At 63.7% G+C, this 112,249-nt stretch carries 110 protein-coding genes, 1 tRNA gene and 2 pseudogenes; 54 read left to right on the forward strand and 59 right to left on the reverse strand.

Going from position 1 to position 112,249, the window contains the following annotated elements; translation table 11 throughout:
• Positions 1-24 precede the first annotated feature (24 nt).
• A complete protein-coding gene (locus tag E1956_RS13710) occupies positions 25-390 on the reverse strand; it encodes a c-type cytochrome (RefSeq protein ID WP_134749649.1) in 366 nt (121 codons plus the stop codon).
• A gap of 391 nt (positions 391-781) precedes the next feature.
• Here E1956_RS13710 and E1956_RS13715 point away from each other — a divergent pair, with 391 nt between their 5' ends.
• The 5 genes from E1956_RS13715 (at position 782) to E1956_RS13735 (ending at position 6,369) form a co-directional block, all read left to right on the forward strand.
• Positions 782-1,633 carry an AAA family ATPase gene (locus E1956_RS13715; protein WP_028219377.1) on the forward strand — a complete coding sequence of 284 codons (852 nt, stop codon included), beginning with the start codon at positions 782-784 and terminating at the stop codon, positions 1,631-1,633.
• Between the two features lie 70 nt (positions 1,634-1,703).
• Complete coding sequence (locus E1956_RS13720) at positions 1,704-2,876, forward strand: vWA domain-containing protein (protein ID WP_134749651.1); 1,173 nt, start codon at positions 1,704-1,706, stop codon at positions 2,874-2,876.
• Between the two features lie 97 nt (positions 2,877-2,973).
• Complete coding sequence (locus tag E1956_RS13725; RefSeq protein WP_134749653.1) at positions 2,974-4,191, forward strand: benzoate/H(+) symporter BenE family transporter; 1,218 nt, start codon at positions 2,974-2,976, stop codon at positions 4,189-4,191.
• Between the two features lie 307 nt (positions 4,192-4,498).
• The gene (gene tal, locus E1956_RS13730; RefSeq protein WP_134749655.1) at positions 4,499-5,458 is read left to right on the forward strand and encodes a transaldolase; all 960 of its coding nucleotides are present in this window, start codon (positions 4,499-4,501) and stop codon (positions 5,456-5,458) included.
• A 479-nt stretch (positions 5,459-5,937) separates the two neighbouring features.
• The gene (locus E1956_RS13735; RefSeq protein WP_134749657.1) at positions 5,938-6,369 is read left to right on the forward strand and encodes a VOC family protein; all 432 of its coding nucleotides are present in this window, start codon (positions 5,938-5,940) and stop codon (positions 6,367-6,369) included.
• Between the two features lie 30 nt (positions 6,370-6,399).
• Here the strand turns inward: E1956_RS13735 and E1956_RS13740 are convergent, their stop codons facing one another.
• The 4 genes from E1956_RS13740 to E1956_RS13755 form a co-directional block, all read right to left on the reverse strand.
• A complete protein-coding gene (locus E1956_RS13740; RefSeq protein ID WP_134749659.1) occupies positions 6,400-7,821 on the reverse strand; it encodes an FUSC family protein in 1,422 nt (473 codons plus the stop codon).
• A 194-nt stretch (positions 7,822-8,015) separates the two neighbouring features.
• Positions 8,016-9,566 carry a monocarboxylate uptake permease MctP gene (gene mctP / locus E1956_RS13745; RefSeq protein WP_134749661.1) on the reverse strand — a complete coding sequence of 517 codons (1,551 nt, stop codon included), beginning with the start codon at positions 9,564-9,566 and terminating at the stop codon, positions 8,016-8,018.
• Positions 9,563-9,805 (reverse strand): DUF3311 domain-containing protein, encoded by a 243-nt coding sequence (locus E1956_RS13750; RefSeq protein WP_134749663.1) that lies wholly within the window; start codon positions 9,803-9,805, stop codon positions 9,563-9,565. The genes mctP and E1956_RS13750 overlap by 4 nt, the downstream gene beginning before the upstream one ends.
• A 344-nt stretch (positions 9,806-10,149) precedes the next feature.
• Positions 10,150-11,076: a class I SAM-dependent methyltransferase gene (locus tag E1956_RS13755; protein ID WP_134749665.1), complete on the reverse strand. Its 927-nt coding sequence runs from the start codon at positions 11,074-11,076 to the stop codon at positions 10,150-10,152.
• Between the two features lie 368 nt (positions 11,077-11,444).
• Between E1956_RS13755 and E1956_RS13760 the strand changes: the two genes are divergently transcribed.
• Together E1956_RS13760 and E1956_RS13765 are read left to right on the forward strand one after the other, a co-directional pair.
• Positions 11,445-12,038, forward strand: a complete 594-nt coding sequence (locus E1956_RS13760; RefSeq protein WP_134749666.1) for a nucleotidyltransferase domain-containing protein — start codon at positions 11,445-11,447, stop codon at positions 12,036-12,038.
• Entirely contained in the window at positions 12,016-12,450 is a 435-nt protein-coding gene (locus tag E1956_RS13765; RefSeq protein WP_232071155.1) for a hypothetical protein, read from the forward strand. The genes E1956_RS13760 and E1956_RS13765 overlap by 23 nt, the downstream gene beginning before the upstream one ends.
• 52 nt (positions 12,451-12,502) lie before the next feature.
• Here the strand turns inward: E1956_RS13765 and E1956_RS13770 are convergent, their stop codons facing one another.
• The 6 genes from E1956_RS13770 to E1956_RS13795 all read right to left on the reverse strand — a co-directional run bounded on the left by E1956_RS13770 (position 12,503) and on the right by E1956_RS13795 (position 19,111).
• Entirely contained in the window at positions 12,503-13,003 is a 501-nt protein-coding gene (locus E1956_RS13770) for a DNA-deoxyinosine glycosylase (RefSeq protein WP_134749668.1), read from the reverse strand.
• A 32-nt stretch (positions 13,004-13,035) separates the two neighbouring features.
• Complete coding sequence (locus E1956_RS13775; protein ID WP_134749670.1) at positions 13,036-13,692, reverse strand: chorismate--pyruvate lyase family protein; 657 nt, start codon at positions 13,690-13,692, stop codon at positions 13,036-13,038.
• A gap of 129 nt (positions 13,693-13,821) precedes the next feature.
• Positions 13,822-14,727, reverse strand: a complete 906-nt coding sequence (locus E1956_RS13780) for a hypothetical protein (RefSeq protein ID WP_134749672.1) — start codon at positions 14,725-14,727, stop codon at positions 13,822-13,824.
• Positions 14,728-15,495: a hypothetical protein gene (locus E1956_RS13785; protein ID WP_134749674.1), complete on the reverse strand. Its 768-nt coding sequence runs from the start codon at positions 15,493-15,495 to the stop codon at positions 14,728-14,730. It lies immediately after the preceding gene.
• A gap of 133 nt (positions 15,496-15,628) precedes the next feature.
• Positions 15,629-17,542 carry a molecular chaperone HtpG gene (gene htpG / locus E1956_RS13790; protein ID WP_134749675.1) on the reverse strand — a complete coding sequence of 638 codons (1,914 nt, stop codon included), beginning with the start codon at positions 17,540-17,542 and terminating at the stop codon, positions 15,629-15,631.
• Between the two features lie 96 nt (positions 17,543-17,638).
• Positions 17,639-19,111, reverse strand: a complete 1,473-nt coding sequence (locus tag E1956_RS13795; protein WP_134749677.1) for an aminotransferase-like domain-containing protein — start codon at positions 19,109-19,111, stop codon at positions 17,639-17,641.
• A 223-nt stretch (positions 19,112-19,334) separates the two neighbouring features.
• Between E1956_RS13795 and E1956_RS13800 the strand changes: the two genes are divergently transcribed.
• The 5 genes from E1956_RS13800 (at position 19,335) to E1956_RS13820 (ending at position 25,744) form a co-directional block, all read left to right on the forward strand.
• The gene (locus E1956_RS13800) at positions 19,335-20,024 is read left to right on the forward strand and encodes a VOC family protein (protein WP_134749680.1); all 690 of its coding nucleotides are present in this window, start codon (positions 19,335-19,337) and stop codon (positions 20,022-20,024) included.
• 188 nt (positions 20,025-20,212) lie between these two features.
• Positions 20,213-21,412, forward strand: a complete 1,200-nt coding sequence (locus E1956_RS13805) for an aminotransferase-like domain-containing protein (RefSeq protein ID WP_134749682.1) — start codon at positions 20,213-20,215, stop codon at positions 21,410-21,412.
• Between the two features lie 49 nt (positions 21,413-21,461).
• Entirely contained in the window at positions 21,462-21,926 is a 465-nt protein-coding gene (locus E1956_RS13810) for a RidA family protein (RefSeq protein ID WP_028219359.1), read from the forward strand.
• Positions 21,927-22,144: 218 nt separating this feature from the next.
• Complete coding sequence (locus E1956_RS13815; RefSeq protein ID WP_134749684.1) at positions 22,145-23,047, forward strand: PhzF family phenazine biosynthesis protein; 903 nt, start codon at positions 22,145-22,147, stop codon at positions 23,045-23,047.
• A gap of 336 nt (positions 23,048-23,383) precedes the next feature.
• Positions 23,384-25,744 carry a bifunctional diguanylate cyclase/phosphodiesterase gene (locus E1956_RS13820; RefSeq protein ID WP_134749686.1) on the forward strand — a complete coding sequence of 787 codons (2,361 nt, stop codon included), beginning with the start codon at positions 23,384-23,386 and terminating at the stop codon, positions 25,742-25,744.
• Positions 25,745-25,786: 42 nt separating this feature from the next.
• On the opposite strand, the gene E1956_RS13825 is transcribed toward E1956_RS13820, so the two are convergent.
• The 3 genes from E1956_RS13825 to E1956_RS13835 form a co-directional block, all read right to left on the reverse strand.
• Entirely contained in the window at positions 25,787-26,815 is a 1,029-nt protein-coding gene (locus E1956_RS13825; RefSeq protein WP_134749688.1) for a histone deacetylase family protein, read from the reverse strand.
• A 119-nt stretch (positions 26,816-26,934) separates the two neighbouring features.
• Positions 26,935-28,200, reverse strand: a complete 1,266-nt coding sequence (locus tag E1956_RS13830; protein ID WP_134749690.1) for a Zn-dependent hydrolase — start codon at positions 28,198-28,200, stop codon at positions 26,935-26,937.
• An 82-nt stretch (positions 28,201-28,282) separates the two neighbouring features.
• Entirely contained in the window at positions 28,283-29,611 is a 1,329-nt protein-coding gene (locus E1956_RS13835) for an MFS transporter (protein ID WP_134749691.1), read from the reverse strand.
• A 154-nt stretch (positions 29,612-29,765) separates the two neighbouring features.
• Here E1956_RS13835 and E1956_RS13840 point away from each other — a divergent pair, with 154 nt between their 5' ends.
• Positions 29,766-30,716 (forward strand): LysR family transcriptional regulator, encoded by a 951-nt coding sequence (locus E1956_RS13840; protein ID WP_134749693.1) that lies wholly within the window; start codon positions 29,766-29,768, stop codon positions 30,714-30,716.
• Positions 30,717-30,756: 40 nt separating this feature from the next.
• Here the strand turns inward: E1956_RS13840 and E1956_RS13845 are convergent, their stop codons facing one another.
• The 3 genes from E1956_RS13845 to E1956_RS13855 all read right to left on the reverse strand — a co-directional run bounded on the left by E1956_RS13845 (position 30,757) and on the right by E1956_RS13855 (position 35,776).
• A complete protein-coding gene (locus tag E1956_RS13845; protein WP_134749695.1) occupies positions 30,757-31,215 on the reverse strand; it encodes a CopD family protein in 459 nt (152 codons plus the stop codon).
• 196 nt (positions 31,216-31,411) lie between these two features.
• Entirely contained in the window at positions 31,412-33,727 is a 2,316-nt protein-coding gene (gene parC / locus E1956_RS13850) for a DNA topoisomerase IV subunit A (RefSeq protein WP_134749697.1), read from the reverse strand.
• Positions 33,728-33,784: 57 nt separating this feature from the next.
• Positions 33,785-35,776 carry a DNA topoisomerase IV subunit B gene (locus E1956_RS13855; RefSeq protein WP_134749699.1) on the reverse strand — a complete coding sequence of 664 codons (1,992 nt, stop codon included), beginning with the start codon at positions 35,774-35,776 and terminating at the stop codon, positions 33,785-33,787.
• 343 nt (positions 35,777-36,119) lie between these two features.
• Between E1956_RS13855 and E1956_RS13860 the strand changes: the two genes are divergently transcribed.
• Positions 36,120-36,410, forward strand: coding sequence for a nucleotidyltransferase family protein (locus tag E1956_RS13860; protein ID WP_134749702.1), 291 nt, complete (start codon positions 36,120-36,122; stop codon positions 36,408-36,410).
• Positions 36,407-36,760: a HepT-like ribonuclease domain-containing protein gene (locus tag E1956_RS13865; protein WP_134749704.1), complete on the forward strand. Its 354-nt coding sequence runs from the start codon at positions 36,407-36,409 to the stop codon at positions 36,758-36,760. The genes E1956_RS13860 and E1956_RS13865 overlap by 4 nt, the downstream gene beginning before the upstream one ends.
• Before the next feature lie 53 nt (positions 36,761-36,813).
• Here E1956_RS13865 and E1956_RS13870 read toward each other — a convergent pair whose 3' ends face one another.
• Positions 36,814-38,742 carry an ATP-binding cassette domain-containing protein gene (locus E1956_RS13870; protein WP_134749706.1) on the reverse strand — a complete coding sequence of 643 codons (1,929 nt, stop codon included), beginning with the start codon at positions 38,740-38,742 and terminating at the stop codon, positions 36,814-36,816.
• Positions 38,743-39,086: 344 nt separating this feature from the next.
• Here E1956_RS13870 and E1956_RS13875 point away from each other — a divergent pair, with 344 nt between their 5' ends.
• The 4 genes from E1956_RS13875 (at position 39,087) to E1956_RS13890 (ending at position 42,755) form a co-directional block, all read left to right on the forward strand.
• On the forward strand, positions 39,087-39,269 hold the full coding sequence (locus tag E1956_RS13875) for a rubredoxin (protein WP_134749708.1): 183 nt from the start codon (positions 39,087-39,089) through the stop codon (positions 39,267-39,269).
• A gap of 442 nt (positions 39,270-39,711) precedes the next feature.
• On the forward strand, positions 39,712-40,479 hold the full coding sequence (locus E1956_RS13880) for a hypothetical protein (protein WP_134749710.1): 768 nt from the start codon (positions 39,712-39,714) through the stop codon (positions 40,477-40,479).
• Positions 40,476-40,688: a hypothetical protein gene (locus tag E1956_RS13885; RefSeq protein ID WP_134749712.1), complete on the forward strand. Its 213-nt coding sequence runs from the start codon at positions 40,476-40,478 to the stop codon at positions 40,686-40,688. The genes E1956_RS13880 and E1956_RS13885 overlap by 4 nt, the downstream gene beginning before the upstream one ends.
• 384 nt (positions 40,689-41,072) lie before the next feature.
• The gene (locus tag E1956_RS13890) at positions 41,073-42,755 is read left to right on the forward strand and encodes an AAA family ATPase (RefSeq protein ID WP_134749714.1); all 1,683 of its coding nucleotides are present in this window, start codon (positions 41,073-41,075) and stop codon (positions 42,753-42,755) included.
• A gap of 59 nt (positions 42,756-42,814) precedes the next feature.
• Here E1956_RS13890 and E1956_RS13895 read toward each other — a convergent pair whose 3' ends face one another.
• Positions 42,815-43,606 carry a DNA adenine methylase gene (locus E1956_RS13895; protein WP_134749717.1) on the reverse strand — a complete coding sequence of 264 codons (792 nt, stop codon included), beginning with the start codon at positions 43,604-43,606 and terminating at the stop codon, positions 42,815-42,817.
• Between the two features lie 186 nt (positions 43,607-43,792).
• On the opposite strand from E1956_RS13895, the gene E1956_RS13900 reads away from it, so the two are divergent.
• Positions 43,793-44,113 (forward strand): hypothetical protein, encoded by a 321-nt coding sequence (locus E1956_RS13900; RefSeq protein ID WP_134749719.1) that lies wholly within the window; start codon positions 43,793-43,795, stop codon positions 44,111-44,113.
• A gap of 84 nt (positions 44,114-44,197) precedes the next feature.
• Here the strand turns inward: E1956_RS13900 and E1956_RS13905 are convergent, their stop codons facing one another.
• The 22 genes from E1956_RS13905 to E1956_RS14010 form a co-directional block, all read right to left on the reverse strand.
• Positions 44,198-44,614, reverse strand: a complete 417-nt coding sequence (locus E1956_RS13905; protein ID WP_134749721.1) for an NUDIX domain-containing protein — start codon at positions 44,612-44,614, stop codon at positions 44,198-44,200.
• A gap of 207 nt (positions 44,615-44,821) precedes the next feature.
• A complete protein-coding gene (locus E1956_RS13910; RefSeq protein ID WP_134749722.1) occupies positions 44,822-45,394 on the reverse strand; it encodes a lysis system i-spanin subunit Rz in 573 nt (190 codons plus the stop codon).
• Complete coding sequence (locus E1956_RS13915) at positions 45,394-45,891, reverse strand: lysozyme (protein WP_197732794.1); 498 nt, start codon at positions 45,889-45,891, stop codon at positions 45,394-45,396. Before E1956_RS13915 ends, E1956_RS13910 begins: the two co-directional genes overlap by 1 nt.
• Positions 45,884-46,096: a phage holin family protein gene (locus E1956_RS13920; protein WP_134749724.1), complete on the reverse strand. Its 213-nt coding sequence runs from the start codon at positions 46,094-46,096 to the stop codon at positions 45,884-45,886. Before E1956_RS13920 ends, E1956_RS13915 begins: the two co-directional genes overlap by 8 nt.
• 97 nt (positions 46,097-46,193) lie before the next feature.
• Positions 46,194-46,493, reverse strand: coding sequence for a hypothetical protein (locus tag E1956_RS13925; protein WP_134749726.1), 300 nt, complete (start codon positions 46,491-46,493; stop codon positions 46,194-46,196).
• A gap of 10 nt (positions 46,494-46,503) precedes the next feature.
• Entirely contained in the window at positions 46,504-49,113 is a 2,610-nt protein-coding gene (locus E1956_RS47960) for a pectate lyase family protein (RefSeq protein WP_134749728.1), read from the reverse strand.
• A gap of 77 nt (positions 49,114-49,190) precedes the next feature.
• Positions 49,191-51,650 (reverse strand): phage tail protein, encoded by a 2,460-nt coding sequence (locus tag E1956_RS13935; RefSeq protein ID WP_134749730.1) that lies wholly within the window; start codon positions 51,648-51,650, stop codon positions 49,191-49,193.
• 3 nt (positions 51,651-51,653) lie between these two features.
• Positions 51,654-52,100 (reverse strand): NlpC/P60 family protein, encoded by a 447-nt coding sequence (locus tag E1956_RS13940; protein WP_134749732.1) that lies wholly within the window; start codon positions 52,098-52,100, stop codon positions 51,654-51,656.
• Complete coding sequence (locus E1956_RS13945; protein ID WP_167760011.1) at positions 52,097-52,948, reverse strand: DUF2163 domain-containing protein; 852 nt, start codon at positions 52,946-52,948, stop codon at positions 52,097-52,099. The genes E1956_RS13940 and E1956_RS13945 overlap by 4 nt, the downstream gene beginning before the upstream one ends.
• Positions 52,945-53,628: a DUF2460 domain-containing protein gene (locus E1956_RS13950; protein ID WP_134749736.1), complete on the reverse strand. Its 684-nt coding sequence runs from the start codon at positions 53,626-53,628 to the stop codon at positions 52,945-52,947. The genes E1956_RS13945 and E1956_RS13950 overlap by 4 nt, the downstream gene beginning before the upstream one ends.
• A 15-nt stretch (positions 53,629-53,643) precedes the next feature.
• Positions 53,644-56,454 carry a coiled-coil domain-containing protein gene (locus tag E1956_RS13955; protein ID WP_134749738.1) on the reverse strand — a complete coding sequence of 937 codons (2,811 nt, stop codon included), beginning with the start codon at positions 56,452-56,454 and terminating at the stop codon, positions 53,644-53,646.
• 275 nt (positions 56,455-56,729) lie between these two features.
• Complete coding sequence (locus tag E1956_RS13960; RefSeq protein ID WP_134749741.1) at positions 56,730-57,083, reverse strand: hypothetical protein; 354 nt, start codon at positions 57,081-57,083, stop codon at positions 56,730-56,732.
• Positions 57,084-57,088: 5 nt separating this feature from the next.
• Positions 57,089-57,832, reverse strand: coding sequence for a hypothetical protein (locus E1956_RS13965; RefSeq protein WP_134749743.1), 744 nt, complete (start codon positions 57,830-57,832; stop codon positions 57,089-57,091).
• 12 nt (positions 57,833-57,844) lie between these two features.
• The gene (locus E1956_RS13970) at positions 57,845-58,276 is read right to left on the reverse strand and encodes a hypothetical protein (RefSeq protein ID WP_134749745.1); all 432 of its coding nucleotides are present in this window, start codon (positions 58,274-58,276) and stop codon (positions 57,845-57,847) included.
• On the reverse strand, positions 58,273-58,566 hold the full coding sequence (locus tag E1956_RS13975) for a head-tail joining protein (RefSeq protein WP_134749747.1): 294 nt from the start codon (positions 58,564-58,566) through the stop codon (positions 58,273-58,275). The genes E1956_RS13970 and E1956_RS13975 overlap by 4 nt, the downstream gene beginning before the upstream one ends.
• A gap of 4 nt (positions 58,567-58,570) precedes the next feature.
• Complete coding sequence (locus E1956_RS13980) at positions 58,571-58,909, reverse strand: DUF2190 family protein (RefSeq protein WP_134749749.1); 339 nt, start codon at positions 58,907-58,909, stop codon at positions 58,571-58,573.
• Positions 58,910-58,979: 70 nt separating this feature from the next.
• A complete protein-coding gene (locus E1956_RS13985; protein ID WP_232071157.1) occupies positions 58,980-60,995 on the reverse strand; it encodes a prohead protease/major capsid protein fusion protein in 2,016 nt (671 codons plus the stop codon).
• 44 nt (positions 60,996-61,039) lie between these two features.
• The gene (locus E1956_RS13990; RefSeq protein WP_134749751.1) at positions 61,040-62,536 is read right to left on the reverse strand and encodes a phage portal protein; all 1,497 of its coding nucleotides are present in this window, start codon (positions 62,534-62,536) and stop codon (positions 61,040-61,042) included.
• A 3-nt stretch (positions 62,537-62,539) separates the two neighbouring features.
• A complete protein-coding gene (locus E1956_RS13995; RefSeq protein WP_134749753.1) occupies positions 62,540-62,746 on the reverse strand; it encodes a phage head-tail joining protein in 207 nt (68 codons plus the stop codon).
• A 7-nt stretch (positions 62,747-62,753) separates the two neighbouring features.
• Entirely contained in the window at positions 62,754-64,805 is a 2,052-nt protein-coding gene (locus E1956_RS14000; RefSeq protein WP_134749755.1) for a phage terminase large subunit family protein, read from the reverse strand.
• Complete coding sequence (locus tag E1956_RS14005; protein ID WP_134749757.1) at positions 64,792-65,457, reverse strand: hypothetical protein; 666 nt, start codon at positions 65,455-65,457, stop codon at positions 64,792-64,794. The genes E1956_RS14000 and E1956_RS14005 overlap by 14 nt, the downstream gene beginning before the upstream one ends.
• Positions 65,458-65,642: 185 nt before the next feature.
• Positions 65,643-66,428, reverse strand: coding sequence for a hypothetical protein (locus E1956_RS14010; RefSeq protein WP_134749759.1), 786 nt, complete (start codon positions 66,426-66,428; stop codon positions 65,643-65,645).
• Between the two features lie 45 nt (positions 66,429-66,473).
• Here E1956_RS14010 and E1956_RS14015 point away from each other — a divergent pair, with 45 nt between their 5' ends.
• Positions 66,474-66,818 (forward strand): DUF4236 domain-containing protein, encoded by a 345-nt coding sequence (locus E1956_RS14015; RefSeq protein WP_197732795.1) that lies wholly within the window; start codon positions 66,474-66,476, stop codon positions 66,816-66,818.
• Between the two features lie 227 nt (positions 66,819-67,045).
• On the opposite strand, the gene E1956_RS14020 is transcribed toward E1956_RS14015, so the two are convergent.
• Both E1956_RS14020 and E1956_RS14025 read right to left on the reverse strand, forming a co-directional pair.
• A complete protein-coding gene (locus E1956_RS14020) occupies positions 67,046-67,828 on the reverse strand; it encodes a DnaJ-like cysteine-rich domain-containing protein (RefSeq protein WP_134749761.1) in 783 nt (260 codons plus the stop codon).
• 246 nt (positions 67,829-68,074) lie between these two features.
• The gene (locus E1956_RS14025) at positions 68,075-70,831 is read right to left on the reverse strand and encodes a VapE domain-containing protein (protein WP_134749763.1); all 2,757 of its coding nucleotides are present in this window, start codon (positions 70,829-70,831) and stop codon (positions 68,075-68,077) included.
• A 157-nt stretch (positions 70,832-70,988) separates the two neighbouring features.
• On the opposite strand from E1956_RS14025, the gene E1956_RS14030 reads away from it, so the two are divergent.
• Positions 70,989-71,279, forward strand: coding sequence for a hypothetical protein (locus E1956_RS14030; protein ID WP_134749765.1), 291 nt, complete (start codon positions 70,989-70,991; stop codon positions 71,277-71,279).
• A 117-nt stretch (positions 71,280-71,396) separates the two neighbouring features.
• Here E1956_RS14030 and E1956_RS14035 read toward each other — a convergent pair whose 3' ends face one another.
• Positions 71,397-71,906 (reverse strand): phage regulatory CII family protein, encoded by a 510-nt coding sequence (locus E1956_RS14035; RefSeq protein WP_134749767.1) that lies wholly within the window; start codon positions 71,904-71,906, stop codon positions 71,397-71,399.
• 117 nt (positions 71,907-72,023) lie between these two features.
• Entirely contained in the window at positions 72,024-72,272 is a 249-nt protein-coding gene (locus E1956_RS14040; RefSeq protein ID WP_134749769.1) for a transcriptional regulator, read from the reverse strand.
• 85 nt (positions 72,273-72,357) lie between these two features.
• Here E1956_RS14040 and E1956_RS14045 point away from each other — a divergent pair, with 85 nt between their 5' ends.
• The 13 genes from E1956_RS14045 (at position 72,358) to E1956_RS14105 (ending at position 79,901) form a co-directional block, all read left to right on the forward strand.
• Entirely contained in the window at positions 72,358-72,756 is a 399-nt protein-coding gene (locus E1956_RS14045; protein ID WP_134749771.1) for a hypothetical protein, read from the forward strand.
• A 468-nt stretch (positions 72,757-73,224) separates the two neighbouring features.
• Positions 73,225-73,458, forward strand: a complete 234-nt coding sequence (locus E1956_RS14050) for a hypothetical protein (RefSeq protein WP_134749773.1) — start codon at positions 73,225-73,227, stop codon at positions 73,456-73,458.
• Between the two features lie 21 nt (positions 73,459-73,479).
• Positions 73,480-73,683, forward strand: coding sequence for a hypothetical protein (locus tag E1956_RS14055; RefSeq protein ID WP_134749775.1), 204 nt, complete (start codon positions 73,480-73,482; stop codon positions 73,681-73,683).
• A gap of 6 nt (positions 73,684-73,689) precedes the next feature.
• Positions 73,690-74,040 (forward strand): beta-hexosaminidase, encoded by a 351-nt coding sequence (locus E1956_RS14060; protein WP_134749777.1) that lies wholly within the window; start codon positions 73,690-73,692, stop codon positions 74,038-74,040.
• Positions 74,040-74,282: a hypothetical protein gene (locus E1956_RS14065; protein WP_232071159.1), complete on the forward strand. Its 243-nt coding sequence runs from the start codon at positions 74,040-74,042 to the stop codon at positions 74,280-74,282. Before E1956_RS14060 ends, E1956_RS14065 begins: the two co-directional genes overlap by 1 nt.
• The gene (locus E1956_RS46660) at positions 74,272-74,820 is read left to right on the forward strand and encodes a hypothetical protein (protein ID WP_197732796.1); all 549 of its coding nucleotides are present in this window, start codon (positions 74,272-74,274) and stop codon (positions 74,818-74,820) included. Before E1956_RS14065 ends, E1956_RS46660 begins: the two co-directional genes overlap by 11 nt.
• The gene (locus tag E1956_RS14075) at positions 74,817-76,160 is read left to right on the forward strand and encodes a pyridoxal phosphate biosynthetic protein PdxJ (RefSeq protein ID WP_134749781.1); all 1,344 of its coding nucleotides are present in this window, start codon (positions 74,817-74,819) and stop codon (positions 76,158-76,160) included. Before E1956_RS46660 ends, E1956_RS14075 begins: the two co-directional genes overlap by 4 nt.
• Entirely contained in the window at positions 76,157-76,570 is a 414-nt protein-coding gene (locus tag E1956_RS14080; protein WP_197732797.1) for a hypothetical protein, read from the forward strand. The genes E1956_RS14075 and E1956_RS14080 overlap by 4 nt, the downstream gene beginning before the upstream one ends.
• A gap of 2 nt (positions 76,571-76,572) precedes the next feature.
• A complete protein-coding gene (locus E1956_RS14085; RefSeq protein ID WP_134749783.1) occupies positions 76,573-76,827 on the forward strand; it encodes a hypothetical protein in 255 nt (84 codons plus the stop codon).
• 2 nt (positions 76,828-76,829) lie between these two features.
• Entirely contained in the window at positions 76,830-77,201 is a 372-nt protein-coding gene (locus E1956_RS14090) for a hypothetical protein (RefSeq protein WP_134749785.1), read from the forward strand.
• The gene (locus E1956_RS14095; RefSeq protein ID WP_134749787.1) at positions 77,198-77,428 is read left to right on the forward strand and encodes a hypothetical protein; all 231 of its coding nucleotides are present in this window, start codon (positions 77,198-77,200) and stop codon (positions 77,426-77,428) included. Before E1956_RS14090 ends, E1956_RS14095 begins: the two co-directional genes overlap by 4 nt.
• 83 nt (positions 77,429-77,511) lie before the next feature.
• Entirely contained in the window at positions 77,512-78,981 is a 1,470-nt protein-coding gene (locus tag E1956_RS14100; RefSeq protein WP_134749789.1) for a hypothetical protein, read from the forward strand.
• 41 nt (positions 78,982-79,022) lie between these two features.
• Complete coding sequence (locus E1956_RS14105; RefSeq protein ID WP_167760012.1) at positions 79,023-79,901, forward strand: DNA adenine methylase; 879 nt, start codon at positions 79,023-79,025, stop codon at positions 79,899-79,901.
• A gap of 41 nt (positions 79,902-79,942) precedes the next feature.
• Here E1956_RS14105 and E1956_RS14110 read toward each other — a convergent pair whose 3' ends face one another.
• From E1956_RS14110 to E1956_RS14120, 3 genes are read right to left on the reverse strand one after another with little or no spacing between them, the layout of a single operon-like run.
• Complete coding sequence (locus E1956_RS14110; protein ID WP_134749793.1) at positions 79,943-80,503, reverse strand: hypothetical protein; 561 nt, start codon at positions 80,501-80,503, stop codon at positions 79,943-79,945.
• A gap of 3 nt (positions 80,504-80,506) precedes the next feature.
• Positions 80,507-81,091 carry a ComF family protein gene (locus E1956_RS14115; protein ID WP_134749795.1) on the reverse strand — a complete coding sequence of 195 codons (585 nt, stop codon included), beginning with the start codon at positions 81,089-81,091 and terminating at the stop codon, positions 80,507-80,509.
• A 42-nt stretch (positions 81,092-81,133) separates the two neighbouring features.
• Positions 81,134-82,231 carry a site-specific integrase gene (locus E1956_RS14120; RefSeq protein ID WP_134749797.1) on the reverse strand — a complete coding sequence of 366 codons (1,098 nt, stop codon included), beginning with the start codon at positions 82,229-82,231 and terminating at the stop codon, positions 81,134-81,136.
• 216 nt (positions 82,232-82,447) lie between these two features.
• Here E1956_RS14120 and E1956_RS14125 point away from each other — a divergent pair.
• The 8 genes from E1956_RS14125 (at position 82,448) to E1956_RS14160 (ending at position 88,589) form a co-directional block, all read left to right on the forward strand.
• A tRNA-Arg gene (locus E1956_RS14125) sits at positions 82,448-82,522 on the forward strand.
• Positions 82,523-82,686: 164 nt separating this feature from the next.
• On the forward strand, positions 82,687-82,962 hold the full coding sequence (locus tag E1956_RS14130) for a hypothetical protein (protein ID WP_134749799.1): 276 nt from the start codon (positions 82,687-82,689) through the stop codon (positions 82,960-82,962).
• A 406-nt stretch (positions 82,963-83,368) separates the two neighbouring features.
• Complete coding sequence (locus tag E1956_RS14135) at positions 83,369-83,668, forward strand: hypothetical protein (protein WP_232071161.1); 300 nt, start codon at positions 83,369-83,371, stop codon at positions 83,666-83,668.
• A gap of 124 nt (positions 83,669-83,792) precedes the next feature.
• Positions 83,793-85,109 (forward strand): DNA (cytosine-5-)-methyltransferase, encoded by a 1,317-nt coding sequence (dcm, locus tag E1956_RS14140; RefSeq protein WP_134749801.1) that lies wholly within the window; start codon positions 83,793-83,795, stop codon positions 85,107-85,109.
• A gap of 33 nt (positions 85,110-85,142) precedes the next feature.
• The gene (locus E1956_RS14145) at positions 85,143-85,592 is read left to right on the forward strand and encodes a very short patch repair endonuclease (RefSeq protein WP_134749803.1); all 450 of its coding nucleotides are present in this window, start codon (positions 85,143-85,145) and stop codon (positions 85,590-85,592) included.
• 203 nt (positions 85,593-85,795) lie between these two features.
• Positions 85,796-86,299 carry a YbhB/YbcL family Raf kinase inhibitor-like protein gene (locus E1956_RS14150; protein WP_134749805.1) on the forward strand — a complete coding sequence of 168 codons (504 nt, stop codon included), beginning with the start codon at positions 85,796-85,798 and terminating at the stop codon, positions 86,297-86,299.
• Between the two features lie 124 nt (positions 86,300-86,423).
• Positions 86,424-87,863 carry an MFS transporter gene (locus E1956_RS14155; protein WP_134749806.1) on the forward strand — a complete coding sequence of 480 codons (1,440 nt, stop codon included), beginning with the start codon at positions 86,424-86,426 and terminating at the stop codon, positions 87,861-87,863.
• Positions 87,864-88,031: 168 nt separating this feature from the next.
• Entirely contained in the window at positions 88,032-88,589 is a 558-nt protein-coding gene (locus E1956_RS14160) for a hypothetical protein (protein WP_134749808.1), read from the forward strand.
• 279 nt (positions 88,590-88,868) lie between these two features.
• On the opposite strand, the gene otsA is transcribed toward E1956_RS14160, so the two are convergent.
• From otsA to E1956_RS14180, 5 genes are all read right to left on the reverse strand, one after another.
• Positions 88,869-90,311: an alpha,alpha-trehalose-phosphate synthase (UDP-forming) gene (gene otsA, locus E1956_RS14165; protein ID WP_134749810.1), complete on the reverse strand. Its 1,443-nt coding sequence runs from the start codon at positions 90,309-90,311 to the stop codon at positions 88,869-88,871.
• 232 nt (positions 90,312-90,543) lie between these two features.
• Positions 90,544-90,777 (reverse strand): hypothetical protein, encoded by a 234-nt coding sequence (locus E1956_RS14170; protein WP_133197459.1) that lies wholly within the window; start codon positions 90,775-90,777, stop codon positions 90,544-90,546.
• A 133-nt stretch (positions 90,778-90,910) separates the two neighbouring features.
• Complete coding sequence (locus tag E1956_RS46120) at positions 90,911-91,087, reverse strand: hypothetical protein (RefSeq protein ID WP_167760013.1); 177 nt, start codon at positions 91,085-91,087, stop codon at positions 90,911-90,913.
• Positions 91,088-91,231: 144 nt separating this feature from the next.
• Complete coding sequence (locus E1956_RS14175) at positions 91,232-92,617, reverse strand: sigma-54-dependent transcriptional regulator (protein WP_134749812.1); 1,386 nt, start codon at positions 92,615-92,617, stop codon at positions 91,232-91,234.
• A gap of 426 nt (positions 92,618-93,043) precedes the next feature.
• Positions 93,044-93,394: a hypothetical protein gene (locus tag E1956_RS14180; RefSeq protein ID WP_134749814.1), complete on the reverse strand. Its 351-nt coding sequence runs from the start codon at positions 93,392-93,394 to the stop codon at positions 93,044-93,046.
• 568 nt (positions 93,395-93,962) lie between these two features.
• Here E1956_RS14180 and E1956_RS14185 point away from each other — a divergent pair.
• The 3 genes from E1956_RS14185 to E1956_RS14195 all read left to right on the forward strand — a co-directional run bounded on the left by E1956_RS14185 (position 93,963) and on the right by E1956_RS14195 (position 96,634).
• Complete coding sequence (locus E1956_RS14185) at positions 93,963-95,084, forward strand: sigma-54 interaction domain-containing protein (protein ID WP_134749816.1); 1,122 nt, start codon at positions 93,963-93,965, stop codon at positions 95,082-95,084.
• Positions 95,085-95,387: 303 nt separating this feature from the next.
• Complete coding sequence (locus tag E1956_RS14190) at positions 95,388-96,017, forward strand: hypothetical protein (protein ID WP_232071163.1); 630 nt, start codon at positions 95,388-95,390, stop codon at positions 96,015-96,017.
• A 53-nt stretch (positions 96,018-96,070) separates the two neighbouring features.
• Positions 96,071-96,634, forward strand: a complete 564-nt coding sequence (locus E1956_RS14195; RefSeq protein ID WP_418789260.1) for a hypothetical protein — start codon at positions 96,071-96,073, stop codon at positions 96,632-96,634.
• 209 nt (positions 96,635-96,843) lie between these two features.
• Here the strand turns inward: E1956_RS14195 and E1956_RS14200 are convergent, their stop codons facing one another.
• The 3 genes and pseudogenes from E1956_RS14200 to E1956_RS47705 all read right to left on the reverse strand — a co-directional run.
• On the reverse strand, positions 96,844-98,193 hold the full coding sequence (locus E1956_RS14200) for an ABC transporter ATP-binding protein (protein WP_134749818.1): 1,350 nt from the start codon (positions 98,191-98,193) through the stop codon (positions 96,844-96,846).
• A gap of 30 nt (positions 98,194-98,223) precedes the next feature.
• Positions 98,224-98,970, reverse strand: a pseudogene (locus E1956_RS47700) (ABC transporter permease subunit); the annotation flags it as partial.
• Positions 98,971-99,041: 71 nt separating this feature from the next.
• Positions 99,042-100,008 (reverse strand): annotated as a pseudogene (locus E1956_RS47705) (ABC transporter permease subunit); the annotation flags it as partial.
• 622 nt (positions 100,009-100,630) lie between these two features.
• Here E1956_RS47705 and E1956_RS14210 point away from each other — a divergent pair.
• Both E1956_RS14210 and E1956_RS14215 read left to right on the forward strand, forming a co-directional pair.
• Entirely contained in the window at positions 100,631-102,325 is a 1,695-nt protein-coding gene (locus E1956_RS14210) for a sensor domain-containing diguanylate cyclase (RefSeq protein WP_134749822.1), read from the forward strand.
• A gap of 177 nt (positions 102,326-102,502) precedes the next feature.
• Positions 102,503-102,769: a double-stranded DNA-specific endonuclease gene (locus tag E1956_RS14215; RefSeq protein ID WP_028219326.1), complete on the forward strand. Its 267-nt coding sequence runs from the start codon at positions 102,503-102,505 to the stop codon at positions 102,767-102,769.
• 71 nt (positions 102,770-102,840) lie between these two features.
• On the opposite strand, the gene E1956_RS14220 is transcribed toward E1956_RS14215, so the two are convergent.
• Together E1956_RS14220 and E1956_RS14225 are read right to left on the reverse strand one after the other, a co-directional pair.
• Complete coding sequence (locus E1956_RS14220; RefSeq protein WP_134749824.1) at positions 102,841-104,157, reverse strand: ATP-binding protein; 1,317 nt, start codon at positions 104,155-104,157, stop codon at positions 102,841-102,843.
• Entirely contained in the window at positions 104,141-104,872 is a 732-nt protein-coding gene (locus E1956_RS14225) for a response regulator (RefSeq protein WP_134749826.1), read from the reverse strand. Before E1956_RS14225 ends, E1956_RS14220 begins: the two co-directional genes overlap by 17 nt.
• Before the next feature lie 231 nt (positions 104,873-105,103).
• On the opposite strand from E1956_RS14225, the gene E1956_RS14230 reads away from it, so the two are divergent.
• Positions 105,104-105,652 carry a Spy/CpxP family protein refolding chaperone gene (locus E1956_RS14230; protein ID WP_134749828.1) on the forward strand — a complete coding sequence of 183 codons (549 nt, stop codon included), beginning with the start codon at positions 105,104-105,106 and terminating at the stop codon, positions 105,650-105,652.
• A 136-nt stretch (positions 105,653-105,788) separates the two neighbouring features.
• Here the strand turns inward: E1956_RS14230 and E1956_RS14235 are convergent, their stop codons facing one another.
• On the reverse strand, positions 105,789-106,487 hold the full coding sequence (locus E1956_RS14235; RefSeq protein ID WP_134749830.1) for a pirin family protein: 699 nt from the start codon (positions 106,485-106,487) through the stop codon (positions 105,789-105,791).
• Positions 106,488-107,167: 680 nt separating this feature from the next.
• Between E1956_RS14235 and E1956_RS14240 the strand changes: the two genes are divergently transcribed.
• The 5 genes from E1956_RS14240 (at position 107,168) to E1956_RS14260 (ending at position 112,079) form a co-directional block, all read left to right on the forward strand.
• Positions 107,168-107,944, forward strand: coding sequence for an ABC transporter substrate-binding protein (locus E1956_RS14240; protein WP_134750637.1), 777 nt, complete (start codon positions 107,168-107,170; stop codon positions 107,942-107,944).
• 159 nt (positions 107,945-108,103) lie between these two features.
• Positions 108,104-108,793 carry an ABC transporter permease gene (locus tag E1956_RS14245; RefSeq protein ID WP_134749832.1) on the forward strand — a complete coding sequence of 230 codons (690 nt, stop codon included), beginning with the start codon at positions 108,104-108,106 and terminating at the stop codon, positions 108,791-108,793.
• Positions 108,794-108,812: 19 nt separating this feature from the next.
• A complete protein-coding gene (locus E1956_RS14250) occupies positions 108,813-109,535 on the forward strand; it encodes an ABC transporter permease (RefSeq protein WP_134749834.1) in 723 nt (240 codons plus the stop codon).
• A 19-nt stretch (positions 109,536-109,554) separates the two neighbouring features.
• Positions 109,555-110,337 carry an ABC transporter ATP-binding protein gene (locus tag E1956_RS14255; protein ID WP_134749836.1) on the forward strand — a complete coding sequence of 261 codons (783 nt, stop codon included), beginning with the start codon at positions 109,555-109,557 and terminating at the stop codon, positions 110,335-110,337.
• 587 nt (positions 110,338-110,924) lie between these two features.
• Positions 110,925-112,079: a porin gene (locus E1956_RS14260; protein WP_134750639.1), complete on the forward strand. Its 1,155-nt coding sequence runs from the start codon at positions 110,925-110,927 to the stop codon at positions 112,077-112,079.
• The last annotated feature ends 170 nt before the right edge of the window (positions 112,080-112,249 follow it).

Genomic DNA, 112,249 nt, shown 5'->3' on the forward strand with positions numbered 1-112,249 from the left:
TTCTCCTGTCCTGTCCCGTGCCGGTTACTTCTCGGGGTTGTTTTTCGTGGCGGCCGTCTGCGACGAGTAATACGCCGCGATATCAGCGATGTCCTGGTCGGACAGCGTCGCCGCGATCGCATGCATCGTCCCGAAGTGGCGGTCGCCCTTCTTGTAGCCGTGCAACGCGTTTTCGATGTATTGCGCGTTCTGGCCGCCCAGGATTGGCACGTGATAGACCTCGGGATAGGCGGTGCGGTAGTCGGGAATACCATGACAGCCGATACACATCGCAACCTTGCCCTGCCCTGCCTTCGCGCTGCCCACGACATCCGCGTGTGCCGTGGCCGCGAAGCCCGCCAGCACTGTCAATGCGCCAAACATGACGTGCTTGCCGACAATTTTTTTCATAGCATCCAACCTGGCTTGAGGGGATTCGAACGCCCGAACCGCAGGCCACGGCCTGCGCCGCATTACTGCTGTTTTACTTTTGGGTCGCCGTGCAGGCCGAAAAAAATCGGTCCGAGTATACCGCGACGCCCCGCCGCACGTCCACCGGGCGCGCGCCGGGGCAATGCCCGCTCAGGCCCGCCGGACGGGGCTCGGGCGTGAATGAGAAAATTCGCGAGCGGTCTGGCATCCTGGCGTGCGGGTCATCCCTGATGTGTCCCGCACGGGTCTCGCACACTGTGCGCGAACCATAAACGAGTGCCGCATCGGGCGGACCCAACGATACGCGAGCGCCCCCCGACCCAACACCCCTTCTGACTTATACTGGGATTTTTTTAGCGAGCGGTTCATCATGCGCGCCACGCGTTTCGAAGGCTCTTCGCAGTACGTCGCCACCGACGACCTCAAGCTTGCGGTCAATGCCGCGATCACCCTCAAACGACCGCTGCTCATCAAGGGCGAGCCCGGCACGGGCAAGACCATGCTGGCCGAGGAAGTGGCCGCGGCGCTCGACATGCCGCTCATGCAGTGGCACATCAAGTCCACCACGAAGGCGCAGCAAGGTCTCTACGAGTACGACGCGGTCTCGCGCCTGCGCGACTCGCAGCTCGGCGACGAGCGCGTGAAGGACATCCGAAACTACATCGTGAAGGGCGTGCTGTGGCAGGCGTTCGAGTCGGAGCAGCAAAGCGTGCTGTTGATCGACGAGATCGACAAGGCCGACATCGAATTCCCCAACGACCTGCTGCGCGAACTCGACCGCATGGAGTTCTACGTGTACGAAACGCGCGAGCTCGTGAAAGCGAAGCAGCGTCCGCTCGTCATCATCACGTCGAACAACGAGAAGGAACTGCCCGACGCCTTCCTGCGCCGCTGCTTCTTCCACTACATCAGCTTCCCCGATCCGGCCACGATGCAGCGCATCGTCGAGGTGCACTATCCGGGCATCCGCCGCGATCTGCTCAACGCGGCCATGGAAAGCTTCTTCGAGCTGCGCAACGTCGCGGGCCTGAAGAAGAAGCCTTCGACGTCCGAGCTGCTCGACTGGCTCAAGCTGCTGCTCGCCGAGGACATTCCGCCCGACGCCCTGCGCGCCGCGGACGGCTCGAAGTCCATGCCGCCGCTCGCCGGCGCGCTGCTCAAGAACGAGCAGGACATGACCCTCTTCGAGCGGCTCATCTACATGAACCGTCACAACCGCTAACACACCGCCAGGAACAGCCGCGAGGACAGCCGCAAGGCGCGGGGCACGCTCGCAAGGCCGGAGAACCAGCATGCTGATCGACTTCTTTTACACGCTGCGAGACGCGAAGCTGCCGGTCTCCGTGAAGGAGTACCTCACGCTCGTCGAGGCGCTCAAGGAGCGCGTGATCGCGCCCTCGCTCGACGACTTCTATTACCTCGCGCGCATGACGCTCGTGAAGGACGAGCAATACTTCGACCGTTTCGATCAGGCCTTTGGCGCGTACTTCCGAGGCATCGAGAAAAAGTCGGAGCTCGCCTTCGAGATTCCCGAAGATTGGCTCAAGAAGCGCCTCGAGCGCGACTTCACGCCCGAGCAGCGCGCGCAGATCGAGGCGATGGGCGGGCTCGACAAGCTCATGGAGCGCCTCAAGGAGCTCTTCGAGGAACAGAAGGAGCGCCACGAAGGCGGCAGCAAGTGGATCGGCACGGGCGGCACCTCGCCCTTCGGCAACGGCGGCTATAACCCCGAGGGCATCCGCATCGGCGGCGAAGGCGGCCAGCGCAGCGCCGTGAAGGTGTGGGACGCGCGCGCGTACCGCGACTACGACGACCAGGTCGAGATCGGCACGCGCAACATCAAGGTGGCGCTGCGGCGCCTGCGCCGCTTCGCGCGCGAGGGCGCCGCCGAAGAGCTGGACCTCACCGACACGATCCGCAGCACGGCCGCCAATGCAGGCTGGCTCGACCTCAAGATGGTCCCGGAGCGCCACAACAACGTGAAGGTGCTGATGCTGCTCGACGTGGGCGGCTCGATGGACGATCACATCAAGCGCACCGAGGAGCTGTTCTCGGCGGCAAAGGCCGAGTTCAAGCACCTGGAGTTCTATTACTTCCACAACTGCGTCTACGACTACCTGTGGAAGAACAACCGCCGCCGCCACGCCGAGCGCACGCCCACCTGGGACCTGCTGCACAAGTTCACACCCGACTACAAGCTCATCTTCGTCGGCGACGCGACCATGAGCCCCTATGAAGTGCTGCAGCCGGGCGGCTCGGTCGAGTACAACAACCCCGAGGCGGGCGCCGTATGGCTGCGGCGTCTCGCCGACCAGTTCCCGCATTTCGCGTGGCTCAATCCCGAGCCCGAGCGGCTATGGGAGTACCGCCAGTCGGTGTCGGTCATCCGCGAGATACTCGGGCATCGCATGTATCCGCTCACCGTCGCCGGGCTTGAAACAGCCATGCGCGTCCTGAGCAAATAGCGCCACCCTACCCGCGTTTCGCCAGATTTCGCCGCGTCGCCCAAGGCGCGCGGCCAGACCGTTGCGCATACAACCATAAAACGAGGAGATTCCCAGCATGACCGCGCCTTCGTCCCCGGACCTGCCATCGACATTCCGGCCGGGACCCTTGAGGCCCTTCGCCGACACGTCGGTGGCCACGATCGTCGCAGGCTTCGTCGCGATGATGACCGGCTACACGAGCTCGCTCGTGCTGATGTTCCAGGCCGGCCAGGCCGCGCATCTCTCCCCCGCGCAGATTTCCTCGTGGATCTGGTCGCTCTCGATCGGCATGGGCGTGACCACCATCGGGCTCTCGCTGTGGTTTCGCGCGCCCACGGTGATCGCCTGGTCGACGCCGGGCGCGGCGCTCCTGATCAGCTCGCTGCCGCATGTGCCCTATGCCGAGGCCATCGGCGCGTACCTCGTCTGCGCGCTGCTGCTCACGGCGGTAGGCGTGACCGGCTGGTTCGACGCGCTGATGAAGCGCGTGCCCGCCGGCATCGCGGCGGCGCTGCTCGCGGGCATCCTGTTCGAGATCGGCATCGAGATCTTTCACGCGGCGCAGGTGCAGACGCCGCTCGTGCTCACGATGTTCTTCGCCTACCTGCTGCTCAAGCGCTGGGTGCCGCGCTATGCGATCGTCGGCACGCTCGTGGTGGGCGTGGCCGCCGCCGCCGCGCTCGGGCTGCTCGACTTCAGCCACTTCCGCGTGGCCGTCGCGAAGCCCGTGTTCACGATGCCCGCGTTTTCCGCTTCGGCGATCGTGAGCATCGGCATTCCGCTCTTCGTCGTGGCGATGGCCTCGCAGAACGTGCCCGGCATCGCCGTGCTGCGCGCCGATGGCTACAACACGCCCTCCTCGCCGCTCGTCGCCACGACCGGCATCGCCTCGCTCGTGCTCGCGCCGTTCGGCTCGCATGGCATCAATCTCGCGGCCATCACCGCGGCGATCTGCACCGGGCCGCACGCCCATGAAGACCGCACGAAGCGCTATATGGCCGCCGTCTGGTGCGGCATCTTCTATCTGATCGCCGGCACCTTCGGCGCGACCATCGCGGCGCTGTTCGCGGCGTTTACGCCGGCGCTCGTGGTCTCCATCGCGGCGCTCGCGCTGTTCGGCTCGATCATGAGCGGCCTCACCAACGCCATGCAGAACCCCCACGAGCGCGAAGCCGCGCTCGTGACGTTCATGGTGACGGCTTCCGGGCTCACGCTGCTCTCGATCGGCGCGGCGTTCTGGGGGCTCGTGGCAGGCGTGCTGACCCAGGTGATCCTGAACGCACGGCGGGCCTGATGGCGCGGGGATCGGCGATGCATTGGCGATACCGCGGCGCGCGTCATCGCGCCGCCACCCGATCCGCCCTAAAATGATGGCGTACGCCGTGCCCGCCGGCACGGCATCGCGCGCCGCCCGCGCTCCGTCCCCGTCCCTGCGGACGACGGTGTCCGGTGCGGCGACGCAGCGCCCCTTCGCGTTTTGAGGCGTTTTCAGGCGTTCTGCATTTCGCGTTCCGCCCTTCGCGCCAGCAGCCAGCGGCTCAGGCGCGCAAGGCCGTTCAACTCCTTCCGACGCCGGCGCGCATGCGCCCACAAGGCCTGACATGACTACCGCACTCGATCAGCTCAAGCAGTACACCACCGTCGTCGCCGATACGGGCGACTTCCAGCAGTTCGTCCAGTACAAGCCGCAGGACGCGACCACGAACCCGTCGCTGATCCTCAAGGCCGTGCAGAAGGCCGAGTACCGGCCGCTGCTCGAAAAAACCGTGCGCGATCACGCGAACGAGTCGGTCGAATCGATCATCGACCACCTGCTGGTCGCCTTCGGCACCGAGATCCTCAAGATCATCCCGGGCCGCGTCTCGACCGAAGTGGACGCACGCCTCTCGTTCGACACGAAGAAGTCGATCGACAAGGCGCATCACATCATCGACCTGTACAAGCAGGCCGGCATCCCGCGCGAGCGCGTGCTGATCAAGCTCGCCTCCACGTGGGAAGGCATCCGCGCGGCCGAGGTGCTGCAAAAGGACGGCATCCGCTGCAACATGACGCTGCTGTTCTCGCTCGCGCAGGCCGCCGCGTGCGCCGAAGCGGGTGCGCAACTGATCTCGCCGTTCGTCGGCCGCATCTACGACTGGTACAAGAAGGCCAAGGGCGCCGACTGGGACGACGCGAAGGACGGCGGCGCGAACGATCCGGGCGTGCAATCGGTGCGCAAGATCTACGCGTACTACAAGAAGTTCGGCTACACGACCGAGGTGATGGGCGCGAGCTTCCGCAATACCAGCCAGATCGTCGAACTGGCCGGCTGCGACCTGCTCACGATCAGCCCGGATCTGCTGCAGAAGCTGCAGGACAGCACCGAAAAGGTCGAGCGCAAGCTCTCAGCGCAAGCGTTCAAGGACGGGCAGATCGAGCGCGTGGCCGTGGACGAGCCGTCGTTCCGCTTCCAGCTCAACGAAGATGCGATGGCGACGGAGAAGCTCGCGGAAGGCATCCGCGCATTCGCCGCCGATGCAATCAAGCTCGAAAAGATGATCGAGGAACTGCGCGGGCGTTAAGGACGAGGGGGACCCGGAGGACTCGCGATCTGGCGCTCGTGGACTGCGCGGCAGATCGCGCGGTCCATCTCGCGTGGTCCGCATTGTCGTCGTCCATCGTCGTCATCGGGCAGGCGGTTTCGACATCCGCGCGAAGTCCGCCACTAAGCCTCTGCCAGGGCCGCACATGCTGCATGTGCGGCCCTTTTGCATGGCGCGCCCGGCCGGCGCGCTCCCTGGCTTTCCTGCGGCGCCCGGCGCAAACGCCATTCCCGTCTGCGCTCTCGCAAACCCTGACGACACATGCCCCCAAAAAGTGCATGCGGTCATCAGGAGCGCCTAGAATCAGGGCAGCGGCGCAACATGCCGCGCCACCCCGGCCCCGCCCTGCCGCGCAGCATCACCCAAGCCGCACGGCGCGCCTTGATCGGGCCGGCCAGCCAACCTGGGATCGCCCAACTCGGGATCGCCCGGCGGTCCAGTGCGCAAGGAAACTGACGATGCAAATCCAGCCCTATCTGTTCTACAACGGCACCTGCGAAGAGGCGATCGCGTTCTATCGCGAGGCGCTCGGCGCGCAGGAGCTCTTCAAGATGCGCTTCAAGGACGCGCCGCCGAACCCCGAGCAGCCGATGGCGCCCGAATTCGCCGAAAAAATCATGCACGCGACGATCCAGGTCGGCGACGCGCAGCTCATGATGTCCGACGGCGGGTGCATGACCCATCACGATAAGTTCCTCGGTTTCAGCGTCTCGCTCACGGCCCCTGACGCCGCCACCGCGCAGCGCTACTTCGATGCGCTCGCCAAGGGCGGCCAGGTGACGATGCCGTTCGGCAAAACCTTCTGGTCACCCGGCTTCGGCATGCTCGCCGACAAGTTCGGCGTGCCGTGGATGGTCAGCGCGCCGCCGCTCGAGAGCCCCGCTGCCTGAGCGTCGTCATCACGTTGGCGGACGCGCGCGTCACACCATGCGGTGCATATGGGCGCGTTCGATGTTCCATTTCGGCTCGGTTTCGAGGAGCAAGGCACGCAGTTGCCCCACCTGCTCCTCGAAGCGCTGTTCGAGCCAGTAAGGCCCCTGCATTTCCGGTGCGAGCGGCGCGGCGCCCTGCGCCGCCAAAGGCGCAGCACACGGCAAACCCGCTGGGCTACTTTCCGGGACCGCGCCCGGCACGCCGCCGCTCGAACTACCCGATTCACCCGATTCACCCGATTCACCCGATTCACCCGATTCACCCGATTCACCCGATTCACCCGATTCACCCGATTCACCCGATTCACCCGATTCACCCGATTCACCCGAGCCACCCGCGCCACCGAAGCCACCCGCGCCACCCAAACCACCCGAGGCGGACTCCAGCACACCCGCCCGCAATGCCCGCGCAGCCGCCTCCGGATGCCGCGTGCCGCCAAAGCGCAGCGCCCGCGCCGTCGCCAGCAGCGCTTCGCGCACGCACGCGCTGCGCCCCGCGAAGGCCACCCGCACGAGCCGCTGCTCGTAGTTTCCGAGGCCCGTCGACATCATCTCCAGCGAGCTCAGCAGCGAGCGGTGCAGGCGCTGCACCTGCTCGAGCCGCGCGAGCGGCACGTCGATCTCTTTCGCCACCGAAGGCATCAGCGCGCGCAGCTGCACGAGCCGCGCATTCAGACGCCGGAAGGTCTCCACCTGCACATCGGTGTCCACGTGCGCTCCGCTCACCACCTGTGCATAGATACGCGCAATCTCGCGCAGATTGTCGGCGAGCCGGTAGCGCCACGAATAGGTGGCGTGCAACGGCAGCGCGAACGAAAACGCCAGCGCGATCACGATGCCGATCATCACGTTGAGCGTGCGCCACAGGCCCGTGTCGATGAGGTTGTCGCCGTGGCCCGCGACGATGCACATCGTGATGGCCGTGAGCAGCGGCACGTAGCCCGCCTTGCCGATCGCGTAATAGCTGCACACGGCCGCGACTATGGCCATGAGCGAGTACGTGAGCCACGTGAAGCCCGTCAGCGCCTGCACGACGATCAGCGTGAGGCCGATCAACGCGCCGAGCACGGTGCCGAGCGCGCGCTCGGCGGCCTTCTTGCGGATGTTGCCATGATGCTGGAGCCCGCCGATCACCACGAGCAGCGTGACCGACGCCCAGATGCCGTGCGGGATGTCGATGCCCGTGGTGGCAAAAATCGACACGAGCATCGCGAGTCCGACGCGCACGCCGTGAATGATCCCGGCATTGCGGTAGCGGTAGAACGGCGAGGAGAGCGCGCGCCAGACGCGCGCCACGCGCGAGCGCCGGCGTACGGGCTTGCGGCGGCCGGCGGTGCTCGCGCCGTGGCGCGACGCATCGCCGGTGGCGGCGGAGGATGCGGAGTCGGTGTCGTGGTCGGACGAAGCCATGGCGCGCTCGAAGCCTGCTGGACGTGACGCAAGTGGGCGGAGAATCGGCGAAGAGCCGGGAACGGCCCCTCCCGGGAGGTTCGCCCCTGCAAGCATCGTGCACCAGAAAAACAAATGCCCGCAACCATGACGTTGCGGGCATTGCGTGTGAAGCGGGCTGCGCGCGCAAGGCCCAGGCCCTGGCGCGCGCCGGATCAGCTTTCGATCGGGTCGAGATAGTCCTCGGGGCGCGTGCGGTCCTCGCCCTTTTGCATGCCGACCAGATGCACGAGCACCGAGACCACCACCGAGACCACGAGGTTCACGACCAGCGACCACACCGCGGCGTAGCCCGGCACGTCCATGCCGAACAGATGCACGACGAAGATCGAGCCCTTGAGGTGCAGCGAGACGGCCATCCACGTGCCGGTGGCGATGCCCGCCGCCCAGCCGAGCAGCAGACCGCGCCAGTCGAGCATGCGCGTGTAGAGGCCGAGCACGATGGCGGGCAGCGTCTGGATGATCCAGATGCCGCCGAGCAGTTGCAGCTGAATCGCGTACGTGAGCGGCAGGCCCAGGATGAACGCCACCGCGCCTACCTTCACGATCAGCGAGACCAGCTTGGCGACATTGGTCTCCTGCTCGTGATTCATGTTGCGGTTGATGAACTCCTTGTGGATGTTGCGCGTGTAGAGGTTGGCGGCCGCGATCGACATGATCGCCGCCGGCACCAGCGCGCCGATGCCGATGGCCGCGAACGCCACGCCCACGAACCACGACGGGAAGTACTGCAGGAACAGCGCCGGCACGGCGAAGTTCGGGCCGAAGGCCTTGAAGTACGGCGCGTACTGCGGCATGTCCTTCACACCCGAGGCGAGCGCCATATAGCCGAGCAGCGCGAGCAGGCCGAGCACGAGCGAGTATGCGGGCAGCATGGCCATGTTGCGGCGGATGGCGTTGCCCGACGAGGACGAGAGAATCGCCGTGACCGAGTGCGGATACAGGAACAGAGCGAGCGCCGAGCCCACCGCGAGGGTCGCATAGGCGCTATAGCCGTTCAGGCTCGACGCATCGGGGGCCTTGAGCAGCAGCTTGGCCGGCGGCACCGCGCCGAAGATGTGGCCGAAGCCGCCCATCTGCGCGGGAATCACGATAATGGCCACGATGATCGTGATGTAGATGAGCACGTCCTTCACCACGGCGATCATGGCCGGCGCGCGCAGGCCCGAGGTGTAGGTGTAGGCCGCGAGAATCGCGAACGCGATGATGAGCGGCAGGTCGCCGACGAAGCCCGTGGTGTCGAAGCCGAGCGCGCCGATCACCACTTCGATACCCACCAGTTGCAGCGCGATATACGGCATGGTCGCGACGATGCCGGTGAGCGCGATGGCGAGCGCGAGCATACGGCTGCCGTAGCGCGCGCTCACGAAGTCGGCCGAGGTGACGTAGCTGTGACGCTTGGCGATGGCCCAAAGCTTCGGGAACACCACGAACGCGAACGGATAGATCAGGATCGTATAGGGCAGCGCGAAGAAGCCCGTTGCGCCCGCACCGAACACGAGTGCCGGCACCGCCACGAAGGTGTAGGCCGTATAGAGGTCGCCGCCGAGCAGGAACCACGTGACGATGGTGCCGAAGCGCCGGCCGCCGAGACCCCACTCGTCGAGATGGGCGAGGTCGCCCTTGCGCCAGTGCGCCGCGAGGAAGCCGACGATCGTGACACCGATGAACAACAGGACGAAGACGAAGGTTGCGATGACGTTCATTGCGCGCCCCCTGCCTTGCCGGCGCCCTTCGAACCGTCCTTGGTCTTGAAGTAGACGAGCGCGGTGATGACGGCGCTGATCAGCACCCAGAGCAACTGATACCAGTAGAAATAGGGGAAGTCCCACAGCGTGGGCTCGACCTTGTTGTACGACGGCACCCAGATCATGGCGATCCAGGGCAAGAGCAACAACCAAAGCCAGTGCTTTCTGGCTTTCCCGGCGTCGGCGTCGTGAGCCATGACGTCTCCTCGTTACTTATGTAGTTATGGGGGTTTTGGTGCGGTCCACCGCCCGATATGAGGCGGTTCTTGGCCCGCGAGATCGTGACTCGCAAGGTCCCCGAAAGCGCAGAAAAGAGTAGCGAGGCCGCGGCGGCGGGTCAAGAAGGGCGGACCCCAATTTAGACCACGTTGTCAAGGTACAACTGACACGGCGTTTGATTTGAAATTGTCAGCCATTAGAAAGCTTGTTATGCAAGACGAAAAAAGACCGGCGCCATCGGACATGGGGCCGGTCTTTGCTTTCCTTGCGCACCCGGCATCCGCCGGCGCGCCGATCGATGCAGCGCCTTGCGGCGCTGGCGTCAGATCGCGAACGTTTCGCCGTTCTTGCCGCTCTTGCTGTGTTCGGCGTCGGACTCGCGCAGCGACTTCACCCATTGGTGCGCCGGCAAGCCAAGCTTGCTTTCCAGCAGGCGCGCGCGCTTCTCGAGCGCCGCCCAGCTCACCTCGAGCGCCGGGCCCGAGAACGCCAGCGCGATGCGGTTGCCATCGTGCACTTCGGGCAGCGCGATCACGCGGCCGTCGAACGCTTCCTTCAGGCGCTTCATGTTGCGCACGTAGCTCGGGTGGTCGCCGAACAGGTTGATGGTGGCGACGCCCGCATCGGCGAGGCAGGCGCGCGCCGCGCGATAGAACGCCACGCTGTCGAGCACCGGACCGCGCGCGGTCGCGTCGTAGATATCGATCTGCAGCGCGCCGATCGTGCCGTGGTTCGCGCGGTCGTGCACGAAGTCCCACGCGTCGAGCTCGCGCACGGCGAGACGCGCGTCGTCTTGCGGCATCTCGAACATCGTGCGCGCGGCCACCACGACGGCCGGGTTCAGCTCGATCGCCTCGACCTTCGCGGGACGCAGATAGCGATGCGCGAACTTGGTCAGCGAAGCGGCGCCCAGACCCAGCTGCACGATGCGTGCGGGCGTGGCGAGGAACAGCAGCCAGGCCATCATCTGCTGGGCGTATTCGAGCTCGATGTGCTGCGGCTTCGAGAGACGCATCGCGCCCTGGACCCACTCGGTGCCGAAGTGCAGATAGCGCACGCTGCCCTCTTCCGAGAACGTCACCGGTGCAAAGCGCGGCTTGCGCGGCGCTTCGATGACCGGGGCGTTGTCGAGCCCGGCGTCGGCCTGCTCCGAGGCGGCCTTGCGGGTCTTCGCTGCGTTGGCGGTCTTGCTGCGGGTCTTGCTGAATGCACGCGCTTCGGCCGAAGCGCGCTTGATGAGATTCGTCATGTAAAGATGTCTTGCTTGTCAGGAGCAGATGCAGATGCGCAATCCGCTGCGTTTTCGCGGTGCAAAATCGCTTGCGAATTCAGACGCAACTGCGCGGGCGACCGAGAGCATAGCATTCGCGGCGCGTCGGGCTGGATTTGGGCGGCAATGCGCGGGGGGGAAGGCCGTTGGTGCATAGGCAGGACTACTGGAGGGCGTCCGCAGGATGAGAAAGCGCCGCGCGTGGACCTGAGAATGCGTCAGCGCTGCGCCTGCGCGCATTGCCCGGGGATATCGCTGCGGACTACATCTGCGGCGTGGCTCATCAACGAGCTAAAATCTGGCACAATCGTGCTAGAAATTAGCTCGATTGTGCTAGTATCCATTTCATGACAAAACTCGGCGATGCTCTTTTCTCCAATGCGCAGCAACCCATTCTGGCTTGCCTGTTTGGACGGCCTGAGCAGTGGTTTCACGTCAAGGAATTGATCCGGCTGACGAGTCTGGGCAGTGCCAGCGTCCAACGCGAACTGAGTCGCCTCGAAAGAGGTGGGCTCATCGAAACACGACGCATCGCCAACCTCAAGCAGGTTCGTGCCTTCTCGGGCAGCCCCATCTTCAGCGAGTTGCGTCTCATCGTCCTCAAGACGTTTGGGATCGTGGAGGTACTCCGCGAAGCGCTGTCCCCGCTTGCTTCAGAAATAAAATTCGCCTTTGTGTACGGCTCAGTCGCCCAAGGCAGTGACCACTCCGACAGCGACGTCGACGTGCTGTTGGTCAGCGAAACTCTCGCCTATGGACAGATCATGGCTGCGCTCGAGTCAGCCGAAAGACAGCTAGGCCGCACAGTCCAGATTACCCAGTACACTCCCGAAGAGTTTCTCGAACGCAAGCGCAAGGGCCATCCGTTCCTCACGGAAGTGCTGCGCCAGGCGAAGCTGATGGTAATAGGAACCGAGGATGACGTTGACCACATTGGATAACCTCGTACGCATCGGAAAACTAAAACCTTTCCCGCCGAACCGAGGCGAATTCGAACAGCTGCTTGGCCTCGCTCGAACCTTGCTCGACACCGTCGCAAGCAGTAGCGGGATGGCAACCGAGAGCCAGTTCATTCTCGCCTACGATGCGGCTCACGCCGCATCACGCGCCGCATTACGGGCTCACGGATACCGGAGCGACGACAGGTACCTGGTCTTTCAATGCCTCGAGCACACGATCGGTTGGCCAACCGGGAAATGGCGCGTACTGGATACCTGTCATCGAAGGCGCAATGCGGCCGAATACGAGGGCAACATAGATCTGCCAGCGAGTCTGACCGCCGAGCTCGTTCGGCTCACCGCTGAACTCATTGGTACCGTATCTCAGCTCGAACACCTGCTGCCGTCGTCCTGATACTGCTTCGCGGTGCGTACTCGCGCAACGAAGCGAAGGACAGTGCGCCGAGTCACCCCGCCAAATACTCCCGCAGTCGATGCCAGTCGACTGACTTCTCCTGATATGAGACCGCCGCGTATGCGGGACTGCTCGACGGCAATCGGATGAGCCGATAGCGATCGCCCTTCTCCCCCAGCGCGCGCACCCCAATCTTTTCCGCCGTTCCACCATTGAACGCGATAGCAACCAGCTTCGGCAACGTTTCGACAAGCGCAACCAGGTCGTTACTCGCGTGGTTGCGAATGCGGCTGTCCAGGCTGCCGATCCGTTGGGCCTCCGCCACGACGTCCCACAACCCGATGCGATGCTCGAGCAGCGTTTGTAGCCGCGTGTCGTACCCCATCGCGGGAAGATCCTCGCCGATCACCTCGCCCACCAGATGCCAGAAGCGGTTCTGCTTATGCGCGTAGTACTGCTGATGCGCGAGCGACGCCTCGCCCGGCAAGCTGCCGAGAATCAGCACGCGCGTATGCGCATCGACGACGGGTGCGAAGCAACGCTTGAGACTCATCGGCGAAGGCTCACTGGCTGGGACGACGATGCTCAACGCACCGCCTGATGTGACGAATGCGAGGCCCGCGAGGCGGTATGGCCGAGCGGCCCGCGCTCGCGCGCCGAATGCGCGGGCAACGCCGGCTGCGCATCGCGCGCGAGGCGCGCCCACAATGCGGGCAGCATGCACTCGGTCACGAGGAGCGGCGCGCCGTGGCGCTCGAACACGGAACGTCGCGCGACGAACCCATGCGGCACGTGCCCGTGCGTTTCGCGCGCGGCGAGCGCATGCAGCGGATGCCGCGCGCTCACGCGCCGGCTCACGAGGGCCGAGCGCGCGACGCCGCTATCGGTGTAGAGCAACTCCGCAAGCGGACGCGTACGCAGGCGGCGCATGGCCTGCCAGATACCGTGGCTCGCCACAAGCGGCGTCACGCTGTGCGCGGCCACGAATGGCACGCCGTCGACTTCGAGCACGATCTCGCGCACCCACGCCCGTTCGCGCGGCGTGAGACCAAGCGCGGCACATTCGTCGGGCCAGGGCATGTCGACGGCTTCGCGCGTCACGCGCACCACGACATGGCCGAGCGTGCGCAGATGCGCGGTAAGCGAACCGCCGCGGGTGAGCCAGTCTTTCTGATCGGCGCTGAAGGCCGCGAGGGGCGCGGCGCGCCAGTGCGCGTCGGCGGCATCGAATCGGATGGGCATGGCGCGCATTATAGGCCGCGCCTGGGGTGGCGTGCCGGGAGACTCGCCGCTCGCGTTCCGGGTACGCTCAGTGGGCGAACTCAGCGCAGGTCCATGGCGCGGGCCCCGCCGGTGTCTTCCAGCAACACGCTAATGGAGCGAGACTCGGGTCGTCGCTTCAATGGCTTGCTCGACGGACGTGAGCGCAAAGCGCGCCGGGTTGACGTCGCCATCGAACGCATCGATCAAGCGCATCGAAAATTCGCGAGGATCGTTGGCCGGAACCTGCAGCGGCTTGCCTGGCTTCCCGGAGGCGATCACCACCACCACGTGACTGTCGTCGCCGAAATGAATCTGCAGAAGCCAGCGCCGCCGCCCCTCCTGCAAATAGAGATCAAGCCAGTTGGGTTCGGTCTGCTCCCATCGGCTGGTCAAATTCGAACGATGAAAGAATGCTGAAAGACGCCCCCAGAGACCTTGATGCGCCCTCAGGACGTGATCGACCTCAAGCGCGAATTTTTGCCAGCGGAGCAGGACATCCGGAATGCGCGCTTCGCGTGCGTCGTCTGAGCACGAGAGAACGTCGCCTTCCTCAATGAGCGCGCGGGGCGCGTGCGCTTGCACCATGCCGCCACTCGTCGGCTGGAGCCGCCTTTCCAGATACGCGCCGCCAGAACCTTCGAGCATGCCCTTGAGACGCGATTGCGTATCCTGTGCACCCATCGCCCTCCCTACTGTGGGCGGGTTATCGAGCAGTTCGCGATCAGAGGCGCGATACGCGTGAAACCATTGCAGCGGCTTGAAGTTGTCGTTACGCGCGTCGCCTTCGTCGAGTGACGGCGCCGCTGATCTCAGCGCGCAAACAAGACGCCCGGTCTGCGTTGCGTCTTCCAGCAATGCGGCAAGACGCTCCATGGCGAGCGTGCGGCTGGTTTCATCGCACAAGTCGCCGTCGACGCCGAGAAATGCGAACAACGCTCGCATTTCCTCGACGGAAAACTGCGGTGCTGCGAAATCGTGTCGCTCGACTCCTCGATCGCGCTCGTTGCCAGTCATTCAACTCTCCAAAACCAGGCGCCGATCATCATGGGTGGCGCAGAACCGTCTACCCGCCTGGTCGTCCATATAAAAGTACTCGCCAGGCATGGGGCGCCTGCAAGGCGATATGTACCGTTTCGGATTGCGGATACGCGTCATGCCGCAGCGCTCGCCGTAGAATTCGATCAGCTTGCGTCCGCCTTTAGGATCCGCATGCAGAAAAACTGCAGCGTCGTCGTCGAGATCGAGGCGCATCTGAATGGCGGTGTCGACAAGCGCCCTGGCGACGCCCGCGACCGGGTCTAAACGCATGGTGACATAGAATTCCGCCGGCGCGTCCGCGAGATACCAGACAAACCCCATTTTCGACCGATCTCCCTGCACGGGCGAGCCATAGGCAGGCACGGCTGTCAGAAGGCCAATCGGAATTCCGCCATTGGTATCGGACAATTCCAGGCACCACGCGTGAGCCTGCTCGCGCGCACTTGAAAGCGGCCGTAGATAGTTGTGACACTTGGCCAGCAGGAAGATTCGCTCCCAATCCCAGCCAACGTCGGCCCGAATGGCGCCTAGATCAATTCCGGCGGGGTGAAGCCAATCGACGGGAACGGATGCCGGCCACTCGTCGTACAGCGCCTTGATCAAGGGCTGAACATGGCGATTCCAGTACCTGACATCGGCCGAAGCCATTTGCCGGATATTAATGAGGCAGGAGCCCGTGCGGCTGTCCTGGCTGCCGAAGGTCGGCAGGCTTTTCAAAGGACGTTTGAGTGTGTTCAGGGCCATTGCGCAGTCCATGGATGCATCACGCGGTACGCGGGTGCATCCATCCTCAACGCTCAGAACCCCTGCACAAAACCAGAAAATTCCGAAAAATGCCGCGCGCGTAAGCCACGCGCGCGGCATTCAAGTACGAACATCAACCCGCGCGTGCAAGCAACAGCGCGTTGGTCCGCTTCACGAAGCTCGCCGGATCCTCCAGCGCGCCGCCCTCGGCGAGCAGCGCCTGATCGAACAGCAGATGGCACCAGTCGCCGAAATCCGCGCTATCCGTGCGCAGCGCCTTCACGAGCGGGTGCTCGGGATTGACTTCGAGGATCGGCTGCATCTGCGGCGCCTGCTGGCCCGCGGCCTTGAGCATGCGCTGCAGGTAGCCGCTCATGTCGCCTTCGTCGGCCACGAGGCAGCTCGGGGAATCGGTCAGGCGGAACGTCAGACGCACGTCCTTGGCCTTGTCCTTGAGCGCGTCCTTCATCTGCTCCACGAGCGGCTTGAGATCTTCACTCACCTTCTCCTGCTGTTGCTTTTCCTCGTCGTTGAGCGCGCCGAGATCGAGGTCGCCGCGCGCCACGCTCGCGAGCGGCTTGCCGTCGAATTCATTGAGGAACGAGAGCATCCACTCGTCCACGCGATCCGTGAGCAGCAGCACTTCCACGCCCTTCTTGCGGAACACTTCGAGGTGCGGACTGTTCTTCGCGGCCTGCCAGGTATCGGCGGTCACGTAGTAGATCTTCGACTGCTCCGGCTTCATGCGCGCGACGTAGTCGGCGAGCGAGACAGTCTGCTCGGCCGTGTCGTTGTGCGTCGACGCAAAACGCAGCAGCTTCGCGATGCGATCCTTGTTCGCGTGGTCTTCGCCCACGCCTTCCTTGAGCACCTGGCCGAACTCGGTCCAGAAGGCCGCGAACTTCGCCTTGTCTTCGTCCTTCGCTTCAGCGTCGGTCTGCGCCGCGGCCATCTCTTCGAGCATCGACAGCACGCGCTTGGTCACGCCGTCGCGAATCGCCTTCACGTCGCGGCTTTCCTGCAGGATTTCGCGCGAGACGTTCAGCGGCAGATCCGCCGAATCGACCACGCCCTTCACGAAGCGCAGGTAGTTGGGCAGCAGTTGCTCGGCGTCGTCCATGATGAAGACGCGCTTCACATAGAGCTTCAGGCCGCTCTTGTGGTCGCGGTTCCACATGTCGAACGGCGCATGCGCCGGCACGTAGAGCAGTTGCGTGTATTCGCTGCGGCCTTCGACGCGGTTATGCGTCCACGCGAGCGGATTCTGGTGATCGTGCGCGAGGTGCTGATAGAACTGCTGGTACTGCTCGTCGCTGATGTCGTTCTTCGCGCGCGTCCACAGGGCGCTCGCCTGGTTGATGGTCTCGTATTCGTCTTTCGTGACCATCTCGCTCTTTTCGGCGTCCCATTCTTCCTGCTTCATCTCGATGGGCAGGCCGACGTGATCCGAGTACTTCTGGATGATCGATTTGAGCTTCCACGCGGAGAGCAATTCGTCTTCGCCTTCGCGCAGGTGTAGCGTGATGGTCGTGCCTCGCTGCGGGCGCTCGATCGCCTCGACCGAGAATTCGCCCTCGCCTGCGCTCGTCCAGCGCACGCCTTCGGCGGCGGGCAGCCCCGCGCGGCGGGTCTCAACGGCGATCTTGTCCGCGACGATGAAGCCCGAGTAGAAGCCCACGCCGAACTGGCCGATGAGCGCCGCATCCTTTTGCTGGTCGCCCGAGAGCTTGCCGAAGAATTCCTTGGTGCCCGAGCGCGCGATCGTGCCGAGGTTGGCCACGGCTTCGTCGTGGCTCATGCCGATGCCGTTGTCATCGATGGTGACGGTGCGCGCGGCCTTGTCGAAGCCCACGCGGATGCGCAGGTTCGGATCGTTTTCGTAGAGCGCGCCGTTCGCGAGCGCCTCGAAGCGCAACTTGTCGGCGGCGTCCGACGCGTTCGAGACCAGCTCGCGCAGGAAGATTTCCTTGTTGCTATACAGCGAATGGATCATCAGGTGCAGAAGCTGTTTCACTTCCGCCTGGAAGCTCATGGTTTCTTGTGCCATGGTCGGGGGTCCTCGTTCGTTGCAGTCAGTAGGCTTGGCCGCGTGCGCATTGCCGCGGCGCGTTGAGCGCGCATATGGGGACGCGCCGCGCAAGTTTCAAGAGCGCCGCGCCACGCCGTCCAGATACCCGGTGAGGAAGGCCGGCAGCGCCGGGTCGCCGCAGTTCGCGATGTTAAAGCGCATCCACGTGGTGGGCGACTGGTGCGGCGAGAACAGGCTTCCCGGCGTGAGCAGGAAGCCGGCCTCGTGGCCGGCGGCCGTGAGCGCGTCGGCGTCCACGCCGGTGTCGGCCCACAGGAACATGCCCGCGCCCGGCGCGATGAAGAGCTTGCAGCCCGCGCGCTCCAGCATGCGCGCGGCCTTGTCGCGCACGGCGTCCAGCCGCGCGCGCAGGCGCTCCACGTGGCGCCGGTAGTGGCCTTCGGTGAGCACGCGAAAGAGCACCCGCTCGTTGAGCTCGGGGCTCGTCATGCCGACCAGCATTTTCTGGTCCGCGACGGCCTGCGCCACGTCGAGCGCACTCGCGATGAAGCCCACGCGCAGATTGGGCGCGAGCGTCTTCGAAAAGCTGCCGAGATAGATCACACGGCGCAACTGGTCGAGGCTCGCGAGGCGCGTGGCCGGATAGCCCGCGGGGCACAGGTCGCCGTAGATATCGTCCTCGACCACGAGAAAGTCGTATTGCTCCGCGAGGCGCAGGATGCGAAAGGCCTGCGCGGCCGTCAGCGAGGTGCCGGTGGGGTTCTGCAGCACCGAATTGATGACGAGCAGCTTCGGCCGCCAGGTCGCGACTAGCGCCTCGAGCGCGTCGAGGTCCGGCCCTTCGGGCGTGTACGGCATACCCACGAGGCGCGCGCCCTGCGAGGCAAACCGGCCGAACATCTGGAACCACGCGGGGTCGCCCACCACGACCGTATCGCCGGGCTGCACGTACAGGCGCGCAAGCAGGTCGATGGCCTGGGTGACGCCCGAAACGAGCACGATCTGGTCGGGCGTCGCGCCGATTTCGATCTCCGCGAGGCGCGTCTGCAACTGCTGGCGCAGCGGCAGAAAGCCCTGCGGCGAGCCAAAGCCGAGCAGCTGCGCGCCGCTCTGTCGGCCCAGCGATCGCATCGCGCCCGCCAGCAGCTCGCCGTCGAGCCAGCGCGCCGGCAGGTAACCGAGCCCCGGCCCCTTTTCCGGATGCGTCGACGAATGGAGCATGTTGCGCAGCAGCCAGACCACGTCGAGGGTGGGCGGCGGCGCGGGCTCGGCCGCCCCGCTGGCGTCGGGCGCGGCGGGACGGCGCTCGTGCGGCGCCACGACCGCGAGCCGCTCGCGCACGTAGAAGCCCGAGCCGCGCCGCGAATCGAGGTAGCCCTGCGCGACGAGGCGCTCGTAGGCCTCCACCACTGTGAAGCGCGAGACGCCCTTGTCGAGCGCGAGCTTGCGGATGGACGGCATGCGCATGCCGGGGCGGAACACACGCTCTTCGATGCGGCGGCGGCCCCACTGGACCAACTGGTCGACGAGTGTGGTCGTGGCCGCGTCGTGCGGCGCCGGAATCTGGTCAAGGGGGACGGACGACATGGCGGCTCCAACTGTACCGAACACTATCGGAGCGATTGTACCGTTACTGTCTGCCACCATACCGGTACATTTCTTTGCGTATAGGCCGGTAAGGTGCCGGCAATCCCGCCGACGCGCGTGCGCCAGGCTTGCGGTCCTTCCCGGATCTCGCGGCCGATTGCGCTCGAAATGTTCCGCATGGCCCACGTGCTCCGGTTCGGCTCGTTTTCCAGACGATTCTCTCATGACCGCCACGCCGCTCAGTCTCGATCATCTCGTCGTTTCCGCCCGCACGCTGGACGAAGGCGTGCAGTACGTCGCCGATACGCTGGGCGTGGCGCCCGCGGGCGGCGGCGCGCATCCGCTCATGCGCACCCACAACCGCCTGCTGGGATTGTGGGGCGGTGTCTACCTTGAGGTGATCGCGGTCGATCCCGGCGCGAGCCCGCACGCGGCCGGCCGCTCGCGCCTGTTCGCGCTCGACGATCCCGCCGTGCAGGCGCGCCTCGAATCGGGGCCGTACCTCTCGCACTGGGTCGCGCGCGTCGCGCCGCCCAAGAATCTCGAACGCTGGCGCGGCCAGTACCCGCAGCGCATCCCCGATCTCGTGCCGATGACACGTGGCGATCTGAGCTGGCAGCTCACGGTGCCGCTCGACGGCGCGTTCCCGTCCTGGCAGGGCGCGGGCGACGGCATCCTGCCCTCGCTGATCCAGTGGGATACGTCGCGCCATCCGTCGCAGACGCTCGGCGACAACGGCATCGTGCTCAAGTCGCTCACGGGCTTCCATCCGCAGACAGAAACTGTGCGCGAGCAGCTGAGCTGGCTCGGCGCGGCGTCCCTGATCGCGGTTGAACAAGCCGATACGCCCGCGCTCGTCGCGCAATTCGAAACGCCGTCGGGGCTGCGCACGCTTGGCGCCCCCCTGCGCTGAACGAACAAGCCGCATCGCGGACGAAGAACCCGATTGGCACGGCAAGCGCGTGCCGCCAGAGCGGGATTCGCGTCATAATCAAAAGCTTTCGGCGGCCCGGGCGCTCGACTCCCATCGCACCCGCGCCGCCTCAATCCGGGCCATCAAGGCCCCCAGGCCCTCGTGCCCGACCTCAACAAGGAGACCCCATGGACCAGAGCGATCTCAAGGCTGCCCCCGCGTGGCAACTGTCCGAGCGTGCGATCAAGCTGACCAGCTCGGCGATTCGCGAAATCCTGAAGGTCACCGAGCGGCCCGAGGTCATTTCATTCGCCGGCGGCCTGCCCGCGCCGGCCTCGTTCCCTGCCGAGGAAATGCGCGCGGCTTCCGACCGCATCCTGCGCGATAACCCGACAGGCGCGCTCCAGTACAGCGCGACGGAAGGCTATCTGCCGCTGCGCGAATGGGTCGCCGACCGCTATTCAGTGGGCGGCACGAAGATCCGGCCGTCGCAGGTGCTCATCACCACGGGCTCGCAGCAGGCGCTCGACCTGCTCGGCAAGGTGCTGGTCTCGCCGGGCAGCCCGGTGCTGGTCGAAACGCCCACCTATCTCGGCGCGCTGCAGTCGTTCTCGCTCTATGAGCCGCGCTACGTGCAGCTGCCCACCGACGACAACGGCCTCGTGCCCGAAGGCCTCACGCCCGAGCTGACCGCCGGCGCGCGCCTGCTCTACGCCATCCCGAACTTCCAGAACCCGACGGGCCGCCGCCTGCCGCTCGAACGCCGCGAGGCGCTCGCGCAGTTCGCGCAGCGCGCGAGCTTCCCGGTGATCGAAGACGATCCCTATGGCGCGCTCGACTACGCGGGCAAGCCGTTGCCCACGCTGCTCTCGATGGCGCCCGAGCACGTCGTGCATCTGGGCTCGTTCTCGAAGGTGCTGGCGCCGGGCCTGCGCGTGGGCTACATCATCGCGCCCGAGGAGCTGCACTTCAAACTGGTGCAGGCCAAGCAAGCCACCGACCTGCACACGCCGAGCTTCACGCAGCGCATCGTCCACGAAGTCGTGAAGGACGGCTTCCTCGACACGCACATCCCGAAGGTGCGCGCGCTCTACCGCGACCAGTGCGCCGCGATGCTCGACGCGCTCGCGCGCAACATGCCCGAAGGCGTGAGCTGGAACCGTCCGGAAGGCGGCATGTTCGTGTGGGTCACGCTGCCCGAGGGCATCGACACCATGAAGCTGCTCGAGGAAGCCGTCGCGCAGAATGTGGCCTTCGTGCCGGGCGCGCCGTTCTTCGCGAGCGAGCCGCAGCACAACAAGCTGCGCCTGTCGTTCGTGACGGTGCCGCCCGCGAAAATCGAAGAAGGCGTGGCGACGCTCGCGAAACTCATCCGTGCGCGCAGCTGATGCGCGCACCCGTGAACCGATCACCCTAACCGTACAAGGACTCCTGATCATGGCTGATATCAACGTCTACGACCGTCTCGAACAGCTCGGCATCGAACTGCCCCAGGCGGGCGCACCCGCGGCCGCCTACGTGATGAGCGCGCAGAGCGGCAACACCGTGTACCTCTCGGGCCACATTGCGAAGAAGGACGGCAAGGTGTGGGCCGGCAAGCTGGGCGAGTCGCTCACGACCGAGGAAGGCAAGGCCGCGGCGCACTCGATCGCGATCGACCTCATCGCGACGCTGCACGCCCACACGGGCGACCTCAACAAGGTCAAGCGCATCGTCAAGCTGATGAGCCTCGTGAACTCGACGCTCACCTTCACCGAGCAGCACATCGTCACGAACGGCGCCTCCGAGCTGATCGCCGACGTGTTCGGCGAGAAAGGCAAGCACGCGCGTTCGGCGTTCGGCGTCGCGCAGATTCCGCTCGGCGCGTGCGTCGAGATCGAGCTGATCGCCGAAGTCGAGTAAGCGCTCGCTCCAAAGCGGAGCGGGCCGGCCAGGCTGGTGCGGCCAGCTTGGTCCGGCCGGGTTGGTGCGGCCAGCCTGGTCCGGCCAGGTCAGTCCGCTCCTGCACAGTCCCCTCCAGCGCACACGCCGCCCGGTGTGTGCGCCACCATCGCGGCGAGCGCGCGATGCAGCACGGCGCGCGAGCCGCTTCTCCCCGTCTCTCGCCTCTTACTCGCGCCATGACCCTACGCAGCGTCCGCTTCAAACAGGTCGACGTGTTCACGTCGCGTCCCTTCAAAGGCAATCCGCTCGCCGTCATATTCGACGCCGACGGGCTCGATACGGCACAGATGCAAGCCGTCGCGCGCTGGACCAATCTTTCCGAAACCGCCTTCCTGCTCGCCCCCACCGACGCGCGCGCCGACTATCGCGTGCGCATCTTCACGACGCAGGGCGAATTGCCGTTCGCGGGCCACCCGACGCTTGGCACGGCGCATGCGTTCCTCGACAGCGGACGCCAGCCGAAGACACCGGGCCACCTCGTGCAGGAATGCGGCGCGGGTCTGGTCGAGCTGGCCCAGCGGCCCTATGCCGGGACCGCCAGTGACGCCATGGACACCTGGGCGTTCGCCGCGCCGCCCGCGAAGATGACGCCGCTACCCGAGTCGCAATACGACGCGTTGCGCGCCGCCCTGCGCTCGGACGCGATCGATTTCGGTGCAGCGCCGTGCGGCATCGACAACGGCGCGCCTTGGCTCGTGGTGCGCCTGTCGTCCGCGCAGGCGGTGCTCGCGCTCGACATCGACTACGACGCACTCGCAACCATCGCCGCGAGTGTGGGCGCGCAAGGTCTCGCGGCCTACGGCGCGCATGACGCCAACGGCCCGGCCACGTTCGAGGTGCGCTGCCTCATGACGGGTCTCGGCAAGGGCGAAGATCCGGTGACCGGCAGCGCCAATGCCGCCATCGCCATGTTGCTCGCGCAGCAAAATCGCCGCCCCGGCAGCCACTATACGGTGCGCCAGGGCACCGCGGTGGGGCGTGACGGCCGTGTCTTCGTCGACTACGACGACGCAGCGGGCAAGATCTGGATCGGCGGCACCTCGCTCACGGTCGTGGACGGCACGATCGGGCTCGAATGAGCGGTTCATTTGCAGGCATGCATTCTGCGTAGGTCCGGCCTGCATCGAGCGCTGGCGCGCTATGCGCGGCCTCGTGTCTATGCGTGGCAGATCGCACGGGCGTCCCCGTTTACCCACGACTGGCGTATACCCGGGGACCGATGGCTTCCTTATTCATTGCCCAACCATTAAGATCCAAACATCGGACGCAAGGAAGCGTCCGATGGCCCCTGTTCGCGCACTTCGCGCTACTTCCTCAGCCATTCCGCATTCGATGCCGCCGATCCAACCGAGCGCTTTGTCGTCGTCCCGGCCGCCGCATCTGCGGCGCGACGGTGCGCGCGTGCGGCGGATGAGATGAACGAGAACTGGCGCCCCTTCTCGCGCGACGCCGGCCTGCGCGGCGCGCCCGGCCCGGCCTACACGCGCCCGCGCACGCTGCTCGCCATTCCGCTGCTCGGCGTGCTGGTGCTGATCTTGCTGTGGGCCGTGATCTTCACGCGCCTCGCGGTCGAAAAGGAGGCCACCCAGCGCGAGGCCACGGCCTCCGCGGCCATCCTCTCGGCGGCGCTCGAGCAGCACACGGTGAAGGCGATCCACCAGGTCGACCAGATCACGCGCTTCGTGAAGTACGAGTTCGAAAAATCGCCCGACCACTTCAATCTCATCAGCACGGTCGAGAAAGGCGTCGTGCAGAGCGACTCGCTCGTGCAGGTGTCGATCATCGACGAGCACGGCAAGCTCGTCGCCAACACCGCCGATCCCCATCCGAAGCCGATCGACCTCTCGGACCGCGAGCACTTCAAGGTGCACGAGCACGAGAACGACGACCAGCTCTTCATCAGCAAGCCGGTGCTCGGCCGCATCTCGGGCCACTGGACCTTGCAGATGACGCGCCGCCTCAATCACGCGGACGGCTCGTTCGCGGGCGTCGTAGTGGTCTCCGAAGACCCGAGCTACTTCACGAGCGACTTCTACAACAACGCCGCCATCGGCCGTGACGGCGTGATCGCCGTGATCTCGGACACCGGCGCCGTGCTCGCGCGCCGCACCGGCAACGCGGAGCGCGCGAGCGGCGCGTTCTCGGCGAGCGGCGTCTACCCGATGTCCGAGCACGTCTCCGGCACCTACGTCGATCCGATCGACCACGTCATGCGCATCGTCTCGTACCGCCATATCGACGGCTATCCGCTCGCGGTGCTGGTTGGCCTCTCGCAAGCCGAGCAGTTTGCGGACTACAACCACACGCGCAACGTCTACCTGATGATGGCGACCTTCATCTCGCTCGCCATGCTGTCGTTCTTCGCCGTGGCTACGGGGTTGATCGGCAAGCTGCTCGGGCGCGAGCGCGAGATGTCGCAACTCGTGCAGTACGACCTGCTCACGGGCCTGCCGAACCGCTACGCCACGCTGCAGCGGCTGCGCCACGAAGTCACACAGCCGGGCAATCTCGGGCGCCTCGCGATTCTGTTCATCGACCTCGACAACTTCAAGACGGTCAACGACACGCTCGGCCACAACGCCGGCGACATCGTGCTGCAGATGAGCGCCGCGCGCCTCGCCGACGCCGTGGGCGGCGCCGGCACGCTCGCGCGCATCGGCGGCGACGAGTTCGTGGTAATCGTCAAGGGCGACGAGATCGAGAAACGCGCGAGCGCGCTGGCCGAAGTGACCAACGCCGCGTTCACGCATCCGTTCGACGTGCGCGGCAGCGCCTTCGTGCTGCATGCGAGCACGGGCATCGCGCTCTTCGCCGTGGCGCACGAGAGCGAGATCGACCTGCTCAAGAAGGCCGACCTCGCGATGTACGCGGCCAAGGAAGCCGGCCGCAACTGCTTCCGCTTCTACTCGCCGCAGCTCGCGCACCGCGCCGACCACCTGATGAAGTGGGAGCAGCAGTTGCGCATCGCGCTCGGCGAAGGGCAGCTGTTCCTCGCCTATCAGCCGAAGATCGATCTGCGCCGGCGCTGCATCACCGGCTTCGAGGCGCTGGTGCGCTGGAACCACCCGCAGTACGGGCTCATCCCCGCCAGCGAGTTCATTCCGGTGGCCGAATCGACGGGCCTCATCGTGCCGGTGGGCGACTTCGTGATCCGCACCGCCTGCGCGCAGCTCGCGCAATGGCAGCAGCAGGGCTACGAAACGCTTTCGCTCGCCATCAATATCTCGGCGGTGCAGTTCTGGCGCGGCGACCTCTACGAGACGGTTGCGCACGCGATCGAGGAGACCGGCATCGCCGCGCACAAGCTCGAGCTCGAAATCACCGAGACGGCGATGATGGAGTACCCCGAGCTCGTCTCCGAAAAGATCTTCGCGTTGAAGCGCCTTGGCGTGCGCGTCGCGCTCGACGACTTCGGCACCGGCTATTCGTCGCTGTCCTACCTGAACCGCTTCGCGGTCGACACGCTCAAGGTGGACCGCTCGTTCGTGCAGGCGATCCCGGCCGACCGCAGCGTCTGCGTGATGGTCTCGGCCATCGTCAATCTCGCGCGCTCGCTCGGCCTCACCGTGGTCGTGGAAGGCACCGAGACCGAGGAGCAGATCGCATGGCTCTCGGCGCTCGGCCCGATCGAGGCGCAGGGTTTCCTGTTCTCACGCCCCGTGCCGGTGGAAGGCGTGCCGGCGCTCATCGAGCGTTTCGGGGTGTGCGGCGCAACGCAGGCGGGCGCGCACGATGCGCGCAACGAGCGCGTGAGCGACGCGTCGCAGCCGCGCTAAAGCGGCGCCCTCCCCTTCCGGCGCCGCTCTGCCTGCACTGCGCTAGCGTGCGCGTGCTCCCGTGAAACCGCCAAAGAACGCCCGTGCGTTGGCCTCGAGGCTTTCGAGGTGGTAGCCGCCTTCCTGCACGATCACCGATGGCAAGTCCAGTGCGCCGATCGCCTGGCCGAGCCGGCCGAAGCCCTCGGTGCTCACGGCCACCTTCGACTGCGGATCGTCCTTGTAGATGTCGAAGCCGAGCGCCAGCACGAGCGCGTCGGGCTGGAAGCGCCTGAGCACGCGCAGCGCCGCGTCCACGCGCTCGAAGAACGCGTCTTCCGAGGCGCCGTGCGGCATCGGCAGGTTGACGTTGAAGCCCACGCCCGCGCCCGCGCCGCGCTCGTCCTCGTAGCCCGCGACCACCGGATAGAAGTTGGTCGGGTCGCCGTGGATCGAAATGTAGAGCACGTCGTCGCGGCCGTAGAAAATCTCCTGCACGCCCTGGCCGTGGTGCATGTCGGTGTCGAGGATCGCCACGCACTTGTAGCGACTCCTGAGCGACTGCGCCGCGATGGCCGCGTTGTTCAGGTAGCAGAAGCCGCCCGCCGCGTCCGCGCGCGCATGGTGGCCAGGCGGACGGCTCAGCGCGTAGCTCGCGCGCGCGCCCTCGTTGACGCACGCGGCCGCCGCCAGCGCGCTTTGCGCCGACCAATAAGCCGCGCGCCAGGTGTTCGCGCCCACCGGGCAGCTGCCATCGGCGAGATAGCGGGCCGCCTGCGCGAGCACGCCGCGCAGCGGATTCGGATCGCGCACGTAGATGTTCGACATGACTTCGTCGCCCCAGTCTTCGGGCATGCGCTTCCACTCGGCATGCGCTTCTTCCAGGAAGCGCAGATAGTTCATGTCGTGCACGGCGGCGATCGGCGCGGTGCCGAAGTCGGCGGGCTCGCTCACCTCGAAGCCGAGCGAGCGCGCGGCGGCGACGAGACGCGCGGCGCGCTCCGGCACTTCCTGCGGCTCGCGCATCTGGCCGCGCGAGAGATAGCTGCGGGGATGATGCAGCAGCTGTTCGGGATGAAACCAGGTCTTCATGCTCAGGGTTCCTTCAGGTTTGGCTCATGCGTAGCTCATGCCGCCGAGCGCGTTCGCCGGATACATTCGCTGGATGCACTCGATAACTCGCGCTCCGGCACAGCACGGCTCATGCAGTTTCATGCAGACACGGCTTGCGCCGCATGCACGCGCACACCGGCGCGCGCGGCGACCGCGTTGAGCAGCACGTTCGTGCCCGCCGTGACGTCCTCGGGCAGCGCGTCTTCGGCCTCGTTGTGCGAGAGGCCGTCCACGCACGGGATGAAGACCATCGCCGTCGGGCAATAGCGCGCGAGGTGGATCGCGTCGTGACCCGCGCCGCTCACGATACGCTCGTTCGAATAGCCGAGGCGCTCGACCGCCTCGGCCACGAGCGCGACGCAAGCCGGGTCGAACGGCGTGGCGGGCGAAGTCCAGCAATGCGCGATCTCCACGCCGAGCCCGCGCGTGCCGCCCACTGCCGCGCAGACCGCACGCAGGTCCTGCTCCATCGCGTCGATCTGGGCATCGTCGTGATGGCGCAGATCGACCGTGAACGTCACGTTGGCCGCGATCGTGTTGCGCGACGAGTTCGCAATCTGCACCTGTCCGATCGTCACGAGACCGAGCGGCGCATGGCGCGCCATCACCCGCTCGATTTCCATCGCCATGTGCGCCGCGCCGAACCAGGCGTCCTTGCGGTAGCGCATCGGCGTCGTGCCCGCGTGCGCGGCCACGCCCGACACCGTCACATCGAACCAGCGGATCGCCTGGCCGCCCGTCACCACGCCGATGGTCGTGCCGTTCGCCTCCAGGATCGGCCCCTGCTCGATATGCGCCTCGAAGTACGCATCGACGGCCACGCCCTGCACGGGCCGCGTGCCGCGCGCGCCGCACGCGTCGAGCGCCTCGCCGAGCGTCACGCCATCGGCGTCGCGGCGCGCGAGCGCGTCTTCGAGCGTCATCGCGCCCTGGAACACGGCCGAACCGAGCATCGCCGGCGTGAAGCGCGCGCCTTCCTCATTGGTCCACGAGCAGATCTCGATGGGCTTGTCGGTCACGGCGCCCGCATCGTTGAGCGCGCGCACCACTTCGAGCCCGGCCAGCACGCCGTAGACGCCGTCGAAGCGCCCGCCCTCGGGCTGCGTGTCGAGATGGCTGCCCATCAGCACGGGCGCGGCCTGCGGATCGGCGCCTTCGCGCCGCGCGAACAGGTTGCCCACCTGGTCGGTCCACACCGTCATGCCCGCCTCGCGGCACCAGCGCGCGAACAGCTCGCGGCCGCGCCGGTCTTCTTCGGTGAGCGCGAGGCGCCGCACGCCGCCGCCCGCTGTCGCGCCGATGCGTGCCATTTCAGTGAGGCTCGCCCACAGACGCGGGCCATCGATATGCAAGAGGTCTTTCATGGTTAAACCCATCTCCGGTCGAATTTTTGTTGACACCTGGACTGATGCATCACTGCGAAATCAGTGCGAACTCAATGTGAATTCAATGCGAACTGAGCGCCTCGGCGGCCGCCTCGTCGTGCGCATGCGCCGCGCGGCGCGCGTCGAGCGCGACGATGCACACCAGCGACACGCCGGCGAGGCAGGTATAGAACACCGCGAGCGGCCACCATTGGCCCGCATAGCGATGCGCGAGCCAGGTGCCGACGAGCGGCGTGAGGCCGCCCGCCACCGCGCCGCAGACCTGATAGGACAGCGAGATGGCCGAGTAGCGCACGCGCGTGGGGAACACCCCCGAGACGAAGCCCGCGATCACGGAATAGAAGCTCGCCATGCAGACCACGGCAATGGCGATGCCGATCACCATCGGCACGACCTTGCCGCTCTGCACGAGCACGAACATCGGATACGGCGAGAGCATCGCGGCGAGGGCCGCGCACTTCAGGAAGCGCGCGCCGCCCATGCGCTCGGCGAGCCACGCGGCGATGGGCTGCGAAAGGAACTGGATGATCGCGACCGCGAACAGGCAGTCGAGGATGAGCGAGCGCGTGATGCCGACGTACTGCGTCGTGTACGCGATCATGAAGGTGTTGGTGAAGTACACGCCCGCAATGCCGATGGTGTTCGCGCCGATGCACAGCAGCACGAGCCCCCATGCCGAGCGGAACACCTCCGCGACCGGCAGCTTCACGGTGCTGCGCTGGTCCTTGAGCTTCTCGAACTCGGGCGACTCGTTCACGCCGAGACGGATCATGATGCCCACCACGAGCAGCAGCGCCGAAACGAGGAACGGCAGGCGCCAGCCCCACGAGAGGAAGTCGGCCTTTTCGAGCGAGGTGACCGAGCGGAACGCCAGCAGCGAGAGGATCAGGCCCGCCGGCGAGCCGAGCTGCGCGAACGAGGCGAAGAAGGTGCGGCGGCCGGCAGGCGCATGCTCGGCCGCCATCAGCACCGCGCCGCCCCACTCGCCGCCCACGGCCACGCCCTGCACGATGCGCAGCAGCACGAGCAGCACCGGCGCGAGCATGCCGACCTTCGAGTACGACGGCAGGAGGCCCACGCAGACGGTGGCGACGCCCATCATCATGAGCGTGGTCATGAGCGCCTTCTTGCGGCCGATGCGGTCGCCGAGATGGCCGAAGATCAGGCCGCCGAGCGGCCGCGCGAAGAAGCCGACGGCGAACGTGGCGAACGAAGCCATCGTGCTGACGAAGCGGTCTTCGGACGGGAAATAGAGCTCGCCGAACACCAGCGCGGCGGCCGTGGCGTAGATGTAGAAGTCGTACCACTCGATCATGGTGCCGATGAATGCCGCGGCAGCGGCACGCACCGGCTGTCGTGTGGCAGGGGCGGAGGTTTGCGGGGTGGTCATGGAAGTGTCTCCTTACTGCACTTTCGTCGTGCGTTCGATGCAACGCACATGAAAGCTTTATCGCCTCCCAGAAAACATTAGTCAAATTTCGAGTTATTATTCAGCGCATAAATTTGACTAATACCAGAGCCCCAAACCGGCGAGGAAACGCCCCATGCGCGCCGACATCACCCGCTTTCTCAACGACCGGCTCGACTGGAACCTGCTGCGCACCTATCTCGCGATCATGCAGGAGCGCAGTCTGAGCCGGGCCGCCGCGCGCCTCTACGTGACCCAGCCCGCCGTGAGCCAGGCGCTCAAGCGGCTCGAAGACGCGCTCGGGCGCAAGCTCATCGAGCGGCGCGGCACGCATTTCGTGCCGACCCAGGCCGGCGAAGAGGTCTATCGGATCGCGAGCGACATCTACGGCACCATTTCGCAGCTCGAAACCGGGCTCGACGAGCGCACCACCGACATCACCGGCTCGATCCGGCTGCTCACGGTGAGCCGGATCGAATCGCGCGTGTACGACGAGTTCCTCGCCGAATTCCATTCGGCGTATCCGCGCATCGACCTGCAGATCGAAGTCATGCGCTCATCGGACATCATTTCGTCGCTATTGCAGAAGACCGCGACCGCGGGCCTGAGCCTGTGCCGCACGCCGGTCGAGAAGCTCGAGATGCGCTGCTTCCTGCGCCAGCGCTACGCGATGTTCTGCGGCCGGCACCACCGGCTATTCGGTCTCTCGCAACTGACGATGGAAGACCTGCTCGCGGAAAATTTCGTGTCGTTCACGAGCGACCAGATTGGCGACAGCCTGTCACCGCTCACGGTGTTTCGCGACCAGCGCGGTTTTACGGGGAGAATCGTGGCGTCCTCGCCGAGCCTCGACGAGGTGCGGCGGCTCATCTTCGCGGGCTACGGCATTGGCTGCCTGCCCGAGCACATGGTGAAGGACGATCTGGCGCGGCAGCGCCTGTGGCGCCTGCCGCCGGAGGACGGACTCGTGGATGTCGACATCCACCTGCTGTGGCATCGCGAGCGCAAGCGGAATGCGGCCGAAGAAGCGTTCTTCGACGCGATGGAGCGCTGCATGCAGCGCCATGCGCTCGCGGACCGGCTATAGCGCGCGCCGCGAGCGCTGGACAGAAACGATCAGCAAGCGATCAGAAGCCGCGCGACATGACCGCGACGCCGATCGTCACGACGCCCAGCACCAGATTGACGACGACGAGCCGGCGCACGGTGCCCACGGCGCGCGCGCCGTCGGGCCACTTCTGCGCCTGCACCGCGCGGCGGATGCGCGGAAATACGGCGAAGCGGATATGGCCGAAGATCAGCATCATGATCACGCCGAGGCCCGCCATCGCGTGCAACTGCCAGGTGGCGTGGCCGCCGCCGAACTGCATCAGCAGAAAACCGCCGGTCAGCAGGATCACGATCACGGCAATGCCGACCCAGTTGAAGAAGCGGCCGAACACCGATTCGATGAGCGGCAGCCGCAGTTGCGGCGAGAGGTCTTCGAGCGCCGGACGCAGGCAGAAGTGCGCGAACACCATGCCGCCCACCCAGACTGCAACGCTCAGCAGATGCAAAAAGAGCGCGATTTCGATCGCGTGACCCATGCTTGAAATTTCCTGTACGTGAAAAGTATCCGGCTGTCGGCCGGAGTGGGCGCTTTAGCGCCTGCTCCGGCCCCATGCAAGGCTCGACGCGCGTTGCGCGGCATTATTCCATGCCACGCTGCGTGTCGCGCCAGATGTGCGCGCCGAAACCTCCGGCGCGCGCGGGGGCATTGCAGCCGCTGAAGCGCCTATTGCGTTATTGCGGCAGCACCGGGCGCAGGCCCGTGACGACCTTGAGCTTCGAGTCGGGCGCGCGGCCCTTGCGGGCCCGCTTGCCGATCTGCGGCGCCAGCACCGCGCCCGCCATCAGATCCTCGCCGGCCTTGCCGCCGCGGCCCGTGCCTTCGAGCACGACGCCCGACGCGGTGATCGCGAGTGCCTGCGCGAGCTTTTCCTTCTCGTCGAGCTGCATCAGCGTGACGCCGCGCCCGCCGCCCGAGAGCGTCTTCATCTCGTCGAGGCCGAACACGAGCAGGCGGCCGCCCGAGGACAGGCACGCCACCTGGATCGCATTAGGCAGCATCGGCATCGGTGCGAGCGGCGCGCAGCCCTCGTCGATCGTCATGAACGCCTTGCCGGCCTTCACGCGGCTCACCATGTCGCCGATCTTCGCGATGAAGCCAAAGCCGTTGCTCGACGCGAGCAGCAGTTGCTGCTCCGCATTCGCCGCGAAGTAATGCAGCAGATGCGTGCCCGCTTCGAGCTCGATGAGCGAGGTGACCGGCACGCCGTCGCCGCGGCCGCCCGGCAATTGCGCGACCGCCACCGAATAGACGCGCCCATTGCTGCCCCACGCGATCAGCGTGTCGGGCGTGCGGCACTGGAACGCCGCGTAGAGCCCGTCGCCGGCCTTGAACGTGAAGCTTTGCGTATCGAGCCCGTGGCCCTTGAGCGCGCGCACCCAGCCCTTCTGCGAGACGACCACCGTGACCGGCTCGTCCACCACGCGCACTTCGAAGCTCGCGCGCTTTTCCTGCTGGATCAGCGTGCGGCGGTCGTCGCCGTACTGCTTCGCATCGGCTTCGATCTCCTTCACGATGAGCCGCTTCATCGACGCATCGTTCGCGAGCAGCTCTTCGAGCTTCGCTTTCTCTTCGCGCAGCTCCGCGAGTTCCTTCTCGATCTTGATCTTTTCCAGCCGCGCCAACTGGCGCAGACGGATTTCAAGAATGTCCTCGGCCTGGCGCTCGGAGAGGCCGAACGCGCTCATCAGCGCGCTCTTGGGCTCATCCGACTCGCGGATGATGCGGATCACCTCGTCGATATTGAGGAAGACGATCATCCGCCCTTCGAGGATGTGGATGCGGTCGTCGACCTTGGTCAGGCGATGCTGCGTGCGGCGCGTGACCGTCGCGAAGCGGAAGCCGATCCACTCGCCGAGGATCTCGCTGATGCCCTTCTGGCGCGGACGGCCATCGGCGCCGATCATCACGAGGTTCAAAGACGCATTCGATTCGAGGCTCGTGTTGGCGAGCAGCGAGTTGACGAATTCGCCCTGGTCGATCTTGCTCGTCTTCGGCTCGAACACGAGACGCACGGGCGCGTCCTTGCCCGACTCGTCGCGCACGGCGTCGAGCAGCGCGAGCATCGACTGCTTGCTCTGCAACTGCTCGGGCGTGAGCGTCTTCTTGCCGAGCTTGAGCTTCGGGTTCGTGAGCTCCTCGATCTCTTCGAGCACCTTCTGGCCCGACGTGTTCGGCGGCAGTTCGGTCACCACGAGCTGCCACTGGCCGCGCGCGAGATCTTCGATCTTCCAGCGCGCGCGCACCTTGAGGCTGCCGCGGCCCGACTCGTAGGCCGCCGCGATTTCCGCTTCGCTCGAAATGATCTGGCCGCCGCCCGGGAAATCGGGCCCCGGGATCTTTTCCATTAGCTCCGCGTGCGAAATCTTCGGATTCCGGATCATTGCCACGGCCGCCGACGCGACTTCGCGGAGGTTGTGCGAGGGAATTTCCGTCGCAAGACCGACCGCGATGCCCGATGCGCCGTTGAGCAGCAGCATCGGCAGGCGCGCGGGCAGCGTCTTGGGCTCCTGGAACGAGCCGTCGTAGTTCGGCATGAAATCGACGGTGCCCATGTCGATTTCGTCGAGCAGGAGCTTCGCGATGGGCGTCAGACGCGCTTCGGTGTATCGCATGGCCGCCGCGCCGTCGCCGTCGCGCGAGCCGAAATTGCCCTGGCCGTCGATGAGCGGATAGCGCATCGAGAAGTCCTGGGCGAGACGCACGAGCGCGTCGTAGGCCGACTGGTCGCCGTGCGGGTGGTACTTGCCGAGCACGTCGCCGACCACGCGCGCCGACTTCACGGGCTTGGCGTTGTCGCCGAGACCCATCTCGTTCATCGCGAAGAGAATGCGTCGCTGCACCGGCTTCTGGCCGTCGCAGACGTCGGGCAGCGCGCGGCCCTTCACCACGCTCACCGCGTAGTCGAGGTACGCGCGCTCCGCGTAGTGGCCGAGCGTGAGCGTGTCGCCGTTCGGGGCGTCGGTCACTTCAGCAAAGAGATCGTCCATGTTTCAGTCAGTCCGTAATCTTGTATGGGCGTGTATGGGGTGCGAAGGCGTGCGCGCTCAGATATCCGCTTCGACTTCGTTGCCCTTCTCTTCGAGCCACGAGCGGCGCGAGGCCGCTTCGCCCTTGCCCATCAGCATGGTCATGCGCGCAACGGTGGCCTCGTAGTCGAGGTCGCCGAGCGCGATGGGCGACAGGCGCCGCGTGTCGGGGTTCATCGTCGTGTCCCAGAGCTGCTCGGCGCTCATTTCGCCGAGGCCCTTGAAGCGGCTGATGGTCCATTGCGTCTCCCGCACGCCGTCCTTGCGCAGCTTGTCGAGGATCGCTTCGAGCTCGCCTTCGTCGAGCGCGTAGAGCTTCTGCGCAGGCTTCTTGCCGCGCGCCGGCGCGTCGACGCGGAACAGCGGCGGGCGCGCCACGCACACGTGACCGCGCTCGATCAGCTGCGGGAAATGCTTGAAGAAAAGCGTGAGCAGCAATACCTGGATGTGCGAACCGTCGACGTCCGCGTCCGAGAGAATGCAGATCTTGCCGTAGCGCAGGTTCGACAGATCGACGGTGTCGTCGGGGCTGTGCGGATCGACGCCGATCGCCACCGAAATGTCGTGCACTTCGTTGTTGGCGAACAGGCGGTCACGCTCGGTTTCCCACGTGTTGAGCACCTTGCCGCGCAGCGGCAGGATGGCCTGATATTCCTTGTCGCGGCCCATCTTCGCCGAGCCGCCCGCCGAGTCGCCCTCGACGAGGAAAAGCTCGTTGCGCGCGATATCGGTCGACTCGCAGTCGGTGAGCTTGCCGGGCAGCACGGCCACGCCCGAGCTCTTGCGCTTCTCGACCTTCTGCCCCGCGCGCGTGCGCGCCTGGGCCTGCTTGATGACGAGGTCGGCGAGCTTCTTGCCATGCTCGACGTGCTGGTTGAGCCAAAGCTCCAAAGCGGGACGCGAGAACGACGAGACGAGCTTCACGGCGTCGCGGCTATTGAGGCGCTCCTTGATCTGCCCCTGGAACTGCGGGTCGAGCACCTTCGCCGAGAGCACGAACGAGACGCGCGCGAACACGTCCTCCGCCAGCAGCTTCACGCCCTTGGGCTGCAGGTTGTGCAGCTCGACGAAGCTCTTCACGGCCTGGAACAGGCCGTCACGCAGGCCGCTCTCGTGCGTGCCGCCCGCGGGCGTCGGAATCAGGTTGACGTAGGACTCGCGCATGAGCGGGCCTTCCTCGCTCCACGCGACCACCCACGCGGCGCCCTCGCCTTCGGCGAAGGTGTCGTCGGTGGTGCGGGCGTCGGCGTAGCGCTCGCCTTCGAAGAGCGGGATCAGCAGGTCGCTGCCGCCCATGCCTTCGAGCAGATAGCCGCGCAGGCCGTCTTCGTATTTCCACGAGAGCCGCTCGCCGGTCTTCTCGTTGACGAGCTCGACCTCGACGCCGGGCAGCAGCACCGCCTTCGAGCGCAGCAGGCGCTGCAGCTCGCCAAGCGGCAGATTCGGCGAGTCGAAATACTTCGGGTCGGCCCACGCGGTCACGCGCGTGCCGGACTTCTTCTCGTCTCGCGCGGCGTTGCGCGTGGTGAGGGGCTTCACGACGTTGCCGTCCGAGAAGCCGATTTCGGCGACCTTGCCGTCGCGCCAGACCGTCACGTCCAGACGCGTCGAAAGCGCGTTGGTGACCGAGACGCCCACGCCGTGCAGACCGCCCGAGAACGTGTAGGCGCCGCCGGCGGCCTTGTCGAACTTGCCGCCCGCGTGCAGGCGCGTGAAAACGATTTCGACGACGGGCACTTTCTCGTCCGGGTGCAGGCCGAACGGAATGCCGCGGCCGTCGTCCTCGACGGAGACGGAATGATCGGCGTGCAACGTGACGGTGATGCGCTTGCCGTAGCCGCCGAGCGCTTCATCGGACGCGTTGTCGATGACTTCCTGGATGATGTGCAGCGGATTCTCGGTGCGCGTGTACATGCCCGGCCGTTGCCGGACGGGCTCGAGGCCCTTGAGCACCTTGATCGACGCTTCGCTATATCCAGCGTTTGCAGCGTTTGACTTCTTCGTTGACATGGTGATCCGCAGGGGGTCGTCCTGTGCAGATGTCCACAGGTGCTGTGGACATCTGCGGGGACAACGCGTTGAGTGTTCAAAAAAACCGTGACGAAACAACGGGCTGGGCGCGCTGCGCAACGCCCGGGCAGATCTTGCCGGGCCGGCGCGCGCTCGCGCGAGTCGCTCCGATTCGCGAGGTATTGTACTGATTTGAGCTTGCGCGGCAATTTGGAAAAGGGTTGGCCGTTCGGCCGAGGGGCGGCGAGGGGCTTGAGTCGCGTAGAATGGGGCACGGGTGGCATGCCGCCTGCCGGCGCCGTTTCAGCCGGTTTGTTGCGCAATTTGGGGGAGTGCAGCGCCTATGAGACCATCGGAAGCATTACGCGCGCATCGCGCTGAAATCCGGCAGATCGTCGCGAGTCATCACGCAACGAATGCGCGCGTGTTTGGCTCGTCGGCGCGTGCGGAGGACGACGAGGACAGCGATCTCGACTTGCTCGTCGACCCAACGCCGCAAACTTCGCTGTTCGATCTCGCGCGCATTCAATTGCGGCTGGAAGCGCTACTAGGCGTACCTGTGGATGTCCGCACACCGTTGGATCTGCCCGAGCGCTGGCGGGCGCTTGTCGTGGAGGAAGCGGTGCCGGTATGAAAAAAGGCGATTTGCGCACGCGCGACTACATTGAGCACATCCTCACGGCCATCGAGCGCATCCGTGACTACACCGCGTCAGTCACGCTGGAAACGTTTCAAACAACCCCGATGGTCATTGACGCCGTCGTGCGTAACCTGGAGATCATTGGCGAGGCGGCGCGCAACGTGATCCAGGACGATCCGACCTTCATCGCGGCGCATCCTGAGATTCCATGGCAAGCCATGTATGCCACACGCAACCGCGTGTCGCACGGTTATTTCGATATCGACACAAGGACAGTCTGGGTGACGGTGCAGAACGACTTGCCCGAGCTGGAACGCGCACTTTTACCCCTGAAACAGTCCTAAAAAAAAGCGGCCTTCATCAGGCCGCCTTCTCCCGCTTGCGCCAGCTTTTCACGTCACTTGCGCTTGCTCTCCAGCTCTTCCCACCGCTCCAGCGCCATCAACAATTCCTCGTCGATCTGCGCATAGCGCTCGGTGAGCCGCGTGCCCTCCTGGGCATCCTTCGCAAAAATCGATCCATCCTCGATCTTCGCGCCAATCTCCTTCTGCTCCGTCTCCAGCGCCTCGATGCGCTTGGGCAGCTCCTCGAGCTCGCGCTGCTCCTTGAACGAAAGCTTCACGGTGCGCTGCGCATTGCGGCCCGCCGCGCTCTCCTTCGGCGCGGCCGCAGCGGGAGCCGCCTCCTTCGGCGCGCGCGCCTCGGCAAGCTCCTGCGCGCGGGCGCTCTGGGTCTGCCAGTCAGTGAAGCCGCCCACGTACTCGCGCCAGCGGCCTTCGCCCTCGGAGGCGATCACCGAAGTCACCACGTTGTCGAGGAACGCGCGATCGTGGCTCACCAGCAACACGGTGCCGTCGTAATCGGTCAGCAATTCTTCGAGCAGCTCGAGCGTGGGAATGTCGAGGTCGTTGGTCGGTTCGTCGAGCACCAGCACGTTCGCGGGGCGCGCAAACAGACGCGCGAGCAGCAGGCGGTTGCGCTCGCCGCCCGAGAGCGACTTCACGGGCGAGCGCGCGCGCTCGGGCGAGAACAGGAAGTCGCCGAGATAGCTCATCACGTGCTTCTTGGCGCCGTTGATCTCGACCCAGTCGCTGCCGGGGCTGATGGTATCGGCGAGGCTCTTCTCGAGGTCGAGCTGCGCACGCATCTGGTCGAAGTACGCCACCTGCAGGTTCGTGCCCACGCGCACCGTGCCGGCGTCGGGCTTCAGCTCGCCGAGGATCAGCTTGAGCAGCGTGGTCTTGCCCGCGCCGTTCGGGCCGACGAAGCCGATCTTGTCGCCGCGCATCACCGTGGCCGTGAAGTTATCGACGATCGTGCGATCGCCATAACGCTTCGTGACGTCGGTGAGCTCCGCGACGATCTTGCCCGACTTCTCGCCCTGCGCGACGTCGAGCTTGACGTTGCCCTGCACGTTGCGGCGCTCCTCGCGCTCGTGGCGCATCTGCACGAGGCGCGCGATGCGGCCCACGCTGCGCGTGCGCCGCGCCTCCACGCCCTTGCGGATCCACACTTCTTCCTGCGCGAGCAGCTTGTCGAACTTCTCGTTTTCCACGCGCTCGACTTCGAGCTGCTGCGCCTTGCGCTCCTGGTACTGCGAGAAGTTGCCCGGATACGAGAGCAGCTTGCCGCGGTCGAGCTCGACGATGCGCGTGGCCACGCGGTCGAGGAATGCGCGGTCGTGGGTGATGAACAGCAGGCTCGAGCGCTGCGCGACGAGCAGCTCTTCGAGCCAGCGGATGCCGTCGAAGTCGAGGTGGTTGGTCGGTTCGTCGAGCAGCAGCACGTCGGGCTGCACGACGAGCGCGCGCGCGAGCGCCACGCGCTTTTGCATGCCGCCCGAGAGCGCGCCCACGCGCGCGTCCCCTTCGAGGCCGATCTGCGCGAGCGTGGTCGACACGCGCGTGCGCCAGTTCCAGGCGTCGGCGTGATCGAGCGACGACTGCAGCGCATTCATGCGTGCGAGCAGCGCGTCGTGCTCCGCGCCTTCGGGGGTATCCGCGAGCTTGTGCGCGACCACGTCGAATTCGTCGAGCAGTGCGCGCACGCCCGCGAGCCCCGAGGCGACGGTGTCGAACACGGTGGCATCGGCGTCGAAATCGGGCTCCTGCGGCACATAGACGGTCGAAAGATCCTGCTGGCGCGTGACGAGGCCGTCGTCGGGCCGGGCGAGGTCGGCGACGATCGTGAGCAGCGATGACTTGCCCGCGCCATTGCGGCCGATCAGTCCGACGCGCTCGCCGGCTTCGAGCGAAAAGTCCGCGTGATCGAGCAGCGCGACGTGGCCGAACGCGAGTTGCGCGCCGGTGATGGTGTAAAGCGACATGAATGGAGACCGTTGCCTGCGTTGGAGAGCAAGCGCGTATTGTACCGGGGCGCATGGGGTCCGCCGCCCTGGCCCCGTTGCCTCGATGCTCGCCGTGGCATTCGCTGGGACGTCCGCCCGCGCGGGCATGCCTGCGCGCGCCTGGCCGATCGCGGCGACGCGAACCTGCCGCGCGCGGCCGGAGCGTCATTTTCCTGTAATATCGCGGCTCGCCTGCCGCTCCGCCCCAACCGGGCCAGGGTGGCTAACGGGGCCATATGTGGCTATCCGGGGCTAGATGGGCGGCTAAATCCGCGGGCAACGATCCGCGGGAAGCCGCGTCGAACTGGAATGAAAGGTGTGTTGTGAGCGAAGTGATCGAATACAAGAGCTGGGTCTGCCTGATCTGCGGCTGGGTCTATAACGAAGAAGATGGGCTGCCCGACGACGGCATCGCCGCGGGCACGCGCTTCGCGGATATCCGCGAAGACTGGCGCTGCCCGCTGTGCGACGTGGGCAAGGCCGATTTCGTCGCCGTGGAGTTCTGACGCGCCCGCCGCGCGGGCTGACATTTTCCAGCCGGATGGCGTTTGCTATACTCTTGCGCCTGCGCCGCACAACCAGACTTTGTGCGCAGACTCCGCGCCATGACGGGTGACTTGGGAAACATGGCGGTCTGGCGGAGAGGGGGCTCGCGCTCCCCGCAGCGGATTTGACGGCTCCCTGTAGTTCAGGGGGCGGAATGAGGGCCGAATCCCCCGCCAGTCAATGCTCTCGACTACTGCTGTAGCAAAAATGTAGCAGTTACCAATCTCCGTCGGACGGTCACCACACGCGCTGACTTTCCCCGATCGACAATGACAGACAATCGAAGCTCGCCGTTCCTACGTGCACGGGATTGCGCAGCCAACGCTAGAATAGCGAGATATCGCGATTGGTCTGTATAAACCAAAGAAAAATTTCACAACTCAAAGTCGTAGGGGAAAAAACGTGGTGAAACCCATCCCGGGGCCAGATCGTACGCCGTGGTATTTCACAAAAGCGGCCACCGAAGGCTTAGGCAGTGGAGCTCCGGCTGTCGCCGCGATCCTTTCCGCAATCCGGCTACTCGAAGACCCGGCTACAAAGGTCTTCGGACTTATCTCCGCGGGAGCCGCGGTGTGGCTAATTGCCGCAGCACTGGTCAAAATTTTTGCCGCGAGAGCCCAAGATAAGAAAGAAGCGCCGGAACGCACCCACGAGGGTTTAAGAGCGGCCCTGTTCGCCCTACATTCGATGGTTGCACACGCGGCAGAACTGGATCCAGACGACGCGAAGACGAAATTGCGCGTAACCTTTCACCGGGTAGTGCCGCCGCTCAAGACGGCCGTCGAAATTCAACAACTGGTCGATTACGTCGGTGGTCCCGGTGGTGGCGACGGTCGCGGTAGAACGTTTTCTATTCGCTCAGGCATCGCCGGTAAGGCAGCCAGGACACGCTCGGTGTACGCACAGTCTCGCGTTAACACCGATATCGCCTCCTACGAGGCTGAACTTCGCGAACATTGGGGCTACACTGAGGCCGATAGCCGAAACGTATCTAGGGACAGCTTCGCGTGGATGTCTGTACCAATTTGTGACGCCACGGGTCAACATGCTCTTGGCGTAGTATATTTAGATTCAACAGAGAAGGATCTTTTCGCGTCGAATGAAGTCCGTGATGCGATCGTAGTAATCTGCGGCGGCATTGCCGCGTATGTAGGAGAGAGGTACAAATGAATGCCGAAAAGCTAATCGAGAAGACCGAACTTGAGTCAGGCGAAGGGGCCACTCTCAAGATCGAGAGAATCGTGCTCTCCAAATACGCCTCTGCTCTATTGCGAGCAAAACCAGCAGCCAAAGGTACTTCACGGTCTGATTCGAAGAACAAAGAGGATGTAGACGCACCCTCTGCTGGAACGGGGAAGCCACTGGCATCCGGTGCATAACCGACCCTTGAGTGCCAGCGCAATCTGGAGTAACACAAAAGCCCCGAGTCTCGGGGCTTTTATTTTTGCTGCCCGCGAGTAGACAGTGTTCAAATGGGCAACTCACATGCACCAATACAAGCAGCCTTCCGCCAATCAAGGCGCAACCCCTCCCCTGAAGTATGCATATTGGATTGACGTTTCCGTTCCGCCCGATGCGAAGTGATGGATATTGGAGTTGAATGGGCATCTAAAGTTGCTGTACGAACTCGGCATGCAGGCCGCAAAATCGGCCTTAGGCTGGCCTACGAGCCGCGGTGCGATGGTATACAAGCTGCGCCTCCCTAACTATAATCGCCGACGAACAATGCGACCAGCGATCAATGCTAGGCACCGGGGGAATGAATGCCATCCATTAAACTGAAAAGCCTTCGATTCGAGCAACCTGCGTTCCGTAAGCTCGGCGATATTAAAATCTCCTTTGCCGAACGGATGACAATAATCGCCGGACATAATGGCATCGGAAAATCCACAATCCTCGGAATCGTCTCAAATGGATCCGGATTAAATGATAGCGATTATCAGAGTTATTTTCGCCGGATGTTTGTCGCCAACCTGAACGAGATAATTCACCTCGACCATGAGAGGGAGTTTAATTCTTACAAGGTTGATCAAAAAACACTGCCTTCACCCTTTATTGACTACGAAATTGATAGTGCGATACTCGTGAAGCGCAGCGCCATGACGGAGCGGCGAAACGAACAGCAAGTCCGGGTGGTCCCACGGAATGACCCCTATGAGCCGGTGATAAGCGATTCGGGGATCGAGATTGGCAAAGACGCAAAAGTGCCCTTGCCAACTTTGTACTTAGGTATGACCCGAATGCTACCTGTCGGAGAAAGTGACCCACGCTCGGTCATGAACTCGGTAGAGCAGGCGTTCGATGCCGACGACGCTGAATTTATCGAGAGCTTTATCGGCAGCGTGATTGGAATCGGATTAGAAAACGCATCAGGAAGAATCACCACGCAAGCAATCAAGGGAACCAAAAAAACCACCAAACACCCTGAATACGCCTATCACACAAAATGCATTTCCTTAGGCCAAGATAGCCTGAGCGCCATTGCGACAGCACTCGCTTCGTTCAAAAAACTGAAGCGCGAGTGGAAGGAATACCCTGGCGGCCTTTTGGTCATTGACGAGCTCGATGCAGGCTTTCATCCGCATGCCCAGCAAAAGCTCGTCAAAGCACTATGCGGCGCCGCCAGAGCTCTCCAGTTGCAGATCGTAGCAACGACGCATTCTATGTGTCTAATCGAGGCAATTCACCCGGAATCCAGACCAGTTGGCAAAGGTGGAAAACACGTTGATTCTGTCGTCTACATAACTGACACGTCACGCCCGAGGATCGCCGAAGACTACTCGCTAAATGACATCAGGCGGGATATGAGCTTGCTTCCCCCAGAAGTCGCGGCACGCAGCGAAGTACCCGTTCTGAAAATTTATCTCGAAGATCCGGAAGCGCAATTCTTTCTGGAACGGCTACTAACTCGCGCGCTGAAAATGCGGGTGAAACGCGAGGCGGCCGTTCGTCTCAAGCCAATCCCGTTAAGCGTTGGTTGCGAAAATCTCCAACGATTCCACAAGCATGACGCTTATTTTAAAACCGTTCTAATCGTTTTGGATGCCGACGCATCAATCGCCGGCCCAGCCAGATCGACCAGAAACATTGTTAAGCTGCCCGGCGGAAGGGATGGAAACGGCCGAGGGCTTTCTCCCGAGCGCACGCTGCATGCATTTATCAAGCAGCTGGCTGACGAAAATAACTTGTATCCAGCGGCACGTGAAAAACTCAAAAGACTCAAGGTGAGTAGCGATCAACTTCGAGAACACCTGCTCGTCGGCTATGCAACTCTCTCGAATCGAGAATCAGCAAAAAAGTGGATGACGGCACGGCTCGACTTCATCAAGCAGTGGGAATTGGTCGAGATTTGGCTCGCCGAATACCCCGCTTATGTCGAAGCGTTCAATGACTCACTCTTGGCAGCATCAATCGCAACGGCGGGTCTTATAAGGCAATCGACCTGAAGGTCCGACAGAATTTGGAGCGGCGCCCCTCGCTCTCCCGGCGCGCCGCTCGACCCAAATTAAAAGAGACCCGCAGGTTCGTTGGTCTCGTCCCAACTGAAGATGATCACCTCCTTACGCGCAGCCTCGCGCCCGCCACCTCCGACCGTGTAGCAAATATCGACTGTTTCGATATGGAAGCCGTCGAACACCCGACGAATGTCGGGGTGATCGTTCAAACTCACAATCGCCCTTCCCTTCAACGTCCGCAGTCGTGCGGCCATCGCCTCGTATTCCCCGAACGGAAAGGGCACCCCGTACCCTTCCGTCTGCCAATAGGGCGGATCGAGGTAAAACAGCGTATGCGGCCGATCGTAGCGGTCGATGCACGCCTTCCAGTCAAGGTGCTCCACGTACGTGCTCGCGAGCCGCAGATGCGCCGCCGAGAGGTTCTCCTCAAGCCGTAGCAAGTTAAGCCCCGGAGGCGTAGTCGTCGCGGTCCCGAACGTCTGCCCCTCGACCTTCCCCCCAAAGCAATTTTGCTGCAGGTAGTAGAACCTGGCCGCCCGCTGGATATCGGTGAGTGTTTCCGGGACTGTTTCCCTGAGCCATTCGAAGACTTGGCGGCTAGACAGCGCCCACTTGAACTGCCGCACGAACTCTTCGAGGTGGTGCTGCACGACACGGTACAGGTTTACGAGATCGCCGTTCACGTCGTTGATCACCTCGACTTTGGCAGGCGGGCGCATGAAATACAGCGCGGCGCCCCCTGCAAAGACCTCGACGTAGCACTCGTGAGCAGGAAAACGCGGGATCAGGTGGTCTGCGAGGCGACGCTTGCCGCCGATCCATGGAACGATGGGAGTTGCCATATGTGGATTGCCCTGTTGGGAATTTGTTAGAATTCGCCCCGCCTACCGGTAGGTAGCAGGGCCTTGGCTAATTCACTGGCTGGTTCAGTGGAAAGGTGGCCACGCGTATGCTCCAACATGCACGTGGTCGCCCTGTCTCTCTTTCCACCCTTGCGACGGGTATAGATGCGCTCCGCAAAATACTGTATGTTTACACAGTATTTTGCGGAGCAACCAATGCCTCATCGTGCGCCGTTGACCGCCGAGCGTCTCGCCGCAATCTGGGACAACCACCCGGAACCGATCGTGCTTGAACTGCTGTGGGAAATTCATCGCCTGCGCGCCACGATCTCGCGCGCGAACCAGATCCGCGCCTTTCTCGCGCCAGGCGGCCACGGCAACATTCCGGGTTCAGTTTGGGAGTGCTTCAAGCGAGAGCTCGACGCTGAACCCTGCCTACAGGACAAGCCGACACCACGGCAGCACGCCGCGATCGACAGAATCGTGAGGCGGCCGCGCGAAGGATAGCTGCGCCGCCACGGGCCGCATCGTCACTACGTCGCGATTGTTCCGGACGGCGGCGAGCCGGTAAGTCGGCGCGCACTATCCCGGCTAATCGCTCTTTGCGAAAAATAGCTCGGTGTATTTATCGAGGTAGTGTCGAAGCGCAACGGAGGTGGGGAGCCTCTCGATTTCGTCACGCCAAAAAAATCCGGCGCCCGCTCCTTCATTTACACAGAATTCCCCCCAGCGCATGGGGCGAACGTAGGATACAAGCAATGCGAGTTGAGTCGTTGACTGGCGACTTGCCACAAGCTTGAAGTCGTCTGGCTTGGCGTCGACGCCCAACTCCTCCCTGAACTCGCGGGCAGCACACTCATACGGGCCGCGATCGTCGGCATCAACAGCGCCACCCCAAAGCGACCATGTCAAAGGCGCTAGCGATGCCGCACCGTCACGCATCTGTAGCAACGTCTTCCCGCTTTCGTCGCGGACAAGGATGTTGACGCTGCGCAAAGTCAATGCCATCTGGAATCTTTGATCGGACTAGTTAGGCGAACCGGAAAAAAGCCGCAGACAATCCTGCGGCCGTCAACACACTCGCGGCATCGGAGATACAATGCGCCGCCCCAAAACCTTACAAATCGGAAAGGACGAGCACAACCGGGTAAACCCTGACGCATCGCCGTCAGTCAATCCTCTTCGTGCTGCGACCGTCCCACTCCGACGCGTAGATTATTTCGGCGGCAACTGCAGCGCGCACTCCCCCTCAATCAGTCCGCGCCGCTGGAGGGCGCAGACGTATTGCTGAAGGTAGTCGGCTTTTGCGCGGGCGTCGCTGTCGGCGTCATCGAAGATCCCGAAAAGAGCTGCTCCCCACGCTGGTGATAACTCGGCTGTCCCACTGGCACCATCGCCCACGCTGCCGGCGCTGGCGCCGCTATCTGCTTCGTCGCCACCGGCTGCCCGGAAGTTGGACACTGCGACGCGCAGCCTGCGAGTACCGTCAGCAATAGCGGCACGGTTTTCTGCATTGTCGGCTTCATGGGCCAGTCGCTCCTTCGTAAGTTGCGCATCTATCGCGGCCACATCGCTGGCCGCCTGGGCATGCGCATCGATTGCGCGGGATTCGGCATCGAACGCCGCTTTCGACATCAGGCTGAGATCGTTCGCGTGCCGCTCGTTGTCTTTTGAATGCGCGACTTTCTCAGCGGCGAGTTCGCCACGCTCTATCAAATGCTCGAGGCCGAAGCCTGCACTACCGGCCAGCAGCGCAACAAGCAGGTACGGTAGAAACGTCTTCAGCATTAAAGCCCCACTTCACATATGGCTCGCTCATTCGCGCGCCGTTTCACAAGGCCGGGAAGCACCCGCCCACCCGATGTCACCCACTGCGCTTTACCTGAGTCGGACTCGTTCATAGCCTTGCACGCGCCGCGGTAATCGCCAGCATTGAAGCGGCGCGCAGTCGTGCTGCCGCAGTAGGCGGCCGTTCCGATGTTGTAGGCAAAGCTCACCGCAGCGCCGAGCTGGTACACACGCCCCTTCAGCCCGGGCGTACACTTCAGCACCGGCTCCGCATGCACGATCAGTTGCGTCTCCAGCGACTCGCGGCACTCGGCATCGCTGTACGCCTTGCCGACCACAACGTCATGAGTGTCACCCATGCACTTCGTCGGAATACCGACCGGATCGAGGTACCCACGCAATACAACGCCTTCGAATTGCGGCACGATGGAAAACAAAAGGGCCGCAGTAGCGGCCCCCACAACTCCCACAAGTGTCTTCCTCGATGTATTAGTCACGGTGCTCCTCCATTTCGTGCAAGCGCGCGTCCGACTCGACCCGCTCGCGCTGATCCTTGCGCCACATGAAAAAAGCGTTCAGCGCGAACGTAGCAAACGCCGTCGCAATACCGACGATCACGCCGATGTCGGTCAGCGTCAGTGACGAGCCGACGGCCACTCCGCTCCCCGCGTAGCTCGCCGCTTCGGTTGGACTGACTCGCATTTTCCCTCCCCGGAAAAGAAAAAGCCGCCCGAAGGCGGCGCGATTGGGCTCACGTCGGTGAGCCTTTACAGGGTACGACTGCATGGTCACGCAAACCTCACGGTGACTGTTCGACCTCTAGAACGTCGATCGCACCTTCATACTCAGGCAGCGTCTTCAGATAACAGTACGCTTGCTCAAAAGCATTTCCGCCGGACATGTCATATGGAACGCCGCTATGCGCGATTGCGGCATCGTCGAGCATGTTTCCGATGTCAGCCGCAGCGTCTTGCGACGGGAACATCCAGACACCAAACGACATCGCGTCCTTCGATAGATCAATCTGAGGACGCACTACGCGTAAGTACGCTTCCGGCAACGTGAGCGTCTTGTAGTTCACTGTCATTTTGAGAGCCATACTTTCCTCCTTAGGATTGGGAACCAACGACTATTCCATCCGTATCGCTCGCGGGAGCGCTATTTTTAATACGGAGGCGTTGCGACGTATCGACCCACAGATAGTAGTTTCCGAGCTTGAATGGCGTGGTGCCGTTCCAGGCGCTACCGTAGGTCGGCAGCTTCTCAATCGTCAACCACTTGCCCACAGTCGGCTCATACATGAGTGTAATTACGGTGGAATTTGCCGAGAGCGGATAGGTCTCCGGAACGGCGATATTGCCCCCGCCCATCACAGTCACAGTGCGTCCGGAGGACGCCGACCGCAACATAATCCATCGGCCATCGCTACCGCCGTTGATGGTGGTAAGCGTGTCGGAAGCTGCCTGCCCCTCAGTATCAATAGCGAAGAACGTCCCGGTATCGGGAACCGTGATCGCATGACTGGCGATTCTCAGGGTCGGAGAGCGCGGAGTATTGATCGTGCGGCTTGGCGGCACCATATTGGCGAACGCGGGAGCCTCGTTGATTTTATCGACGCGGAGCCAGCGCCCGGAGCCGGGCGTCTCAGAGATAACGTTAAAGCCGTTCGGAGTTTCAACGCTTTTCCGGTCCCAGCGAAACTGGCCATCTGCTGCCGTATCAAATTCCGCACCTGCATTAGACAGGATCATTTGAGCCCATTTCCGACGTGCATAATTGCTCGTCGGAATAGATTTTGGAGTGATCGCATAAGGCGGCACGGGCACCAGACCCTCGTTGTATTTCGCAAGTTTGACGCCATCCAGTGCCACCGTATCGGTCGTATAGTCAATGCAACCAGGGCCATCAGTCGCGCCAGTGCCACCACCGAGCGGCTTCTGTGGGTCGCGCCACGCATCCACACCCGACCAGCCCGTCCCAAGCGCCGAGATGAACAGGTCGCCACGCGAACGAGCAGAGCCGCCGGTGGCCGTCAAAATTCCGTACGCAGACCCGAACGATCCATCGTCACGATTCTGCTGGCACATTCGATGAACGTTGTTGATGGAGTCAACGAAAGTTTGGGAAATCGCCTTAGGTTGCCGTTGCCCCACGGAGTCGTAGTAGTTCTCAATGAGCGTAACGAACAGTCTGGTGTTAGCCGGGGAGGCAGTCGGACACCATGCCGGCGGATTCGGGTTGTAGCATGCAAGCGAACCAAGGAGCATGCCCTTGTCATGTTGTCGGAACAGGCACCGCGAAACAGTAACGCGGCATGGGTTCTCCATCTCGACAAGGGTGGACATATCAATGCAGCCGTCGCCCGCGTAACGGAACGAGCACTGGTCAATCCACACGCGGTCAACCGAGTCAGGCACAATCCAGATGCCGTCCCGCATCGTGGCCGTTGCGCCCGGAGTCGAACTGAACTGCAGTCGGCGCACAACGACATTCGCGCAGTCGATCAACTTGAACCGGGTAACGTCAGTAGGAGCCCAGATGCGCGCGTTGCGACCCGGAGCATCAATAGTGATATTCGATGGGAGGATGATTTGCGACGTGAGATACACCTCGAAATTTCCCCGAGGATGGAATAGCACCCGTCCAGACCCAGCAGTTCTGACCTGGTTGATAGCCCATCGCAGAGAGCCGGTCGTGTAGATGTCGTCGCTCGTGTTGGTCACCCAATAAACCGGGCCTCTGCCGCCGCCGGTAGTGCCAGTCACAGCGGCATAGCCGACCATGGCGGAAAAATCAGCCGACATCGCGTCAGCCTGGGCAAGAGAGTACGCAGATGGTTTCGCCCCATTACAAAAATCGGTGACGATCCCGTCAAGGTACGTGAACTTCGCGCCCCCAACATCGGAGAAGTCAAACACCGCATTGGTGTCCGAGGGAGGGAGAACGACCAGCGAAAGATTCTCCATACGGCTCTTTACAACAAGCCCCGGCGGCGTGTCGGCGGGGAACGCACCCAGTGCGTCAAACGATTCCACGCCAATACCCGACACATTGTTGAAGTTCTTCGCCACTTCCCCCGACAGGGTCACCGGAACACCAGGCCCGTAGTACAGGCGCGGCTCCGTGACCGAATTGCGAAACTTCCCAGCCGGGAAAAATGGCGCGGGCACGACGTTGTATGCTTTGACGATGCCGTCCGTATCGTTCGCAGCATAGTCACCAGTGGCACCGTAGTCCTTCACGCTGACGATATCGCGATACTTATCCTGTCCGCGACGCGGCACGGCGTCCGCACCACGCTGGATGAAGCCAACGAGCGATGATCCTTCGGGTGCGCTCAGACGCTCGAAGAGATCGCCACCAATTGCGCGCCACTTGCCGGCCTCAAGGTCCGCCCTGAATGACTGGCCCGAGTGGTGGGGAACCAGCGCCGCATAGGTACTGCCCTCCCACCACACCATGTCATTCGTGCTGTAGTCGGCGTCATCCTTCCAGTCGCCGCGATTTGTATACTCGAGCACGGCATTGTCGAGACCGAGCAGGTGTCGGGCACCCGCTGGCGTGCCATCACCTAACAATGCCGGCACCTTCCACAAATGGTCTCCCAGCGCATCCATCACGGAAGCGAACAGTTTTCTCCATGCGCCCTGTGTAATGCTCATGGGCGAGAACGTGTTCATCGTCTTCGCCAGTGCCTTGAAATCTGGAATCAGACCCATGCTTTCCTGCTCCGCAAAAATGCGAAGGCCCCGCACAAATGGCGGGGCCTTCGCCCAACAACAATAAAGTTTGGCCACTAGCCGATAAACGATACGGCGGCAGACAGGTTCAGATCAGCCACGACGTTCGACCACTGGTCGAAACAGGCGACGCGCGCGTAATACCTCAACCCTGCCGTCAAGCCGCTGAGGTTGACCGACGTATCGGGGCCGACGTAAATCTGCAGCCCCTCGCCCCTGCGAGGATCGAAGGCCGCCGAATCGCCCAGCCAAGCAAAATATCCCCCTCGATCCGGCATCTCCACGTCGCCCCACACCAGACGGCCGGCGGCCACATGGACATTCGACGGTGCAGGCGGCGCAGGCTTCGAAACAGCCAGCGTCGACGGTACGCCCGGACCAACACCGTTGATCGCGGTCACCGTCACCAGGTACTGACGCTTCGGGCCGCCGTCCGCATAGGCGTCCACTGTCGTGTAAGTCCACTCATTCAGCACAGTCGTCGGCGCGCGTACCAGACCATTGCCGCTCGTCAATTGAATCTCGAACCCGGATGCGGGCTGCGCCGCCCAACCTACGCGGAAGCGATCGCCAACAAACCCGTCGAGCAGACGCAGCCCCAGCATGCCGCCCGGCAGGGTGTTTGCAACCCGTATTTCGTGCAGGTAAGGATCGACCTCGTCGAGCGACTGCGTCCCCCCCCCCGTCATGTTGCGGCTCGGAAACTTCAGATACACCGCCGAGCCGATGAACCATTCCGGCACCTGATACCGGAAAATCGAGCTATCGATCCGCACGAACCGCGTCATTACCGGATGCATTGCCCGCGCGGTACGCACACGGCCGCGCAACACGCCCTCCAGCGTGTATTTGCTGTCTTGCGTGAGCGTGGCACGCGTAAAGCTGACCAGTTCACCACCACACCAGGACAGCGTTGCGTTCATCTGTGCATCGCCTCCCTGCAGCACACCACCAGACATGGTCATATCCACATCGAAGCGATCGGCGTCCTCGCCGATCGCGTCCGTGATTGCCCCGTACCGGGCCGGCGAGGTAATACTGCCAACGCGAGCATAGGTCACGCCGTCGAGACTTACCCAGACATCGCAACCTGACCAGTTCGACGCGTTGCCCGCCGCGGCGATCCAGACCTCGGGCACCTCGTTCGTGAGCGACAGCGGGGCGTTGAAAATCACCGGGTCGTTTACGCCATCCGCTTTCTGTCCGAAGTTCACGCGATACCCAAGCGCGGCCTGCGTGCCGAAAGCGACAGGTGCGCCATAACCCCAAATGATCTCCTCCGCAGTAACCGAGAGCGTGCCGTCCGGATCGTTATCGATCTGCGTGACCCGCACCGGCTCGTCAACCATGCCGAGATGCGCGTCATTCAGCGTGACCACATCACCGGGCTCGATCAGCACGAACCTGGGCGGCAGCCGAAACGTATATTCGTTACGGCCGTACAGCGTGCGCCCCATCTTGAGGTATGCCGCGTTCTCCGCAATCGACGCCTTGCAGATCCATGGCGCCGGAACCCGATCGGCCGGTCGCTCGCCGTACGCGTCGATGTTGGTACGGTCTTCCGCCGTGATGCAGTTGGTGTTGTAGTCGTTGTCTCGGTCGTTGAACTCCAGCGCCTGCTGGTTGCAGGCATCGGTACCGAGCTTGCGCTTGACGCGAATCGGCTCACCGTCGCCATCGTCAAGCAGATCGTCATCGGTCAGGTAATAGACCGGCGTCAGATCCGGCTCGAACGTGCGCCCGTTGCCGCTGACCGGCATCGTGGTGAGCGGAATCAGGTGGATTTTTCCGTCCGAATCCAGCCAGTCACATCCAGTGAGCACCGCCATCTGGGCAAGCAGGTCAATCGTGGCATTGGCCTCCGTGAGCGCGGGCGACATGAACAGCCCCATGGCGACCGTGTAATCGTCGAATGCCTTCATGTCGCCAATGCGATCGGCCGGGAAACCAGCGCCGAACGATGGTTCGGTCAGCCAGTCCGAGAGGATCGTCAGCGGCGTCGCATCCGGGATGATTTCGGAGTATCGCCCGCGCCCCTGCACCTCGAACGTATGCTGCGGCAGCGACGCCGATGAACCCAGGTCGTACGCGCCTGCCGCCAGATACGCGATGCCGGGATAGTGGAGCGCTTCGGTCGGATGTTTCGTGACAAGATAATCCCACGGCTGCTGGTCGTCGGCCCCGCTGAACAGCGTCAAACCAACTTTGGCCGGCGTGGTGACCGTCTTGTCCGCCCACACCCGCCCGATTCCCGAGACCACGCCTGCTCCCAGCGCCATCGCGACCGCCACGGTATAGGTATAAGTCGTGTTTTCGACGTCTGGACCACCGCCCTTGCCGCCCGCACTCTCGCTGCTCGTATGCGCGATCGCCTTGAAGTCTCCGTACCAGATCAGGTTCGGCCTCACGCGTGTTCGACCGTGAATCACGGGGATGGGGTTGCCGTAGCTGCTGCCCTGCAGACGCAGCGCGACCTCGGGTACTTCACTGTTACGAATCGTGCCACCGCCGGCCATAGATCAGAATCCTTTCCATCGATAGAACTGCCGCTCGCGCTCCGCGAGATTTCCGCCCGTGCCGTTTCCGAACACGACGCCGCCTTCCAGGCGGTACGCGTGGATGATGCGTGGCCAATCGACGACCAGTCCCGCATGACTCATCGCACGCCCGAACCGGTACACGACAACGTCTCCCGGCAACGCGAGCGGCACACAGTTTGCCTGCCGCTCCAGTTGCGTCACCAGTTGCTCTTCCGAGCGATGCAGAAAATGGTCGGGCGGGTAATCGATCTCAATCAAGTCCGTGCCTAGTACGGTGTGATAGACCGCATTGACGAACTGCGCGCAATCGACCCCGGCGCCCTTCACCCGCGCCCTGTGATGCCACGGCGTGTTAATCCACGTTCGTGCCTCCACCAGCAACCGCTCGCGCACACGCGCCTCGCCGATCTCATCGTGCAGAGTCATACCGTGGCCTCCGGCTGCGGAACGAACGGCGTGCCGCGAAACCGCGCGCTGTTATTGAAACTGCGGCATCGTTCCATGCTGCGATTGCAGCCGGGGCACGCGGTGAATACCTCGCCCGGCGAAACATCAGCAGGCATCGCGGTCATCAGCTCGAACACACCGCTGGCACTGCTGCGCACGGTGCGCGCTGCCCCCGTATTTGTCCCCGACGCCCCCGTCAGCGTGCCGGATGCAAACTGGTTATCAGGGGCGTCAAGCGTGCTGCGCACCGACAGGCGTGTGCTACCCGCAACGGCAACAAGCGATCGCGTCCAGGCCGCCCGATCAACACCACATCCGTGGTCGTACAGCGTGCGCAGGCATTGCGGCTGGAACCGCCCGCGCGGAATCCGTGTGTTGAGCTGGTGCAGATAGCTCAGCACCTGCATGTCGACAGAGAACCGGCCCGCCTCCATCTCCCCTGCCTTGCCCTCGAACAGATGAACCGTGCCCCGTGGGGCGTATTCACCGATCGCGAACAGCGCATCACGGATGATGACGAGCGCATCGTCGAGCAGGCCCGACTTCACCGCCCGCACAAACGACAGATAGCCCACCTGATCGGCCGGGCGCGCCCAGATTGTCAGCCTCGCTTCCGCCACCTCGATGCCGAGCTTGCGTGTAATGCTGTCGCGCTCGATCAGAGGTCCATCCGCGGTGTACACCTGGCCATTCCAGACGGTGTCCACGTCGCCATCGGTGTAAAAGTAACTTTGCCCCGCAGCGGTATGAAATTCAGTCAACCCATGACGGACCATCGGCGGGTTGCTGTCGAGCCACGTCTTGAATGCCGGATCACTGTTTTTCATAGATATCGCCCCATCGTCGCCACCAGCCGCACCTCCTGGCATGCGTGAAACTCCTGTGAGAAGTGTTCGAGCGACAGATAGTCTTCGGCGAAGCGCGCCCGCCAAAATATCGGCGTGGACAGCACAACCGTTTCGCCCTCAGCAGGTGGCACACCAAAACTCACCTGACCGTTAGCGATCGTCCATTGCTCTCGCTGCCACTCGCGCCCATTCACCCAGCGAGGGTCGTTGCCAGCCGTCCAGACGCCGCTCTGCGGCAACCATGGGTGCCACATCAGCGGCGCGAACGTGTACTCGCCCTCAACCAGGTTGAAGATACGTTCGACGCGCCCGGCTCGGCGACGCACGAGGTCGAACGTTCGTCGTACGCCGTCACCCACTCCGATGGGCTCATTCCACAACGGCTCCTCGCCCTTGAAGGGACCCGGATAGGCGAAAAGAAACGTGTCGAGCGAACCCATGCGATCAAGAAAGAACCCTTCAAGCGCGTCGAGATCCTGGCGCCGCTGATCCTGCCGCAGATAGTTGTACTTCAGGGTTACCTCGTACTTCGGTATGGTCTGGTTCGTTGCGCGAAATTCCCGTCCACTCGCCGCGGTATGGATGATCGTGTTAAAGCGCGGCTCACGCGTGATAGGCCACGTGCGGCCGCGCAGCATCGGATAAACCGCATCGCTCATTGCCTGCTTCCTTCGTTAGGGTCGCTTCGTCATGAATTTCCGGTGCGCGCCCTGCAGAGCCGTCATGAGCGCGTTGTCGTTCCTGCGCAGCATCCGCTCCATGCTTCTCTGGTCCACCGCGTGGACGTTCAACACTGGAGCGAACACCGCCTGCGGCGAATCACTGGAACCATTTGCCGCGATGCTGCGGATGACATTTGCGTACTTCGCCGGCAGCACCATTTCCTGCTCGTGCAGTTGGGTGAGCGGATTCATGCCCGCCGGAATATCGAAACCGCCCGACGCTGAGTGGATCGTGCCCAGCGTTCCCATCACCAGCGCAATCATGGCCGGCATGCCAGCAGCAGCCAGCGCGGGGCCGACGATCGGAATAGAAGCCAGCGCGCTCGCGGCTCCCGTCCCGGCGACCACCGCGTTGTTGGAACCCTGAACCATTGCAGCCGACGATGATGTCGCAATTTTTTGCGCGGCCGTTGTCGTTGCCAGCGTCGTCTCCGCAGTCGACGCCGCCTGCCCAAGGACGAGTTGCCGGGCGAGACCGGCCGCATACTTCGCCAGCGGCTTGCTCACCAGCTCATCCACGAAGGCGCCGCCAACCGACGTGAAGAGACCTTGCATCGACTTACGCCACGACTGCGTTCTCGTGAGCATGCCCGTGAGTGCGGTACCGAGTTGCGTCTCCATGGATGTGAATGCGTTCAACCCGGAAGACGACTTCTCCACGGTCAGATCGGCTTGCAACTTTTTCTTCTGGAGCTGGTACGCGCGCTCCTGCTCGAGCAGCTTGTTATCCAGCTGCTTTTTCAGTTCGGGATCGCGCTGCGGATCCACGAGTGCGGCGCGCTCTTCGAGTGCCTGGCGATCGATCTCGTACAGTTGCTGCTGATAGCCCAGCTCCTGCTCGAGCAGTTGCGCACGCGTGATCAGCCCAAGCGACAGGGAGAGCTGGCCCTGCTGCCGCTGCAGTTCGATGTCCGACGCCAGCGCACTGCGCCGGTTCGCCACATCGAGGTCTGAAAGCGCCCGCTTTTGCGCCGAAAACGCATGCTCCTCCTGGAGCTGCGCCCTCTGTGCATCAGCGTATTGCTTCGAATCGGCACCATACGCTGCGCGCATTCTGTCGGCGATGTCCCCGGCCAGCTTGACGCGCTCTGCATAGTTCTTTTCCAGCGCGGCCATCTGGGCCTTCTGCTGTGCGATGCCCGCTTCGAACGCCTCCTTGTTGATCGCCTGCACGGCGTTCAGATACTTCTGCTCGACCGAATAGCGCTCCTCATTCGACATCTTCACGGTGTCGAGTTTCGTTTTCCAGAAGTCCCGCTCCCGCTCCTTTGAGAACTCGATGAACGTGCTGTTTTCAGCGTTGATCCGCTCGTGCGCGAGCTTCTGCTGGTTCAGTTCGTTTTCCCATTCGGCCACGTGCGATTTGTCGCCCGCAGACGCAGCAGCAATCGGCGCGAGGTCAACTGGTGCACCGCCACGCTTCGTCGGTGCCGGCGCTGTCTGTGCAGCACCCCACAGCTTGTTCATGTCGGCCGCCCAGGCCTGCCCGTCCTTGCGCGAGTCATCCCACGCAAGTTTCAGCGCAGCAGCAGCGGCCCGCCCCTCGCCCCTCATTGCGAGATAGCCGGCCGATAGCACGCCAGCGGCGAGGTCCGAAAACTGCCGAAGGACGGCAATCGCTGTGGAACCTGCCGTGACGAGGCCCCTGATTGAATAATCGACGCCCGATATGAACACCTGAAAATCGCTAGCTGCGCCACCGGATTTGACCATCGTGTCCGCAACCCTATCCAGCGTCGGTACCAGTTGCATTGCCAGAAGCCGCCACATGCCCTGCGCCCGTGCGTGCAGGCGTTCGAGGTTATCGTTGAACTGCGCGGACGCGACGACGTCGTTATCGCTCAATTCGAGTCCAAGCTTGCGCGCTTCCTCCTGCAGCGCGGCAATACCCTCTTTCCCGCCATTCAGGAAAGGAATCAGCTCGGCCCCTGATTTGCCGAACAGATCCATCGCCAGCGTGGTCTTCGCAACGCCATCCGGCATGTTCGAGAATCGTTCGGCAATATCGAGCAGCACCTGATCCGCGGCACGCAATTTGCCGCTCTGCTCGGTCGCACTCACGCCGAGCACCTGAAAAACGGCAGCAGACTTCTTCCCACCCGTCTCGACGTCGACCATCGTCTTGCCGAGCTTGCCAAGCGACGCGGTCAGGGCATCGGATTCAACACCCGCGAATTTCGACGCGTAACTGAGCGTTGAAATCGCAGCCACCGACACGCCAGCCTTCTCCGCAGACTTGCCCATCGCGTCTGCAAGCTCGTATTGCTCCATCACGCGCCGCTTGATCGCAGCGAGCGTGAAGGCTGCGGCGATCCCTCCAATGGCCGCTTTCAGGATGCCGGCCGAACGGCCCACCACCTGATCCGTCACCGACGCCATCGCGCCCCTGCGCTCGGTACCGGCATCGGCCGCGGCCATCGCTTTCGCCTCGCTCAGCAGCTTGCGCATCCCATCGGCTGCGATTTTTGAGCCCCGCTCGGCCGCCACCCCCATCGACAGAAATTTCTTTTCCAGCTCGTCGAGTTCCTGCTCGACCTGCTTCGACGGCATCTTGCCCATCGACGTGTACAGCAACTCGATCTCGCGTCGCTGGATGGCCCAGGCCTCCGCAGCAGACTTGCTCGCCTTGCCCTGGTTTGCTACAGATGCCGCAGCATCATCGGACTGCTTCCTGATGCCGGTGAGGGCCGACGCCACCGATGCGGCCATTGCCTTCAGGCCCGCGTCCTGCGCGCCAAACGTAAATTGGATCTTGTTGTCCATGTCGACTCACCCGAGCGGCTAACCGCACGCAGCGGCAAACGCATCGACAAAACTCTGCCGACGCTCATCTTCGGAAAGGGGGGCTGAGGCTCGCTGCAGATCCTCAGTCTCGATGCCCATGAACCACTTCACGAGCAGGTGGACAGGGGGATTTCTGGCGAGGTACCCGGTTAGCTGCAACAGGCGCGGACCATCGAGCGTCTGTTCGAGGTGTTCGACACTCAGTCCATAGCTCATGCACAGATGGGCGACGATTTCATCAAACCACTCGCGCCTCAAGGGTTCCCCGCCGTCGCCTCCCCCGATCGCGATGCCTCCTGGAGCGCCTGCTCCAGTGACTGGTAATCGGTGGTATCCAGTTCGTCAAACCAACTTTGCGGCAAGGCCGGATAGTTGCGGCGCACAGTGTGCGTGATGAACTCTCGCCGCACCTTGCCGAATTCGCTTGGCTGCATCTTGCCGTCGGACAACCGCTCCAGCGCCTCCGTAAATTCGAGGGCTTTCACCAGCAGCGGGGCCGCTACAACAAGTTTGACGCCATTGGCAGTCGCCAGAGCACCGGGGCGCAGAGGAACACGGGGCTCAACCTCGATGGGCTGCCCGTCGACGGTAATGGTGATCGCTGTCATTTGTTTCAGGCTCCGCTCATCCGTCCGATACCGCGCGCATCATCGGCGACCGCACCGAACTCGAGGTTCGGAATGAGGAAGTCCTCGTTCTTGCGCTGCAGCGACAGCTTGTTGAACTGACACGCGTAGAGCTGGATGAACAGCCCTTTCCCGTCGAACGAGACCATTTCGAAGGTCGGTCCTTCACCCATCACATCGTTCGTGATCGTGGTCGTCTGCCCACTCGAAGGATCGGCCTTGACGTAGCTGAGCAGCACGCGTTTGCCGACCTCTGCTTCAGCGAAGACGTACAAACCATCGTGCGGATCGACGCTGTATTCGCCCACGGCCGGATCCTTGTCTACCCAGACATAGGCCGCGCCCGTCGCCGCGTCGATCACGCCTAGATCGGAATCGAAGGTGGCGGTGCCCAGTTCGAGTTCGAGCATGCCGCCCTCCGGGATTTGCATCGCGCGGTCGGTCACGGGAATCAGCAGGCCGGTATCGACGTTGCCGGCGGCCCGCGATGCGCCCAGGAACAATTGCGAGATGATGCGACCGTCGAAACGACCGGTCTGCACCTTGCCAGTGATTTTCATGCCGGCCCGAACGCTAGCTTCGGCGAACTGGTTCGCGCCCATCAGATCCTTTTGCGAGGCACTGATATCGACGTCGATTCCCTGCAACGTGGCAACGCGGATCGGCGCGGCTCCGGCGCTGCGGAAATACAGATAGCCGGCACCAAAGTGCCAGTTGGCTTTTTTGAACATGGTGATTCCTTGTCAGGCAGGTTGGGAAATGTTCGAGCGCTCAACCGGCAGCCGCAGCGCATAGCGGATCTGGAAAATGCCGGTGAAGCCATCGTGGTTGTCGTATTCGGCCTCACCCATCGCGGGCGCGGGCAGCTCTGCCAGCAGCCGTTGCAGCGCGACGTTCCACGTCAGTTCCTGATGGAGATCAGCCGCAAGCGGATAGAAGCGCCGGGACGGTCGTTCGCCCCCGATGAAGACCAGCACCTTCACGATGAAATTCATTGCCGTCGTGTCGCCACCGAGGTCGACCGGCACCATTTCGCCTGGCAGAATCAGCGCTGCCGGCATCTCCTCGCGATCGATTTTTTCTTCGCGCTCGACCCATGCATGCCCGTTAAACCCCGGCACCGAGCGTGCGGCCTGCTCGAATGCGTCGAGCACATCGTCAAATGGTGTCGTCATCGCATGCGCTCCACAGGAACCTGCGAGAAGAAGCCAGCGCGGTCCTGTACCGGCTTGTCGGAGACCCGGTAGCGCATGCCCTTGATGACGAGTACGCTGCCGGTAGTGAGTGCTGGCGCATCGGCCGTCTGGTACTCCAGCACGTTGTCCGAAACCTTGGCCCGATCGAACAGTACGATATCCGGACGATTGAACCCGGCATCGAATTCATCCGGTGTGCCGTCCACGGTGACCCGCTCAAGCATGCCTGCGGCCTTGAAAGCCGGCCAGAACACTGAGAGATCAAACATGGGACTAGCCGGCTGCGACAGGCGGCATCGCGACTCCATTCAGACGCACGCGCGCAACCGACGAATTGACTGCCTTGTCGGCGACGTAAATACCGACGCACACATCGCCCTCGACGACGATCTTTTCGCCGTCGAAATATGCAGCGGCACCGGCCTTTGCGGTATCAGCCGCCGCAGCGGGAAACTCATACACACCGACACAGCGGTATTCGCCTTCCACGTTGGCCGGGTACGGTCCCTGCGCTACGCACGGTAACGCACCGACCATCACCAGCTGACCGCTTGCCACCGCAGTGGCGAGCGTAAAGGTCAGCGTGCTGCCTTTCTGGATGAAATTCTGCATGTTGAAACTCCACGGTTAAAACTGGGTTGGGATTGCTGCGGTACGCGGGCTCGCCCGCGCTACCCCACGCTTACTTTCCAGCAGGCTTGTTCCGGTACATGCCGCGGTAATCGATCGCCTTCGCTGCGAAGTCCAGCCGGCCCTTGACCTTCATGCCGTCGACGTTAAAGTCGATTGCCTGCTCGGTGTACAGGCCAGCCTCGCCGTCCAGATACGCGTACTCGACCGTATCGATGCGACCGTTGTCCGCAAGCAGGTACCATGCGGCCGGGTCGACGGCGTCGAGCCGCGACTCGACAACGGGCGTCAACGCATTGACGAACGGGTTCTGTTTGCCCGATTCGGTCGGTGTATACCCAGCGCTCGTCATCTGCCACGACAGCGTTTCCAGCGCCGCGGGCACCAGCAAGGTGCGAGGCATCAAATTCAGCAGCGTGCCTCCAGGGGAAGTTTGCGTGCGCATGGCAAGCCGACCCGCGCTCAACGAATCGATATCGATCGTTGCTCCTGCGCCCACGTTGTCGTGTTTGGCATCAAAAATCGGCAGACCATCGGACATCTTCGGGTTTGCCGTCAGAATGCCGTAGACGATGTCCGATTCGAGATCCGCAGCGGCATTGCCAAAGAGCGTCGGAAGACGTTCCAGCGCAGACATGTCATCGTTGATGATCATCTGGCGGGTAAACGAGACGATCTTGCCAAAGGTACCCAGCTGGTACGTTTCGCCGCCCTCGACCAGCTTGCCGTACTTGTATTCGCCAGCTTCGTTGACCTTCTCAAACTTGACGGCCCCGTCAAACGCCACTCGCGTAATCGGCCGGAAATCGGTGATCGTCGTCGGCCGCGCCCACGCTGTGAAAGTCTTCGGTGCAGCCTCGTACGCGTTGCGCATCGTGCGTGCGATAACCGAACCAAATACCAATGGCAGATCACCCGTCGCCTGGTAGCCGCCCCGCTGCACAATGCCAAGCGCAATGCCGGCGATGTCCCGCGCGCCCATGCCGCGCGTCGAGATACCGAATTGTTCCAGTGAGTCGCGGCACAGCTCGCGCAATGTCATGCCACGGTAACTGCGCCCTTCCTCCGTCAGCGCGACCCTTGGATTGACTCGATGCATCAGCGAATTGATCATCGCCTCACGGCGTTGCGTGCTGCCGTCGACCACTTCGATATCGACGCGCTGACCACGGGTCGGATCGGCGTCGCTGCGTTCGGCGAGACGGCGCAGCACTTCAGTACGCACCGCATCCACGGTCGTGCCAGCGTCGGTGAATTGCTGAATCAGTTGCTCCTGACCGTCAAGTCCCGATGCGCGAACTGCCGTGCGGATGTCCGCAATGCGCTGCCGCTCCAGCCGCGCGCCTTCCGCACGTACGGTATCCATACCGTCACGCTGGCTATTGTTCTCTTGCTGTTGGTCCTGAGGATCCATAGTCGTGGCTCTCGATGTGATGGAGGCTGCGGCCCCACGGTTAAAGGTTCGCTCCGTGATCACGCACGGAAAAATTCGCGGCTCCCCGTCCGGCGGCGTACCGCCGCTGCGCAAGGTCGCATTCAGGTCGGCGCCGACGGGCACCAGTGAAATCTCGTAGGGCTCCCAGTCGATCGCCCGGTAGATCCACTGTTCGTTATCCTCTGCGCCCGGTGGAATCATCTCAATCTGGTTGATGCGTGCGCCGAGCGACACGTTGCGCAGAATGCGGTCCTGCACGTCCTGCCAGATCGGCGTGACATCATCGCGGTTGGAAAATCGGATACTGGCCTGACCGCTGTCTGTCCCCATGCTGGCAGACTGCACAACGCCGATCACACTGCCGACGTCCCAGGCGCTATGACTGTTCAGCACCGGTGCATTGCCCGACTGCAGACGTTGCAGGTTGACGTGTGCGGGGTCAGTACTGAGCTCTTCGAGATACGGCCGATCGCGATACCAGTCGTATCGCTGCACGAGGGCGCCAGCGGTCCAGGTGCAATCGACTGTTCGCGTCGAATCGTCGACGTTCAGGATCGGCATTTCGCGCAACGACAGCGGCATACCGTCCTGCTGCGTAGCGCGTTGTTGCCGTTGTTCTGTTACTGCAGGCATCTGTGGCCTCCATGAAAAAAGCCCGCTGTCGGGCGGGCTTCGCATCAGTCTTTCGGAACGGATTTGTCAGGTGGTTCCTCTGCCGACGCACCGGACGTATCAGACGCACTTCCATCCGCCGTGTTTGCCTGTGCGGCCGGTACCTTCGGCACAAAGGTGTCTTCGCCAATTTCCTTGTTCATCGTGGCCGGGTCCTGGCCAATTTGCCGCTGAGCTTCTGCGCGGCTGATTAGCCCCTCGTTGATCTGCTCAACCATTGCCTTGGTCTCCCGCAATGGGTCGACCATTTCGATACGTGGTGCGGTCCAGTCACGCGGCGCAACAGGCTTGGCGAACCTGCCAGCCAGGTAGCCCGTTTGGACGAACCGGTTCGCCACTGCATTGCAGAACATCGGAATGAAAATCAGCCACTGCTGCTGCTCCAGAATCCGCTTGAACTCCATCTTGCCCATCCGGCCGCTCGTGAAATTCACCTGTGAGAAGTCCCCCGTCAATTGCTCGTAGGTCACATCGGATCCCGCAGCGATCGCACGCAATTCCGCCCGGTTATAAGGCTCAAAGTCACCGTTAGAGGTCGGCGTCGCAAACTTGATATCTTCGTCCGGGTTCAGATAGCTGAGCGTGCCGGGTTCGAGCTGCTCGACCTGGACGCGCGTCGATCCTGTCACTGATGCTGAAACCGGCGAGCCCACAGGTCCGGATTCGGCACTGCCGATAATGAAGCCCGCGAAGCAGGCCTCGATCTTCTTTCGCACGCGCTCCGCTTCATGGTATTCGTCGAGGTCACGCGCACGCCAGATCGATACGGCGAACTCCGGCAGACCGCGGACGGTGTTCGGGCGCGTTGTCGGATCGAACAGGTGCAGCACTTCACTGGCCGGCACAAAGCGACTTTGAATGCGCGTCGTGACCTGAATCAGTTCGCCTGGATGCTGATCAAACAACCAGTAACCGACGCGACGGCCAATTCTGTCGAACTGCACGCCGGCCACACAGAATCCCCCATCAATCAACCCCATACGTGAGCTGTCGAGATAATCTGCTTCCAGCACCTGCAGCTGAAGTGGGACGTCGAGCCCGTCGTCGAGCCGGCGTACGCGAAACCGTACGAGGCACTCCCCGGACTCTTTCATGGCGCGCGCGACCATCAGTTGCAAGCCATAGAAGTTGAGCAACCCGTCGGCATCGCACTGGTCTATCCACGCGGTCCACGCCGTCTGGACACGCTTGTTGTCGAACTTGGCGACGATACCGGTACCGACGAGGTTTGCCCCCCATACACGTAGCGCGTGCTTGATGTAGCCGTTGTTGCGCACCAGATCGCGCGAGCGGTTGCGCAACGCGGCAAGTGCGGGCACCAGCTCGGCGTTGCCGCTCGTGCCAGGCGTACGCCAGTTCAACCCGCGCAGGTTCTTGCTCGCACCGTCGAACGCCCGTGCTGCCACCCGACCCGATTCGAGCGCAGCACGGGCACGCATACGTTGAACGCCAGCGGACGGACTGACCCAGCTGATGGCCCGGTCAAGGAAGGTTTCTCGCATGTGTCACCGGTTCATATTCGTGATCGCGATCGACGACCGGCGCCGCGGGGTGCCCTGCTGCAGCGCCAGTTCGTCCCGAATAAGATTGCGCGCCTTGATCAGCTCGTCCATCGACCGGAATTTCACCTTCTTACCGTCATAGTCGACTTCAAGCTGCCCCATCGCGATCGCACGATCAACGCTATCCAGATCGTTACTTGTAAATGCCATGTGAACCCTACCTGTTGAACCAGTTGCGGCGCGGTGTTATCCATGCCCGCCGCGCTGGCAATACCTCCGCTTCCCGAACCTCCGAAGCAACCGAAGCTGTCGCGACCGGCTCCTCCGCCGAAACAGCGCCATTCACATCTGATGCCACGGTATCTTCAGCCTGCCCCGCCACGGCCTCGCTAGACACCGTCTCTGCCGGTTGGTGGAAAAGATCCTGCACGCGCGGCTCGAACACCGCCTCGCGTGCCAGCCAGTCTGCCTCCGTCATCAGATTCAAACGTAGCCGCGGGTGGTACGCGCAGGCGAGGTTGTAGACCATACAATCGAGTGCTTCATTGCGCGGCCTGAGCTTGTCCCAGCGGTCCTTCGCTGCGTTGTACGCCTCCGATACAACCTGCTGGAAATACTCGTCGTCTAGCCCCTCGCTGAAGCGTATGCGCCGATCGATGGGTTCCGCGTCCTCATCGCCGAGCAGGTTGGCAAAGATTCGCGATTTCGCCGTGTCCGTGCCTACTGGCCACAACTGCACACCATGCTTGTGCGTCATGCCCCTGATCGTCACGTCCTGCTGGGTCGGACGCCCAATGATCGGCTTGTGTTTCTCCGACGCCCCTTTGACTGCGAACACGCCAAGATGGCGACGCGTACGACAGTAGTCGTACACATCCTGGGTACGACCGCCCCCTGAGTCGACCGCCATCAGTTCGATGCGCATTGGCACACCGAATGAATTGGTCAGCGGTGTCTCGCGCAGCCGGTCAAGCGCGTTCCAGGGCTCCGGTGTTGCAGGGTCACCCTTGATGACCACATGATCGATGGTCCAGCGCGTCAGATGACGCCCCCAGCCCATGATGGTCACCTCCAGCCGGTCATTCTGCGTGTCCACCGCCGCTGTCATCGCCAGCACGCCGCGGGGAATGGTGCGCAGCGCGAACGGCTCCGCGCGCCGCTTGATCGACTCCCACGCCACCTCGGCGGTCTTGTCTTTCCAGCACTCTGCGAGCGCGTTGTTGACGAAGGCAATCAGCTTTTCGACATCGGTCTGCGCCGCGATCCAGTCACGCACAAGATCGATCCACGGGCGCCAGCCAATCGGCGCATACAGGGCCGACAGGTGAAAGCTTGCCGTCTTGCCGTCGCCAGCAGCCGTCGGCATCCAGTACGCGTTCTCATAACCGCGCGTCTTCCATGCGTGCTCGGGATTTCCGACACCGCATTCGCAGCAGTAATACCGCACGCTTTCCGGAACGCCCTCTGTCCACCGCATGTTCTTCCATTCGAAGAACTGCGGGAAGCCGCAGTCTGGGCACGGCACAAAGTAACGGCGCTGATCGCCCCGCGCATACAGCTTCGCGATCTGTGAACGCCCCTCAATCGTAGGGGTCGAGTTAGCGAAAATCTTCGCGCGCCGGCCGTAGTTGCTGGTGCGGTTCTCGGCCAGATCAATCGGGTTGCCCTGGCCGTCGACGTTCATGTCGTATTCGTCGATCTCCTCCAGCAGCACATACCGCACCGTCGTCGATTTCAACCGGCCAGCCCGCGAGGCACTCACGAGGTTGAGCATGCCGCCCGGAAAGCGCTTGCGCAGTTTGGTGTTGTCGCTACCTTTCTTCCCGGAATCGCGCACTCGACGCCTCAACTCCGGGGTCGACAGACGCATCGGTTCGAAGCGATCCAGCTCCCACTTTTCCGCATCGTCCTTGGTCGCGAACACTGCGAGGATATTGCCGGCCGCCGACGTGATGCTACGTCCGACGAAACTCTCTCCGAGCGCGGAGCCACCTAGCTGGTGACCCTTTTGCATGCCAACCACGCGCACCCACGCGTTATCGAACAACCGGTGGTCGTCGTGCGTATAACGCGTCACTGCACTTGGCAAACCGGACAAGGCGTCCATGATCCCCACGAGATACGGCGTACGGCTGTTGCGCCAGCGCCCCGGCTCCGGTGCCGTCTCCGGCAGGATGCGGTGGCGCTCCGACCATTCGGCAATCCCAAGCCGCTCGTCCGGCCGTATCGCTTCGACTAGCGTTCGTACAAACTGGTCAATCGCCCCCATCGATTTCTTCCGCCTCGATTTCCCGCAGGATCCTGTCGCTATCGACCGCGCCCAGCGCCGATGCAAGTTCATCCTCCAGGCGCTGCTGGATCCGGGCTTCATCTGTCTCCGCAGCCAGTTCGTCCTTGACGCGCACCGCCACGTTCATGACGGCATCACGCACCGTGCGCAACGCAGTAAAGGCAAGTCGCTGCGCTTCGGCTACGGAGATCAGGCTGCCCCGAAGCTGCGCCAGCTCGAGCAGTTCACGCTCATGCCGCGTTTTCTCGCGACCAGCCCGCGATGCCCGATACTGGCTCGTCCACGGATCGCTTCCCGCGAGTGCGGCAGTCCCTGTTGTCGCAGCGGCAGGCTGCTCAAACTCGGCGTCAGCGAAAGTATCGTCGGCGTCAGCCGGATCGTCAGTCATTTGGCCGAACTCCGACGTGCCGTTGGCGCGGAGAGTCGCTGCTGGGGCGTTGGCCTGCCGCGCGAGATCCGTAAAGGATCGCTTCGACTCGTCGGTGTTCCTGTTCCATTCGGCGAGTGCGGTTTCCGAATCGATCTTGCCGCGAGCGTTCAACGAAATGCGTTTCGCCTCGATCGCCTTCTGCACCGCCCGATGGGTGACGCCGACCAGCCGGCCGAACTCGCGCTGGCTCATTTCACTCATTGGAAGCGCTCCGGAGATGAACGGCTACCGATGGCTACCATTGGGTTGGCTACCCGTGGCTACCCATCTGGCTACCCTGAAAAAATCTTGGAACAGCGTTTTTTGCGAGGTTCGAATTACCCTCGTTTGCCGATGCCCGGGAAGGACCCATGCATCACAGAGAGCCGCCGGGCATCGGCCGGCCCTCACCGCGCCGTCTCGACCGCCTCCTCGAACGCACGCCTGAACACGCCTTCGAACTGCGCCTCAGCCACCCGACGCGCGACATCGTCGAAGGGTAGCCGCGGCTTGTAGGTTGGCTGCTTCACGAATATGAACACGGGCTTTGCCGCGCTATACGCGAGGTGCTCGATGCGGGAATCCCTGCCGTATGCGATCCGCTTGTAGATACCCGGAAGCAACTTGCCTTCACGCTTAAGCAGGACAAAGTAACTGTACCCACGCGCTCCCTTGCCACCGCGCACCATCCTGTCACGCCGTCGCTCGCTCATATTGGCGCGATAACCCTGCTCGCCAAATGCCTGAAGGTATGACAACACTTCAACGATCAGGCCGCGCGACACGTTGCCGTACTGGTCCAGTGTCGCCGCCTTGCCCGGAACTGCAACCATGCCCGGAGGCAGCAGGCCGCGCGCCTGCAATGCGCGCTCGAAGCGCTTCATGCTCCGCTCGCCACCATAGACTTCCGGGCCGATGTACTTGCTGGCCGGCGTGCCCTTGGACGTGTCGTCTTTGATCCACACCCGTGCGACGAGATCGGTCTTCGTCGCAGACTTCACATAGGTGCTGTTCAGCGTGTACGGCGTGGGTCGGTCAAATCGGGCTTCCATCTCCGCCCGTATGGCCTGCTGTGCGAGCTGCGCCGTCTTCGTCAGTGCACGTGCCGTCGCGTACGGGATCTGGTTGTAAAACAGCGTGCCCATAAATCCCAGCGAATCGGCGATGTTGCTTTTGATTTCGAAGCCGGCCATAGCGTCACCAGAAGTTTGAGGCGCCGACGCGTTAGCATATGGGTCATGCAACCCACCGGAGCTACCATGCGGTTTCGAAGAAGTATCAAGATCCTGCCCGGCGTCAGGATCAACCTGGGGAAGACCGGCGTCAGCTTTACCGTGGGCAGACCCGGGGCAAGCGTCAACATCAAGCCGGGTCGAACTCCTCGCACAACGCTGGGCATTCCCGGTACCGGCATTTCGTGGTCCTCACGCACCCGCCAGGCAAGCAGCACCGGACAAGCTCAACCGTCCCCCAACGAATGGCGACTACTCAAGTTGGTCTGGAAGCTAATTTCCTGGTTCACGATTGTGACGTTTGCGCTGGGGATCATTGCCACCGCAGCCGTACTCCTGTCAGAACAGTGATTCGAGATTTCCAATTGAAAAAACCCCGAGGCTTGCGCACTCAGGGCTTCGGATATCCACGTTTCTTAGGGGCGAGTGCCCCCACATGACCTGACAGCCCGAGTAAGTTGTATTTGGATGGCCGAAAGGGTTGCGCTACGAGTGTGCGAGCGCTCACAGATCCAGTGACGCGGTAAAGGATGCATGGCGCGAAGTATAGGCAGGATTTTTCTTGGAAAGCAAGATTTTCATCGTTGCATTCGCATGCGCACCGTGTCATTTGCAGCGCCGTCGATTGCGTCGAGAAGCGCGTGCACAGCGTGGAAATACGGCTGCCAGTGCAATCGATATTGATCCATCGGGACACCGAGCGCGCGTGCTCGTGCCGGGTGATCTTCTGGACGGCGACCGGTTCCCTGACATGCGCTGCAGATTTGCCGGCCTGCGTTCTTTTCCAAAACCGGAACACTGATGCGACCTGCCCCGTTGCATTGACCGCAGCGCTCAATCTCGCGGAATATCATCGGCCCACGACCATCTCCGCGCCCGGCAAAGGGGATCCGATATTCATCAACGCACAGCCGTCCGGCTCCGCTACACGACTGGCAAACAACTCGTTGCAGTATCGTCGCGCGGCCGCGCCCGCTCACACCGCGGCCATCGCATGCAATGCAAAGATCGGCAATCCATTCGATGATGGCCTGACGCGAGAATCGCTCGACAATGTCCGTCACTTGTCGTTCGATCTTTTTCCCTGTAAGCGCCGCAGTCTTCTCCGCGGCTCTTGTCACGCCCGTGAATTTCGACCGATTGAATCTCCCCGCGTCACGCAGCCGCTTCGCGAGAAGCAGCGTCGCTCGATTAAGACCTGAGCGTTTCACGTCCTGCCCGTACTTCATCCGCCAAAGCAGTCGACCAAGATCGTTCGCGAATGCTAGGGCGCCCAAAGTCACTTGGGGATCCGCAATCGGATCGGAGAATTGCCCGCGTACGTTCATCGCAATACCGGCTTGCTCTTTCAGGTCGATCATCGAGCTACTCCCTTCCGTCCTACTGTCCCAATGTCCCAATGAAAAAGGGTCGTGTCTGCGCGCAGGCGCCTGCGACGTGCGCACCCTCGCCCGCACATCGCGCACGTCGCACGCGTCACGCGCACGCACACGAGGGCCTGCGGTTGGGACGTCGGGACATGGGACGCCGAGCGGCGCGCTGCCGCGATTGCGCTGGCGCGCCAATACAGGCTGACGCGCGCGCCACGGCGTGCGGCGAGAGTCGTTTTACAGAGGCACATCATCGTCCTCCGTCACTTCTGCGAGCGCGCCGTCTGCGGCGATCACAGCCACCGGTTCCTGCGCAGGCGGCTCGTAGTACCACTCACGCGTGCCCTTCGATTCGCGCTTGCGAACCCATCCGAGTGACTTCATCGCCTTCCCGATACGGCGCTGTTCTGCGGGCGTCCACTTCGAGATTTCGAGCTTCAGGCACGAGTTGAGAATGTCTTCCATCGTCACGCGCTGCATGTGCTCGCAATAGCGCGCAATCATCGTCTCGTAAATGTCACCTTCGTAGCGCGCGTCCTGCTCAGCCGAGAACAAGTGCTTTTCTTCGGGCAGAACCTGCCACGGTGCGGGCAAAATGCCGTCCGCTTCTGCATTGGCCCGTTCCCACTCGCAGTACTCCGAATACGCCTCGGCCCAGATCTGGTCGCGGTTCAGCGCGAGGCCCTTTAAATCGAGCACATCGGCCGTACGCACGGGCCAATAACGCCGGTTGCCCGATTCGTCCTTCAAATACGTATCGAAATTCACCGTGCCGCCGAAAACGCTCTGGCGCGGCACGTCGATTGCGCGACGAGCGTATGGCGGCCGGTACGTGTCGACTGCCGTCGTAAAGAATCGCTTTGCGTTCGACGAGTCGGCCTTGCTCAGCGCGTCCAGCTCGGCCAGCTCGATAACCCACTTGCCGGCCATCACAGCAAATGAATCCTTGTCGCCGATCACGATGTTCGCGTCGGTGAACCAGCCCGATCCGAAGAGTGTGCGAAATGCGGCCGACTTGCCCGCGTCCTGCTTGCCTTCGAAAATCAGCACGTTATCCATCTTGCAGCCAGGGCGCATCACGCGGCCGACAGCGCCGAGTAGCCACTTATACGAGACGTGTCGGACATATTCGCTGTCCTGCACACCGAGCCACGTCGACAACCATCCGCGCAGACGCGGCGTGCGGTCCCACTGCAGGCCGGCGAGGTAATCTCGGACCTCATGGTAGCTGTTGCGCTCTGCCGCGAGAAACACTGCGTCGGCGATCACGTCAGGACGCGGGCTGAATGAATAGTTCTGGCCCAGCCACAGCGCGCAACGTGCATCGTCGCGGTCGCCCCACTCGCCTTTTTCGCCACCTTCGAATGGGGGTGCCTTCAGCTTCATGATACGCAGCGCGAACTTCTCGAAGGCCAGCACGCCTTGCCAGCGCTTGTCGTGCGTCAGGATGGCGAACACATTGTCGAGGCATGGCAGCAGCGCGTTGGACTTCTCCGCGCGACGCAGACGCTGTTGCCACGTAAAGTGGCTATTCTCGCCCTCTACACCATCCCATTCCGGCGTCTCTTCACCTGCGTCAGCCGACGAAGGGGTAGCCGCGGCTTTGCCGACGAGCGCACGCACGCCATTGGCACTGGGCGCACTCACCATGCCGGCCTTTTCAAGATCGTCGAGCAGATGCGCGGCGCGGTTGTAGCCGATTTTCAACTCGCGCTGAAGCGCCGAGATCGACACACGCTTGCGTTTACGCACGTGCGCAGCGGCCTGCTCGTACAGCGGATCCTGCCCGCGCTCGACGGCGTGCAGATGCGGAAACGACGGAATCGCATAATTCGCGGGCGCGAGTGCTGCGATCAAGGCGCATTCGATCTGCGCTTTGACGACGTGCAGGCCTTCCTCGACGTGCAGATCGTTGAAGTCGGTGAGCTTGCGCTCGCCTCGGCCCGAGAACATCGGAATCGTCACGCTCGCATTGCCGACAGCTGCCGCCGCTGCCCGCGCGCGCTTCACGCCCGTGTTTTCGAAACGACGCACGCGCGGTGCGACACCGTCACGCTCGATCAAGAGTTCGATATACGGCACGCCGTGCTCATCGCGCTTGCCGGCGGCGCGGACGGCGTACTGCAGCTTGGCGTGCGTGATCTGCGTCGCCTCGGCAGCGTCGACATAGATCTCGCCTTCGAAACCGTATTCGTCACGCAGGTGATCACGCATGCGTCGCTCGATCACCCAGTCATCGTCGGCGCAGATGAGAACATGGATATCCGGGCACGCTGCGCGCAACGACTGCGCTGCCGCGAGAATGCCGCCCGCGTCGAAGCACACCACGACCGGAATGCGATCCTCGATCGCCATGCGGATCGACCGCGCTGTTGCGTAGCCTTCGGCGATCATCGCAACCTTGTCCCCGGCTTCGATGTTGCCGAGCTGGAGCGCGGTGCCCGCCTTTTCCATGCCCTTGTTGAACAGCTTCGAGCCGGTCGGCGAGATTTTCTGCAGGCCGGCAAGACGCGCGCCGTCGGCGCTGTAAACGTACATTGGCACGTAGAGCGTGCCGTCGGCTGCGAAGCGCACGCCTTCAGGCGTGATCTGCTTGCGATCGAGATATGCGGACGCGCCCGATTCGGACGCGGCGCACCATTGATCCTGCGCGCGGTTCGCTGCCAGCTTCGCCTTCTCACGCGCCTTCGCTGCCGCTGCCTCCTCCGCTCGTTTCTGATGCTGTCTCGATTCTGCGAGCGATTCGGGAGAAGCGGCCGCACCCTCCCATTGAAATGTCTGCGCGCCATTGTCGTCGCCGGACCAATAGCCGAATGCTCCCGTGTATCCGATCACCACGCCGACCTGCACCACCTCGTGGATCGAATACCAGTACTTCTTGCCCGGCCCGTAGCGATGCGGGCGCCCGTTGTCAGAGATGCGCGGATGCCCTTCTGGCAATTTCGGATGGCCGGCGGCCATCAACTGATTGGCGATCTGGTCGAGTGTCGCCATCGTTTAGCGCCCCGCTCCCGCAATGACGATGCGCGGGAAAATCAGACCCTCACGGTTGAAGAATGAACGCCACTGACGGCGGCCTGCATTGAATCGCGCGGTGCCGTTCGACAGCTTGGAAGCAAGAGGATGCCGCGCACGAAGCGCAGATGCGGTGTTGGACAAAGTCACTTTGAACCCCGGAAAGTTATTTGCCGCGCAGGCGGCGCCATTCGGCCTCATGCAGGCCCTTGAATCGCTCGACCTGCTCTGGCGTAAAGAAACCACCAACGAAGCCGAAGAAAAGACGCCGCTCAGTCAGCGTGCGCAGAGCGGCGCAATGACTGGCGGCAGTCGAGATGAAATCGTCGATATGGCCGACCTGCCGCGCACGGTCGAGGAGCATATCGGTCGGGAATATCGGCAGAAGAGTCGCGAGGAATGGTGCGACGCGCGCGGGCGCGTGTAAGGCAAGACGTGCCAGCTCGATTGAGGCACATTCGAGTTGGCGATCGAGATCGCAGCACAAACCGGCCTTGGCTCTGTACGGGTTGCAGCACGCCATTCCAGGTCGAAACTGCATTGCTTATCGGCGTCCGATTTTGCTGACGCGCATGACACGCGCAAGCAGACGATCGAGCAAGCGCTGTTCCTCCCGCGCCGCACTGGCGATCGCGTCTGCCTCCCGGCGCGTGATCTTGTTGTCCGCCAGTGCCACGCTAACTTCGTGCGCTACAGCACCGGTTTGGCGGGCAAGTTCAAGAGTATCGAGCGCTATGCCACTCACCGAGTCATCCGCGCCGGTCTGGTCGATGGGCTCAGCGCGCAAGGCGAAGCGCTCATTGAGCGCGTGGATCGCATCGAAGCAATGAGACTGGCGCTTTTCTTCCATCCACTCGATCAGCAACTCGAACATCTCCATCGAGAGGCGGTTTTCACCCTCACCGCGCAAACGCAGGCGCAGCGACTCTGTACCAATGCTCTTGCCACGGCGATTCGTAAGGAACGCGGCCGCATCAGCCACGCCCCCCGGCGTATTGCGGACCGACGTGTAAAGCACGTCAAGCCAATCTGTGCCGCTGTATCTGCAGGTCATGCTTGCCTCGTTTTCTTTGTGGACCTGTTTTTCATACTGTTCGCTCGAAGCACTAAACCCTAAGATTCAGACTCGATCACTCAACGCCGGCTGCGGCGAACAAATGTGGCTCTGAACTCAAGATTCGGCCGCAGAATTCCAACTTTCATCGCCCAGCTCTGGCCAGATCAAATGCCAGTCGTTGGGACGCAAGTCTTTCCGCGTAACGGCCCCGGTCGTCGCGCGCTCAATTGACCAACACACGATGATCGGAACTGGCCGCATGAGATTTGCCCACGCGCTTACGTCAGATGCGTGCGCACCGATGTTCCGAGCCAGTTTCACCAGGCGGCCGCGCTCGGCGGACAGATAGGTTCGAAGATTCATCGCGAAACTTTAGCGAAACGCGAAACATTTGTCTATAGCGTTACGCGCATATACGGCTTTAGCGATTTGCTATTGAATTCGGCCCATGAAGGACATCGACGAAATCAGACGAACCAACCTCCGACTCTTGGAAGAAGAGTACGGAAGTCCCACATCGGTAGCGAATGCGTTGAGCATGAGCTTGGCGCAATTCGCCAACCTGCGGGATGGCGCCAAGGATTCGAAGACAGGAAAGAAGCGCGGCATGCGCAAAGAAACGGCTCGGCGCATCGACAGCGCAGCCGGTAAGCCGGATGGTTGGCTTGATGTGGATCACTCGGCGCAACCGATTGATAACGTCAGCAAATCAAAGCGCGAGCCAGCCGGTTGGGAAAAACTTGATGAGTCAGGTCGCCTTCAGGTTGAGGCGTTCATTCGCGGACTGCTTGCTCGGCCTCTGAGCAAATCTGGCGATACAGATGACGATCGCCCGCGAGGTGATTGACCTGGGAGCCGTATAGATCGCTCAGATGGCCGATCGGCTCCAACGAAGAATCACGGAAGCAGAATTCGTGAGTGATGACGGGCCGCTTATCCCGAAAATTAAAACCGAAAGCGGCTCTATCAAGATAAACGTTCCACCGCCCATCCGTCCGCAGGCCTTCCACAAGAGCAATAGCCCCTACCAACTCGGGGTTCGTCGAAACAATCACCCTCACCAAGTCCCCCGGCTTGCACTTTAGCGTGCATAGCTCTTGACGTTCCCCGCGCATCCCGCTCCCAACTCTCTTGTAAGTTAATACTGTACGAATATACAGTACCAAGGTCGATTTGTTACATACGGCTTGCAATTTCATTCCAAATGCATTGTTACAAATTTAGCGCCGATATTTCGCGTTTCGCTATAGACAGACATTTCGCGTTTCGCTAAAGTTCGAACCGTTCGAACTTCCTCCCCTCATCGAGAATTGCGATGCGCAAAACCCCCTCCTTGTCTCAAGACGAACACGGAGATGCACGCCGGCAATGGCTGAAACTTGAGCAGCAGCCGACGATCAAGCAACACGTTCCCCAAAGCAACTTTGAGGAATCTCCGCACTGGCGCATTTGCCTCTTCATTGCAGTGATCGTGATCGGCATCAATGTGCTTTCGCCCGATCCCGACGCTGCTGTGCGTGCCCCCCACGCCGCGCGCGTAGTCGCCTGACCCGTCACCAAGGAGCAGGCAGTGACCAAGCGACTTCCCGTATCTGACCTCGAAATCGCGCGCGAACACCGCCTCGGTCGCTACTCCGGCTCCGCCGCTGACGCCATCACTAACCCAGCCATGCGTATCTGCCTCACAAACCTCGCTGAGATGAGGAAGAAGCGCGAGCAACCTGCCGATCAACCGCTCGACGGGAAGTGCCGCGCCGCCGGCGATTCGGAGTAACACCACATGCCACGCATCAAACTCAACGCGCCCCCCGAAAACCAGCAACAGCGGCGCGACACGATTGGCCTGCGCTCAGTCGTCAAATACGACCCGATGGCACCGCGCCCGACGACGCCTGTCATGGTCGGTCAATACGTCGTCGCTCGCCGCCCGCTGTCTGACAGCATCTACACGCTGTATATGATCCTCGATGGCGCAACCATCGTGCGCACGCAGATCTCGTATCCGTCGGAAGATGATTGCGCTTCGGCCGTCCAGCGACACCGCACCGCGCAAGCCGCATCGATGGCCGAGAAGACGATCGCCAAGGCGAAAACGCGCCGTGCCCAACCGCCGGTCGCGGAGGTCGCGTGATGCTCGCCCTTCTGATAGCCATTGCGACCTGTACGACCGCCTGGCTGTTGACCAGTCCGCAACCCAATCGAACCCTCGGCGGCCTGTTCGGGCTGATCGACTCCATCCTCTGGCTCGTCGCCGGCATCGCTGCCGGCAAAACGGCCGTCATCCTCATCGCAGCCTTCTGCGCGCTGTGCTTCCTGCGCTCGCTGTTGCGCGGCCGGACGGTGAGCCTTTTCGGGAGCAGCCATGCAAATTGATCTTTCGCCGATCTGCAAATCGCTGATCGCCCTTCTGGCTTCGGGCTCAACCTACACCCGCAATGAGATCTATAGCGCCCTTCCGGATGCCGACCGGGTAGCGATCAACCGCGAGCTCAACATGCTCGTGCGAGCTACCGTGGTTATCGAGGGCGATCTTTCCGGCGGCGGCAATCCCGCCCTGCAAGTGTCCTGCTACTACCTTTCTGGTTCACTCGCCGGGCGCGGCCACGACGCCCCCATCGCCACAGACGCCGATGTAGCCGGCATCTCCAGGCAGGCATCGAGCAACGCGGTTGCCGCTCGCGAAATTCCCTTCATCTACGAAGATCCGAGCGGCGTTGCATGCGTGCAGGTGACCCGCCATCGCAACTACAACGTCGGGAGCGCTATCCGTCACCTATGGTGCGTCGGCCTGCGTGATGGGTCTTCACGTGCCGTTCGCGATCAAATCAAGGCGATAAAGGAAGCCCGGTTCTATCTCGACGACGAAATCGAGCGCCTGCAGTTCACGCTCGCACAAGGAGGTGCCGTATGAATGATAAGCGCATCAGCCCGCTCGTACTCGACGCCATGATCGTCACCGGCAACACGAAGGCCGCAGTGAAAGCCGCCGGCGGCAAGTCCGCCGACCTGTGGATGCTTCCGTACGATGAGATTCATTACGACCCCCGCGATAACGTTCGGCCGCTCGATGTCGATTGGGCGCAACGCCTCGGGAAACTCATCGCGGCCGACGGATACGACAAGAGCCAGCCGCTGCACTGCTACGTGCGCAAGGTCGGTGGCGCAGACCGTGTGTACGTGTGGAAAGGACAGCATCGATACCACGGCATCGGCTTCGCCATCGATGCTGGCGCCGACCTTGGCCTCATCCCTGTCGTGATGATGGACGCGAAATCGGTCAACCGCATCAACCTGATCTTTGGCGGCCTGACCAGCAATGAAAGCAAGCGCACTTCGCCGCTCGAACTCGCGCAAAACATCGCTGAGCTGCGCGACGTGTGGAAGGTGGACATGAAAACGATCTGCAACCGCCTGCAGATCACCGATCAGACCGTTCGCGACGTTGCGCTGCTCGAAACCGCGCCCTCAGCTCTGCACAAGCTCGTGCGCGACGGCTCAGTTGCCGGCACGCTAGCGATCGAGGAGATCCGAAAGTACGGGCCGGATAAGGCGCTTGAACGGCTTCAGCGCGGGATCGAAGCGGCGAAGTCGGCAGGCAAAGCGAAGGCCACGAAGAAACACGTCGACGCGGCAGCAGCAGCGCCAGCGGCGAAAAAAATCAGCGAGGCGCAGGCAAAGCAACTTTTGCAGGCACTGCAGTCCGTGCTGCATGATCCGCTGTTCGGCAAGCTTTCTCCCGGCACCGTTGAAGGCGTCCACGCGGCGGTGACCCCGCTCACAGACCTGCTCGATGCGCTGCCGGCAAAAGCGTCGAACCGCAAGATCTCGACGCCCAACGAGCATGGCGTGTACACAAGACACGAGACGATCAAGGCGCCCCTTTTCAAACGATCGGGCAAGCATCCGTACGAAATCCACCTTGCGCACGTTGATACCGGCAAGTGGATTTTCAGCACGTCGTACTCGATCGGCACCGGATCCGGGTCGAGCCCCTGCACCCTGCGTGACGGCGATCCAACCTACCCCACGCGCGGCCAGGCGATTCGAGCGGCCGTCATGCACATCACGCGCGAGATGGAAGATCCGCGCAAGCGTGATGCCAAGGAAGCGCAGGGCGTTCATTCCTGGCTGATCAAGCTGTGGCAAGCCCCCGATCCGGACTGGACCGAAGAGCTTGCCGATGCGTCAGGAAAGGCACCCACGACTGCTCCGACCGCGCTGTGGCCCTTTCCCACTGGGGGCAAGCCATGACTTTGTCCACGGCTATTTCTACCCCATGTCCGCTGCCGCGTCAGCGGGGCGACGCGGAAGAGCGCCCGAGGCTTTCGCTCGCTGGCGCCGTACCGGCGCAGCCTGCGCACGTAAAAGACAACGGCGACGGGCTATTGCCCTCCATCCAGAAGAACGAAGCCCCGTCTGATCGACGGGGCAACCTCTCGCGCCTCGAGGCGTTCAGCATCGAGATCCGCTCGCTGGCCGAGGCCATCGTGCTTGGCGCCGACATCGAGTTGCTCGACCTCATGCGCGATGAAGTAGGCAGCTATAGCCGGCACAAGGCGGCGCAGGAGGCGCGCACGTGGGCCGAACAAGGTCGCCTGTCGATCGAGACTGGATTGATGCAGTTGGAGCGTGCCATGCGCTCCGCAACGAATCGGGGATAACCATGAATGAGCAACAGCTCCGCGCGATCCACGCGCAGGCCAGCGCCGCTGTCGCGCGCACCGATCGAACCCTCACGCCCGCCGAAGATCGCTTCTGGCCGCTCTATCTTGCCGCGGAGGTCACCGCCGCCTCGGCTACCAAGCAAACCAGCTGGACTCAGACGCAAATCGACGGGCTTCTCGCCGATGCCGACGCTACTACGCTTCTGCCGTGCATGGACAGGTGGTTTAAAGAAATGAACGGGGAAGAAGAATGAGGATGCCGATCAACACGCTGCCGGGCCGATATACGCCCAGCCCGATCAACGGCACGATCCAGCACAAGCGCGACAAAGCAACTTTGCAGGCCGATGCGATTGCACTGCTTCGCGAGAATGGGCCGCTGCCGAAAAAGAAGATCATCACAGCACTCCGCACCGCGAAGTGGCTCGTCGACGAGGTCATCGAGAAAGCTGAAGCGGAGGGCGAAATCGAGCGCTTCCGGATGCTTAGCCCACGCAAGCGCATGGACGAATACTGGTGCATCGCCGGAATGGCGCCCGTGTCAACGACCACGCGATTCAATGCCAGCGCGGTGCTCGCAGCGATGCAGGCCCACGCCCTTCAACTCGCAACCGGAGGCCGGGCATGAACCTGCTCACACGCGCATACATCCTCGAAAAGTTCGGCGTACGCCTGTCGGTCCCGCAGCTCGCGCAACTGCTCTCGATGGCCGAAGGGACTGTGCGGAACCAGATCAGCGCCGAGATCTTCCCAATCGCAACGTATAAGGAAGGATCGGCGCGGTTTGCACCGTATGAGGCTGTCGCGGAGTATCTCGATTCGATGTCCGAGAAAGCCAGACGCCATGCTGCATGACGCTACCGTGCGGCGGGTATGGCGCACCGATGCGATATCCTGTATACCGTCACCATCCAAAAATCACGCTTCCGGGGTTGAATATGGCAGTTCAAACTGGCTGGACTACAGCAGAGCTCGATCCAAGAAAAATCCAGCTTGATCTTCTAAATCCACGCATCGAGTTGAGCAGCAAGGCAAGCCAGGCCGAGATCCGCCTAAAACTGCTGAAACTTGAGGAAGTTTTAGAATTGGCGCGCGGAATCGTCAAAAATGGGGGCCTTTTCCACGGCGAACGGGTCATCACCGTCGTCGAGGATGACAAGCAGGTCGTGCTTGAGGGCAACCGGCGCGTCGCGGCCTGCCAGATGCTGCTCAGCCCGTCCTTGATCCCGGACGAATTCGCGGAGAGGTTCCCCGTCGCGCCGGCTGCGGTGAAAGCGGCCCTGCGGTCCATCAGCGTTGACGTTGCGCCAGACCGTCAAGCCGCCGATCCCATCCTCCAGAAGCGCCACACCGAACAAGGTGCAAAACCATGGTCACCGGTCGCGAAAATGCGCCGGGCGGTGAGCATGCTTGCGCGCGCTTCGATCGAGGACGTGGCCGTGGCACTCGGAACGACTCAAGGAGCGATTCGCAAACTTGTAAAGCCATATCGCCTGCTGAAGTATGCGTTAGACCTGGATGTATGGACGAGCGATGAACGGGCCGCGCTCGAAAATGAGAAGCTTGTAACCACACCATATACCCGGTTCTTTACGCTGAAGGACACGATGCGGATTCTGCGCCTGTCGTTTGATGACGACCAGAACCCGCATAGCGAGCTGCCTCCTGAGATCTTTCGCGAGCAGATGATCGCGATTGCCCGCGATTTTCTGCTACCCGATCCGGTCAAGAAGCGTCCACGGTGCGACACTCGAACCGAGCCTCTCGCCTATTTCGAGCGCTTCCTGAAAACTCGCGAAGGGAAAGCGGCGGTGAACACGCCGGCGCCATCGAAAGGCGCATCCGCTTCAAGCACCGCGCCTAGCGCTGCGACCAAGAGCGGAGCGGCCGCACCGGCAACTCCTGCGGCCGCTCCGCTCCCACCGTCGTCCGCGGCGGCCGGTGCTCCGAGGCCAAAGACACCGAAGGCGTCTGTTTTTTTTGAGAACCTCGACTGTCACGTGGTCGACGACAACCTCGTCAAGCTGACAAACGAGATCAAGACGATCAACCACGTGAAGTTCCCCGTTGCTGCGTCTCTGCTGCTGAGAGCGCTGTTCGAATGCGCCCTGGTGTTCAAGCTCAAACAGACCAAGAAGTGGGCAGAGCTCCTCAAACAAGGCCCGGCGAACAAGCCTGGTTGGGATCCCGGTCTGGCTGACCTTATCAAGTATGCAAAGAACTTCAACAACGGAGTCTTTGTCGAGCGAAATATCTGTAAGGCTCTCGAGAGCAACCATACGGAACACGCGAAGAATTATCTGGACGCGATGACGCATCTCAAATATCAGGGCATCGACGTGACCGCCTTGGAGACTTATGCGAATCATCTGCGCGGAACTATCAAATACATTCTTGAAGGCAATTAACGATGGCTAGAAGAAAGAGTCCTATCCCTCGTACCGAGCCAATGAGTCCATTGCGCTACCCAGGTGGTAAGGCGCGCCTCGCCGCGTACGTAAGTGGTGTTATCGAGGAAAACTACCTTAATGGGTGCACGCTTTACGAACCGTTTGCAGGTGGAGCATCAGTTTCGCTGGAGCTGCTTCGACTTGGATTCGTGAGCGACGCCGTGCTCATCGAGAAAGACCCATTGGTTTATGCGTTTTGGTGGTGCGTCTTCAACCAGACAGATGCCCTCTGCGCCGCGGTCGAAGCCTGCCCAGTCTCGATGGAGACCTGGCTTCGATTGCAACCCACGAGGGATGTTCGCGACCCGGCGGATAGCCGATACACTCTGCTGCAGCTCGGGACGGCCGGGCTGTTTTTTAACCGCACCAACTTTTCCGGCATCATCGGCGCCGGACCAATCGGCGGCGAAAGCCAAGCTTCCGATTACAAAATCGACTGCCGCTTCAACAAGGAAAAGATCATTCGGCAGATTCGCACGGCCGCAACGTTCGCCGAACGTGTCAGCGTCGAGTGGGGCGACGCGATTTCTTTCATGCGCGACAACGCCGAACAACTTGCCACAGGCTTTGCGTTTGTATATGTCGACCCACCGTACTACAAGGAAGGGCGCAAGCTCTATCGTCATCACTACAACGACGCCGATCACGTCGAGCTCGCAGTGTTCCTCCAAAACCAAGGCTACCCCTGGTTGCTGAGCTACGACGACCATCCCCGAATCCGTGAGCTTTACGCCAAGAACACGGTTCAGCCGATCTACCTGGACTACAACGTCAAATCGAGCCGGACCGCACAGGAGCTTGCGATCTCAAACCTCGTAATACCGGTCCCGGTCTACGAGGGAACACCGCAGTTGCTCCAACTCGAAGTCGACGCGTGAGCCCACGCATCGTCCGCGACCAACTACGGCTGCCTCGGACGTTACACCGCAAACATGTCGCCCTGCTGATGCTTCAGGCGGTCAATTTTCTCGAAAAGGCGGATCTTGGCATCCGCCTTTTTCAAGGCTGGCTCTGACATCAACCCGACCAGCTCTTCGAGCTGCTTCACGTCCCCGACGTTCTTGAACGCCTTCACCTTGTTCACGTACACGACGGACTTCTTCTTCTGACGCAGCAGCTCGATCACGTTGCTCAGCGTACCCGTACTCTGCGTATCCCAGATCATCAACCCGAAATCGGCTTTTTTGGCCATCTCAAGGTCCTTGGCTGTGAAGAAGGCACGGGTGCCGGGCGTTGCCTCCGTATCGACAGTGTGGACCGGCCAGCGCCCCACGTTGTTTCGCGGAAAACTGCCGCTGCAGTACACGACTGCACGTTTTGCGGAGCGCTCCTGGAGATACGTCTGAATGGACGTGTCGGCCCCGTCGGCATCGCCAACCAGCACATCAAAATTCGACGTGACGATCGTATCGATCCGCTCCTTCACCCGCACATCAAGGTTCTTGATCTTGATCGAGCCCGCAATAAAAACCGTAGTCATCTTTTACCTCTTGCTGGTCAGAGTAACGAGGTAGACGCTCGAAACCTTTCGATACTGTAGCAGCGCTGCGGTCGCGGCCTCGGCGGTGGCGCCGCTGTCATAGAGATCGTCGAGTAGCAGGATCGGCCGGGCCTCTTCGCCCGGCAGCACGTCTGCGACGACAAACATGTTCGCGAGTGCCTGAACCTTCTCCTCTCGCGTACCCAGGTCTTTCAGCCTCGGGCCCCCGGGCCGCTTCCACAGCAAATTCTCTTCCACGGGGACGCCGCACACGTCCCCAAGCGCCCGCGCGACTTCCGTCACAGGCTGCCTGGCCCGCTGGGTCGATGCCGGCATCGGCACGATGACGGCCGGCTGATACAGGCGCGGGCAGATGTGCTCGTACACAGCCTCGGCAAGCGCCCGGACCTGATCCCAGTCGTCACGATACTTCAACCGGAATACCGCCTCTCCGGCCTCGGACCGCTCGGTATCGAACTGGGGATATCCCTGCTCGTTGTCGCCGATATAGGTACTCCGGATCGTGTGTTTGTCCAGCGCAAAACCCAGTTCCCAGTTGCCGTGAATCTCCCGCACGTTCGCCCGCATTTTTCACCTCGTTGTTATTGTCAGTTCGGGGAGGTGGGCGCGTCAGGCCGCTTTCACAAGAGTCAGACGGCCTTTTTTTGCTACCGCTGCGGGATCGAGATTGGTATAGCGCTTCAGGTTGCGCCAATCCTTGTGGCCGGTAACGGTGGCCACCTCGGGGATTTCCCAGCCGGCCTCGAACAGTGCGCTGGTCGCCTCGTGCCGCAGGTCATGCAGATGGAGATCAACGATGCCCTTCGCATCACACGCCTGCTTGAAATACTTGCTCGCCGTGCCCTTGTCGAAACGGAAGATGAAATCGTTCTTGTGCGCCGGCAGCGACGGGTCTGCCGCACGCCGCTCCGCGTAGCCCTCGGGCACTGGATAGCGCGGCTGCCGCATGATGACCTCGTAGGCATCCCCAATCAGCGGAACCCACTCGTTGTTGCCGATCTTCTGGCGAGGATGCTTGCGGTCGCGCACGAGCGCGAGGTGCCGCTCATGGTCCAGATCATCCCATCGCAGGTTGAACAGTTCGCCGCGCCGGAAGGCACACTGCATCGCGATGCGCAGGAGGCCCGGCATCGCCTGCTCGCGCTCGGGATGCTCCGCAAACCACTCAAAGATTTTCTCGATCTCTTCGGGCGACGGGCGACGTTCGCGCCGTTTGCCGGAACTCACTAGCCCAAGGTGTCTCAGGCTCGGTCGTGCTGCCGCGACGGCGTCAGACAGCGTGATGCCGAGCAGCGACGCCATGTGCCGCATGACGGTCCCGAGCTTGGATATATCCATATCGACGGTGTAGCCGCCGGCACCCGCCTTGCGGCGCATCTGGGCAAAACCGACGATACGCTCGGTAGAGAGCTTCGCGGCAAAGTCGCTTTGGAATTCGTCGCGCAGCCGGTCGAGGATGTAATCCTCGTTGGACTTTTCGATCACGGGCCGCCCCGACTCCTTGCGGGCCTCGCGGTATTTGAGCACCAGCTCCCCGAGCGTCACGGTCGAAGCCTCGACCTTGCCGCCTCGATCCAGCTCGGTTTCGATTTCGCGCGCCCAGACTTCGGCGGCGCGCTTTGTCGCGAATGTCTTTGATATACTCTTGCCGCCGCTGCGACGCACCTGCGCCCGCCAACGGCTGCCGATGGGCAGAATGGATGCCATGTTGTCCCGTCCGGTGTGACTGTAGCAGTGTCGGAGCGGACGGCTGCTACAGGTTGGAATCTGTAGCAGAATTGTAGCAGTGAGGGTGTTAAACGATGTTACACAATGGTTCACGGCGCTTCATTTAGGAAGAAGCGAAAAAGCCGGAATCGCCCGCCGGATAAGGCTAAAGCCCGGATTTACAAGGCTTTCAGTCTATCCAGTGGTTTTGGTCATCTCCCTGTAGTTCAATGGATAGAACAAGTGCCTCCTAAGCGCTAGATGCAGGTTCGATTCCTGCCAGGGGGACCAGCCGCCCGCACCCATCCTCACCGCGCCGCTCGCCCGTGCCCGCCCTGTCGGCGTGGCCGTCCCGATCTCTCCCGTTATCCCGTTACGCTCTCGCTGCGCACCTCGCGCGAGCCGGTCGCCGATTCCGCGCGCCTCGCAGCGTCCTCTTTCCAGGCAGATCCACCATGGACATCAACAAGCAACTCGCCGCCCTCACCCACTCCGAACTGCAGACGGCCGGCGCCAGCCAGGCCACCGCCATCGCCGTGAGCGTCCTGCTGCGGCATCTGAGCTCGCCGGAGCTCGTCAAGCTGTTGTCGTCGGCGTTCGAGAATCATCAGGCCGTCATGCTGCAAACGCCCTGGCCCGAGCAGATGCTCAATTCGTTCGAGGCCACGCGCCGCTTCCTCGAAGGCGCCGCGCAAGGCCCGGCGCCCGCGCCCGAAACGCCGGAGGAGTAAGACACCCTCGCGAGGTTGCGGGCGAACCGCCGGACCTCGTCACCCAGGTACATCGCAGCCGTTCAGGCCGGCGGCCGGAGCCCGGCGGCACGCCGCACCCGGGGGCGAGCCGCCGCCCTCAAGACGGCCATGGCCGTTGTGTGATGCAGGCAACCGTGACTTGTCAATTGTTAACGTTCACGGGCTCCGCCATCGCCTACGATGGTCTCCAGCACCAGGCAAAACGAGACCAACGCCATGACCTCACCCTACGTATTCGCGCTGATGGCGGCGCTCGGCACCGTCGTCGTTTCATCGATGACCATGCTTCTGTTGCGTTGAGCCCGACGGCAATGTATCCGGCTGCGGGTAAACATGGATCCATCCGCCCCTAAAGTCAGGGACGAAACTGTCGTAATCAATGTGCATGGACACCCTGCGTCCCCTCCCGGCCGGCCACCTGATGTCGAGTCTCATCGACCAGGATATCGCCCACATTCGTCGCGTGATGCCGCTGTCGCTCTCGGGCGACTTCGGCGGCGCGATTCTCCCCGCCTCCTACTGGCGCAAGCGCCTGCACCGGCTGCTCGACACCGGGCACGTCAATAAAGGCCAGCTCGCCGATATCGACAGCCTGCTGATCCAGATCGACCTGCACGAATTGAACGCCGCCTCAGCGGCGGCGGCCAACGCGAAGCACGCCATCGGCAAAGCCGCCGGCCGCTGAGCCGCGTACCGCCTCTCGAACGTCCTATGCATCGCGCGCGGTGTCCGCGCGCATCGCCTTGGCGTCTTGCGTCACTGCCACTCTCTGCGGAATTCCTGGTGCCGTGGGTCACCCATCGGTCATAATGTCCGCCAAAATACCCAGAGAGGACTTCGTGCACCCGGCCCATTCGCGAGACCTGCTTCAGCAGGCACGCCAGCGCTTCACGCAGCAGCAGATCGCCGCTCACGTCGGCAAGGACGTCAAGACCGTGCGCCGTTGGGAAAAAGGCGAAACGCCCTGCCCCGCGATGCTCGAAGCGGCGCTGCGCGAGCTCCTGCATAGTGCGGAGGCCGCCGCGGGATCGCCCGCCGCACGATCGTCCGGCGCACGTCACAATCGCTTTCGCTTCGTCGATCTGTTCGCGGGCATCGGCGGTATTCGCATGGGCTTCGAGGCGCACGGCGGCACCTGCGTCATGACGAGCGAGTGGAACCCGTTCTCAAAGAAAACTTATCTGGAGAACTACGCGCAGAAGGATGGCGAAGGCCATGCGTTCGTCGGCGACATCGTCGAATTTCCGGCCGCCGACGTGCCCGACCACGACGTGCTGCTCGCGGGCTTTCCGTGCCAGCCGTTCTCGATCGCGGGCGTCTCGAAGAAAAACGCGCTCGGCCGTCCGCACGGCTTCGAGTGCACCACCCAGGGCACGCTCTTCTTCGACGTCGCGCGCATCATCGCCGAGAAGCGGCCCGCCGCCTTCCTGCTCGAAAACGTCAAGAACCTCCTTTCGCACGACCGCGGGCGCACCTTCGACGTGATCCTGCAAGTGCTGCGCGACGAGCTCGGCTACGACGTGCACTACCGTGTGATCGACGGCCGCCATTTCACGCCGCAGCATCGCGAGCGCATCATCATCGTCGGCTTTCGCGAGCCGGCGCCGTTCACATGGGATGCGATGGGCCTCCCCGACGAAGGCCCGCGCCTCGCCTCGGTCCTGCATCGCACCGACGGCAGCGAGCCCGTCCTGCCGTGGGACGGCGAGCGCTTCTTCGATCATTCGGCGCGCCAGGTGCATCCGAAATACACGCTCACGCCGGGCCTCTGGGCCTATCTGCAGCAATACGCGGAAAAGCATCGCGCGGCCGGCAACGGCTTTGGCTTCGGCCTCGCGTTTCCCGGCAGCGTCACGCGCACGCTCTCCGCGCGCTATCACAAGGACGGCAGCGAGATTCTCGTGCACCAGGGCGAGGGCTTGCGTCCGCGCCGCCTCACCCCGCGCGAGTGCGCGCGCCTGATGGGCTTTCCCGACACCTTCCGGATTCCCGTCAGCGACACCCAGGCGTATCGCCAGTTCGGCAACAGCGTCGTGATGCCGGTGATGCGCGAAGTGGCGCGCACGATGATGCCGCATCTCGATGCGGCGCTGGCCGACGAGCGCGCGGCCGTCGCGGCGGCCTGAAGGCCGGTTCGGGCGAAGCGCACCAGGCCCGCCATGGTCGACGTCGTCGACACCGCCACGCGCAGCCGGATGATGTCGGGCATCCGCGCGCGCAACACGAAGCCCGAGAAGCTGGTGCGCAGCCTGCTGCACCGGCGCGGCTTTCGCTTTCGCCTCGACGTGCGCGAGCTGCCAGGGCGCCCCGACATCGTGCTGCCACGCTATCGCGCCGCGGTGTTCGTGCACGGCTGCTTCTGGCACGGCCATCAGTGCGCGCTCTTCAAGTGGCCCGCCACGCGCCCGGAGTTCTGGCGCGCCAAGATCGCGCGCAACCGCACCAACGACGCCAAGGCCCTCGCCGCGCTCGCGGCCCAGGGCTGGCGCGTGGCCGTGATCTGGGAATGCGCGCTGCGCGGTGCGGCCCAGGATCCGCAGGCCGTCGTCGAGCGGCTCGCGCACTGGCTCGAAGACACCGAAAGCATCTGGTTCGAAGCGCGTGCCTGAGCCTGGCTTGCGGCCAAAGCGCCGCGCGCCGCAGTGATAAACTGGATCGACGGTCGGCCCCCCCGGCAACGCCATGCCAGCCGCGGGGTTCCCGGCACGTCGCGCCCGACGTGCGACGCCCAGCGAACAACGCCCGACGTGCGACGCCCGACGTGTGACGCCCACCCCATCCACTTCAGAACTGAACGATAAGGAGGCAACCGATGGCTGATTTTCGACTCTGGTCCGACGACTTTCCGAGTAACGGCTTCATGCCGAAGGCGCAGGAGTTCGACGATCGGGCCTTCGGCGTCGATGGCGACAACGTCTCGCCCGCGCTGCAGTGGGACGCGCCGCCCGCCGACACGCAGAGCCTCGCGCTCAGCGTCTACGATCCCGATGCGCCCACGGGCAGCGGCTTCTGGCACTGGGTGGTCGTCAACATTCCGCCCGATGTGCGCTCGCTCGCGCGCAACGCCGGCAAGGCCGATGGCAGCCTGTTGCCGCAAGGCGCCGTGCAGGTCCGCAACGACTATGGCACGGTCGGTTTCGGGGGCGCCGCGCCGCCGCGCGGAGACAAGCCGCACCGCTACATCTTCCGCGTCCATGCGCTGAAGATCGCGCAGTTGCCTGTGACGCCCGAGACCACCAACGCAGTCGCACGCTTCATGACGCATCTGAACGAAGTGGATTCGACCACGTACGTCGGGCTCTACGAACTGAAGTAACGGCAGCTTGCGTGCACGGGGCGCATGGCGCACGGCGCCAATATGCGCCATGGCGCGCCTCGCACGCACAACAACGAACGCACCCGGCGGCGCGCGGGCTCGACGCGCGCCGCCCCTCTGATCGATGCCCACATCCACGCTTTCCGCCTCGCGCGCCGATCCCACCAATCCCGTCGATCCCACCGACGACCTCGAGACCGGACTGCCCTTCCCGCAACGCTATTACGCGATCCTCGTGGTCGCGCTCGGCATCACGCTCGCCGTGCTCGACGGCGCGATCGCCAACGTCGCGCTGCCGACCATCGCGCATCACCTGAATGCCAGTCCCGCGAGCTCGATCTGGATCGTCAACGCATACCAGCTCTCGGTGACGATCTCGCTGCTGCCGCTCGCCTCGCTCGGCGACCGTATCGGCTACCGGCGCGTGTACCTGTGGGGCATGGCGCTCTTCACGATTGCCTCGCTCGGCTGCGCGCTCGCGACCTCGCTGCCGGCGCTCGCGATCGCGCGCACGGTGCAAGGCTTCGGCGGCGCCGGGATCATGAGCGTAAACACCGCGCTCGTGCGCATGATCTACCCGCGCACGCAGCTCGGGCGCGGCATCTCCATCAACGCGATGGTGGTGGCGATCGCCTCGGCGGTCGGTCCGACGCTCGCCTCGGGCGTGCTCGCCATTGCGTCGTGGCCCTGGCTCTTCGCGATCAATGTGCCGATCGGCATCGCCGCCCTCGTGCTGGGTATGCGCGCGTTGCCCGTCAACGAACGGCATCCGGCGCCCTACGACCTGCTGAGCGCCGTGCTCAACGCCGTCGTGTTCGGGCTCCTGATCTTCGCCGTCGACGGCCTCGGCCACGGCGAAAGCAACGCGTGGGTCACGCTCGAATTCGCACTCGCGCTCGTGGTCGGCTGGTTCTTCGTGCGGCGCCAGCTCACGCAGCCCGCGCCGCTCCTGCCCGTCGATCTGCTCGCCAATCCGGTGTTCGCGCTGTCGATCGGCACCTCGATCTGCTCGTTCTGCGCGCAGATGCTCGCGTTCGTCGCGCTGCCGTTCCTGCTGCAGGAGACCTTCGGCTTTTCGCAGGTGCAGACGGGCCTGCTCATGACGCCCTGGCCGCTCGTGATTATCGGCGCCGCGCCGCTCTCGGGCGTGCTGTCCGACCGCTATCCCGCCGGCATGCTCGGCGGCGTGGGGCTCGCGCTCTTCGCGCTCGGGCTCGTCTCGCTGGCCTCGCTCGCGACGCTGCACGCGCAGCCCACCGTCGTGGAGATCGGCTGGCGCATGGCGTTGTGCGGCGCGGGATTCGGCATCTTCCAGTCGCCCAATAACCGGCAGATTCTCTCCGCCGCGCCGCGCGAGCGCAGCGGCGGCGCGAGCGGCATGCTCGGCACCGCGCGGCTCACCGGCCAGACGCTCGGCGCGGCGCTGGTCGCCCTGATCTTCGGCGTGGCGCCGCAGCATGGGCCAACTGTGGCCCTCTACGCGGCGACCGCTTTCGCGGCCCTCGCGGCCGTCGTGAGCGTGCTGCGGCTCGTGCCGGGGCGCGGCGCGCCCGCGCAGGGCTAGCCGCGCAGACGCCCCTGCGCGGCCTTTGCAGCGCGCCCGCGCTGCCGGCCATTGGCCAGTCGGACGCCCGAACATGCACTAACATGGGTTTATGGCGCTCGGCCCCGGCATCCGCCGGCGGTGCGGCGCCGCTCTCCGGGCGAGTCAACCTTGCAAAGGGGGATTCCCATGTCTCTGATCGTCGCTGGCCGGTTCACGACCTTCCCCGCCGCCGAAGCCGTTGCCGAAAAGCTGTTCGCGCGCGGTTTCGTCGAGGAAGACGTCAACCTGTTTTTCGTCAATCCGCGCGGACAGCACGCGCGCCATATGCCGCATCTCGTGCATGTCGAGGTCGCGCCACCGCATCGCCGACGCAATCTCATCATGGGCGCCGTAGCGGGCGCCGTGGTGGGCATCGCGCTATTCGGCGCGCTGCTCAACGCGTCGCTGCCGTCCACCGTGATCGCGGCGGCCGTGGGGGCGTGGATCGGCTCGCGCATCGGCTCGGGCTGGCAGCGCAGGGCCGAGCACGAGGAGCGCGTGCATCACGAGACACGCCAGTCGGGCGTGCTGCTCGCGGTGCATGTGAGCGCCGAGAATCAGGCGACGGCCGCGGAAGTGTTGCGCGAAGCCGGCGCCGACGACGTCGAGCGCGCCTCGGGCCAATGGCACGGCGGCCATTGGGCCGATTTCGACCCGACCGAGGCGCCCACGCCATACGGCCAGACGGGCGCGCAGCAGGCCTGAAGAGGGCCGGCTGCACGCGCGCGCCGGCCCGTCCGGCGCGCGCAAAAAAACGGCGGCTCGAAAGCCGCCGCGTGGTACATCGTCCGTCTGTTGCAACGTCCGCTTTATCAGACCGCTAGCAGTCCACTGCATCGGTCCGCTTCATCGGTCCGCTTCGCCAGTCTTTCGCCTGGCGGGTGCGGCCTCACGCGTCCCCTGTACCGCTGCGCTTGCCGCCATGCCGGCCGCCAGTGAAACCCCGCGCGGCGGCGAGCCGCGCTCACTTCGCCTTGCCCGCGCTCAGCTCGCCTTGCTGGCCGTAGCCGCCTTCACGGGCGCCGCGCTGCGCGCCTTCGCGGTGACCGAAGCGGCCGTGGCCACGCTGCGCAGGTCGGCCAGGAAAGTATCGCGCCACACCGAGAGATTGTTCTCGCGCAGCGCCGCCATCATGTCCTCGTAACGCGACTGGCGCTCCGCATGCGGCATCGAGAGTGCGCGCTCGAGCGCCTCGGCGGTCTGGTTCAGATCGTACGGATTCACGACGAGCGCGCCCGGCATCTGCTCGGCGGCGCCCGCGAACTGCGAGAGCACCAGCACGCCCGGATCCTCGGGGTTCTGCGATGCCACGTACTCCTTCGCAACCAGGTTCATGCCATCGCGCAACGGCGCCACGTAGCCCACCTGGGCCTGGCGGAACAGCGCCATCAGCAACTCGCGCTCGTACTTGCGGTTCAGGTACTGGATCGGCGTCCAGTCGAGCTGCGCGAAACGCCCGTTGATGCGGCCGGCCTCGCCTTCGAGATTGCGGCGGATCGTCTGATAGGTCTGCACGTCGGAGCGCGTCGGCGGCGCGATCTGCAGGAGCGATACGCGGCCATGCCAGCCCGGCCCGTTCAGCAGCATGCGCTCGAACGCCTGGAAGCGCTCGGCAAGCCCCTTCGAATAGTCGAGCCGGTCGACGCTCATGATGAGCTTGCGCCCGCGCATCGCGTCACGCAGGCTCCGCACCGGCTTGCGGTCGGAAAACTGCACGGAGGACTTCGCGATCGCATCGGGATAAATGCCGATCGGGTAAGCGCCCACCTTCAGGAAGCGGTCCCACGCGTGGACCATGCCGTCCTCGCTCGCGGTGCCGTGGCCGCCGCGCTCGATATAGTCGAGGAACGCCTGGCGGTCGGCACCGGTCTGGAAGCCGACCACGTCGTAGTGGCACATGAAGCGCATCAGCTCTTCATGCGGCGGCACCGAGCGCATCACTTCGGGCACCGGCAGCGGAATGTGCAGGAAAAAGCCGATCGGGTTCTTCACGCCCAGGTCGCGCAGGCAGCGCGCGAACGGGATCAGGTGATAGTCGTGCACCCAGATGATGTCGTCGGGCTGCAGCAGCGGCTGCAGTTGGCGCGCGAGCGTCGCGTTCACACGCAGATAGCCGCTGTATTCCTGGCGCTCATAGCGCGCGAGGTCGTTGCGGTAGTGGAACGTCGGCCAGAGCGTCGTATTCGAGAAGCCCTTGTAGTACTGGTCATAGTCGCGCCGGGTGAGCCCCACCGTCGCGTACGTGACGCTGCCCTGCTGCTCGATGACCGGGGGCGCCTGCTCCGTCACGGTCTCGCCACTCCAGCCGAACCACACACCACCGGTTTCCTTCAGCGCGTCGAGTACGCCAACCGCCAGCCCTCCTGCTGCGGGACGTCCTTCCTGAGTCGGTGCCACGCGATTCGATACCACGATCAGTCTGCCCATTACGGGTATACCTCCTGTTTCGTTGGGTCCGGGGAACGGTGCCCCCACATCCGACGCAAGAGTCGTGCCTCCTTTGGCTCAGGCAAGATCGAGCTCGCGCGGCAGGCACGAGCGGCAACCGCGCGACGGCCGGCCCGAACCGGCTCCATCGCGCCCTCAAAAGGCAGTACTCCGTACGACTTCCGGCGAAGTGCCGCGAGGCGTTTCGCCCGCCGCGCGGGCGCCTCGCGGATCAGGCGTCTTGCTCGGACCCCAGATCGCGCTGGTACTCGAGCCCCTCCGCGCGCGCGCCGCCCTGGTTGTGCTCGCCATCGGGCGGCACACCTGGCGCCGGACGATTCTGTCCGGCGGGGTCGGGCGTATAGCCAGAGGACGGATTGGTGGGCTCGCCGCCCTTGTGCTCGGCGTCGCGCGGGCCGCGCTTGCCCGTGTAGCGGGCGGAACGGCGCATGGCGGGATGTCTCATGTCAGTGCCTCCTGCGGCCAAAGCCGCGAACCGGCGACGTGGTGACGGTGTGCTTACAGTCTAGGGGCCACCGCGTGAAAATGCCGGTAAGAATGGCGAAGCGTTTGTAACTCGTACATAAAAAGCACGAGCGTCATCGATCGCGCCTGGGCGGCCCATCGGCGCGCGGCGCCTCGCCGGGCTCGGGCGGCGGATCGCCGATGGGCGGGGCGTCGGGTTCGCCGGGCGGGGGATCGTCGGGCTGCGGCGTATGCGCAAGCCAGGGCATGCGCAGAGGATCGGACGGATCGGGGAATCGGTAGCTCAGCATCGGTTGCTCCTCGAGAGGTTCTGCAGAGCAAGTCACAAATCGCGTACCAGCGCACCTACCCGCACCGATACCAGCCGCGCCCATCCCGCCGAGAGCACGCGCGCACCGCGCGGATAGGCTAGGCCCACGCGGCCGGCATCGCGCTCAGGCGCCGCCCGCTGCGCGCGCGGGTGCTTCGCCCTTGCCGCCCTCGTTGCCGTACTCGACGAGCCGGTTGTAGAGCGTCTTCAGGCTGATGCCGAGAATCTCGGCCGCGCGCGTCTTCACGCCGCCACATTGCTCGAGCGTCGCGAGGATCAGCTGACGGTCGGCATCGGCGAGCGAGGTGCCGAACGGAATCGTCACCGCCGTGCCGGCCACGGGCCTCGAAATCGAGATCTGCAGCGGCACCGCGGCGGTGAGGTCGCCTTCGGCGCCGGCCATGATGTGCGCGCGCTGCACGTAGTTCTTCAGCTCCCGCACGTTGCCCGGCCACGGGTAGCCGTCCAGCATCTCGCGCACGGCTGCGGGGAACTGCTTCTTCGTGCCGTGACGCTCGTTGAGCTCGTCGAGGAATGCCTGGGCGAGCAGCTCCACGTCTTTGCCGCGCTCGCGCAGCGGCGGCAGGCTGATCGGGAACACGTTGAGCCGGTGATAGAGGTCGAGGCGCAGCTTGCCCTCCTCGACGGCCTGCTCCGGGTCGCGGTTGGTCGCCGCGATCAGCCGCACGTCGGTCTCGATCTCCTTGGTCGTGCCCACGCGCATGAACATGCCCGTTTCGAGCACGCGCAGCAGCTTCACCTGCAGCTCGATCGGCATTTCGGTAATTTCGTCGAGGAACAGCGTGCCGCCGTTCGCGCGCTCGAAATAGCCCTTGTGCTGACGGTCTGCGCCGGTAAACGAGCCGCGCTCGTGGCCGAACATCTCCGATTCGATCAGGTTCGGCGAGATCGCGCCGCAATTCACAGCGAGGAATTCGTGCTTGCGGCGCAGGCTCAGCTGATGGATGGTCTGGGCGGCCACTTCCTTGCCCGTGCCGGACTCGCCCACGAGCATCACGGACGCGGGCGTGGGCGCGACGCGGCTGATCTGGTCGTAGACCTCCTGCATGGCCGGCGAATTGCCCAGCATGAGGCCGAAGCGCCCCATGCGGCGCAGCTCGCCGCGCAGCGTGCCGATCTCCGCCTTCAGGTCGCCCGCGCGCGGCAGGCGGTTGAGAATCGCCTTCACGCGCTGCAGGTTGATCGGCTTGACCAGGTAGTCGATGGCGCCGGATTTGAGCGCATCGACGGCCGTCTCCACGCTCGCGTGGCCCGTGATGACGACGAGCTCCACGCCCGAGCGCGGATCGAGGTCCTGGAAGAGATCCGTACCGCTGCCGTCGGGCAGCTTCAGGTCGGTGAAGACGACGTCCGGCATCTGGCGGATCAGCTGGATGCGCGCCTCGCGCAGATCGCCGGCCTGTGCAGTGGTGAGTCCGTCCTCGGCCACTACGGCGGCTAGCGCTTCGCGGGTTTGGGCGTCGTCATCGACAATCAATACATGTGGCATCGCGTCTCGTCAGCCCTGAAAGATGAGTGGCTCCCATGCGCGACAGGCGCAGCGCCCGCGGCACGCGCGGGCCACCAGGCAACATGAGCCGGCGCCGCAAGCTTTGCGGCGCATGCTGTCGCGCTGCAGGGGAGTACGAAACGGTCGGGGCGCTCAAAACGGCGAATGAGCGGTTTTAGCTGCGCTAACGCAACAATACCGCGGCCAGCACGCAACCCGAACCTCGATTGTTGTGGATATGACCATTATAGACTTATTCGAGACAGGCTTGCGCGCGTTTCTCGGCGCGCAGCGGCACCCCCCCGGCCGCGCGGCGGAGCACGCCACGCCACCCGGCGCGGCTGGCCCGCCCGGTTGTTCTCGCTGCGATCGCGATCCTCCGGCGCCCGACGGCGCCACACGCGAAGGCCCCCGGCGCAAGCAGGGTCAGTGCCGCGTTGCCGGATCGCCGCTCCCGTGCGGAAACGGCCAGGCGCCGTTCGACTCGTCGCTCGACGAGCCGTTCACGGGTCCGTGCGTCACCTTGCTCACCGCGCGCGTGGCGTGCATCGTGTCGGCCATGCCCGCGCCGCTGTCCGCGGCCGCCACATCCGGTGCACCCGTGCCGTTCTCGACCAGTGCGCCGCCCTCGCCTTCCCAGCGGCTCAGATCGCGATAGAAGCTCTGCCGCTGCATGCGATGCCGTTGTGACCAGCGCCAGGCCAGCATCCCAGCCGTCGCGCCAAGCGCGCCCACCGCAAACAGGGTCCCAATCAGTCCAGGCTTGTTTCTCGCCATATCGCACTCTCCCAATTTTGTCGCCAACGAGGGATCGACCCGGTGGCGCTTTCCGGCGCCGCCGCGGGGCCGCAAGCCGCGGCCGCGCGTGCCGGTGTCCACCTGCTATAGCGTAGACGCCCCGCGCAGGTGGGAGTTGCGCAGCATGAGGCATGCCACACAAATGCGCCGCGCGGGCGCGAACGCGCGCCGGCGACGCGCCGGCCCAGGCGCTTTGCGGCCACGTCCATTGCCCTTAAAGGCGCGGCAGTGGTTAAATGTTTACGAGATGGAGATTCTGAGGCCGTTGGCGCGGCATCGGCCGCGCTAGTCCTGGACGGCCTGTCGTCTGGACGGCCAATCAGGACAGCCTGTCTGGATGGCCTGCCAGGACCGCCGTAACGGCGTGCCACAGGGTCTGCCAGCAGGACAGCCTGACAGAGGCGCCGCCAGGACCCTGGCGGCACCGATGCTGCCGGTCTGTCGGCTCCAATTCCGGGCGTTGCCCACGCGCGGCGTCTGCACCCGAGGCGCCGCGAGCGCTTTCCGGCTTCTGGCCACACACCCCAATTTGCAGGACGAACACGCTATGGCGTCAATCGAGCCGGGCTCGCCCGCCGCCGAACGAGACGATGAGCGCGCCGAACGGCGCCACGAGAAAGGCCACGAAACGCGCCGCAACGATCCCCCCGGCCCGCGCGTCGCGGGCTTGCAGTCGTACGGCTTGCTGTACGGCTCGTCGTCGATCATGCAGGAGCTCTACGAACAGATCGGGCGCGTGGCGCTCACCGACGCCACCGCCCTGATCGTGGGCGAGTCGGGCACGGGCAAGGAGCTCGTGGCGCGCACGATCCACGATCAAAGCACGCGCCGCGACGGCCCGTTCATCGCCGTGAACTGCGGCGCGATTCCCGACGAGCTCATCGAAGCCGAGCTCTACGGCCACGAGAAAGGCAGCTTCACGGGCGCCGTGCAGGCGCGCGACGGCCATTTCGAGCACGCGCGCGGCGGCACGCTCTTCCTCGACGAAGTCACCGAGATGTCACTGCTGCATCAGGTCAAGCTGTTGCGCGCGCTCGAGACCGGCGAGTACTACCCCGTCGGCAGCAACGAGGCGATACGCGGCGACGTGCGCATCATCGCGGCCACCAATCGAGATCCCGTGGCGGCCGTGAAGGAGAACGCGCTGCGCGAGGACCTGATGTATCGCCTCGCCGTGTTTCCGCTGCGCGCGCCGCCGTTGCGCGAACGCGAGCGCGACCGCGAATTGCTCGCCCAGTTCTTTCTCAGCGAGCTCAACGAAGAAAACGGCACGCAGAAGGTCTTCAGCAAGCGCGCGCTCGAGACCGTGCGCAACTGGTCGTGGCCCGGCAACGTGCGCGAGCTCAAGAACGCGGTATACCGCGCGTTCATCCTCGCGGAGAAGACGGTCGAGATCGCCCATCCGCAACTCGTGCCGCGCGTGAAAAAGCCCGTGACCCAAGGCGACGCGATGAGCGTGTGGATCGGCACGCCGCTCGCCGACGCGCAAAAGCAGATCATCCTCGGCACGCTCAAGTACTGCGGCGGCGACAAGCGGCTCGCGGCGCGCACGCTCGGCGTGAGCCTGAAGACGCTCTACAACCGCCTGGGCAGCTACGGCAGCGAGGACGGCGAGACAGGCTCGCCCGACGAAGGCGAGAGCAACGCCGATGCGCGCGATGCGGGCTGAGGGCGTGCTGGCACCGATGTGCCCGCGCCTATGCGCCAGCGCGAACGCGCCGGCACGAATGTGCCAGCACAAATGTGCCAGCACAAATGTGCCAGCACGAATCTCCAGTGCGAATGCATCGACTCAAACGGCACAAAGAACTAGCGCGCGCAAGCACGTAAGCGCAAAAGGCGCACGACGTTTTGCAATTTCTTGCACTTTCCCTATCCCCTTTATATAGGGCATCCTGCACAATCCGCAGCACCAAAAGGTGCTGGGAGCCCGCGCAGGGCGGCTGCCAGCCGCAAGCGGCAGGGAAACAACATGCAAGAACGAAGTGCTCTGGCGTGCAATGCGCCAACGCCGGCTCCGCGAATCGCGCCTTCGGCCGTTGCGGCGCTGTCCCAACCTCACGCATCGCGTGCACGCTGGCGCCGCACGGCATCGCTCACGGTGCTTGCCGCCGTCACGAGCCTGGCGTGCTCCGCGTGCAGCTCGCTCTACTCCGAAGGCGCGCAGACGGGCGCCGGTATCGCGGGCGCGGCCATCGCCTCGAAGGTCACGCGCAACGCAGCGGTCGCCACAGGCATTGGCCTCGGCGCCGTGGCCGCCGCGAAGGCCGGCGTGCAGTATTCGGAGCGCGTGGTCCATCGCAACACCCAGGACAGTATCGCCCAGGCCGCCGGCCCGCTCGACGTGGGCGGCGTGGCGCCCTGGTCCATCACCCATTCGTTTCCCATCGAAGAAGACGCGCATGGCCGCGTGACCGTGAGCCGCTCGATCAGCAGTGGCGCGCTCGACTGCAAGGAGATCGTGTTCTCCGTCGATCAGGATGCGACCAAGGACAAGGCCGCCTCCAGCGCGTTCTACGTGGCCTCGGTTTGCCGCGACGGCGAGACGTGGAAGTGGGCGTCGGCGGAACCGGCCACCGACCGCTGGGGCGCGCTGCAATGAGCGGCGCAAGCGAATTCGCCGCTCCCGAAGCACGCGACGTGCTTGCCGGGACCATGGCGCAGCCGCACGCCGCAGAATGGTACGCCGTGCCGCGCGCCGTTTTACGCGTCACGCGCGTCACACGTATCGCCGCGCTGGCTGCGCTATGCGCGGGCGTCGCGCTCGCATCGAGCGGCTGCTCGTCGATCGGCGCGGCCAGCGGCGCGGCGGCGGCGGCGGCCACCGGCATCGTGACGGCGAATCCAGCGGTGGGCGTGGGCGTGGGCATTGCGGTCCAGGCAGCCACCGACGAGGCCGTCAACCGCTTCATGAAGAGCATGCACGCCGACCAGCAGGAGATGATTGCCGAGACGGCCGGACGTCTGCCCGTGGGCGGCATGGACATCTGGCGCATCCAGCACAAGCTGCCGGTCGAGAACGGTCACGGCCAGGTGCGCGTGACGCGCGCGTTTGCTTCGGCGCTCGCGCTATGCAAGGAGTTCGTGTTCTCGGTGCAGGACGGCGACGCCGCCAACGCGCCCGAGCAGTGGTACACGGCCAGCACTTGCCACGACGACACCGGCTGGAAGTGGGCCAGCGCCGAGCCGGCCGTGGAGCGCTGGGGCGCGCTGCAATAGCATAGGGCTGCGATCAGTCGGGCCGTGCCCGGTCGGGCCGCGCTCAGTCGGGCCGCGATCAGCCGGGCTGCGATCAGCTCGTCGAGCGCGCCTTTAGTTGCACAAAAAAACGGTCGCCTGGGCGACCGTTTTTGCGTGACGTGCACAACATGAAGTCAAGCGATGCGCCACCCCACGCCGCAGCGCGCATCGATCAGACCATCGCTCGATCAGGACTCCACGTCTTCGAGGCTGAAGATCTCCGACTGGTCGTTGTACGAGAAAATCTCGCCATAACGGCCCCAGTCGATCACCGTGTCGAGCGTCTCTTCCGCGGCGCCGTCCGAGAGGAAGTCCTCGAGCTCCTGCTCGAAGCGCACGCGCGGCGCGCGATGGCCCGGGCGCTCGTTGAGCACTTTCTTGATCCGCGCGGCGAGCGGCACGTGACGCAGCAGATGCTCGGCGAACATCATCTTGCGCTCCTGCGTGCCGAATTCCGCGAACACGCGCGCGGGCGGCGTGAGCAGCACATCGCCTTCGCGCACGTCGGCGAAACCGAGGTTCTGGAGCACTTCGGCGATCGGGAACAGATCGTCCACCTCCAGATGCAGCGAGCGCGCGATTTCCGGCATGTCGGCACGGCCGTGATACGGCGCGGCCGCCAGCGTCTCGATCAGACCGGCCATCAAGTTGGTCGACACGCGCGGCAGCCAGCTGCCGAGCTCGAGCCCCTTCTTGGTCTTCTCGTCGGTCTGACGCGCGGTCATCTTCGCGTAAATGTCGTCGACGAGCTTGCGGAACGCGGGGTCCAGGCGGTTGCGCGGATGCTTGAACGGCACCTTGATCTCCGCCACCACGCGCCCCGGATTCGACGAGAGCACGAGAATGCGGTCGCACATGAAGACCGCTTCCTCGATGTTGTGCGTGACGATCAGCACCGACTTGATCGGCAGGCGCCCTTGCGTCCACAGGTCGAGCAAATCGGTACGCAGCGTTTCGGCGGTCAGCACGTCGAGCGCCGAGAACGGCTCGTCCATCAGCATCAGCATCGGGTCGACGACGAGCGCGCGCGCAAAGCCCACACGCTGGCGCATGCCGCCCGAGAGCTCGCGCGGGTAGGCGTTCTCGAAGCCGTCCAGACCGATCAGGTCGATGGCGGCCAGCGCCCGTTCGCGACGCTCGCGCGCGCCCACGCCTTGCGCCTCGAGGCCCGCTTCCACGTTCTGCAGCACCGTGAGCCACGGGAACAGCGCGAAGGTCTGGAACACCATCGCCACGCCTTCGGCCGGGCCTTCGAGCGGCTTGCCGCGCCAGCTGACCTCACCGGAAGTCGGCGAGATCAGCCCGGCGATGATGCGCAACAGCGTGGACTTGCCCGAGCCGGAACGGCCGAGCAGCCCGACGATCTCGCCTTCGCGCAGCGACAGGTTCGCGTCGTCGAGCACGAGCAGCTCGCCCTGGTTCTTGTTGAAACCCCGGCACACGTTCTGCACGTTCAGGATTTCTTCGCCCACACGCGGCGGGTTCGGGGCCGTCTGCACGTCGCCGTGCGCGGTGCTCAGAGTCTTGGGGTTTTGCATCGCTTTACCTTCCAGCGTTCGATGATTCGGTCAGTCGAGTCGCAGCTTGGACTCTGCGTACGTGTACAGCGGACGCCAGAGCACGCGGTTGAACAGCGTGACGAACAGCGACATCACGGCAATGCCGAGAATGATCTTCGGATAGTCGCCAGCGGCGGTCGTCTGCGCGATATAGGCGCCGAGTCCATGCGCGGCGACTTTGGTGTCGCCCCACTGCACGAACTCGGACACGATGCTCGCGTTCCACGCGCCGCCCGATGCCGTGATCGCGCCCGTGACGTAGTACGGGAAAATGCCCGGCAGCATCGCCTGGCGCCACCACTGCCAGCCGCGGATGCGGAAATTCTTCGCCGCTTCCTTGTAGTCGTTCGGATAGGAGGTAGCGCCGGCAATCACGTTGAACAGGATATACCACTGCGTGCCGAGCACGATCAGCGGCGACAGCCAAATGTCAGGATTGAGGTGAAAGCGCACGATCACGATCACGAACACCGGGAACAGCAGGTTCGCCGGGAACGCCGCGAGAAACTGCGCGAGCGGCTGAACCTTTTCGGCGAGCGCGGGGCGCAGGCCGATCAGCACGCCAAGCGGCACCCAGATCACCGAGGCAATCGCAATCAGCAGCAGCACGCGAAAGAGCGTAATGAGGCCGAGCACGAACACATGGCCGACTTCGTCGAGCGTCACGCCGGTGCGCACGAAGGCGACCACGCGCCAGACCACGTACACCGTGAGCGCGATCACGAAGATGGCCCAGACGATGTCGCCGATCTTCGAGCGCAGGCCGCTGCGGCGCGCGGGCGCCGACGCCGCGCGCTGCACCATCGGCATGGCGGTCAACGCAGTCAGGGCGGCGGGCAGCTTGAACGGCACGCGCGCGGCCTTCGCGAAGAACCAGCCGAGCGGCACGAGCAGCTGATGAATCAGGTGCGTGCGGCGGATCAGGTCGAGCAGCCACGACTCGGGCGCGTCGCCCGACGAGGTGGTCTCCATGCGGAACTTGTCGGCCCAGGCCACCAGCGGGCGGAACAGGAGCTGGTCGTAGGCCAGGATCACCACCGTCATCGCGAGAATGACCCAGCCCACCGCGTGCAGGTTCTTTTCCGTGATCGCCTGCGCCAGGTACGCGCCGATGCCCGGCAGCGTGATCGTGTTGTTGCCCACCGTGATCGCCTCGGAGGCCACCACGAAGAACCAGCCGCCCGACATCGACATCATCATGTTCCAGATGAGGCCCGGCATCGAGAACGGCACTTCGAGCTTCCAGAAACGCTGCCAGCCGGTCAGGTGAAAGCCCTTCGAGACCTCATCGAGATCGCGCGGCACGGTGCGCAGCGACTGGTAAAAGCTGAAGGTCATGTTCCAGGCCTGGCTCGTGAAGATCGCGAAGATCGCCGCGAGCTCCGCGCCCAGCACGCGCGAGGGAAACAGCGCGAGGAAGAAGGTGACCGTGAACGAGATGTAGCCGAGCACCGGCACAGACTGCAGGATGTCGAGGATCGGCACGAGCACCTGGCTCGCGCGGCGGCTCTTGGCCGCGAGCGTGCCGTAGACGAGCGTGAACACGAGCGAGGCGACCATCGCCGCGAGCATGCGCAGCGTGGTGCGCAAGGCGTACTCGGGCAACATCGACGGATCGAGCGAGATCGCCTCGGTCTTGAGCACGCCAATCGGCGCCATGGTCTGATGAAAGCCCACGACAGCCATGGCGATCAGGCCAATGATCAGCGGGAACGCCACGAAGTCCCAGCGATTGGGCAGCACGCGCCACGCCGAAACGTTGGCGGTACGGTTCAGGTTGAAGCCGAAGTCCATTCAGACGCCCTCCACGCGTTGCCGCGCATGCACGGGGTGAGACGCGGCGCGGCGGGCGCGGCCACATGAAAAGCCGGCATAACGCTGGCAGCGCGCATGGCGCTCAGGCAAAGCGCGATCGGGAAAGGCAAGACGCATGGAGACCGTATTTCGTTAGCGTTGACGACGCACCGTCGGCAAGTGCGGGACCGGGCCGGCGGCCAGCCTCGCGGGACGCGCGAGGCTGGCTTGCCTTGTTCAGGAACGGCACGACACTACACAACCTTCGTGACAGATTCAACCTCGCGCACGATGCCGCCAAACGGCCGCCGGCAAGCGCTTTGCGCGTCCTTTCAGGGCGCCTTCGGGGACCTTGCGCCTGGGCTCGAATACGACGCCCGTCGACGCGCTGTTGCACCGTGCCCTCACTCAGGCATGCAAACTGCATCGAGACGGCCCACCCAAGGGCCTCTGCGGATTCTCAGGCCGCATTCGAGAGTTAAAATCGTCGCACGGCAGCGGCTGCCAACTGTTAAAACTGTTGTCACACGCGGCCACGCATTGCCTCGTCTTGCCGGGATGCCCGCCATCCCGCCCGCCAATGCACCATGCGCGACATGCGCCTGAACGAACCAGAAGGCCGATGAACAGGAGACTCTTGCGTCAGGCTGCCGTGTCCCCCGCAGTTACGGTGGCGGTCGTCGTGGCGGTCGCGCTCGTCTGCTGGCTGGTCGCGGGCTGGCTCGCCGAGCGCATGGTGCGCCAGGAGCTCGACACCGCGCTTGGCGTGCAGCGCCAGATGACGCGTTCGGTCGTCGACAACATGGCCGAAGTCATCGCGAGCGACCTGTCGATGTCGCGCGCCATCCCCGCGACCATGGCCGAAACCGCCGTGGTGCAACAGGCTCTGGCCGAGGCCGGGCATTATGCCGCGTCGCATCCGTCCACGGAACTGGCGCGGCGCGAGGCGCTGCAAAGCGCACCCACGCTCGCGGCCGTAGACGGCTTCCTGCACGACGCGCAAGGCTTCTCCGGCTTCGACGCCATCTGGCTCGTGAACAACAACGGCATCTGCATCGCGTCGAGCAACGCCATGGAGAAAATCTCCTACGTGGGCATCGACATGCGCTCGCGCAACTATCTGAGCGACACCCTGCTCGGCGCGTTCTCCGAGACCTATGGCGTGGGCACCTCGAGCGGCGAGCCGGGCATCTTCGTCGCCGCGCCGGTCTACAACGACGGCCTGCTCGTGGGCGCCGTGCTCGCCAAGGTCAGCATCGCGCGCCTGCGCCACTGGGTGACGCACCCGGGCACCTTTGTCTCCGACAGCAACGGCGTGGTCGTCATGGCGCACGACAGCAAGCTCGAAGGGCTCGCCATGCCGGGCTCCCACGTCGAGGAAATGAACGCCGTCGATCGTGTGAATACCTATCTGCGCGAGCGCTTCGCCGAACTCCCGCTGCACAGCGCGGCCCACGCCGCCACGCGCGAAGCCCCCTGGATGCCGGCGAGCGAGGCGCAGGCGTTCGTGGAGCTGCCCGGCCTTCGCGCTCCGGCGCTCTATGAGCATCGAGGCGGGCTCAATTCGGGGCTCACCGCCCATCTCGTCGATCCGCTCAACGCGTGGCCCGAGTTGCTCGCCAATCAACGGCGCGACCGTCTGCTGATCTTCCTCACGCTCACCGGGTCGACGGCGCTCGCGGCCGTGATCTCGATCTCGTGGGTACGCGAGCGGCGTCTGCACCGCGCGAGCCGCGACCTCGCGGAGCAACTGCAGGCCGCCAACTCGCTGCTGGCCGCCGAGGCGCGCCACGATGCCCTGACGGGCGCGCTCTCGCGCCGCTACTTCCTCAATCTGCTGCGCCGCGAGATCGACGCTGCCTACGCGAGCGGCAGGCCGCTGTGCATGGCGATCGCCGACCTCGACCACTTCAAGCAGATCAACGACCGCTTCGGCCATCCGGCGGGCGATCGCGCGCTGCAGCACTTCGTCGAGACCTGCCGCGCCGAGTTGCGCTCCGACGATGCCGTCGGGCGGCTCGGTGGCGAGGAGTTCGGCATCCTGCTGCCGGCCACCTCGCTCGCCACCGGGCAGGAAGTGATCGAGCGCCTGCGCCGCGAGGTGAAGGCCAGTGTTTGCGCCGGGCTGCCCAGTGAGGCGTATCTGAGCGTGAGCATCGGCATCACCGAGCTCGCGGCGTCCCAGGACCAGCCCGAGCGCCTGATGAGCCGCGCCGATCTCGCGCTCTACATGGCGAAGGCCGGCGGCCGCGACCGCTGCGAAGCGATGGCCTCCGACGGCGCGGCGCCGCCACGCACCACCGCGGCGACCTGGTAACCGATCAGGCAGGCGCGCCCGGCAATCGCCGCTCAATCTGCGCAAGCGAATACTTACTTAATTGCAGGACTCGTCCCGGGCTTTCGCCTCTGACGCGGTATCATCGAACGAACGGAGCGTGTGGCGTCATGCTGCGCGCATCGCCGTAGCCAGTCGCTCAGCACATAGGAGGCATGCATGAAGGGAAATCTGGTCATCGTCTGCCGCGATCAGGATGCTCTCGCGTTCGACCAGCTGATGGTCGAATACGGGGCGTTCCAGACGCGCCTGTCATCGACCGCGTGGTACCTGAAGCTCGAAGCCGCACCGGAGCTGGTTCAGGAAGAGATTCTTGCCCGCCTCGGCAAGTACACGACGCACTACATCTTCGAGGCCGACAGTGTCGTCTACAACACCGTCGACAGCGAGGCCGCCGCCGCACTCGATACGCTGTTCTCAGCCTGAGGCCTGTTCCCGCAACAACAAGCAACAGGGCCTGCCCCAGGCTCCAGCCCACCCGCGCCGCACGCCGGCGCTCACCAGATCTGCGCCGCCTCGGCAACCGTGCGCTCGACGACCTCGACCGGGAACGTCATGCGCACTTCGAGGCCGCCGCTCGAACCATTGCCGATGGCGATTTCGCCGCCCGCCCGACGCACGAGCCGCTCGACGATCGCCAGTCCCAGGCCGCTGTGGCCATTGCCGCCGCGCGCCGGATCGAGCCGCACGAACGGGCGGCTCGCCTGCGTGAGGTCCTGGTCGGCAATGCCCCTGCCGTGGTCGCACAGGGTCAACGTGAACGCGTCCCCGTCGCGCGAGGTCTCGATCACCACGGGCGGCGCGCCATAGGCGTGCGCGTTGTCGAGCAGGTTCGACACCACGCGCTCGAGCGTGGCCGCAGGCAGGCGGAAGTCCGCGCCGGCTTTCAGGCGGCGCTCGATCATGAGCGTCTCGCCGCCCACCGTGCGGTAGTTGCGCGCGATGCGCTCGCACTGGTCGTCCACTTCGACGGGCTCGCTGCGGTCGGCGCCGTCATGGGCGAACACCAGAAATTGGTCGACGATATGCGCCATCGAGTCGACGTCGCGCACCACGCCGTCGCGCACCTTCTGCTCTTCCATCATTTCGGCACGCAGACGCAAACGCGCGAGCGGCGTCTTCAAGTCGTGCGCGACGCCCGCGAGCATGACCGCCCGGTCTTTCTCGGTGCGCTCGACTTCCTTCACCATCTGATTGAAGCCGCGCGTGAGCTGGCGCATCTCGCGCGGACCGCGCTCGCGCACGGGCGGCACCGGCTGGCCGCGCCCGAAGCGCGCCACCGCCTGGGCCAGCGCGCGCAGCGGCTGCTGCAGCATCCACGCGGCCACCAGTGCCGCGATCACGGCCGCCGAAAAGATGATGACGAACCATGGCACCGCGCGGTCGATGGGCCGCATCGGGCGCAGCGGCATTGCCGGCACGACGATCCAGCGCGCATCTTGAGGACCGCGCACCCACAGCGTGGGCGGATGCCCGGGCTGCCCGACGCGCACGTCGGTGCCGGGGGGCATGCGGTCGCGAACGTCGTCGATGAAGCGGCGCAAGCCACTGGGCATATCGGCATTGTCCGGCGGCACCCCAGCGCTCGCCGGGTCGACCAGTTGCACGCGCGAGGGCAGCGGCTGGTCGGGCTCGCGCTGCACGTGCTGGCGCACGGCGTCGACGAGGAACACCGCCTCCTCCACCGCGTAGCGCGACTGCATCTGGTCGCGCTCGAGACGCATCAGCGCGAACCACGCGACGTGAGAGATCAGCAGAACGCCGATGAAGAGCAGCGCGAGCCGCCCGAACAGCGAATCAAACGGCCGGCGCATGACTATTCTGTTCGCCGTCCGGCACGAAGACGTAGCCACGGCCGCGCACGGTCTGGATGAAGCGCGGCGTGGACGGGTCGCTCTCGAGAATGCGGCGCAGGCGCCACACCTGCACGTCGATGCCGCGGTCGGTGCCGTCGTACTCCGGACCGTGCAGCAGTTCGAGCAGGCGCTCGCGCGTGAGCGTGCGCATGGGGTGATTGACGAAGATCTTCAGGAGCGCGAATTCGCTGCCCGAGAGCATGATGGGCTTGCCTTCCTGCTGCAGCGTGCGCGACTGGAAGTCGAGCGTGAAACGGCCGAACGAGAACGGCTCGCGCTGCTCGGGCGCGGCGGCCGAGGGCACCGTGCGGCGCCGGCGCAGCACCGCCTGCACCCGCGCGAGCAGCTCGCGCGGGTTGAAGGGCTTGCCGAGATAGTCGTCGGCGCCGAGCTCGAGGCCGACGATGCGGTCCACGTCGTCCGCGCGGGCGGTCAGCATGATGACGGGAATGTCGTCGCCCGACGCGCGCAGCTTGCGCAGCGCGGTGAGCCCGTCCACGCCGGGCATCATGAGATCGAGCACGATCAGGTCGGGGCGCTCGCGCTCGAGCCGCCGCTCGAGCGAGCCCGCATCGTGCAGCACCGACACTTCCATGCCCTGCCGCGCCAGATAGTCGCGCAGCAGGTCGCGCAGTTCGACGTCGTCGTCGACGACCAGAATTTGAGTAGCCATGAACGAAGTGTAACGCGCGCGTGAAAGCCGTTTGCTTACACGGACGCAGTTTGGGTTACCGGGTGTTACCGCGAAAGGCGCGCGTAATGTCGTGTAATGACCGCGGGCGGGGCCGTAACACTCGGCGCCCGCCTGCCCGATACGCTAGGGACACCGGTTGCGGATCGCCCTCACCTTCTAGTGGCGCCGTGCCAGACCGGACACCTTCCAGGATTTGTCAGGAGCATCACCATGTATAAGACCACTTCGCGCCTTCTCGCCATCGCCGTGACCTCGCTCGCCCTCACCCTGGGCGCCACCGCCGCCAACGCGCAAACGCCGCCGCCCCCGGGCGGTCCGGCCATGATGCACGGCGGCCACGGTATGCACGGCGATTTCATGATGGGATTCAAAAAGCTGCACGACAAGCTGAACCTGAACGCCGCCCAGGAAAAGCAATGGCAAGCCGCGCTCGACACCATGAAGCAGAACCACGAGGCGATGCGCAAGAACCACGAGCAGCTCAAGCAGCAGTTCGATTCGATGAAGAACCAGCCGATCCTCGACCTGAACGCGATGCACACCACGCATCAGCAGATCGAGCAGCAGGACGCGCAACTGCGCGAGCAGACCGCGCAGGCCTGGCTCAGCTTCTATAACGGGCTGAACGATCAGCAGAAGACCACCGTGAGCACGGCGCTCAAGGAGCGCTTCGCGAAGATGGAGCAGCGCCACGAGAAGATGCGCGAGCACTGGAAGCAGCATCAAAAGGGCGAGGCCTCGGCCCCGGCGGCGCAGTAAGCGCCGCGTGCGGCGCGGCCGGGCAGCGCAGCGCCCGGCTTGTCGGCTCAAGGCAAAACGCCGCGGGACTTGCGTCCCGCGGCGTTATTCATTTCCGCCCGGGCCAGAGCCTCGCCTCAAGCCGCCCAGCCCACTTTCATGCCAAGTCGAAAAGCAGCACCTCGGCGGCGTCGCCGTTCGCAAGCGTCACGGCCGTTTCGCCCTCGATCATCGCGGCGTCCCCGGCCGCGAGGCGCTCGCCGTTGACCTCCAGCGCACCGCGCGCCACATGCACGTAGGCGCGCCGTCCCGCCGGCAGCGCGTATTCGGCGCGCTCGCCGCCATCGATCAGCGCGGCGTGGATCGACGCGTCGGATTGCACCGTCACCGAACCGTCGCGCCCGTCGGGCGAGGCGATCAGGCGCAGGCGCCCGCGCTTGTCGGCGTCGTCGAAACGCTGCTCCTCGTAGCCCGGCGCCCCGCCGCGCGCGGTGGGCAGCAGCCAGATCTGCAGCAGATGCGCCTCCTCGTCCTTCGATGCATTGAACTCGCTGTGCATGACGCCCGTGCCCGCGCTCATGCGCTGCACGTCGCCGGGGCGGATGGTCGAGCCGTTGCCCATGCTGTCGCGGTGCGCGAGCGCGCCCGAGAGCACGTAGGTCACGATCTCCATGTCGCGGTGGCCGTGCGAGCCGAAGCCGCCGCCGCCCGCGATGCGGTCGTCGTTGAGCACCCTGAGCGCCCCGTAGTGCACGTGGGCTTCGTCGAAATAGTCGGCGAACGAGAAGCTGTGCCAGCTGTCGAGCCAGCCGTGGTTGGCGTGGCCGCGTTCGTCGGCGCGTCGGATCGTAAGCATGGGTATTCTCCGGTCAGTCATGTCGATACCACCAAGTGGGGGCGAGCGGCCCGCGGCACAATCGGCAGCGGCGCACCGCAGCGTTTCTGCGGCGTCATCAATGGTTCGCGCGCAGGCCTTGAGCGGTGCGCCGAAGGCGGTCCGGAGTCGGCTCAGCGACGCTCTCCGTCACGCGCTTTCTCCAGAGTCTGTCAGACCGAAGCCACACGCCAGAATGCAGGCGACCGCGCCACCATCCGCTTCGGGTAAAATACCGCGCTTTTCGTGCACGGCCGGTTAGGTATGGCCGGTTTGGCACGGCCAGCCTGGTTAGCCCGGCGGTTTGCCCCAGCGCACCCACGCGCGGTAAGCGCGGGGTCCCAACGCTGTACGCGTCCGACCCGTATTTTTGATCGCCTAAAATAGCGGCGCCCGGTCACAAGCCAGCCCGCGCGAGAGCGGACCGCCGTCCCGTCCTCCAGGGCTCTCAGGCAGGCCTTGGGGAAAACGTCAGGCAGACGCTCCGGCAGACGTCGAACGGTGCCGACCCGGCACCTTGCTGCGCGGCACCCATACGGCGCCGCGCTCGTATCAGATTTGCATGGGACCTGAGTCACGAGCTCTGCATGAGGCCGCAGTAAGTGCTAAAGCACCCACTCCGGCCGACAGCCAAAGCGCGAACTCCGGTCGACAGGAGAATGATGAAGAAGTTTGCAGTGTGCATCGCGCTCGCCCTTCTGGCGGGCAGCGCCGCGGCCAAGGAATGGAAAACCGTGCGCATCGGCGTCGATGCGAGCTATCCGCCGTTCGAGTCCAAGAATGCCAGCGGCCAGATCGTCGGTTTCGACGTCGACCTGACCAAGGCGCTCTGCGCGCGCATGAACGTGAAGTGCGTCTGGGTCGAGAGCGACCTCGACGGCATCATTCCCGCGCTCAAGGCCCGCAAGTTCGACGCGATCGTCTCGTCGCTGTCGATCACCGACCAGCGCCGCACGCAGATCGACTATTCCGACAAGATGTTCGACGCGCCCGCGCGCATGCTCGCGAAGGCCGGCTCGCCGCTCCTGCCGACGGTGGCCTCGCTCAAGGGCAAGAACGTGGGCGTCGAGCAGGGCTCGACCCAGGAGGCCTACGCGAAGGCTCACTGGGCCGGCAAGGGCGTGAACGTCGTGTCGTACCAGAATCAGGATCAGGTGTATCAGGATCTGATGTCGGGACGCCTCGACGCGACGCTGCAGGACGAGGTCCAGGCCGACGTGGGCTTCCTGAAGACGCCGCGCGGCAAGGGCTTTGCGTGGGCGGGCCCGGCGGTGGAGGATCCGGCGACAATCGGCGATGGCACCGCGATCGGCCTGCGCAAGGACGACACCGACCTGAAGGCGCAGTTCAATACCGCACTGGCCGCCATCCACAAGGACGGCACGTTCGACCGGATCGCGAAGCAGTATTTCGACTTCGATATCTATAAAGGCAAGTAAAGAATTAGACGGAGACACACGGCGCCCACGGGCGCCGCCGTCGCGAAGCACGCGGCCAGCCATCCCGGCCGCGCATGAACGGATTGAACCGCGGCATTCTCTGCCGCGCCTTTCTCGGGGCGCTTTCCAGCGTTGAGACGCCCCGTCGAGGACTCACCTATGTTTCTTCAAGGCTACGGCCCGCTGATCCTCGCCGGCACCTGGCAGACCGTCAAGCTCTCGGTGCTCTCGCTCGTGCTCTCGTTCGTGCTCGGCCTCCTCGGCGCGGGAGCGAAGCTCTCGAAAAACCGCGTCGTCTATGGCGCCGGCACGGCCTACACCACGCTCATCCGCGGCGTGCCCGATCTCGTGCTGATGCTGCTGCTCTTCTACAGCCTGCAGATCTGGCTGAACATGCTGACCGATTACCTCGGCTGGGATCAGATCGACATCGACCCATTCCTTGCGGGCGTGATCGTGCTGGGCTTCATTTACGGCGCGTACTTCACCGAGACCTTCCGCGGCGCCTTTCTCGCGGTGCCGCGCGGCCAGCTCGAAGCGGGCCACGCCTACGGCATGACCAACTGGCAGGTGTTCACGCGCATCATGTTCCCGCAGATGATGCGCTTCGCGCTGCCCGGCATCGGCAATAACTGGCAGGTGCTCGTGAAGTCCACGGCGCTCGTCTCGATCATCGGCCTCGCCGACGTCGTGAAAGCCAGCCAGGACGCCGGCAAGGGCACCTTGCGCTTTTTCTTCTTCACCCTGCTCGCAGGTGCGATCTATCTCGTCATCACCACGGTCTCCAACTTCGTGCTGATGTATCTCGACAAGCGCTACTCCACCGGTGTGCGCAAGGCGGATCTCTGAAACGCGCGAGGCCAAGACCATGCAAGACTTCGTCCAACTGATCCAGCAATACTGGCGCAACTATCTCTATAGCGACGGCTATCACTTCACCGGCGTCGCCATCACGGCGTGGCTGCTCGTGATTTCGATCGGCATCGGCTTCTGCCTTTCGGTGCCGCTCGCGGTCGCGCGCGTCTCGAAGCGCAAGTGGCTCTCCCGACTCGTATGGCTATATACGTACGTGTTCCGCGGCACGCCGCTCTACGTGCAGTTGCTGCTCTGCTACACGGGCCTCTATAGCCTCGACATCATCCGCAACCACGAGCTGACGAGCGCGTTCTTCAGAAGCGGCATGAACTGCACGCTGCTCGCGTTTGCGCTGAACACCTGCGCGTACACCACCGAAATCTTCGCCGGTGCGATCAAGGCGACACCCTACGGCGAGATCGAAGCGGCGCGCGCCTACGGCATGTCGCCCTTCACGCTGTATCGCCGCGTGATCCTGCCTTCGGCGCTGCGCCGGGCGCTCCCCTACTACAGCAACGAAGTCATCCTGATGCTGCACGCGACGACCGTGGCGTTCACGGCCACCGTGCCCGACATCCTGAAGATCGCGCGCGACGTGAACTCGGCGACCTACCAGTCGTTCGGCGCCTTCGGCATCGCCGCCCTGCTGTACCTGATCATTTCTTTCACGCTCGTGTGGCTGTTCCGCCAGGCCGAGCGCCGCTGGCTCGCGTATCTGCGGCCCCAGAGCAAGTGAGTCCGCACCGAGGTATTTGATGAATTCCCAGAAGCAGAAACTTTTCGTCGACTCGCTCCACAAGAAGTACGGCGACCATGAGGTCCTGAAAGGCGTCTCGCTCAAGGCGAACGCCGGCGACGTGATCAGCGTGATTGGCTCGTCCGGCTCGGGCAAGAGCACGATGCTGCGTTGCATCAACTTTCTCGAGCAGCCCAACGCGGGCCGCATCGTCGTCGACGGCGAGGAAGTGGCCACCCGCGCCGACAAGCGCACCGGCGCGCTGCACGCGGCCGACGTGAAGCAGCTGCAGCGCGTGCGCACCAAGCTCGCGATGGTGTTCCAGCACTTCAATCTGTGGTCGCACATGAATGTGCTCGAGAACGTGATCGAGGCGCCCGTGCATGTGCTCGGCCTCTCGCGCAAGGAGGCCGAGGAGCGCGCGCGCACGTATCTGGAGAAGGTCGGCCTCGCGCCGCGCGTGGAGAAACAATATCCCTCGCACCTCTCGGGGGGCCAGCAGCAGCGCGTTGCGATCGCGCGCGCGCTCGCGATGAACCCCGACGTGATGCTGTTCGACGAGCCCACCTCCGCGCTCGACCCCGAGCTCGTGGGCGAAGTGCTCAAGGTGATGCAGAAGCTCGCCGAGGAAGGCCGCACGATGATCGTCGTCACGCACGAAATGGGTTTCGCGCGCAACGTTTCGAACCACGTAATGTTCCTGCACCAAGGCCGCGTGGAAGAGGAAGGCGTGCCGGCCGAAGTGTTCGCGAATCCGAAGAGCGAGCGGCTGCGGCAATTTCTCTCGGGCAGCCTGAAGTAACGCTCGCGTGTGTAGTCGACTACACCCGGTTGCTGGAATGTAGTCAAACTAGCATTTCAAGGCGCTTTCAGCGCCTTTTCTTTTTGCCTTCAAAAACCTCCCCAACACCCCGCTTTTCGCAGCAAATCCGCGCATTTCGCCTTACTCCTGACGATATTTCGCGTCAATAGTGGCAATCCTGAAGATCCTCCGCCAGCAATCGTGTGTGCCTTGTCCTACAAGGCTTTAGACATACTTTTGGGATCGTGTCGACCACCATCCAGGACGTGCGTATGGCAATTTGACGACACCCCGCCCCTGCCAAGCGATTTCGGTCGCCACTGCCAGTCTTTTTTGCTAAATTAGTAACCAAAGTAGCAAAACAAAGTTCGTTAAAAGTAGTTTCACTTCAAATAAGAACGGGAGATGCCAGTCAACCAGGGGATCTGCAAGACGACTCGAACAGGTTGTCCTGCTCGCATCGTTTCCGTACGCCGATCCTCGGGTCACGCTCCCTATGCGACAACTTCTGTCCGCAGCACCCCGAAGGCGCGCGGACGTCTTTCGCAGTACTTAGGTTGACTCTTTGACAGGGTATGGAGGAGATGATGAAGAAAGCTTTGCTCGCCGCAGCGTTGATGTCGGCTGGCGTAGTCGCGCATGCGCAAAGCAGCGTGACCCTTTACGGCCGCCTGGATGCAGGCATTGCGTACATGAATGGCATCGGCGTAGGCGGCGGCCCCAATGGCCCCGCGACCAGCGGCAAGAGCCAGGTTCAGCTCGAAAGCGGCTACTGGGGCACCAGCCTCTGGGGCATGAAGGGCGTTGAAGACATCGGCGCCGGCAACAAGGTGCTGTTCCAGTTGGAAGGCAGCTTCAGCACGGCAACAGGCGCGCTCGGCTCGGCCGGCTCGATCTTCAATCGCTGGGCCACGGTCGGCATGGCCAACGATCAGTTCGGTACCCTGCTGCTGGGTCGCGAGCTGTTCATCTCGAACGGCATTTGGGACTTCGATCCGTTTGGCCAGTCGAACTGGTCGTCGGCATCGCTCGTACGTGGCCGCAACTGGCCGCAGTCCAGCAACAACATTTCGTACCAGTCGCCGAAGCTGTACGGCTTTGACTTGTACGGCCAATACTCGTTCTCGAACGCCACGAGCTGGAACGGCAACGGCACGACGCCGCAAGGCCGTCAAGACGGTATCCAGCTGACCTACACGAGCTCGCTGTTCCAGATCCGCGGCCTGTACGACGAAATCCGCAACCCGACGAACGGCACGCTCGGCGGCGCGTACGATCCGACCGGCGTCAACTCGGGCAACACCGCTCAAGGCGTCTTCGCGTACTCGCGCGACTACATGGCGATGGTCAACGTGTTCCTCGGACCGTTCAAGGTTCAGGGCGGCTACGAAGCCATCCGCTCCTCGGGCATGTCGGGCCAGCTGATCGGCCAGCCGACCACGCTCGACCACGAATGGGGTGGCGTGACGTGGCAAGCCACGCCGGCAGCCGCGCTGATTGCGGCGGTCTACCACGTCAACGCCAACAACGGCGGCGGCAACGCCACGCTGTACACGGTCGGCGGCTCGTACAACCTGTCCAAGCGCACGCTGCTCGACCTCCAGGTCGCAACGGTGCAGAACAGCAAGTCGGCCAACTTCGGTCTGAACGCCAACAACTACGGCGATTCGGCTGCGACGACCAACCCGCTCATCGGCCACAGCCAGACTGGCGTGTACGCAGGCATCCAGCACTCGTTCTAAGCTGCAACGAGTGTAGGCAGTACAGTTTCATCCACGTTTTCACGCTGCTGCGAGAGGCGCGTATCGGTGCGGTATCCCAAACGGGTATCGCACCGTTTTTTATGGTGGGGACGGGCCGCGCGAGCGGTGCCGTCCCCTGTTTCTTTGTAGTGCTGCTGCGAGCGGTAACG

This window comes from Paraburkholderia pallida, assembly GCF_004524855.1.
Lineage (GTDB): Bacteria > Pseudomonadota > Gammaproteobacteria > Burkholderiales > Burkholderiaceae > Paraburkholderia > Paraburkholderia oxyphila.

Excerpts from the sequence above, each read along its gene's own strand:
- E1956_RS13710 (WP_134749649.1), bottom strand. The coding sequence starts at position 390 with ATGAAAAAAATTGTCGGCAAGCACGTCATGTTTGGCGCATTGACAGTG.
- E1956_RS13715 (WP_028219377.1), top strand. The coding sequence starts at position 782 with ATGCGCGCCACGCGTTTCGAAGGCTCTTCGCAGTACGTCGCCACCGAC.
- E1956_RS13720 (WP_134749651.1), top strand. The coding sequence starts at position 1,704 with ATGCTGATCGACTTCTTTTACACGCTGCGAGACGCGAAGCTGCCGGTC.
- E1956_RS13725 (WP_134749653.1), top strand. The coding sequence starts at position 2,974 with ATGACCGCGCCTTCGTCCCCGGACCTGCCATCGACATTCCGGCCGGGA.
- tal (WP_134749655.1), top strand. The coding sequence starts at position 4,499 with ATGACTACCGCACTCGATCAGCTCAAGCAGTACACCACCGTCGTCGCC.
- E1956_RS13735 (WP_134749657.1), top strand. The coding sequence starts at position 5,938 with ATGCAAATCCAGCCCTATCTGTTCTACAACGGCACCTGCGAAGAGGCG.
- E1956_RS13740 (WP_134749659.1), bottom strand. The coding sequence starts at position 7,821 with ATGGCTTCGTCCGACCACGACACCGACTCCGCATCCTCCGCCGCCACC.
- mctP (WP_134749661.1), bottom strand. The coding sequence starts at position 9,566 with ATGAACGTCATCGCAACCTTCGTCTTCGTCCTGTTGTTCATCGGTGTC.
- E1956_RS13750 (WP_134749663.1), bottom strand. The coding sequence starts at position 9,805 with ATGGCTCACGACGCCGACGCCGGGAAAGCCAGAAAGCACTGGCTTTGG.
- E1956_RS13755 (WP_134749665.1), bottom strand. The coding sequence starts at position 11,076 with ATGACGAATCTCATCAAGCGCGCTTCGGCCGAAGCGCGTGCATTCAGC.
- E1956_RS13760 (WP_134749666.1), top strand. The coding sequence starts at position 11,445 with ATGACAAAACTCGGCGATGCTCTTTTCTCCAATGCGCAGCAACCCATT.
- E1956_RS13765 (WP_232071155.1), top strand. The coding sequence starts at position 12,016 with ATGACGTTGACCACATTGGATAACCTCGTACGCATCGGAAAACTAAAA.
- E1956_RS13770 (WP_134749668.1), bottom strand. The coding sequence starts at position 13,003 with ATGAGTCTCAAGCGTTGCTTCGCACCCGTCGTCGATGCGCATACGCGC.
- E1956_RS13775 (WP_134749670.1), bottom strand. The coding sequence starts at position 13,692 with ATGCCCATCCGATTCGATGCCGCCGACGCGCACTGGCGCGCCGCGCCC.
- E1956_RS13780 (WP_134749672.1), bottom strand. The coding sequence starts at position 14,727 with ATGACTGGCAACGAGCGCGATCGAGGAGTCGAGCGACACGATTTCGCA.
- E1956_RS13785 (WP_134749674.1), bottom strand. The coding sequence starts at position 15,495 with ATGGCCCTGAACACACTCAAACGTCCTTTGAAAAGCCTGCCGACCTTC.
- htpG (WP_134749675.1), bottom strand. The coding sequence starts at position 17,542 with ATGGCACAAGAAACCATGAGCTTCCAGGCGGAAGTGAAACAGCTTCTG.
- E1956_RS13795 (WP_134749677.1), bottom strand. The coding sequence starts at position 19,111 with ATGTCGTCCGTCCCCCTTGACCAGATTCCGGCGCCGCACGACGCGGCC.
- E1956_RS13800 (WP_134749680.1), top strand. The coding sequence starts at position 19,335 with ATGACCGCCACGCCGCTCAGTCTCGATCATCTCGTCGTTTCCGCCCGC.
- E1956_RS13805 (WP_134749682.1), top strand. The coding sequence starts at position 20,213 with ATGGACCAGAGCGATCTCAAGGCTGCCCCCGCGTGGCAACTGTCCGAG.
- E1956_RS13810 (WP_028219359.1), top strand. The coding sequence starts at position 21,462 with ATGGCTGATATCAACGTCTACGACCGTCTCGAACAGCTCGGCATCGAA.
- E1956_RS13815 (WP_134749684.1), top strand. The coding sequence starts at position 22,145 with ATGACCCTACGCAGCGTCCGCTTCAAACAGGTCGACGTGTTCACGTCG.
- E1956_RS13820 (WP_134749686.1), top strand. The coding sequence starts at position 23,384 with ATGAACGAGAACTGGCGCCCCTTCTCGCGCGACGCCGGCCTGCGCGGC.
- E1956_RS13825 (WP_134749688.1), bottom strand. The coding sequence starts at position 26,815 with ATGAAGACCTGGTTTCATCCCGAACAGCTGCTGCATCATCCCCGCAGC.
- E1956_RS13830 (WP_134749690.1), bottom strand. The coding sequence starts at position 28,200 with ATGAAAGACCTCTTGCATATCGATGGCCCGCGTCTGTGGGCGAGCCTC.
- E1956_RS13835 (WP_134749691.1), bottom strand. The coding sequence starts at position 29,611 with ATGACCACCCCGCAAACCTCCGCCCCTGCCACACGACAGCCGGTGCGT.
- E1956_RS13840 (WP_134749693.1), top strand. The coding sequence starts at position 29,766 with ATGCGCGCCGACATCACCCGCTTTCTCAACGACCGGCTCGACTGGAAC.
- E1956_RS13845 (WP_134749695.1), bottom strand. The coding sequence starts at position 31,215 with ATGGGTCACGCGATCGAAATCGCGCTCTTTTTGCATCTGCTGAGCGTT.
- parC (WP_134749697.1), bottom strand. The coding sequence starts at position 33,727 with ATGGACGATCTCTTTGCTGAAGTGACCGACGCCCCGAACGGCGACACG.
- E1956_RS13855 (WP_134749699.1), bottom strand. The coding sequence starts at position 35,776 with ATGTCAACGAAGAAGTCAAACGCTGCAAACGCTGGATATAGCGAAGCG.
- E1956_RS13860 (WP_134749702.1), top strand. The coding sequence starts at position 36,120 with ATGAGACCATCGGAAGCATTACGCGCGCATCGCGCTGAAATCCGGCAG.
- E1956_RS13865 (WP_134749704.1), top strand. The coding sequence starts at position 36,407 with ATGAAAAAAGGCGATTTGCGCACGCGCGACTACATTGAGCACATCCTC.
- E1956_RS13870 (WP_134749706.1), bottom strand. The coding sequence starts at position 38,742 with ATGTCGCTTTACACCATCACCGGCGCGCAACTCGCGTTCGGCCACGTC.
- E1956_RS13885 (WP_134749712.1), top strand. The coding sequence starts at position 40,476 with ATGAATGCCGAAAAGCTAATCGAGAAGACCGAACTTGAGTCAGGCGAA.
- E1956_RS13890 (WP_134749714.1), top strand. The coding sequence starts at position 41,073 with ATGCCATCCATTAAACTGAAAAGCCTTCGATTCGAGCAACCTGCGTTC.
- E1956_RS13895 (WP_134749717.1), bottom strand. The coding sequence starts at position 43,606 with ATGGCAACTCCCATCGTTCCATGGATCGGCGGCAAGCGTCGCCTCGCA.
- E1956_RS13900 (WP_134749719.1), top strand. The coding sequence starts at position 43,793 with ATGTTTACACAGTATTTTGCGGAGCAACCAATGCCTCATCGTGCGCCG.
- E1956_RS13905 (WP_134749721.1), bottom strand. The coding sequence starts at position 44,614 with ATGGCATTGACTTTGCGCAGCGTCAACATCCTTGTCCGCGACGAAAGC.
- E1956_RS13910 (WP_134749722.1), bottom strand. The coding sequence starts at position 45,394 with ATGCTGAAGACGTTTCTACCGTACCTGCTTGTTGCGCTGCTGGCCGGT.
- E1956_RS13920 (WP_134749724.1), bottom strand. The coding sequence starts at position 46,096 with ATGCGAGTCAGTCCAACCGAAGCGGCGAGCTACGCGGGGAGCGGAGTG.
- E1956_RS13925 (WP_134749726.1), bottom strand. The coding sequence starts at position 46,493 with ATGGCTCTCAAAATGACAGTGAACTACAAGACGCTCACGTTGCCGGAA.
- E1956_RS47960 (WP_134749728.1), bottom strand. The coding sequence starts at position 49,113 with ATGGGTCTGATTCCAGATTTCAAGGCACTGGCGAAGACGATGAACACG.
- E1956_RS13935 (WP_134749730.1), bottom strand. The coding sequence starts at position 51,650 with ATGGCCGGCGGTGGCACGATTCGTAACAGTGAAGTACCCGAGGTCGCG.
- E1956_RS13940 (WP_134749732.1), bottom strand. The coding sequence starts at position 52,100 with ATGACTCTGCACGATGAGATCGGCGAGGCGCGTGTGCGCGAGCGGTTG.
- E1956_RS13945 (WP_167760011.1), bottom strand. The coding sequence starts at position 52,948 with ATGAAAAACAGTGATCCGGCATTCAAGACGTGGCTCGACAGCAACCCG.
- E1956_RS13950 (WP_134749736.1), bottom strand. The coding sequence starts at position 53,628 with ATGAGCGATGCGGTTTATCCGATGCTGCGCGGCCGCACGTGGCCTATC.
- E1956_RS13955 (WP_134749738.1), bottom strand. The coding sequence starts at position 56,454 with ATGGACAACAAGATCCAATTTACGTTTGGCGCGCAGGACGCGGGCCTG.
- E1956_RS13960 (WP_134749741.1), bottom strand. The coding sequence starts at position 57,083 with ATGACAGCGATCACCATTACCGTCGACGGGCAGCCCATCGAGGTTGAG.
- E1956_RS13965 (WP_134749743.1), bottom strand. The coding sequence starts at position 57,832 with ATGTTCAAAAAAGCCAACTGGCACTTTGGTGCCGGCTATCTGTATTTC.
- E1956_RS13970 (WP_134749745.1), bottom strand. The coding sequence starts at position 58,276 with ATGACGACACCATTTGACGATGTGCTCGACGCATTCGAGCAGGCCGCA.
- E1956_RS13975 (WP_134749747.1), bottom strand. The coding sequence starts at position 58,566 with ATGTTTGATCTCTCAGTGTTCTGGCCGGCTTTCAAGGCCGCAGGCATG.
- E1956_RS13980 (WP_134749749.1), bottom strand. The coding sequence starts at position 58,909 with ATGCAGAATTTCATCCAGAAAGGCAGCACGCTGACCTTTACGCTCGCC.
- E1956_RS13985 (WP_232071157.1), bottom strand. The coding sequence starts at position 60,995 with ATGCCTGCAGTAACAGAACAACGGCAACAACGCGCTACGCAGCAGGAC.
- E1956_RS13990 (WP_134749751.1), bottom strand. The coding sequence starts at position 62,536 with ATGCGAGAAACCTTCCTTGACCGGGCCATCAGCTGGGTCAGTCCGTCC.
- E1956_RS13995 (WP_134749753.1), bottom strand. The coding sequence starts at position 62,746 with ATGGCATTTACAAGTAACGATCTGGATAGCGTTGATCGTGCGATCGCG.
- E1956_RS14000 (WP_134749755.1), bottom strand. The coding sequence starts at position 64,805 with ATGGGGGCGATTGACCAGTTTGTACGAACGCTAGTCGAAGCGATACGG.
- E1956_RS14005 (WP_134749757.1), bottom strand. The coding sequence starts at position 65,457 with ATGAGTGAAATGAGCCAGCGCGAGTTCGGCCGGCTGGTCGGCGTCACC.
- E1956_RS14010 (WP_134749759.1), bottom strand. The coding sequence starts at position 66,428 with ATGGCCGGCTTCGAAATCAAAAGCAACATCGCCGATTCGCTGGGATTT.
- E1956_RS14015 (WP_197732795.1), top strand. The coding sequence starts at position 66,474 with ATGCAACCCACCGGAGCTACCATGCGGTTTCGAAGAAGTATCAAGATC.
- E1956_RS14020 (WP_134749761.1), bottom strand. The coding sequence starts at position 67,828 with ATGATCGACCTGAAAGAGCAAGCCGGTATTGCGATGAACGTACGCGGG.
- E1956_RS14025 (WP_134749763.1), bottom strand. The coding sequence starts at position 70,831 with ATGGCGACACTCGACCAGATCGCCAATCAGTTGATGGCCGCCGGCCAT.
- E1956_RS14035 (WP_134749767.1), bottom strand. The coding sequence starts at position 71,906 with ATGACCTGCAGATACAGCGGCACAGATTGGCTTGACGTGCTTTACACG.
- E1956_RS14040 (WP_134749769.1), bottom strand. The coding sequence starts at position 72,272 with ATGAATCTTCGAACCTATCTGTCCGCCGAGCGCGGCCGCCTGGTGAAA.
- E1956_RS14045 (WP_134749771.1), top strand. The coding sequence starts at position 72,358 with ATGAAGGACATCGACGAAATCAGACGAACCAACCTCCGACTCTTGGAA.
- E1956_RS14050 (WP_134749773.1), top strand. The coding sequence starts at position 73,225 with ATGCGCAAAACCCCCTCCTTGTCTCAAGACGAACACGGAGATGCACGC.
- E1956_RS14060 (WP_134749777.1), top strand. The coding sequence starts at position 73,690 with ATGCCACGCATCAAACTCAACGCGCCCCCCGAAAACCAGCAACAGCGG.
- E1956_RS14065 (WP_232071159.1), top strand. The coding sequence starts at position 74,040 with ATGCTCGCCCTTCTGATAGCCATTGCGACCTGTACGACCGCCTGGCTG.
- E1956_RS46660 (WP_197732796.1), top strand. The coding sequence starts at position 74,272 with ATGCAAATTGATCTTTCGCCGATCTGCAAATCGCTGATCGCCCTTCTG.
- E1956_RS14075 (WP_134749781.1), top strand. The coding sequence starts at position 74,817 with ATGAATGATAAGCGCATCAGCCCGCTCGTACTCGACGCCATGATCGTC.
- E1956_RS14080 (WP_197732797.1), top strand. The coding sequence starts at position 76,157 with ATGACTTTGTCCACGGCTATTTCTACCCCATGTCCGCTGCCGCGTCAG.
- E1956_RS14085 (WP_134749783.1), top strand. The coding sequence starts at position 76,573 with ATGAATGAGCAACAGCTCCGCGCGATCCACGCGCAGGCCAGCGCCGCT.
- E1956_RS14090 (WP_134749785.1), top strand. The coding sequence starts at position 76,830 with ATGCCGATCAACACGCTGCCGGGCCGATATACGCCCAGCCCGATCAAC.
- E1956_RS14095 (WP_134749787.1), top strand. The coding sequence starts at position 77,198 with ATGAACCTGCTCACACGCGCATACATCCTCGAAAAGTTCGGCGTACGC.
- E1956_RS14100 (WP_134749789.1), top strand. The coding sequence starts at position 77,512 with ATGGCAGTTCAAACTGGCTGGACTACAGCAGAGCTCGATCCAAGAAAA.
- E1956_RS14105 (WP_167760012.1), top strand. The coding sequence starts at position 79,023 with ATGAGTCCATTGCGCTACCCAGGTGGTAAGGCGCGCCTCGCCGCGTAC.
- E1956_RS14110 (WP_134749793.1), bottom strand. The coding sequence starts at position 80,503 with ATGACTACGGTTTTTATTGCGGGCTCGATCAAGATCAAGAACCTTGAT.
- E1956_RS14115 (WP_134749795.1), bottom strand. The coding sequence starts at position 81,091 with ATGCGGGCGAACGTGCGGGAGATTCACGGCAACTGGGAACTGGGTTTT.
- E1956_RS14120 (WP_134749797.1), bottom strand. The coding sequence starts at position 82,231 with ATGGCATCCATTCTGCCCATCGGCAGCCGTTGGCGGGCGCAGGTGCGT.
- E1956_RS14130 (WP_134749799.1), top strand. The coding sequence starts at position 82,687 with ATGGACATCAACAAGCAACTCGCCGCCCTCACCCACTCCGAACTGCAG.
- E1956_RS14135 (WP_232071161.1), top strand. The coding sequence starts at position 83,369 with ATGGACACCCTGCGTCCCCTCCCGGCCGGCCACCTGATGTCGAGTCTC.
- dcm (WP_134749801.1), top strand. The coding sequence starts at position 83,793 with ATGTCCGCCAAAATACCCAGAGAGGACTTCGTGCACCCGGCCCATTCG.
- E1956_RS14145 (WP_134749803.1), top strand. The coding sequence starts at position 85,143 with ATGGTCGACGTCGTCGACACCGCCACGCGCAGCCGGATGATGTCGGGC.
- E1956_RS14150 (WP_134749805.1), top strand. The coding sequence starts at position 85,796 with ATGGCTGATTTTCGACTCTGGTCCGACGACTTTCCGAGTAACGGCTTC.
- E1956_RS14155 (WP_134749806.1), top strand. The coding sequence starts at position 86,424 with ATGCCCACATCCACGCTTTCCGCCTCGCGCGCCGATCCCACCAATCCC.
- E1956_RS14160 (WP_134749808.1), top strand. The coding sequence starts at position 88,032 with ATGTCTCTGATCGTCGCTGGCCGGTTCACGACCTTCCCCGCCGCCGAA.
- otsA (WP_134749810.1), bottom strand. The coding sequence starts at position 90,311 with ATGGGCAGACTGATCGTGGTATCGAATCGCGTGGCACCGACTCAGGAA.
- E1956_RS14170 (WP_133197459.1), bottom strand. The coding sequence starts at position 90,777 with ATGAGACATCCCGCCATGCGCCGTTCCGCCCGCTACACGGGCAAGCGC.
- E1956_RS46120 (WP_167760013.1), bottom strand. The coding sequence starts at position 91,087 with ATGCTGAGCTACCGATTCCCCGATCCGTCCGATCCTCTGCGCATGCCC.
- E1956_RS14175 (WP_134749812.1), bottom strand. The coding sequence starts at position 92,617 with ATGCCACATGTATTGATTGTCGATGACGACGCCCAAACCCGCGAAGCG.
- E1956_RS14180 (WP_134749814.1), bottom strand. The coding sequence starts at position 93,394 with ATGGCGAGAAACAAGCCTGGACTGATTGGGACCCTGTTTGCGGTGGGC.
- E1956_RS14185 (WP_134749816.1), top strand. The coding sequence starts at position 93,963 with ATGGCGTCAATCGAGCCGGGCTCGCCCGCCGCCGAACGAGACGATGAG.
- E1956_RS14190 (WP_232071163.1), top strand. The coding sequence starts at position 95,388 with ATGCAAGAACGAAGTGCTCTGGCGTGCAATGCGCCAACGCCGGCTCCG.
- E1956_RS14195 (WP_418789260.1), top strand. The coding sequence starts at position 96,071 with ATGGCGCAGCCGCACGCCGCAGAATGGTACGCCGTGCCGCGCGCCGTT.
- E1956_RS14200 (WP_134749818.1), bottom strand. The coding sequence starts at position 98,193 with ATGCAAAACCCCAAGACTCTGAGCACCGCGCACGGCGACGTGCAGACG.
- E1956_RS14210 (WP_134749822.1), top strand. The coding sequence starts at position 100,631 with ATGAACAGGAGACTCTTGCGTCAGGCTGCCGTGTCCCCCGCAGTTACG.
- E1956_RS14215 (WP_028219326.1), top strand. The coding sequence starts at position 102,503 with ATGAAGGGAAATCTGGTCATCGTCTGCCGCGATCAGGATGCTCTCGCG.
- E1956_RS14220 (WP_134749824.1), bottom strand. The coding sequence starts at position 104,157 with ATGCGCCGGCCGTTTGATTCGCTGTTCGGGCGGCTCGCGCTGCTCTTC.
- E1956_RS14225 (WP_134749826.1), bottom strand. The coding sequence starts at position 104,872 with ATGGCTACTCAAATTCTGGTCGTCGACGACGACGTCGAACTGCGCGAC.
- E1956_RS14230 (WP_134749828.1), top strand. The coding sequence starts at position 105,104 with ATGTATAAGACCACTTCGCGCCTTCTCGCCATCGCCGTGACCTCGCTC.
- E1956_RS14235 (WP_134749830.1), bottom strand. The coding sequence starts at position 106,487 with ATGCTTACGATCCGACGCGCCGACGAACGCGGCCACGCCAACCACGGC.
- E1956_RS14240 (WP_134750637.1), top strand. The coding sequence starts at position 107,168 with ATGAAGAAGTTTGCAGTGTGCATCGCGCTCGCCCTTCTGGCGGGCAGC.
- E1956_RS14245 (WP_134749832.1), top strand. The coding sequence starts at position 108,104 with ATGTTTCTTCAAGGCTACGGCCCGCTGATCCTCGCCGGCACCTGGCAG.
- E1956_RS14250 (WP_134749834.1), top strand. The coding sequence starts at position 108,813 with ATGCAAGACTTCGTCCAACTGATCCAGCAATACTGGCGCAACTATCTC.
- E1956_RS14255 (WP_134749836.1), top strand. The coding sequence starts at position 109,555 with ATGAATTCCCAGAAGCAGAAACTTTTCGTCGACTCGCTCCACAAGAAG.
- E1956_RS14260 (WP_134750639.1), top strand. The coding sequence starts at position 110,925 with ATGAAGAAAGCTTTGCTCGCCGCAGCGTTGATGTCGGCTGGCGTAGTC.